Origin of the sequence: Aquimarina algiphila (assembly GCF_947494415.1) — a bacterium.
GTDB classification, from domain to species: domain Bacteria; phylum Bacteroidota; class Bacteroidia; order Flavobacteriales; family Flavobacteriaceae; genus Aquimarina; species Aquimarina algiphila.
In genome coordinates this window covers 1-115,343 of the sequence record NZ_CANLVC010000008.1, presented here as the reverse complement: position 1 = coordinate 115,343, position 115,343 = coordinate 1, and the positions used below count along the sequence as shown (strand labels likewise).

The window sequence follows — 115,343 nt, the reverse complement described above, 5'->3', positions numbered from 1 at the left end:
GCATCGATATCACCAAGAGTAGTTTTCTCTGATGAACTAGCCGCTTTCTTAGCAGCTTGTTTTACGATCTTAGCTTCTTCTTCTTTGAATAAAGCTGTATGAGAAGCCACCACTCTTTTGAATTCTTTGTTGAATTCAATGATTTGGAATTCTGCCTCATCACCTTTTTTCAATTTACTTCCATCTTCTTTTTCAAGATGACGAGAAGGAACAAATGCAACGATATCTTCATTGAAGTCAATAGTAGCACCTTTGTCCACTATCTCTCCAATTGCAGCTGTATGCTTAGTTCCTAAAGCAAATTCAGTTTCATATTTATCCCAAGGATTTTCCTCAGTTTGCTTATGACCAAGGCTTAACTTACGTCCTTCTACATCAAGTTCAAGAACTACTACATCAAGAGTATCACCAACATTCGTAAAGTCAGATGGATGCTTAATTTTCTTAGTCCAAGAAAGATCAGAGATATAGATAAGACCATCAATACCTTCTTCAAGTTCTACAAACACACCAAAGTTAGTAAAGTTACGAACGATACCGTTATGCTTAGAACCTACAGGATATTTAGTAGTAATATCTGTCCAAGGATCTGGAGTTAATTGTTTGATACCAAGAGACATTTTACGCTCTTCTCTATCAAGTGTAAGGATAACTGCTTCTACAGGGTCACCAACTTTTACGAAATCTTGCGCAGAACGTAAGTGTGTAGACCAAGACATTTCAGAAACATGAATCAATCCTTCAACACCTTCTTCTACTTCGATAAATGCACCGTAATCTGCAATTACAACTACTTTACCTTTAACTTTATCACCTACTTTAAGTTCTTTATCAAGAGCTTCCCATGGGTGTGGTTTTAATTGCTTAAGACCTAATTGGATACGTGTTTTAGCCTCATCAAAGTCTAAGATTACCACGTTTAATTTCTGATCAAGTTCAACAATCTCATTTGGATGATTAATTCTTGACCAAGAAAGGTCTGTAATATGTACTAATCCATCAACTCCTCCAAGATCAACGAATACACCATAAGAAGTAACATTCTTAACAGTACCTTCTAATACTTGACCTTTTTCTAATTGACCAATAATTTCTTTTTTCTGCTCCTCGATATCTGCTTCGATAAGCGCTTTATGTGATACAACAACGTTTTTGAATTCGTGATTTATTTTTACCACTTTAAATTCCATTGTTTTACCAACATATGCATCATAATCACGGATTGGCTTCACATCAATTTGAGAACCTGGCAAGAAAGCTTCAATACCAAATACATCAACGATCATACCTCCTTTGGTTCTACACTTTACAAAACCGTTTACGATTTCACCCGTATCATGTGCACCATTTACTCTGTCCCATGCTTTGATTACACGAGCTTTACGGTGAGATAAAATTAATTGACCTGTAGCGTCTTCACGCACATCTATTAAAACTTCTACCTTATCACCTACTTTAAGATCTGGGTTATAACGAAATTCATTTAACGAAATAACACCTTCACTTTTTGCATTAATGTCGATGATAGCATCACGATCAGTAATATTAATTACGGTTCCGTCTACTACTTCATCATTTAGAGTATCTACAAAATTTTCTGCTACTAACTTTTCAAACTCTTCAAGTTTTGAATCAGCGATAGGATCTATCCCTTCTTCATAGTTGTGCCAGTTAAAATCTTTTAGAAATTGCTCAGGGTTTGCTTGTTGCGGAGTTTCAGCTACTGCTGGCTTCTCTACTTCCTGAACGTCTGTGTTTTTTGTTTCTTCAGACATTGAAGATAAAATTTGTATCCTGTATATTATTGAGAATCAATGCGAAAATTATACAGAAGCGTTAAAATTATTTATATACAACCCTTTTTATACTCTCTTACTCGCTAAAAAGGAGTGCAAAAGTACAATTTAATTTATTAGAAAACAAAACATTATAGATGTATACTAAAACTTAACGATCTCGAATTCGCTTCTTCGGTTTGTTTGATGATCATCCTCTGTACATGCTTTATTATCGCAGTCTATAAGTGGTTGAGATTCTCCAAATCCGATAAACTTCATTCTCCTAGCATTCACATATCCCACAAGTGCAAGATAATTACGTGTTGACTCTGCACGTTTTGTTGATAAAACCTGATTGTAGGAATCTGTTCCTCTACTATCTGTATGAGAACTTATTTTAATATACACCGTTTTATAACGTTCTAATTTAAGTGCTAGTTTGTCTAATACTTTTTTGGAGTCTGCACGTATATTCCATTTATCATAATCAAAATAAATAGGAGGCATTTTAAAGTAAAGTTTACCATTCTTTTCTATAACCGGTGGTCCATCTTTATCAGCCAGAAGAGTTTCTCTTAGTTTTGTCTTTGTGATCTCTTCCTTTTTACGTTCTGTGGAACTTTCATCGATCTTTGTACGCTCGGTATTATTTGAACTACTGGTATTTCTAGAGTTATTACTATTATTATCTTCTGTGGTAGTGATCTCATCCTTCTTACCTACTCTATCCAAATAGATCACATACACCTCCTCTTCCTTTTCTTTTGCGACCAAAGGTTTTGTTCTAGTTTTGTACCCTTCGGCAGAAGCTTTAAAATTATATCTTCCTGGAAATAATTTAAGGTCAAAAGCAGCTATAGAATCCAACTGGCTTTCATAAATTTTTTCATTATCATTATTGTACAAAATGGCATCTGCATTTGCTATATAATTATCAGATGCATAATCTCTAACTTCAAAACGAGCTCTATATTCTTTTGGAAAAATATCTCCGATCTGAGAAAAGGTATAAATATCGTCTCCAACCTTATTTCTGTTTGAAGCAAAAAAACCATCGGTATCATTATAATACGTCATAGAAAAATCATCGTAACTAGAATTGATAGGGGCTCCTAAATTAATTGGAGTTATAAGCCCTCCCAATTCTGAAACAAAAATATCCATCATGCCCAAACCTAAATGCCCATTTGAAGAAAAAAACAAATTACCTTCTCTTGAAATGAAAGGAAATTGCTCTCTATTTTCTGTATTTATTGATGGACCAAGATTTGTTGGTGATCCATAAGTACCATCCAAATTAACATCAACTACATAAATATCAAAATCTCCATACCCGCCAGGCATATTTGAACTAAAATATAACTTACTATCATCAGCACTTAATGATGGATGCACAACAGAATAATTAACATCATTAAAATCTAATTTTTCAGGGGTAGTCCACTTTCCGTCTATTTTGATAGCTTTATAAAGATGTACTGAATTATTTTTTATACTATCGAATTTCTTTTTTCCTTTCTCTGAATTACTTTTAGATATATACATTGTATTTCCATCTGCAGTAAAACAAAAATTTCCTTCATGAAGTTTTGAATTTATTTCTTTTGAAATTTTTTCTATTTCTGAAACAGGATTATTATCCTGATCAACTTTTACTGTATAAATATCCAAAAAAGGTCGATGTGTCCATTTATACTTTTTATCTAATGGACTATAAGCTTGTCTATCACTAGCAAAATATACTGTATCACCTTGTTTAATTGCTCCAAATTCTGAAGATTCAGAATTAAAAGACGCACTAGTTATAGTATAATCATCATCTTTTAGTTTAAAATCCTCTATAGTAGAAATTGCATCTGATGTACTAAAATCACGTACAGCATTATTTGTTTTATATAACGAAAGATATTCTATGGATTTTTCATATTCACCCAAGGCAGAAAGCACTTGATACATCATAAAATTATAACCATTATCATAGGCTTTATCTTTACCATAAAATTTACCTGAGGTCAAAACTTTAAGATATCTATATGCTTGTTTAAATTGAAATGTATTGTAATATGATGTTGCAATATTTTCAAGAATACTCTTAGTATATCCTTCTTGATTTAATTCTTCTTCATAGTGCTCCGCTGCATTTATATAATCTCCTTTTTCAAAAAAACGATCAGCTCTGCTTTTCTTTTGTGAAAAGGTAAACTGAGTGATCAGTATTGTTATTATCAGTACTATTTTAGTCTTTATCATTATTTAGAAAAATCTTGGAGAGGAATATTTATTACTGAACTTCAGCAAATCAAAATTAAATAGCATTACTATCTCGTGACTTCCATCATTATAACCACTTAAATCACTTACACTAAAGTCATAAGAGTATCCAATTTTAAGGTTTTGAGTGATATTAAATCCTGCTAATGCTATGAATGAATCTGTATATCGATAAGAAACTCCTAATTCAAATTTATCATATATTAATGAGTTTAACGACAGATCAAAAGTTAAAGGAGAATCCAAAACTTGTTTAATCACCATAGAAGGTTTTAATTTAACTTCGTCAACAAAGTCAAACACATAACCAGCAATACCATAAATATGTGTTTTTGTTTGCGCAACTCCAATACCATCAATATCAATATCACTGGGAAGCAAATTCGGAGAAGAAATACCAGCATAAAAATTACTAGTAAACAAATACAAGCCCGCTCCAATATTTAATTGTGTTGTTGACGTATTATCAGCAAATGCAGGATCTGATGCTACATTAGAACCTGATGGGTCAATTTTAAAATTATTAACCCCCGCTTTTAATCCATAAGATAACCTTGCTTGATCCGAAATCTTAGTGATATATGCAAAATCTATGTTTATATAATCATTATTCACAGGAATAGCATCGCCAATCCTATCATTTACATAATTAACACTTAATTCTATTTTTTCACTCATAGGAATATTACCAAATACATTAGCCGTTTGTGGTGCACCTTCAATACCTGTCCACTGTCTTCTATACAAAAGCCCTGTAGAAATCAGACCACTTTGAGCTGTAGCATATGCTGGATTCACCGTACTCATATTATACATGTATTGAGAATACTGTGGTTCCTGTTGCGCATGTATTACCAAACAGAAAACTATGGTTATAACAAAAAATAATTTTAACTTCATTTGTTTATCTGCTTAAGTAAAAACTTCCTTGTATCGGAATATTATTTTCAAAATTCGGAGAAAAAATATAGAAATACGTGCCAGAGGGAAGATCATCTCCTAATCGTACAGACACATTACTTTCTCCTCTAAACTCTTCTGTATTATTATTTCCTTCATATACAAGGCTACCATATCGGTTAAATATTTTTATATCAAAATCGGGAAATGCTTCTGGAATATTATACACCTCTTCTATCAGTAAATCAAAAGTATCATTTTGACCATCTCCATTAGGAGAAACTCCATCCTGAAAATCCAATGTACATAGCTCTCCTGTTGATGACCTTTCTCCAGTATTTAATATTGTGATCATCACCTCAAGGCGTTCAGACTCACAGTTATCAACATCTACGGTTGCTATATAATACACTTGGTTATCCAAGAGAATTGGATTATCTATAATAGGTGTTTCACTTTCTTGCGTAGCATACCAATTATAATTTAATACATCAACCTCTATATCCTCTAGTCGAACTGCATCAAGGATACAAAATTCTTGGGCAGGTACATTTGGAATTGGTAAATCTATAATTTGAACAGAAACATTTAGAGATGATTCATCACATGGTGCGGCATTTCTTACTACATATCTAAAATTATAAATAGCACTAGTAAGTGTTGCAAATTCTAATACCCCGTCTGCACTTAAAGCTCCTGTATTATCTGTGTCTTCAAAAACACCTGTACGCGGAGTATCCCTATCTAAGAGTGAATATAGATTCACCCTACCATCTATTTTACAAAAAGTTTCACTTCTATCATTACCTATTTCTACAGGGTCCACGATTGTAACAACTACCTTAGATTGATCTGATGTAGAACATCCCGCATTGTCTGGAATCATATATATGTATTCTCCTGCTCCCAAAACCGGCAGAAAAACATCACTAGCATCAAAAACACCTAAATGATCTGGTGAAACATATCCAAAAGGACCTGCCCAGGTACCTGTTGTATCCGGAGTGCCTCCTAAGAGATCAAAAAGAGTTACTGTCAAATTATCAGAGCAAACTGTTGTACCTCCATCTTCTCCCGCATTAGGTAATTTATTAATGGTCAGTGCTAAATCTGCAGTCTCTGTACATCCTCCGGTACTAACTGTTGTATAGGTAAAATTAAATGTTTGTGCTACATCACTTATTGGAAAAACAAAAGTATTATTGATAACAGCTCCAGCAGAATTTGTCCAAACACCAGTGTTAGCTATTGGAGTTCCATCTGTATCTAGTAAACTCCTAAGGTTAACTTGTCCTATAGACTCACAAACATTAATCATTGTATCTTCACCTGGATAGTCAGGCTCAAAAATTTGAATTTCTACACGAGCAGTAAGAACATCACAAGGATGTTCGCAATATAAAGGTAAAAGTGGGTCCGTTTGTAATGGGTCACAAACACTATCACCCAAAGCAGAACTATTGATTCTAGGGCTCACCCCAAATTCAAAAATATAAGTCCCAGGTATTGCTCCAAAAACATTTATATTTCCTCTATGCGAATATAATTTTTCTGGTACTTTAGGATTTGGTCTAAGCAATTCTACCAACTCAACATTGGATGATCCCGAAATTTGACGCCAATTAGTATGAACGTCACTATCATAAACAAATGGTTGTCCATTCTCTGTTGTAAACTCTAACAAATCGAATAAATCTATACTTTCCCCTGAGATTTCATTATTACAAATTTGAAAAGGACCACTTTGATTAAATGGTCGAAGTTCTTCATAGAAAGCAAAACTAACAGTTGATTTCTGATCAACACAAACTGCCGAACGTTGAGCAACAGCATACTCAAAATCATACCTTTGAAACCCAAATCGCAAATTATTCCCTCCATCTATTAGATTATCATAAATAGTTCTCAAATTAATCATTGAGTCGTTCTCATTTTCGATTTCTCCTGTAGGTTCTGAGAGCCAGGTCCCTTCAATGTCTTCTCCTTCCAGATATACATCATCCCTTAAGTTTATATCAGCATCATATACTCCCGCTAACATGTCATCTTCACAAATTTGTATAAATTTAGAAGTTCCAGAATCTACTTGCCGAACCATAGCAATTCTTACTGTTGTCTGTTGAGGCGTAGAACAACCTAAAACACCTTCAACTGTATACGTTAATTCAAAAACCTCTTGATCTACCAAAGGAAGGCCAGGTTGATAAGGAATTTCAACATTAAGTTGCGAACCAGAAATTCCTATAAAACTGGGACTTGATCCGTTATAAGTCCATTCCCCATTTAAATGAGGCGAAGGTATTGTACTATTAATAAGGAAGGCATTAAATAAATTAAACCCTCCTTCATCACATCCTTGAGCATTTATATTTAATGGTCCGGATGGTGGTAAAGCAACCCCAGAATATGGACCTAAAATCAATCTGGCTGTTCTAAAAGGGACATCTCCACAAGTTGCATTTTTTAACTCAAAAAAATAATCATTTTGTGTTAATATTGTTGTTGAATTTTTCAATGCCCAAGTAGATAGATTACCAGTTGAAATATCAAATGCAACACTAAATCTAGGGTCTATATTCCAAACTCCGTCTGCTGGAGTCGTTCCTGTTTCTGCATATAAGTTGATAACACCATCAGGAGTACCATCCATATCAAAATCTACATTCTCCATGTCACATTCTTCTATTGTGATCAACCCAAGATCACATTGTGCTGATGTTGTCTGAAAAATTAAGAAGAGGAAAAATATAAAAAGTAATAGTTTATCTATAGGTTTCAAAATTGATTAGTTTAGCTTACGAAATTAAAAAAATATATTATAAACAAGTAAAAGTACGATGGCTTTAACTCATTATGATTTTCAATACAATAAACTACGACCTTGTTTTTAAAACATTTACAATATCATTCAAAGTGTACCCCTTTGCCTGAAGGAGTATGAGGTAATGAAATAGTAAATCTGCACTTTCGTTTAAAAACAATTCTTCATTATCGTCCTTTGCCTCAATAACAACCTCTACCGCTTCTTCACCAACCTTTTGCGCTATTTTATTGATTCCTTTTCTAAATAAAGAAGCTACATAAGAATTTTCATCATTTTGATTTTCTTTCCTATCTCGTATAACTTCCTCTAATTCAGACAAAAAACCAAAAGATTGATTATTATCTTCGTTCCAGCATGTATCTGACCCTGTATGACAAGTTGGTCCTTCTGGAGTAACCAAAATCAACAACGTATCATTATCGCAGTCACTGTTAATGTCTTCAAGATGTAAAATGTTACCACTCTTTTCGCCTTTTGTCCATAATCTTTGTTTTGAGCGGCTAAAAAAAGTAACTTTCTTAGTCTCTATAGTCTTTGTATATGCTTCTTCATTCATATACCCCAGCATTAATACATTTTTAGTCAAGGCATCCTGAATAATAGCAGGTACGAGACCATCGTCATTTTTATTAAAATCTATTTTCATCGTTCTATCTTCTCTTTGTAGGTTTGGATTTTTTTAAATTAAATTTATGTTTTGAATTTCAGCCTTTAGTTTATCCTGAGTTATGTCAAAGGACCGGAATTACAAATTTGTTATAATCGTACAGGAATATCATTATTCCTTAATTCTTTTTTCAACGTTTCAATTTCAATTTCTTTAAAATGAAAAACACTTGCAGCTAATGCTGCATCAGATTTGCCTTCTTTAAAAGTATCTACAAAATGTTGAATAGTACCGGCACCCCCAGATGCTATTATCGGAATATTTAATGTTGATGACAACTTAGATAATGCTTCATTAGCAAATCCATCTTTGGTGCCATCATTATCCATAGAAGTAAAAAGAATCTCTCCTGCTCCTCGTTTTTCAACTTCTTTGGCCCAATCAAACAAATCCAGTTCTGTAGGCACTTTACCTCCTACAAGATGTACTTTCCAGGAACCATCTATCTGTTTTGCATCTATAGCCACCGTGATACATTGAGATCCAAATTTACCTGCTAAATCATTGATTAATTGTGGATTTTTTACTGCCGAAGAATTTATCGATACTTTATCTGCTCCATTTTGCAGTAAAATATCCACATCTTCTATCGAAGATATACCTCCTCCTACAGTAAAAGGAATATTTACTCTTTCTGCAACTCTTAGTACCAAATTAGCTAATGTCTTACGCCTTTCTTCTGTTGCAGAAATATCAAGAAAGACTAATTCATCTGCTCCAGCATTAGAATATATTTCTGCAAGTTCTACAGGGTCACCAGCATCTCGTAGATCAACAAAATTGACTCCTTTTACAGTTCTTCCGTTTTTGATATCAAGACACGGAACGATTCGTTTTGTTAGCATTATTATTCGTTTTTTATATTGAGATCGATTCCATCATAGAACCCTAAACTCTTTTTATCTTTTAATTGCTTTGTCCAGAAAGCTATTTGCCCAGTATGATAAGAATAGTGCTCTGCTACATGAATTAAGATTCCTATTCCCGAAAATACAAACCCTTGCACTTCTCGTTCTTTAAGTAACTCAGATACAGAAACATTTTGAATAGTGTTTTTTGCTTCATCAACTGTATCCATTAGTTTTTCTAAAAGCTCTTTTTTTGAATATCCTTCCTCCGCTTCAAACTCAGCATCTCTTTGTCTTTTATCCTGTTTATTTCCTAAAGAAGCTATAGCATATTGCGTAATGTTTCCGCAAAGATGTAAAATCAAATTACCTACGCTGTTGGAATTGGTATTTGGTCTTTTCCAAACATCTTCTTCTATAAGTTGCTCAAAACTTAAGGTGATCATCCTCGTACTTTCGTTCATTCGATAGATGATTTGCTTCGAAAATTCTTTTGCTACTTCCTGATTCATTGTTATGTTTTTGAAAGAATAAAATCTTCTAATTGTTTTAAACTAATTCTATTTTCATAAATAGCTTTTCCTATTATGGTTCCTTCACAACCAAGTGTTGCAAGTTTTGGTAATTCATCAAATGTAGAAATCCCACCAGAAGCAATTAATTTAAGATCATTCGTTTCTTTTAATATCCTTTCATACAAATCAAACGAAGGTCCCTGAAGCATTCCATCTTTACTAATATCAGTACAAATTACATAACTCACATTTTCTTTTTGATATGCCGTAATAAAAGGAATCAATTCTTTATCACTTTCTTCCAACCACCCACTAACGGCTATTTTTTCGTTATTAGCATCTGCTCCTAAAATTATTTTATCGGCGCCAAACTTAACTATCCAAGAAATAAATGTTTCTGGATCCTTAACAGCAATACTACCTCCTGTAATTTGGTTAGCACCACTCTCAAAAGCAATTCTAAGGTCATTATCTGTTTTTAACCCTCCTCCAAAATCAATCTTTAAGTTTGTTTTGGATGCGATTTGTTCTAAAACCTTATGATTTACAATATGTTTTGATTTTGCTCCATCCAGATCTACCAAATGTAAATATTCAATCCCATGCGCTTCAAACTCTTTGGCTACTTCTAACGGGTTTTCATTATATATCTTCTTAGTGTTATAATCTCCTTTTGAAAGACGAACACATTTTCCGTCAATAATATCTATTGCTGGTATTATTCTCATTGGTTATTTTATAGTTATAAGTGCTTAGTACAAAGTATTAAGTTTTTTCAATACTCCTTTGAAGCGAATAATTCATCTTCTTAATTTCTGCACATAAGTTTAACAATTTTTCTACTTTATCTTTTGATGTAAATTTTAGTCTTATAACTAAAATTAATTGAGTTTCTAGTTCTGTAGTAGAACCATTTGCTATACTTAAAAAACGAATAAACTCTTTATTAGAATTCCTACCAGCTCCTTCTGCAATATTTGATGGTATAGAAACACTACATCTTTTTATTTGAGATATTAATCCAAATTTCTCCTCATCTGGTAATTTTTTTGTTAAAGCATATACTTCTTCCACCAATTCCATTGCTTTATTCCATATTTTTAATTCTTGATATTTATTCATTTAAATCTAATAACACCAAAATAAAACTTATAATTACTTTATACTATTTACTTGATACTAAGAAAATTCAAAAGAATTTTCTCCCCTACAACGCTGCTCTTTTCAGGGTGAAACTGAGTTCCATAAAAATTATCTTTATGTAAAGCTGTACTATACTTTATTCCGTACTGAGTTTCTGCAACCGTATCTTTTGTTATAGGGGCATAATAACTATGTACAAGATAAATATGTTCTTTTTCTTTTATACCTTCAAATAAAGGTGAATCCAGGTTTTCTATTTGATTCCATCCTATTTGTGGTACTTTGACTTCATTATTAAAACGAACTACATCTGTATCAAAAATACTTAATCCTTGTGTATTACCTTCTTCTGTATATCTGCACATAAGCTGCATTCCTAAACAAATCCCTAATACAGGCTGTTTGAGTTCTGGTACTAAATTATCCAACCCTGAAGCTCTAAGCTTCTGCATTGCGCTACTCGCTTCTCCTACTCCTGGAAAGATCACTTTATCTGCTGATTTGATCTCTTGCGGATCATCACTTAACACAGCTTCGTATCCTAATCGTTGAATTGCAAATTTTATAGATTGAATATTTCCTGCCCCGTAGTTTATAATTACTATTTTCATTAGATCTGTCATTCCGGCGTAGGCCGGAATCTTTTTAATTAAAACTTTTACTTTTTTATAGATTCCGGCCTACGCCAGAATGACAAAAGGGTTTATTATAGCATTCCTTTTGTACTAGGTAAAATCATTTTCTCTGGATCACGTTTCACAGCAACTTTAATCGCTTTAGCAAAAGCCTTAAAAATTGCTTCAATCTTATGATGTTCATTTGTTCCTTCAGCTTTTACATTCAAATTAGCTTTAGCACCATCTGTAAAGGATTTAAAAAAATGAAAAAACATTTCTGTTGGCATTTTACCAATCATTTCACGATTAAAATCTGCTTCCCAAACTAACCAATTGCGACCTCCAAAATCAATAGCTACCTGTGCAAGACAATCATCCATCGGCAAACAAAAACCATAACGTTCTATACCCAGCTTACCTCCTAAAGCATCACTAAACACTTCGCCTAGTGCTATTGCTGTATCTTCTATGGTATGATGTTCATCTACTTCAAGGTCTCCATTCACTTTTACATCCAGGTCCATTTGACCATGTCTTGCAATTTGATCCAACATATGATCAAAAAATTCCAATCCAGTAGATATATCACTTTTACCTGTTCCATCCAAGTTCAACTTAATAAAAATGTCTGTTTCATTAGTTTTTCTGGAGATTTCTGCGGTACGATCTTTTAATTTTAAAAATTCATATATCTTTTCCCAATCGTTATTTTCTAAAGCAATAAAATCATTGAGTTCATCTCGTTTGATTGTAATTTCGTCTGTACCCAGATTTGTATTATCATTTATGAAAATACCCTTTGCTCCTAGGTTTTTAGCTAATTCCATATCTGTAAGACGATCCCCTATTACAAAAGAATTAGCAAGATCATAATCTTCTGAAAAATACGCTGTCAATAAACCTGTTCCTGGTTTTCTAGTATTTGCATTTTCATGAGGAAATGTTCTATCCAAAAACACTTTATCAAATACAACCCCTTCATTTTCGAAGGATGACATTATAAAGTTGTGAACAGGCCAAAAGGTATCTTCTGGAAATGAATCGGTACCTAAACCATCTTGATTCGTAATCATAACCAATTCATAATCTAATTCTTGAGCTATTTTTCCTAAATAGGTAAATGCTTTGGGGTAGAACATCATTTTTTCAAACGCGTCTATTTGTTCATCCACAGTCTCTTTGATAATCGTTCCATCACGATCTATAAATAATACTTTCTTTTTCATTATTATGTCATTCCAACTTAGTTGGAATCTTTTTTAATTAAACTTTTAGTTATTATAATGGATTCCGGATCGAGTCCGGAATGACAATCACAACTGTTTTAATATTTCAACTAATTTCTCATTTTCTTCTTTTGTTCCTACTGTAAATCGTAATGTACTTTCACATAGTGGTTGAGTACTTCGATTGCGTACTACGATCCGTTCCTTAATTAGCTGATCATACCTTTTATTAGCGTCGTCTACTCTTATCAAAATAAAGTTAGCATCACTGCGAAACACTTTTTCTACAAAACTTACTTGTGATAAAGCTTTTTCTAATTCTTTACGCCCTTCTATAATGGTATTTACTTCGGTTTTGATCTGATCTTTATCACGTACTCTCTCCAATGCACGTTGTTGAGTTAATTCATTTACATTATAAGGAGGTTTGATTTTATTAAGTATATCGATGATCTCTACAGAAGCATAGCAAACTCCTAAGCGTATACCTGCTAACCCATAGGCTTTAGACAGTGTTTGAGTAACAATAAGGTTGGGATATGTATTTAGATCTTCCACCCAACTCTTTTTATCTGTAAAATCAATATATGCTTCATCAATAACTACTATTCCTTCAAAACGTTCTAAAATTTGAAGTATACGTTCTCGATCTATTAAGTTTCCAGAAGGATTATTCGGAGAACATATAAATAGTAATTTTGAATTCCCATTAACGGTATTGAATATCTCTTCTACATTAGGTTGAAAATCTTCATTTAACAATACTTTCTTTTCTTCTACATTATTTATGTTAGCCAATACAGTATACATACCATATGTAGGAGGTAATGTAATAATGTTATCTACTTCTGGTTCGCAGAATGCTCTATATATCAAATCTAAAACTTCATCACTACCATTACCCAAAAGTATGTTCTGGTCAGACACCTTTTTTTGATCTGATAAAATTGATTTTAGATTTCTTTGTTGTGGGTCGGGATATCGATTTACTCCATTCTCATATGGGTTCTCATTAGCATCAAGAAAAATCATATCTTGATCAAAATCTGTAAATTCATCTCTTGCAGAACTATATGGCTTCAACCTTGCTATATTCTTACGAACTAATTGTGTTATATCAAATTGTTTCTTATTCATTATCTCATGTCATCTAGAAATCATTCTAAGATGATAGGTTTTATTTTAAACTTTCTAATCGCAACGTAACTGCATTTTTATGAGCCTGTAAACCTTCAGCTTCTGCCATAAGTTCAATCGCATTTCCTATGGTTTGGATACCTTTTTCAGATATTTTCTGAAAGGTCATTGACTTCATAAAACTATCTAAATTCACACCACTATATTGCTTCGCATATCCATTTGTAGGTAACGTATGGTTTGTTCCAGAAGCATAATCTCCCGCACTTTCTGGTGTATAATTACCAATAAAAACAGAACCCGCATTTACTATTTTATCAATATAAAAGTCTTCATCTTCTACACATACTATAAAATGCTCGGGGCCATATTCATTAATAAGCTCAATAGCCTCCATGTTACTTTCTACATAAATTAATTTTGAATTAGCAATTGCTCCTTCTGCTATTTCTTTTCTTGGCAATACATTGACTTGTTTTATAATCTCTTCTTCTACTTGATCTATCATTGTTTTTGATGTAGAAACAAGGATCACCTGACTATCTTTACCATGTTCTGCCTGACTCAGTAAATCAGATGCGACAAAGGATGCATTTGCAGTATCATCTGCTACTACAAGTAATTCACTAGGTCCAGCTGGCATATCTATAGCCACGCCAAACTTAGTCGCTAATTGTTTTGCTACGGTTACAAATTGATTTCCCGGTCCAAATATTTTATATACTTGTGGAATGGTTTCTGTACCAAAAGTCATCCCTGCAATCGCCTGAATCCCTCCTATTTTACATATTTTGGTTACACCACAAAGATCAGCAGTATACAAAATAGCAGGATGTATTTTTCCTTCTCTATTAGGAGGTGAACATAATACAATCTCTTCACAACCAGCAAGGTTTGCCGGAATGGTTAACATTAAAATTGTAGAAAATAATGGTGCCGTTCCTCCTGGAATATATAACCCTACCTTTTGAATCGGTCGCTTTTCTTGCCAACACTCAATACCGACATTTGTATCTACAGAAATTTTATTTGTCTTTTGTGCAGCATGAAATACGGTAATATTAGATTTAGCTAATTGTATAGCATCCTTTAATTCCTGGCTAATAAGTTCTTTTGCTTGTTCTATTTCTTCTGAAGAAACCAAAATATTATCAAGTGACACTTGATCAAACTTTTGAGTATATCGATCAACTGCCTGATCTCCTTCTTTTTTTATTTCATCAAAAACTTGTAAAACAATATCTTCTATATCAGCAACAGTTTGTGTTGGCCTCTTTAAGATTTCTGACCAGGAATTTCTATTTGGATTGTATATCTTTTTCATTGCCCTTGTTATTTATCTAATTACAATACCATTTTTTCAATTGGACAAACCAAAATTCCTTCTGCTCCTTCTGCTTTTAACTCATCTAAAATATCCCAAAACTTATTTTTTTCTACAACAGTATGGATAGAACTCCATCCTTTCTCTGCCAAAGGCAACACTGTTGGACTCCTCATTCCAGGTAATATTTTCACAATATTTTCTATTTTATTATTGGGAGCATTAAGTAATACATATTTAGAATTTCTTGCTTTTAAAACGGCCTTAATTCTAAATTGTAATTTCTCCAATAACATTCTGTTTTCTTCAGATATCTTAGGCGAGACTGCCAATACTGCTTCAGAAGTAAGCATCACTTCTACTTCTTTTAAGTTATTCTTAAATAAAGTACTCCCACTAGAAACAATATCACAAATTGCATCAGCCAAACCAATATTTGGAGCGATCTCGACTGAACCAGAAATTTGGTGTAATTCAGCAGAAATTCCTTTTTTATCCAAATAGTCATTAACCGTATTTGGGTACGAGGTAGCAATTCTTTTTCCTTCAAGATCCTGAATAGAATTGTATTCAAAATCTTTTGGTACTGCAAGAGAAACTTTACACTTAGAAAAATTAAGGCGTTCTGCAATAGAAATATCTGTCCCTTTTTCTATAAGAACATTTTCTCCTATAATAGCGATATCAACAACTCCATCTCTAAGGTATTGCGGTATATCTCCATTACGTAAAAACATAACTTCCATAGGAAAATTACGTGTTTGAGCTTTTAATTGATCTTTTCCATTATCAATGGAAATACCACAGTCTTTTAATATTTTGACAGAATCTTCATTAAGACGTCCACTTTTCTGAATAGCAATTTTAATTTTTGACATTTTGTTTTTGTTGTTGTGTCTAATCAGTTCGAAAAAAGTTTTATGAAAACAAAAAACCCGTTTGAACTGCTCAAACGGGTTTTTATTATATGATTACTTATACACATATCAACTTACCACGCTTGTGCGAGAATGTAAGAATGATGATGATGTAAAAGAATGTTTTTCATTTTTCTATTTAAATACTTTGCGAATTTATAAAAAATTATTTTTTCTGAAATGCATTTCAACTTATTTTTTTGAGGTTCATCTTTTTTCAGTCTATAAATCACTAGATTTTAAGATTTTAAATAGGATCATAATAAACATTTTTATAAATTTAAGTAACTAACTAATCAACAATTTATGAAAGGCTTATTTTCATTCCTCTTTTTTTTACTATTCGCATGGCTAGGAATATGGTGGTATTATTCTTGTGATTGGTGTGCTAAAAATCTAGATAAAGATACTGTTATTGTTAAAGACGAAATAGATTCTGAAGCAGATGCGCTTGCCAAAAAAGCCTATGAAGACAGTATTGCCAATCTTAACAATTCCCAAATTGGTTTATTTGCAAAAGACAATAAAAATCAAGAAGTATTTAGATATTATGAAAACTTCAGAATTAATAATGGCAATGGTAATGTTCATATCCCAAGTACTCTTGAAGGTTTTGACAGTCAAGTAGCAAATTATCTAGGCAAACATCAGGATCAAGAGCTTGTAATAACCGGTTTAGAAAACTCTATTGATATTGAAGACACTAGTAAACTTGGAATCTCCAGAGCAAATTTCATCAAAGATATTCTTGTCAGCGCTGGAGTTAATGCTAATCGTATTGTAATTAAAACCGAATTAAAGGAATATACATATAATGATGATGGCACATACAACGGAGGTATTCTTTTAAATTTTGGAGACCTGGATACATCCAGACTTGAAGAAGTAGAAAAAAGTATCGCTAACAGAACATTATACTCCAGTTTTGCTCAAAAAACATTTCAACCTGATGCTACGTTATCTAATTATGCTTTGGAACTTAAGAGCTATTTAGAAAAATACCCTAACAAAACAGTTTCTATTATTGGACATACAGATAATGTCGGAGAAAAAGAAGCTAATTTATGGTTTGGCCAACAGCGAGCTAATAATGTAAGAGATTATCTCATTTCTCAAGGTATTTCAAAAGAAAAAATCAAAGCTTCTTCTCAAGGGGAATCCAACCCTATTGCTGCAAATAACAGTGAGGAAAACAAAGCAAAAAACAGACGAATAGAAATAACCGTAAACTAAATACACAACAACTATGTTAGATTTTATACATGAGGCAAACTGGTGGTGCTTATTACTTTTATTGTTTTTAGCATTTTTACTTGGGTGGCTTTTATCAAAATGGTCTCTTAAAAATAAATATAAAAAAGCATTAGACGAATGTGAAAGAAAAAATACACTACTTAAAAACTCTAATCATGAAAAAGCAAATTCTACTTTTTCTAATTCAGGCGACACCGATAACGGAATCAAAGCAGTTAAAACTAGGGATCATGGTGGTGTAGCTGTAACAAATGGAGGAGCTCCTCCAAAATTAAATTTTGATAGTTTTGGCACAGCAGATGCATCAGAAAAGGATGATTTAAAACTCATCAGTGGTGTTGGTCCATTTATTGAAGAAAAATTAAACAGCATTGGTATCTATACTTTCGATCAAATTAGTAAATTTACCAAAGAGGATATTGACACAGTAACGGCACTTATTCAATTTTTTCCTGGAAGAATTGAAAGAGACAATTGGTCAAAACAAGCTAAAAAATTAAAAGAAAAATAGTAACCACTAACCATTTTACTATTTAAATAAGGCCTTCATAATCATATTTTATGAAGGCCTTTCATATAGTATTATTCTTCCACATCATCACTCCAGGCAACTGAAGACATTTTCCATTCATCATTCATTTTTATGAATTGAATTGTTTTCATCCCGCGTCCAACAAAATCAACTCCATTCAATACCCCTGATTTTTGATAGAGACTAAATCTTTGTGCTACATTTCCATATATCTCAGTTGTAGACGAGATTTCATATTCTTCAAAATCAATGAGGGTACCATCATTCAACATTTTTTCTCTCGGAGTAATGAATTCATTTAATTTGAAAATTTCAGGTTTCCCTTGGGTATTACTTATCAATATTCCTTCTGGAATAAATATTTTCTCAATATCTTTTACTCTAGGAGTTCTCCTATTCGCATTTGTAAATACCTCAAAAAAAGTAGTTGTTAATTTGTTAATCTCCTTTTCATCATTTTTATAATTAGATTCAGAAAAAAAGAGAACACTATCGTCATCTGACAGTTTCATCGTTTTCTCAAAACAGAGTCCAATTTTGTTCAACAATTTAATTGAAGCGATATTACCTGGATCTGTTATAGCCACAATTCTATCAAGGTTTAATACCTGTTTTGAATATTGCATTGTTGCACTTGCTATTTCAAACCCATAACCTAATCCAGAATATTCTGGTAACATTGCAAAACCTATATCTATATCTTCTAAGGCCTCTCTATTTACCAATCCACACATGCCTATCGGGATGTTTGTATTCTTCAATAGAACTTTCCATAAACCAAATCCATATTGCTCGTAACTATGTATGGGACCATTTTTTAGATATTCTATGGCATCTTCATCAGTTTTTACATTTCTATCTCCAATATATTTTAACCAATTTGGAGAATTAACCAATTCTATGATAAAATTAGCATCCTCTAAACCAAATTCAGATAAACTAAGTCTATGAGTTTCTAGTATTTTTTTTGTTTGCATATTACCCGCATTAGATTATGTCATTTTAAAAAACCTGAAGTTAGATTAATTATTAATAGTATTTCACAAAAAATGGCGCCCAAGAAAGACGCCAATAGAAATAATATATCTTGTTTTTGCTATTGATTTCCAAGAATCAAAGGCATACCATCTTGTCCTGAACCTACAACAACCACTTTTGCATTTGGTGATTTTGACAACTCCAGGGTAGCTTGAATTCCTTTTTCTCTCAAAATCTTATCGGTTAAAGAAGCACTTAGAATTTGGTTAGCGACTGCTTTTCCTTCTGCATCAATTTTTTGTCTTTCGGCTTCCTTTCTTGCTTTTTCTAACCTAAACTCATATTCTAAAGCTTCTTGCTCTTGTCTTAGCTTACGTTCTATTGCTTCTTTAATAGTTGGAGGTAATGTTACATCCCTAACTAATACTTCATTAAGTTGAATAAACTGATCTCCAACAATCTTTTTTGTTTCTTCATAAATCTCTTTTTGAATAGCATCTCTTTTACTAGAATACAATTGTTCTGGAGTATATCTACCTACAACACTACGTGCAGCTGATCTTATGGTTGGTAATAAAACTCTCGCCACATAATTTTCTCCCTTTTGCTGGTGTAACAAACCTAATTTGGCATAATCCGGCTGAAACCAAGCCGAAGCGTCTAATTTAATTTCCAATCCATTAGAAGAAAGCACTTGCATCTTTTCAAAAACTTCTTGCTGCCTTACTTCATAAACAATTACTTTATTCCAAGGTGCAACTAAATGAAAACCTTCTCCTAATGGAGGTCCATCTGTTACTACTCCTCCTCCAAATGTTTTATACAATACTCCTGCCTCTCCTGAGCCAATAGTAACAGTCGATTTTGAAATAAAGACAATTGTCAAAACAATAATAATCAAAATAGGTAACCCTATCTTTGGTAATTTTTCCATAATAATTCTGAATTTTTAATTTTAAATAAGTCCGTTATATTTTCGTGCAAACCATTCTATCGAAAGCAATAAAATAACTATTACTAATAGATATTTCCAATCTATTAAAGATACCACATTTTCCTTGCTTTTCTGTATTGTTTGATATCTTTGATCTTCTGTTAGCTCTTTTATCAAAGCTTCATTTTGATTTAAATGAAATGACTTTCCATTAGTATTAGTAGCAACTTGCTTAAGTTTTGTTACATCTGCATTAAGAAATTGTTGCTCTACATCATATTCAAGAATTGCAAAACTCCCAGAACGTGAAATATTTTCTCCTAGGACGGTTACTGTATATTCATAATTTCCTGCTGAAAGACTACTCAAGTCAACCTCATATGAATTATTTTTCAACAACATTGGTATAGTTTGCGTTGCCTCAGTTTCTTTATTTTTTACAGAAATCCTTAAATTCCCTCTTCGATCAAATTCATAATTTTTGGTAAAATATTCTGCTTTGATACTAATATTTGCATTACCATAATAAAAGGATTCTGAAATAGTATTCAACCTACTTTTTCTTTTGTTTGAAGCAAGATACTGTATTAACTTCCCGAAAAAATCATCAAAGTCTTCAAATCCTTGACTATCCAAATAATTTTGTGCTCTCCATCTCCATATTCCTTCTCCAAACAGCACTGCTTCTCTCACTCCATTTTCCTCTATTGCGGTTATTAATACTTCATCAGTTTCTATATTACTAATTGTTCGATACAATAGTGGATCGTGATTGGTGTTTATGCTAATATCACCAAAAGTCCCTATTAAAGGAGGGTAATTCCCGAAACCAATATCTTCTAAAAGAAATGTACTATAATTGGTATTAAATCTAGGAATATAATATTCAGTTTGTCTTGTTATTTCTTGTGTATATTTATTTTGTATTTTATTTAAAAATACCCAATCTGTTTTAGTACCTGCTATAGTGAAATAATTCTTTTTTAGCGTATTTAAATCTTCATATACTTTTCTAAACCTCGTATTAGGTTGATATAAAACAACTAATTGATAATCATCTAAATCTTTTACTTCTTGAGGCTTACTGATTGATATACTGCGACGCTCATTACTTTCAACACTTTTCTTGATAGCTCCGAGATCAGGATGTACTATATCAGAAATCAAAAGTACATTTGTTTTTTGATCTATAACTTCTACTGCAAAATTTTTGTCGTTGTTTACTGTGTTTTTCTCATTCGTTAATGGAACTAATCTAGCAACATATTTAATAACACCTGCACGACTAGCGGGTAAGGTAAAACTAACAACAGCAGAATTACTTTGTTGAGAAAAAGTTATTGGTTGAGAATACACTACACCATTTCCTGATGTAACCTGAAATGTAGTTGTTACATTTTCCTGACCAGAATATGTAAGGATAGCTTCTACTGGAAATTTATTTTTTAAATACGCGTAACGATTAACATTAAGCTGTTGAATTTTGGTATCTGTTACAGCAGTTGTATCACCAGATATCACTGGATATACCGCCTGTTTATATCCTAAACTACTAAACTGATAATCTTTACCATAAGTCTGATTACCATCAGTAATCATTATTGTAGGTGCAATCGTGTTTTTATAAATCTGATCTAATTCTTCTAAAGCTTTAGATATATTAGTTTGTTTTTGATCGAAAGAAAGATCTAACGAATCTTTTAATTTATCGGCAAATGAGTAATACACAAGATCAAACCTATCATTTAATTCTTCGTTTTCTTTTATTTGATTTATGAATTTAATGACTGACTGATCTTGTCGGAGATTTTTTATTGATGAAGAATTATCTACAGCAACAATTAAATCTGGTTTCTCTACATAATACGTTTTTTGCTTAAATGTTGGATTAATTAATAACAACAAGAGTGAGAAAACACTAAGAAAACGTAAAAAAGCAAAGAATAGGCTATTTTTTTTCCTATTCTTTGCCCTATATATATACTGAAACAATGCTATAACCAATGCGATTACAAAAGCAGCTATAATCAATAAAATTGTTTCTATTTGCATGTTTCTAAAGTTAGAGGTAAAGGCAGAAAGTTAGAAGTTAAACAGTATAATTATCTAACAACTCTTACTTTCTAACTCCTTTCTTTATGTTAACATTCCTCCGTCAACATTAAGCACTTGTCCTGTGATGTAAGCACTTAAATCACTTGCCAAAAACAGACATGTATTTGCAATATCTTCTGGAGTACCTCCTCTTTTTAATGGAATAGCATTACGCCATCCATCGACCACTTTTTCATCTAACTTCTCAGTCATTTCGGTTTCTATAAAACCAGGAGCAACTACATTACTACGAATATTTCTTGATCCCAATTCTAAGGCTACCGATTTAGAAAACCCAATAATTCCAGATTTTGAAGCAGCATAATTCGCTTGACCTGCATTACCTTTTACTCCAACAACAGAACTCATATTAATAATACTTCCTTTACGTTGTTTGAGCATAGTTCGTTGTACCGCTTTAGTCATATTAAATACACTCTTGAGGTTTACTTCTATTACTTTATCAAAATCTTCCTCACTCATACGCATCAAAAGATTATCCTTTGTAATCCCTGCATTATTTACCAAAATATCTACACCCCCAAAAGTTTCCAAAACAGACGCTACCAATTCTTGAGCATCATCATAATTGGCTGCATTACTTTGATATCCTTTAGCTTTAATTCCTAATGCATTTAATTCTTTTTCTAAAGCATTTGCCGCTTCTACTGAAGAACTATATGTAAAAGCAACATTAGCCCCTTGTTGCGCAAAAATTTCTGCTATTCCTTTGCCGATACCACGAGTAGCTCCTGTGATAATAGCCGTTTTACCTTGTAAAAGATTCATTCGTTATGTTTCTATTTTTTTGTACTTCTGTACAATTTATAATTTGCAATGTAAATTCAAATATAAGAATTACAAATAGGTCATCAGCAATAAACCCTGCGATTTCTCACAGGGTTTATAAACAAATTATAGTTTATCAAATTTTATAATTTTATGTCTTCATTTTTCTTTTCATAATTGAAAAGATAATCAATGTCCATTTCCTTAACCTCTCCTAATTTAGATAAAGCTTTCATATCCGCATCTTTCTTATTCCCGATCACAAGAACATTATAAGTTTCACCTTTGATATTCTCATTAAAGAAAGATTTAAGGTCAGCTAATGTCATATTTTTAATCGTTTCATACATCTCTTCTCTATTATCATAATCAATTCCTCTTTTCTTTAGGTTTTCATAAGACCAAAATATATTTGACTTTGTAATTCGTTTAGCTGCAATTTTCTTTAAAGTGGCTTCTTTTGCTTGATTAAATTGCTCTTCTGCTTCTGGCATATTTGTCATAAGATCCATCATTGCATCAACAGCTTGAGGCATTTTGTTCGCCTGTGTGCCTATATATGCATATACATAATCTGAATCTCCTTTTTCACTAGCCATACTATATTGTGAAAATGCAGAATATGCTAAAGATTTTGATTCACGAATTTCCTGAAATACAATTGAAGATAATCCACTACCAAAATAGGTATTAAACAAACTTGAAGCTGCCATTTTTTTAGGGTCAAACTCTGCTCCTTTTGCTAGGAAAATCATTTCACTCTGGACCATATCATAATCTACAAAATATACATTTCCTCCTGTTTCTTTTTCTATATAGGTAGCCTTTTCAGGGTATTCTTTCAAATCACCAGAAATAGTATGATTTTTATCCAAAGAAGCAAGTGCCGCTTCTACATCCTTACCGTAATAGAACACACGTTGTTTATAGGTATATAATTCTTTTATTTTGTTAACCAAATCCTGAGGATTGATTTCCTTTAGTTCATTGATTGTATATATATTACGTAATCTAGAGTTTTCTCCAAATTTGCCATAATTCAATAATCCATTCCAAAGAATATTTTGTTTTTGCGTCTTCCCATCCTGACGGCCTTTTGCTATTTGATCAACAAATTTATCATATGCTTCCTGGTCAGCAACTGCATTTTTCCATAGATCTTCTAATAAAATTAATCCTTTATCAAGGTTTTCTTTCAACCCTGAAATACTAACATTTGTTCTGTCTTTGGAAGAGTTTATACTATAATTAATTCCTAATTTATAGAATTCTTTTTTAAGTTCTTCTGCTGAATATTTGTCTGTCCCCAGGTAATCGAAATAGCCAGAAGCTACTGACAATGTCTTATCATTATCTATTCCTAAATCAAAAATAATAGTAAGGTTAAAGAGATCATTATTTTCATTTTCTATGTAGGATACAGAAACACCGCTATTCGTTTTGGTCGACTTAATCGCTGTTTTGTAATCAATAAATTTAGGCTGTAATGCAGGAGATTCTATTTTTTTAAATTCTTGAATAAACACTGACTCTTTATCCCTATTTAACTCAACAGGAGTAATTCCTGGATTTTCTACCTTAACAATATTCTTATCTTCTCCTTTGATTTTATGTACTTCAACATAGTTATTCCCATAATGCTTATTAGCAAAATCGATCACTTCTTGCTTTGTAATTTTTTTCATATCATCCAACATAGTCAAACGATCTTTCCAATCTGTGAAATGAATAAAGGCATCAAGATATTGGTATGCAGTAGCGCTGGCATTTTCAAATTGTCGTACTCTTGTTAATTTTAAATCATTAACTACAGCATCAATTAGCCAGTCATCAAATTCTCCTTTTTTAATTTTTTCTATCTCACCTAACAGTAGCTCTTTAACTTCATCTAAGGTTTGTCCTTCTTTCGGCATTCCATATAATAAATGAAACCCGTAATCGTTATCAAAATTTGTAAAAGAAGATGCATTTTGCACCATTTGTTTTTGATTAAGATCTAAATCAATCAACCCTGCTTGTGAATTCGCTAAAATATAGTCAACCAGCACCACCATAGTCTCCTCTTTTGTACCAAAACCATCTGTTCTAAATGCCACATATACAGACTCTGCAGTGGGACCGTATACCTCTTTTTTGATTGGTGAAGTTAGTGCTGGTTCTTTTGGGAAATTAGGATGGGTGACTTCTTTAGACTCATATCCTCCAAATGCTTCGTTTACTTTCTTAATTGTACTATCAAAGTCTAAATCTCCAACTAAAATCACAGCCATATTATTTGGCACATAATACTTATCAAAATATGCATTAATAGCTTCCATAGATGGATTCTTTAAATGCTCTGATTTACCAATTGTAGACTGAGTTCCGTACGGATGATTAGGATACAGCCCTTCTAAAACAGCAAAATATTGCTTACGACCATCACTATCCTGACCTCTATTAAATTCTTCATATACTGCCTCGAGTTCTGTATGAAACAAACGCAATACTACCTGACTAAATCGTTCACTTTCAACTTTAAGCCATTTATCTAACTCATTAGATGGAATTTTATTAACATAAACAGTTTGTTCATTTGATGTAAAAGCATTTGTTCCTTCTGCACCTAATGAGTTCACCAATTTATCATACTCATTAGCAATAGAAATTTTTGAAGCTTCGAGAGATACTTCATCTATTTTTTTATAGATTTCTTGCTTTTTCTCTGGATCTGTTTCTGCTTTATGCTGTTCATACAAATCAGAAATTTCTTTTAAGAATACTTTTTCTTTTTCAAAATCCTGAGTACCAATTTCATCGGTTCCCTTAAACACCATATGCTCCAGATAGTGCGCTAAACCAGTATTATCTGCAGGATCGTAAGTCGAACCAGCTTTAACAGCAATTAAAGTCTGAATTTTTGGTTCCTCTTCATTCTTACCCAAATATACTTTTAAACCATTATCTAATGTATACAATCGTAAACCTGTAGGATCATTAGTTACAGTTTCATAATTAAATCCCGAAGCATCTGTATGTTGCTCTACCTTTACTTCTTGGGGCTCTTTGTTAGTTTCTGATGATGAATTTTTACAATTACTTAGGCAAACGGCCAATAGTAACAGTAAAAATGTTTTGATTAATTTCATATCCTATTTTAATTGTTTTATGGTGATGTTACACCTGAGTTGATTATATGAGTTAGTTTATAATTAATGTACTATAATACGTGTTGTTCTTTTCAATGTTACGTTTTTTAAGCTTTTTTTAACAAACAATATGTTCCTTGAAACAAAAAAACCTCTTGAAAATATATTCAAGAGGTTTTTTTATATTAAAGTATACTATAATATCTATCCTAATACTTCTGCAACTTTCTTTCCTATTTCTGCAGGAGAATCTACCACGTGTATTCCGCACTCTCTCATTATTGCTTTTTTGGCAGCTGCGGTATCTTCACTACCTCCAACAATTGCTCCTGCATGTCCCATAGTACGTCCAGCAGGTGCAGTCTCACCAGCAATAAAACCAACAACAGGCTTAGAAGTTCCACTTTCTTTTATCCATTTTGCAGCATCAGCTTCTAACTGGCCACCAATTTCACCTATCATTACCACGCATTCGGTTTCTGGGTCATTAATCAATAATTCTACAGCTTCTTTTGTGGTAGTACCAATTATTGGATCCCCGCCAATTCCTATTGCAGTAGTAATTCCTAATCCTTGTTTCACTACTTGATCAGCAGCTTCATAAGTCAAAGTTCCTGATTTTGATACTATCCCTACGTTTCCTTTTTTAAATACAAAACCTGGCATAATCCCAACTTTTGCTTCTCCCGGAGTAATTACTCCAGGACAATTTGGTCCAATAAGAGTACATTCTTTATTGCTAATATAATTCGATGCAGTAATCATATCCGCCACTGGAATACCTTCTGTAATAGTAATAATAACTTTAATCCCAGCATCAGCAGCTTCCATAATCGCATCAGCAGCAAAAGCTGGTGGTACAAAAATAATTGTAGTATCAGCACCTACTTCTTTTACCGCGTCTTCGACAGTATTAAAAACAGGTTTATCGAGATGTGTTTGTCCCCCTTTACCAGGAGTCACTCCTCCAACAACGTTTGTACCATATTCTATCATTTGACCTGCATGAAAAGTACCTTCACTACCGGTAAAACCTTGTACAATAATTTTTGAATCTTTATTAACTAAAACACTCATTGCGTTATGATTTTTTATTTTTTTTAAAGAGCTTCAAAAGTAAGCTTTTGAACATTATGTTTAAAATGAAAAAGTAATTATTTTGAAATAAAAGACATCATACTTTCTGGAGTATTATCTCCTTGTTGACTTATTTGATATCCTTTATATAATTTATCATCTTTAAGTTCCCAAATTGTAATAAAATGCGCTATTGCATCTTCTTTTTCTGGATTTTCGATTGTCTTTGCAAAGTAAGTATATCTAATAGTTACAGAGTTGCCTTCTGCAATAAGATGACTAATTTCACATCTAAAAGTTTCAAAAGATAAAGCCATCTCACTAAACATGGTTTTTATATCATTGAAATCCTTCTTATTAAATCCGAAACTACTATTCCAGTATAATATAATTTCAGGATGCAAATATTTAGAAAATGCTTCAACATCATGAATAAGATCAGTTTCATAAAAAGATCTTACTATTTCCTTTGCACTATTCATTCTTTTTTAATTTTTCTATTAATTCTGGTACCTGTCTAATGGCAGCAATCTCTTTATATTTCTTTCTAAAATCATCAGCAGGAGTACCAAAATAACTTTTATTAGCTCCTAAAGATTTGCTTACTCCCGATTGAGCTGAAATAATTGCTTTTGTTCCAATTCTAACATCACTTGTTATACCTACCTGTCCCCAAATAGTTACTTCATCTTCTATAACAACACAACCTGCTATACCTACTTGAGATGCAATTAAACACTTCTCTCCTATTACAGTATCATGACCAATATGAACCTGATTATCTATTTTAGTTCCTTTTTTGATCGTCGTATCACCAGTAACTCCTTTGTCAATTGTACATGAAGCACCTATATCAACATTATCCTCAAGCACTACTCTTCCTCCAGAAATCAATTTATCAAAACCTTCGGGTCTTTTTTTATAATAAAAAGCATCTCCTCCTAAAACACTTCCAGAATGAATTGTTACATTATCACCTATAACTGTATTGTCATAAATACTCACATTAGCATGAATACAACAATTATTACCGATAGTTACATTATTACCTACAAAACTCCCTGGTTGTATGATCGTATTTTCTCCTATTTTAGCTGTATCTGAAAGTAAAGAATTTGCTTTCTCAAAAGGTTTAAAATATTTGGTAAGTCTGTTAAAATCTCTAAATGGATCATCAGAAATTAGAAGTGCCTTACCTTTGGGGCAATCTACATTTTTATTAATCAAAATAATTGTAGCCGCACTTTGCAAAGCTTTATCATAGTATTTTGGATGATCAACAAAAACAATATCCCCTGGAGAGACAACATGTATTTCATTCATTCCCAAAACTGGAAAATTGGGATCTCCTATATACTCACTAGAAATAATAGTGGCAATTTGTTCTAAGGTGTGTTTCTGAGGAAATTTCATTTTTTAAATCAAGAAATTCAGCATTCTGAATTATTCTTTAATACGTTCTTTATATGTACCTTTTTCTGTTTCTACTTTAATCTTATCACCTTCATTAATAAAAAGAGGTACCATTACTTCTGCTCCTGTTTCTACAGTTGCAGGTTTTGTTGCATTTGTTGCTGTATTTCCTTTTACTCCTGGTTCTGTAGCGGTAACTTCAAGAATTACACTTGCTGGCATTTCTACAGAAAGAGGCATTTGATCTTCAGAGTTAATAATTACAGTCACTACTTCTCCTTCTTTTAGTAAGCCTGGGGCATCTAAAACAGATTTTTCTAAAGTGATTTGATTGTAATCTTCTGTATTCATAAAATGAAAAGTGTCACCTTCAGCGTATAAATATTGAAATTTATGCGTCTCAACACGTACATCTTCGATTTTATGTCCCGCAGAGAATGTATTATCAATTACTTTTCCTGTGGTAACACTCTTTAGTTTAGTACGCACAAAAGCAGGACCTTTACCTGGTTTCACATGTAAAAATTCAATAATTTTATAGATGTCATGATTATATTTAATACATAATCCATTTCTGATATCACTAGTACTTGCCATTATTTAGTATTCTTTATTTCTTATTAATCAAATATAAAAGATATCTCCAATTTTCTAATTAGAGAAATACCCTTTCATAATACCTCTTTGCGAATTTTTAATAAATTCTAACACTTCATCTCGTTCTGGAGTAGCCTCCATTTCAGCTTCTATAATAGCAACTGCTTGCGAGTTATTATAATTTTGCTGATATAAAATTCTATATATATTTTGTACTTCTCTTATTTTTTCTGTCGTAAATCCTCTTCTACGTAAACCGATAGAATTTATTCCAACATAAGACAAAGGCTCTCTTGCTGCTTTAACATATGGAGGTACATCCTTACGCACTAATGATCCTCCTGTAACAAAAGCATGATTTCCAATACTACAAAACTGTTGTACTGCTGCCATACCTGCCAAAACCACATAATCTCCTACATTAATATGTCCTGCTAATGTACTATTATTAGAAAATATACAATTATCACCTACAATACAATCATGAGCAATATGACAATAAGCCATAATCCAACAGTTCTTACCTATTTTGGTTTTCATTCTATCCGCAGTACCTCGATTTATAGTAACACATTCGCGAATAGTTGTATTATCTCCGATTTCTGTGATTGTATCCTCATCATTAAACTTTTTATCTTGAGGGGTCGCCGAAATAACCGCTCCGGGGAAAATGCTACAGTTTTTTCCAATACGTGCACCTTCCATAATAGTAACATTGGAACCTATCCAGGTTCCTTCTCCAATTACTACATTATTATGTATAGTTGTAAAAGGTTCTATTACAACATTTTTTGCAATTTTTGCTCCTGGATGAACATATGCTAAAGGTTGATTCATCTACTATTATTTATTGTTATTTTGATTTTACTATTTGTGCCATAAGCTCTGCTTCAGTAACTAATTTACCATTAGCATAAGCAAATGCTTGCATATGACATATACCTCTACGAATTGGAGTAATTAGCTCCAACTTAAATATTAACGTATCCCCGGGCAATACCTGTTGTTTAAACTTTACTTTATCTATTTTCATAAAATAGGTAAGATAATTTTCAGGATCCGGAACTGTACTTAGTGCTAAAATACCTCCAGTCTGAGCCATTGCTTCAACCTGAAGTACTCCTGGCATTACTGGTGCTCCAGGAAAATGCCCTTCAAAAAATGGTTCATTCATTGTCACATTCTTAAGTCCTACAACATGGCTGTCTGACATCTCAAGAATCCTGTCTATCAATAAAAAAGGGGATCGATGCGGAAGCATTTCCATAATCTTATTGATATCCATTAATGGTGGCTTATTAAGATCAAATTGAGGAACTTTATTACGTTTCTCTATCTTAATAATCTTAGAAAGTTTTTTTGCAAACTGTGTGTTCACAAAGTGACCGGGCTTATTAGCTATGATCTTACCTCTTATTCTGGTTCCTATTAATGCTAAATCTCCTATTACATCCAATAATTTATGTCGAGCAGCTTCATTTGGATAATGTAAAGTTAAGTTATCCAAAATACCGTTAGGTTTTATAGCGATAGATTCTTTCCCAAAGGCAACTTTAAGTTTCTCCATGGTACTAGGACTAAGCTCCTTATCAACATAAACAATAGCATTATTTAAATCACCACCTTTTATTAGACCGTGTTCTAACAACATTTCTAACTCATGTAAAAAACTAAACGTTCTCGCATCAGCTATTTCCTTTTTAAAATCAGAAAGATGTTTTAGAGATGCATTTTGAGTTCCTAGAACTTTAGTACCAAAATCCACCATAGTAGTAACCTGGTATTCATCAGAAGGCATTACTATAATTTCACTACCTGATTCTTCATCAACATATGAAATTACATCTTTTACGATATATTCTTCTCTTTCTGCTTCTTGCTCTACAATACCTGCAGATTCTAAAGCTTCTATAAAAAACTTACTCGAACCATCCATTATTGGTGGTTCTGAAGCATTTAACTCTATCAAAAGGTTATCAATCTCTAATCCTACACAAGCGGCAAGTACATGTTCTGAAGTCTGGATACTAACTCCATTTTTCTCTAAATTTGTACCTCGTTGTGTATTTACAACATAATTAGCATCTGCCTCGATGATAGGATTTCCTTCCAAATCAATTCTACAAAATGCATAACCGTGATTTTCGGGAGCGGGTTTAAAGGTTAATGTTACCTCTTTTCCTGTATGTAAACCTACTCCAGTAAGTATTACCTCCTTTTCAATGGTTCTTTGTTTGCTCATGACAACGTCACTCATTATTATTTATCTTTTTCTCTAGTTTGTATACTCTATCTACTATTTTGGGAAGGTTTTTAAAATGCACATAGGATTTATTAAAATCAGAATATCCCAAAGCTGGAGATCCCTGAATAGCTTCTCCATCTTTAATATTTCTTCCAATACCGGATTGAGCCTGTATTCTCACATTGTTACCTATAGTTAAATGCCCTGCAATACCAACTTGTCCTCCTATTAAACAATGTTTTCCTATTTTGGTTGACCCGGCAATACCGGTTTGCGCTGCAATTGCAGTATGTTCTCCAATTTCTACGTTATGAGCAATCTGTATTTGGTTATCTAATTTTACTCCATTATGTATAACTGTAGACCCAAGTGTGGCTCTATCAATTGAGGTACCTGCTCCCACATCTACATTATCTCCAATAACAACATTACCTGTTTGAGGCACTTTACTATATTCTCCTTTTTCATTTGGTGTAAATCCAAAACCATCGGCTCCTACTATTGCCCCACTATGGATAACACAACCATTTCCAATTATAGTCTCAGAATAAACCTTTGCTCCTGCAAAAACAACAGCATTATCTCCAATGGTTACATTATCTCCTATATAAACGTTAGGGAAAATTTTTGCATTCTTTCCTATTTTAACGTTTTCACCCATATAAGAAAATGCACCAAAATAAATTGCTTCTCCATAAACGGCTGTCTTAGAAATAAAACTGGGTTGTTCTATCCCAACTTTATTCATTTTTACCATATTGTAATATTCCAACAATTGAGAAAAAGCTTTATAGGCGTCATCTACTCTTATAAGAGTTGTTTTTATATTTGATTCTGCTTCAAAGGTTTTATCTACAATAGTAATAGATGCATCAGTAGAATATATGTATTGAGTATATTTAGGGTTTGACAAAAAGGTTAGTGAGCCTTTTGTTCCTTCCTCTATTTTAGCTAGTTTAGATACTTCAACAGTTTCATCTCCCTCGATTTCTCCGTTTAAAATACCCGCAATTTGTGTGGCTGTAAAAATCATTCTAGCAAAAGTATAAAAAATGTGTTAATGTTTATGCTTCGGATAGCACATAAAATATTTGGTAACTGGTTTTGATAAAGCTTCTAAGTTAAACTGATCAGTAGCTTTTACAATATCAACAATTTTTCTAGATTTGTATAAAACATTGATATTCTGCTTATTTAGATGATATGCTTGGTTTGAAATAGCTCCTTCAAATATAAAATAACGTGCTTCTTCATTCGAAATTTTATATTTTTCCTTAAATTTCTTTATATGCTCTTCTTTCTTTTTTTCCTGAAAAGGCTTCTTTTTAATTTTAATTTTCAAAAGATCACGATCTATAATCATTAAAGATAATGTGCTCAAAACAAAATCATCTGAAGTAGACCATTCTTTCATTGCAGAAACAATATCATAATCATCTAGCCTCGAAAATGTATGTAACACTTCAGAAGTAAAGTTCTCTGATGTAATTTTATTTTTTAAGAAAAAAGTTAAAGGTTCACTCGCTCTTAGCTCCACTCCTTTATCAACAAGCTCCTTTGCTCTTTTTAAAACTCTAATTAATAAACTCTCTGCAACAAGACTCGTTTTATGAAGATATACTTGCCAATACATCAAACGTCTTGCAAGTAAAAACTTCTCAACAGAATAAATTCCTTTTTCTTCTACTACTAAGGCATCATCTACTACAGTTAACATAGTGATTAAACGCTCACTATTAATATTACCCTCTGCTACACCAGTATAAAAGCTATCTCTTTTTAAATAATCCAAACGATCCATATCCAATTGTCCAGAAATCAATTGATGTAAAAAATTCCGATGATACTCTCCTTTGAAAATTTTTATTGCAAGCGTTAAACTACCGTTAAATTCTTCGTTAATTTCCTCCATAAACATCAAGGAAATTGACTCATGATTTACCTCATTTACGATACTATGCTCCATCGCATGAGAAAAAGGACCATGACCAATATCATGTAATAAAATTGCTGCATATAACGCTACTTCTTCATCTTCAGAAATGCTAATCCCCTTAAAACGAAGAACTCTCACCGCTTTTTGCATAAGATGCATACAACCTAATGCATGATGAAATCGAGTATGATGAGCACCAGGATATACTAGATACGATAACCCCATCTGCGATATGCGACGTAACCTTTGAAAATACCTATGCTCTATTAGATCAAAAATTAGTTCATTCGGTATCGTAATAAAACCGTAAATTGGGTCGTTTAATATTTTGAGCTTATTTCTTTTTTTCAAGTTCATTTTGCCTTTACGGAAGCAAATATACATATATGACAATCATATACGTATATTTCTAAATGAATTTAAGAGAATCAAGTTTACTATTTGGGGGCAAATAAGCATTCTCACAAGTCAACACATAATTAAAATTAAAACTAAATGAGTAAAATAAAGATACTTTGGGTAGATGATGAAATTGATTTACTTAAACCACATATATTGTTTTTGGAAAAGAAAAACTATGAAGTAACAAAATGTCAAAGTGGTACAGAAGCCATTGATATATTGGATGAAGATAACTTTGATATCATTTTTTTAGATGAAAACATGCCTGGACTTTCTGGAATAGAAACACTATCTGAAATCAAAGAAAAAGAAGATGGTATCCCTGTAGTCATGATCACTAAAAGTGAAGAAGAATATATTATGGAGGAAGCTATTGGTAGTAAAATTGCTGATTACCTTATTAAGCCCGTAAATCCCAATCAAATTCTTTTAAGTCTGAAGAAAAACTTAGACAATTCGCGTTTAGTATCAGAAAAAACCACTGCCAATTATCAACAAGAATTTAGAAAAATAGCGATGGATATGGCGATGGTAAATTCTTTTGAAGAGTGGTCAGAATTATATCAAAGATTAATCTATTGGGAATTACAACTTGAAAACATAGAAGATACTGGGATGTTTGAGATCCTTGAATCTCAAAAAGTAGAAGCTAATTCACAGTTTTGCAAATTTATAGATAAGAATTACCCAGATTGGTTTAGCGGAAGTAATGATGCCCCCGTAATGTCGCATACATTATTTAAGGAAAAAGTAGTCCCTGAAATAAGTAAAGATCAACCGACCTTATTGGTTGTCATTGATAATTTACGTTATGATCAATGGAAAGCTTTTGAACCAACGATAAACAACTATTACAAAAAAGAACAAGAAGATTCTTATTTTAGTATTTTGCCTACAGCAACTCAATATGCCAGAAACTCTATCTTTTCTGGGCTTATGCCTTCTGAAATGAAAAAGAAACATCCAGATTTATGGCTTGACGATACCGACGAAGGAGGAAAAAACATGAATGAAAATGAGTTTTTAACAGCCCAGCTACAACGATTGGGACTTAATATCAAACATGAGTATTATAAAATCACAAATGAAAGATCTGGTAAAACTTTAGCTGCAAATTTTAAAGGGTTAAAGGATAATGATCTAACGGTAGTTGTTTACAACTTTGTAGATATGCTCTCTCATAGTAAAACCGAAATGGAGGTTATTAAAGAATTAGCATCAAATGATAAATCCTATAGATCACTTACGCAAAGCTGGTTCAAAAATTCGCCTTTACTAGAAATGATTCAACAAGCACAGCAATTAGGTTTTAAACTTCTTATAACTACAGACCATGGTACTATAAATGTAAAAAATCCATCAAGAGTTATTGGTGATAAAAATACGAGTCTTAATTTAAGGTACAAGACAGGAAAAAGTCTTACTTATGAAAAAAAGGAAGTTCTGGAAGCTATAAACCCAAAAGATATTCATCTACCTTCTATTAACATGAGTAGTTCGTTTATTTTTGCAAAAGGAGACTATTTTTTTGCATACCCAAACAACTATAACCACTATGTAAGTTATTATAGGAACACTTATCAACATGGAGGAGTTTCTCTAGAAGAAATGATTATTCCTTTTATTGTTTTAAATCCAAGATAAATACAGAATTTAAGCAAATTTCATTTAGCTAAAGTATATTTGTAGTTATTATTTCTAAAGTTAAATTTATCAACATAATAATGACGTTAGTATACACTCTAGAAGATTTACCTGATGTAGCCAAGAAACTAATTTCGAATATCAAACATAAAATTGTCTTGTTTGATGCTTCTATGGGGACTGGAAAAACTACTTTAATCAAAGAGATTTGTAAACAATTAGGCGTACAAGATGTTATTTCTAGTCCGACCTACTCTTTGGTAAACGAATATAAAAGTAACAATGGACTGATATATCATTTTGATTTTTACAGAATAGAAAATGAAGAAGAAGCTTATCATATTGGGTTTGAAGAATATTTAGATTCTGATGCATGGGTATTTATAGAGTGGCCCGATAAAATTGCTAATTTACTTCCAGAAAATATATCAAAAATTAAGATTGATTTACTTGAAAATCAAAAAAGGAGTTTGTCTTATAATTGAATACATTTTTGCTTGTTAAATTTTAAATATTTGCTCCAACTTGCTTTCTTGAGTTTTTTATTCGTAATTTGAGTTAAAGAATTTCACGCAAATGAGTACACCTAAATCTCCTTTTACAAAAGAGCAATTGCTACCACAGGAGGAAATGATCGAAGTAGCACGCAAAAAAGGAAAACTATTTATAGGTATCCCAAAAGAAACTCACTATCAAGAGAAACGTGTTTGTCTTACTCCTGATGCTGTTGCTGCATTGACAGCTCATGGTCATAGAGTTTTATTAGAAACTAATGCCGGAATTGGTGCTAGTTTTTCTGATAGAGATTATAGCGAAGCTGGAGCTGAAATCACTAATGACAGAACAAAAGTGTTTGGTTGCCCTATTATTCTTAAGGTAGAACCACCATCTTTGGAAGAACTAGAGCATATAAATCCACAAACTGTATTAATCTCTGCTTTACAGCTTAAAACTCAATCAAAAGACTATTTTCAAGAACTTGCAAAAAAAAGAATCACAGCATTAGGTTTTGAATTTATTCGTGATGCAGATGGAGCATATCCAGCCGTTAGGGCATTAAGCGAAATCGCAGGAACTGCTGCAGTTTTAATCGCGTCAGAATTAATGAACAGCGTTTCTACTCAAGGCTCTGGATTAATGATGGGAAATATTAGTGGTGTACCTCCTGTAGAAGTTGTAATTGTGGGAGCAGGTACTGTTGGTGAATTTGCTGCACGTTCTGCAATTGGTCTAGGAGCTAACGTCAAAATCTTTGATAACTCCATAACTAAACTACGTTGTATACAGACTAACATAGGGAGACCTTTATTTACTTCTACTATTCAACCCAAAAACTTACTCAAAGCATTACGTCGTTGTGATGTAGTAATTGGAGCTGTAAGAGGAAAGAACAGAGCTCCAATAATTGTTACCGAAACTATGGTAGAACGTATGAAACCAGGCTCAGTAATAATTGATGTTAGTATTGATATGGGAGGATGTTTTGAAACCAGTGAGATCACATCACATGATCATCCTACTTTTCAAAAACATGGAGTAGTTCATTATTGTGTTCCTAATATCCCTTCTCGTTATGCAAGAACGTCATCTTTATCAATAAGCAATATTTTCACACCTTATCTATTGCAAATAGGAGATGAAGGCGGAATAGAAAATGCTGTACGCTTTGATAGAGGATTAAAAAATGGGCTGTATTTCTATCACGGAATTTTAACCAGCAAACCCATAGCAGACTGGTTTGATCTTTCATATCGCGATATCAACTTACTCATTTTATAAAATGTCCTATTACATTTTTTTTACTTAAAACTAGTCTTGTTTTTATATCTAAGAATTCCAAAATTTACTTACTTTTGGCGTCATAATATTGCTTTTTATTTATGAAACTAGCGCAGCGGTTATTTTATTACTTAGGTGGATTTGCTATAGGTCTTATACTTTTATTTTTCTTTTTGGGAGGAAAAAATGCTTCTTGTGACTATGGTCCTTCTGCCAGAGTTCTTAAAAATATTAGAATTAAAAAACGAGCTTTTTCTAATGAAGCAATAAACAATATGAAAACCTATCAAATTGATACTGCTGATATATCTCTCCTTTTAGCAAAAGGCAATGTTGATTTTTCTAAGAGTAACACAAAATTAGACTCCTGTAGAACATATTTCATTGAAGGTTCTATTAAAGAACAAAACATACATATGCTAGTTGAAAATTGTGACTCAATAGCAAAGATTAATGTCCTTAACAAAAGTAATTAAGTAACAATACTTTTTACTTTTAATATAGAAAATGTAAAAACTCTCTATACTGACCGGTATTTATTCTATAAAATCACCAATAAAAACACCTCCGTTTTTACTTACGTTTATAAAATACAAATCAAATAGTTGTGAAATAGAATCTCTACCTCCCTTAGAAAACCAATACATTGAATCACCTAAAGAAAAACCAGCTCCAGAAGATATTTCCGAAGAAATAGAACTTCCTCCATAGGAAGAAAATATAATCAATAACTAAAAATATAAAAAAGGTTATAGTACGATATTTAATATTTTTTCTGCAACCGTTCTAAAATATCATAAAGCGAATCAGATATTATAATTTAATTTTCATCGCCCAAAATTGAAAAGTCTCATTTCCTATGGTAAAATTATGTTCTCCAGCAACTTGATACCCTTTATTTTTATAAAAAGATACGGCTTGTTCTTTTTTCTTTAAATTTGATAACCACAAATAGGTATATGATAGATCTATAGCGGCCTCTATCATTTGTTGATGCAATTTACTTCCTATACCTTGACCTTCATATCCCTGCAAAAGATATATCCGTTGAAGTTTACATACATTTTGATCCTTTATAAATTCTGATGGAGAATTTAATTTCAATTTACCATAACCTATTGGTTTTAAGCTTTCAACATCTTCTACAAGCCAATATAAATTATCAGGATTAGCCAAACTTTTTTCTATTTTATCCAATGAAAATGCTATGTTCAGATATTCTGTTATAGTATTTCGTTTATCAAAAAACTGCCCATAAGACTGATCAAAAGTCTTTGCTCCTAAATAAGAAATACTCTTTGCATCTTTAACATTAGCCCTTCTTATATCAATCATAACATTATCTTTTAGCAGGTTCAACATCTATAAACATGTTTAAAATTTCATTAAAAGATTCTTTATCTACGGGTTTGTAAACTACCCTTTCTCCTATAGGATATTTTTCTACACAATTCCCAGTAATACAATTAACAGGGCGTGTTGGTCTTTTTTCAAAACCACCTCCACAATTTGGACATACATTAAATAAAATATTCTCTACGCAATCTTTACAGAAAGTACACTCAAAAGAACAAATCATTGCATCTACACTATGATTTGGTAGATCCCTATTACAATTTTCACAAGTGGGTCTTACTTCAAGCATATTATTCTTGTTTTATCTATTTTGGTTTATATAATCAAGTACTTCTTTTGGTTCTTTAACTCCTTCTTGTAGATTATCATCAGAAATAGCATTATTAGCAATTTGTCTTAAAGGAACTACACCTGCCCATATTGGTAATTTATAATCCTCTGCTTCATCTACCACTCCTTCTGCCCTAACCTTTGCTGAAGCTGTTTTAATACTCAATTCTAAAACTAAAGTAGCATTAAACTCCTTTTCATTGGGCTGTCTTACATTATCCCAATGACCAGAGACCATATGATTTAAAATACATGCAAGTGCATCCATTTTTTCTTTTGGATTTTCGACTTTACGTACCTCTCCAAATACATTTACCGATCTATAATTTGCTGAATGATGAAAAGCAGACCTTGCCAAAACCAAGCCATCCAGATGCGTTACTGAAAGACTCGCCTCACCAACATCTAATAAATTTAGCATCATTCGATTCTTGAGAGATCCATGAATATAAATTTTATCTTCTTTTCTTCCATAAGCAGTAGGAATTACTATAGCTTGACCTTTAAACACATAACCGACATGGCACAAAAATGTATCATCTAAGATTTCATTTATAGTACTTATGTCATATATCGCTCTCTTAGGGCCTCTAACTACTTTATTAAGTTCTGATATTGAATAATCTGCCATAATATATTTTTATTTCACGTTCAAAAATAATAGCTTTATGGTACATTAAAACAACCCAGTTTACAAATATTTAATAGTCCAGTATTGTTTCCTTTTAAAAATAATATCATTCTTGATCGTAATATTAATCGAAATCTATATCTACAATTATGTGATCAAATTATTGGCTTTATAAAATCAGGAAAACTACCTCCATCCACCAAATTACCAGGGTCACGAAAATTAGCTGAAAACCTATCTATACATCGTAAAACCGTTATAGCTTCTTATGAAGAGCTTATTTCTCAGGGATGGATAGAAACCATACCCGCAAGAGGAACATTTGTCAGCAGTATATTACCTATCGTTAATCCGTTAGGCTTTGATCGATCTTTTGCCGAGATAAAAACAAAAGACAAAAGCGGATTTACTTTTTCTAAGCGTACTCATTTGGTGCGAAAATTAAGTATTTCAAACACAGAGCAAACATTAAAAATAGACGATGGAAGCCCTGACCATAGATTAGCTCCGATAGACGAAATAGCAAAAATATACCGAAACATTAGCAAAAAAATGTACAATAAGGATTTATTGACTTATGGATCTATCTATGGAAATATCGAATTAAGAAAAGCCTTAATGTACTATCTAAATCAAACTCGCGGGTTAGATATCAAAATTGACAATATTTTAATTACTCGAGGTAGTCAGATGGGAATTTATCTTGCCGGCCAACTATTACTTTCAAATAAAAATCGAGTTATTGTTGGTTCTACTAATTACATAACAGCTGATAATACATTTATAGAATCAGGAGGAATTATAGAACGAGTTCCTGTTGACGAAGAAGGTTTGGATACCAAGTGTATTGAAAAACTATGTAAATCCAAAGAAATAAAAGCAGTCTATGTAACTTCTCATCATCATCATCCAACAACCGTAACTCTTTCTGCCAAAAGACGTATGCATTTATTACAATTGGCTCAACACTATAATTTTGCTATAATAGAAGATGATTATGATTATGATTTTCATTACAGTAATGCTCCTATTTTACCTCTTGCCAGTAATGACAACAAAGGCAATGTTATTTATATTGGAGGATTTACCAAAATTATCGCTCCAGCTATGAGAATTGGATATCTGATAGCTTCAAAAGATTTTATTGATGAGGCCGCAAGTTTGAGACGCATTATTGATCGTCAAGGAGATCAGTTACTCGAACAAACAATAGCACAAATGATTACTTCGGGGGATGTACAACGTCATTCTAACAAAGTGCTCAAAATATATAAAACGAGACGTGACTTGTTCTGCTCTTTATTAAAAGAAAAACTAAATCCTTATTTTGATTTTAGAATTCCTAATGGAGGTATGGCGGTTTGGACAAAACTTAACAAGTCTTATCATTGGGATGATATATATAGAGAAGCTAAAAAACTTCACTTAGAACTCAACCCTAATTGGCGACGTTATGACAATAATAACTCCAATCATAATGGAGTTCGAATGGGTTTTGCCGCATTAAACGAAGATGAGATTAGAGAAGTTATCAATAGACTAGAAAAAGTCATGAACTGCATAAATTCATGATTTTTATTCTATTAAAGAAAAGTAAAAACAAACTCTTTCAGCACGTAAAAATATCTTTTTTGACTTCTTTTTTACGGTAGAACCTCTAAACAAAACCACCCAAAACCTTAATTCTTTGTGAAATTCAAAAAAACAAACACAACACACTTAAAAACAAACCTTTAACCATTTATTTTTTTACTTTCTGCATCAAAAAAACACAATTTTAAGAGTGCAACAAATCATTTGTGGCATGTTTCTAATCATATGTAATCCATTTGTATAAAATCATTCCGAACATTTACATCATTAACCAATTTAGTAGTTTTTTAAGTTAATTTTTAATAAAATTGAATTATATAGATTAAAAAAACATGAAATATTCAAAATGATTCCTAAATCATTTTTTAAAACTCTTCATGGCTCGCAATTTTTAAAATTTTCACTTTTCAAACTTATTCATTTGGTTAAAAGAGTTCTTTATCACTCAGGGAGCTCATTCGACAACTTTTAATTGGAAACAAAAGTTAGCGGTTATTGTGCAGTATTATTTATAACCAAATAAAAAAACTAACCAGGCGAATAATACTTCATAAGCAACCGAGACATATTTAAGTAAGGGATACTTTATTAAATTTTTCACATTTCAACAATTAATTATGAAAGAACTATTTTTTAATTTATCCAGAAAACGTTTGATTCTGGGGCTACTCACAGCACTGATGGGAATCTATCAAGTCTATGCACAACAAACGATAACCGGTAAGGTTGTTGGAGAAGACGATGTAGGTATTCCTGGAGTAAATGTTTTAGTTAAAGGTACTACTACAGGTCAAATTACTGATTTTGACGGTAATTTTAGTATTTCTGCTACAGAAAATGATGTTATTACCATTTCATATTTAGGGTTTATTACTCAAAATATAACGGTAGGTAATCAAACAACAATCAACGTAAAACTTCTAGCTGATACCCAAGCTTTAGATGAGATTGTGGTTATTGGGTATGGAACGGCAAGAAAAAGTGATCTTACAGGTTCTGTTTCACAAGTTTCTGCAAAATCTTTTGAAGATCAACCTCTAGCACGTCTGGAAGAAGCTTTACAAGGTAGAGCCGCAGGAGTTACAGTTGCAAAAGCAAACGGAGCGCCAGGGGCAGCTATTAAAGTAAGAATTAGAGGAGCTAACTCTATTAACCGAAGTAATGACCCTCTAGTTGTTATCGATGGTTTTATTGGTGGTGACTTAAGTACATTAAACCCTAATGATATTGCATCGATAGATGTATTAAAAGATGCTTCTGCAACAGCAGTTTATGGATCACGAGGATCTAATGGAGTTGTTTTGGTAAGTACTAAAAAAGGTAAAGGCGTTACAAAAGTAGATGTTGATTTTTTTACGACAATATCTACAGTACCAGATTTAATACCTACTTTGGGGGCAGCTGATTTTGCTAGAATTGAAAATTCAAGAAGAATCCGAGGCGGTGGATCTGCAATTTTCACAGATCAAGAAATAGCTGGTTTTGCGGCTAATGGAGGAACAAATTATCAAGATGAGATATTTCAAACTGCAATAAGTCAAAACTTACAACTATCTGCAAGTGGATCTGAAGGAAAGATTGGATATTTTATATCTGGTAATTATGTCAATCAAGAAGGTGTCGTAATTAATACTAATTATGAACGATATTCATTACGTTCTAACGTTAACGCAAACATCTCTGACAAGTTTAAAATTGGGTTTAATATATTTGGTAGTAGAACCACTACAATAAATGATTTAAATCAATTTGGTCGATTTCAAGGAAGTGTAGTGTTAAATGCTTTATCCTGGGACCCTACTACTCCAATCTTTGATGAAAATGGAAATTACAATAATGTTTCTGAAAGAAATTTGGCATCCCTTAACTATAATCCAGTTGCAAACCTAACACTGGCCAATGTTGAAAATATAAGAGACAGAATTGACGCCAATATCAACCTAAGTTATGATATATTAGAAAATCTTAACTATACTCTAATAGCAGGAGCAACAACTTTTAACGGGTCCAATGAAAGTTACAGAACATTTAGAGCTGACCCTCCAACGGCTGGTTTTGGAGACAATAAAAATACGACTCATCAGATCAGTAATATTCTTACCTGGAGCAAAGAATTTGGTCAACACAATGTAAAGGCTACCGGAGTCTATGAATTTTCTGGGATACAGAATCGTTTTAATGGATATAATGCTGCTCGTCTTTTTGTTCCTGGTGGATTCTATTTTGCAGAAACTGCTCCTGGATCTGGCCAATCTGTTTTTAATAATTTTTCAGAAAGAAGTATTCAATCTCTAATGGCCCGTGGTGAATATATTTATAATAATGCCTTATTTGTCACAGGAACAATTCGTATGGATGAGTCTTCAGTATTCCGATCAGAAAACAGAAGAGGATATTTTCCTTCTGTAGCTTTAGCATATTCATTTGATAATATGACATTTATAGAAAATAGTAATGTTTTTAGCAGTCTTAAACTAAGAGCTGGTTGGGGACAAGTAGGTAACGAAAACATAGACCCTTACACTACTTTTCCTAATGTACAAAATGCAAATTTTTCATTCAATGGATCAGATTCTACACCTGGTGTAGCACCTAACAGTTTTGGTAACCCTGATCTAAAATGGGAAACCACAACACAGACCAATATTGGTATAGATTTAGGTTTTTTAAACGGGAGAGCAAACCTGTCTATAGATGCCTACCAAAAAAACACAACAGATCTACTCCTTGATGACCCTGTAATCCCTTCTAACGGTGGTAATGTAACAATTTCAAAAAACATTGGAGAAGTAGAAAATAAAGGAATTGATGTTGCTATTTCTGCAGATGTAATCAATACAGATAATTTTAACTGGAATACCAATTTTAATCTATCCCATATTAAAAATGAAGTAACTGATTTAGGTGGTCGTGATGAAATTCAAGGAACTTTTGGTAGTATCGATGGGCAAGGTAGAACCTGGAACATTATACAAGTAGGGCAACCTTTAGGGCAATTTAATGGAGCTACTTTTTTAGGAACCTGGAAAACATCTGAAGCAGCTGAAGCGGCAACATTTGGAAGAGCACCAGGGGACGCCAGATATCTTAGAGATGAAAATGGAGATATTGTATTTAGTGCTATTGGTAACGGTACACCTACATTAACGTGGGGTTTTAACAATACTATTACTTATAAAAACTGGGATCTAAATATATTCTTTCAAGGAGTACACGGTTTTGATATCTTAAATGCTGTACAAGGTGTAATCGTTGGTAACACTGGAAATCAAAGAAGTTTTTTAGCTCCAGAACAATTAAATCAATGGACACCGCAAAATGAAACAGATATTCCCGCAGGAGGACCGAATGAAGCCGGATCAACACGCTATATAGAAAAAGGGGATTTTATCAGACTTAGCAATCTTACTTTAGGATACACATTAAAAGATGTAAAACATTTAAATGCCAATGTTAAGCTGTATATAACAGGACAGAATTTATTCTTAATCACAGATTATTCTGGATATGACCCTGAGCTCACATCTGTCCCGGCAGATGATAATGCAGGAAATAAAAGTGTAGATGTAGCAGCAGGTATAAATGCAGGAGCCTACCCAAATCCAAGATCATTCATTTTTGGAGTAAAAGTAGGGTTTTAACACAAAAAACAAATTTTATGAAAACAACATATAATAAAAAAATAAAAAGCAAAATAAGATATTTATTATCAGTAGTGATAATAACATCTATTTTTCAAAGTTGTGCAGATTTGGATGAAGATCCAACAATAGCACAACTAGCTCCGGGTGCATATTCTAAAATTCAAGAATTAGAACTAGGAGTTACCGGAGTTCATGCTAGATTAAATGATGCTTCCTGGATGACCACTTTTTATGCTCCTTTCTGGGCTGGAGATGATATTACTACTCATTTTGGAAGTAACAAAGCTGAATTTAGAGAATTTGATCAACGTCAAGTTTCTCAAGCAAACTCTAGAGTTAAAAATAATTGGGAAGCGATTTACAGAACAATTCGTGCTGCAAATACTGTTTTATCTAATAACGAAGGACTTATTCTTACTGACCCCGGTGAAATAGAAACTCAAACTCGGTTAATTGCAGAAGTTTACTTTTTAAGAGGGGTAATGTTTTTTCATTTAGCCAGAATTCATGGACAAATACCTTTACCACTCGTTCCTGATCCAGATCAACAATTAGGTCTATCAGATCAGGTAACCGTTTATGAGCAAATCGAATCTGATCTCTTAGCAGCAGAAAGTGGATTACCAGATGTATACCCTGGAGTTAATGCAGGAGCCCCCAGACCCAACAGCGGTTCTGCGAGAGCATTATTAGCCAGATTATATTTGGATTGGGCAGGTTTTCCTGTTAAAGACAATGCAAAGTATGCAGAAGCTGCTACAAGTGCAAAACAAGTTATCGATAACAGTGCTGCACACAATTTTGCTCTACTAGATGACCTCGAGGATTTATGGACCTTAGCAAATGTATTTAATAGCGAGTCTGTATGGACAATACCTTATTGCAAGAGTTGTGGTCAGCCTAATCGTAAATTTGGAAAACTAGGTAATCCTTCAGACTTAGCTGGTTGGCAAGAAACTTTTGCTGAAATTCGATTTTTTGAAGATTTCCCAGAAGGCCCCAGAAAAGAAGCAACATATAGAACAGAGCATGATTGGGAAAACTTTAATGATCAACCAACTCCTGTTTTCAAGAAAATTGTAGGTCCTATTGAAGATAATTTGGCTCCTGACTTTCAAACGGATCGAAATGATTTCTTTATACGATATGCAGAAGTATTATTGATATATGCAGAAGCTTCTGCTCGATCAGGCAATATCACTACAGAGGCATGGGAAGCATTAAATATGATTCGAAGAAGAGCCGAAGGGTTACCGTTTAATACTCCAAATGCAGGAGTAGATGTAACTACAGGTGATCTGGCAGAATTAGCGTTTACAGAGAGAAAATGGGAATTTGCAGGAGAATATTTACGTTGGAATGATCTGGTAAGAATGGAACGCGTCGAACAAGCACTCTCCAATAGAGCTCCTCAAACTTCTATGAATAGTAGTGGTGAATTATTACCAGAATTCAACCCTATTAAAGGTTCTTTGGGTACTGATAATTACTTTGCCCCTATTCCGCAAAGAGAAATCGACCTTAATCCAAGTGTTAATAACTAGATGAAAAAAGGTTAAACAAACTGAATTAATTATTTTTAAACACAACGGTGAAGTTTTAACCGGTTTTACCGTTGTGTATTTTACAACAACCATTATAAATCAGGCTGAAGATACTACTACACTATGAAAATTTTGGATATAAAATTGTACTCATCAAAATATTTAAGAACTATAGCTCTGATGGGAGTAATTTGTCTTTTCTATACCTCTTGTTCAGAATCAGAAAACAATTCTATATCAAAAGAAAATACAGAAACAAAAAAACTCTTTACTTCTATTCTTCCTGATCAATCTGGTATTGATTTTGAAAATACATTAACAGAAACTTTAGAGTCTAATTATTATCAATATATGTATACTTATATTGGAGGAGGTGTTGCCTCAGCAGACTTTAATAATGATGGACTAATAGATTTATTTTTTATTTCAAATACATCTGACAACAAACTTTATATAAATAAAGGGAATTTTAAATTTGAAGATATTACCAAAACATCCGGTATAGAAAAAAGAAAAGGATTTGATACCGGGGTAACTATAGCCGATGTAAATAATGATGGTTTTCTGGACATCTATATCTCTCGTGGAGGGTGGCAAGATGAAAATAATGCATTTGCCAATATGCTTTATATTAATAACGGTCCATCTACAAGCTCAGGACAAATAACTTTTACTGAAAAAGCTGAAGAACTTGGGTTAGCTGATGCAAATAGAACAATACAAGCTACATTTTTTGATTATGACAATGACAATGATCTTGATGTATACATTTCTAATACTCCTGATATCACTAGTAGAGCTAAAGTAATCGATCTTAATGCTGTACAAAAAGATTCTAAAACACTTACCCTTAAAGGGTGCGACAGGTTATATAACAATGATGGAACAGGTCATTTTACTGATGTTTCTGAGAAAGCAGGGCTTCTATACGACATTGGGTTTGGTCTAAATCCACAAGTAGGAGATCTTAATAATGATGGTTGGCAAGATATATACGTTTGCAATGATTTTAATGTCCCCGATTTGGTGTACATCAATAATACCGATGGCACATTTACAGAGTCTAAAGACAAACTATTTAAACATATGTCATTTAATAGCATGGGGAGTGATATTGCAGATATCAATAACGATGAGTTGATGGATATTATGACTTTAGACATGAATCCTGAGGATTATGTACGATCCAAAACCACTATGGCGATGACTTCTATAGCAAAATTTGAAGCGATGACAAAGAATGGATATCACCATCAATATATGCATAATATGCTTCAGCTTAATAACGGTAATTCCACCTTTAGTGAGATAGCAAATATGGCCGGTATGGCAAATACTGATTGGAGTTGGTCTATATTATCTGCCGATTTTGACCTAGATGGTTATAACGATATCTATGTTACTAATGGTGTATATAGAGATGTTATTGACCGAGATAAGAATAATGAAATCCTTCAGATATTAAGAAACAATAATAGAAAACCATCTCCAGAAGATTTTTTAAAATTTGCTCAGATGTTACCTCAGCAAAAACTAACAAATTATTTTTTTAAAAACAATGGAGATCATACTTTTGAAAACACTTCAGCAAAATGGGCAGATAGCATACCCACATTTTCAAATGGTGCAACTTATGCAGATCTAGATAACGATGGAGATCTTGATATAGTAGTCAATAATATAAATGATAAAGCTACAGTACTTAAAAATAACGCTATACAAACAAAAACCGGTAGTTTTCTTAAAGTTGAGTTACAAGGGCCAGAAAAAAATAAATTTGGAGTCGGTACAACAGTAAAACTTCATTTCATAAACAACAACAAACAATCTCGTCAACTTATAAATACAAGAGGTTTTTTATCTTCTGTTTCAAATGTTTTACATTTCGGCTTTCAAAAAAATGACTCTATTGCAAAAATCGATATCCTTTGGCCAGATGGAAAACAACAAGAAATTGTAAGTGCAAATGCAAATCAGACCATCAAAGTGAATTATATAGATGCATCACTTATAAAAGAAAACAATACTTCACCCGAAAAGATAGCTAACACTACACTTTTTAGTAAAATAGCATCTAGTTATAATCATACAGAACAACCATTTAATGATTATGATTTACAGATATTGCTACCTCATAAACTTTCTCAAACCGGACCAGCAATAGCAAAAAGCGACGTCAATAATGATGGATTAGAAGATATTTATATCGGTGGAGCTCATAAACAACCCGGTACTCTTTTAATCGGACAAAAGAACAATCGTTTTAAGCATATACCTGTAAAAGATTTTGTAAGCGATAAACAAAGAGAAGATGTCGGAGCTTCATTTTTTGATGCTGACAATGATGGAGATCAAGACCTTTATGTTGTGAGTGGGAGTTATGAGTTTAGTAAGAACCCTAAATTATTACAGGACAGATTATATTTAAATGATGGCCATGGAAATTTTTCAAAAACAACGCAAGCACTTCCAGAAGTAATAACCGCCGGATCTGTTGTCGTTCCAGCTGATTATGATAACGATGGAGATATTGATTTATTCGTTGGAGGACGTGTTATACCAGGAAAATATCCATATTCACCTATAAGTTATTTATTGATTAATACCAAAGGTACATTTAGTCGTGCAACACAAGAATTAGCTCCAGAACTGGAACAAATAGGAATGGTCACTGATGCTGTATGGACAGATATTAATGGAGATAACGCCTTAGATTTAATAGTCACTGGAGAATGGATGGGAATTGAAATCTTTATCAACACAAAAAATAAACTTTTAAAAAGTACTCAGTATAAAACCCTGTCAACTACAACGGGTTGGTGGAATACTGTATTAGTTTCAGATGTTGACAATGATGGAGATCAAGATATTATAGCAGGAAACCTGGGAACAAACTATAAATTTCATGCCTCTAAAGAAAAGCCTTTTCATGTATATACTCATGATTTTGATTTTAATGGAAATGAAGATATCATTTTGGCAAAATATTATAATGATAAAAAAGTTCCTGTAAGAGGAAAAGTATGTACTGCACAACAAATTCCACATTTAGCGAGGAAAATTCCAACATATAATGAATTTGCAAATGGTGATCTCAATAGTATCCTGGGGAAAGGTCTAGAATCTGCTTTGCACTATGAAGCTGTAGAATTTCGTTCGGGCATATTTTTGAATAAAGGAGATAACAATTATACCTTCTCCCCTTTTCCTCAACAAGTTCAACAGTCTCCGATTAATAGTATTTTGTTTGATGATTTTGATGGAGATGGAATAAAGGATTTGGTCTTAGCTGGCAATAATTACCAGTCAGAGGTAGAAACTACTAGAGCAGATGCAGGAATTGGTTCTTTTTTAAAAGGTGATAGTAAAGGTGAATTTTCTCTTCTTTCAAATTTGAAGTCTGGTTTTTTTGCTGATAAAGACGTTAGGCATATGGTATCCATTAAAACAGCAAGAGGTAAGTTGATTATAGTAGCAAATAACAATGATTCAATTGATATATTCAAAAATGAATTATAATTATGAATGCTTTGTAGAGAACATACTAAAAACATTTATTTTCTCTAACCAAAGTATTAAGATAAATCCTAAAGTGTAAGCGATCATATCAAACCACGAAAAAGAACTTCCAATAATAATTCTGGCTAATTTTGATTCTTGTAGTCCTAAAATAATAACTATTTGAAAGTATTGCATGATTTCGACGAGATAGCAAAATAAAAGCACACCTATTGCTACTGTTTTTGGATGGATATCAAAAAAACTTCTAACTCCATAGTACAAAAGAAGCACAACAAGTGTATCTCCAAAATAAGGTCGAATAATAGCATCATCTATATACATCGCAATACATACTTCTATTAAAAACACAAGAATTGTTAAAGCAAAGTATTTTTTATGAAATCTAAACATCATACATTTTATTTTTTTGGGATCATTCAATATCCAAATCATACTTCATTAATAACCCTTGTAAACCTAAAGCACTAAATTTTGCATTTTTAAGCATATTAGATTCTGGATTAATGTTATAATTCTTAGCCGATCTAAAATCTGTTTTACTTGCAATGGTCCTTTCAAATAAAGCTTCTGCTAAATCACAGTTTGCAAATACAGAACCTGTAAGGTTAGTTTCTGTAAAATCAGCTCTTTTGAGGTTACAACTTCTAAATATTGTATTCTTTAGTTTAAATCCATAAAAAGAGGCATATTCGAGATTGCAATGATCTAATTCTATGGTAAATAAAAAATCATTGCACGTACTAAAGTCTACTCCCAGCATTTTACATTCTGTAAAAACTACTTCTTGAAAAGAAGTTTCTTTCATCATTACGTTATTAAAATTACAACGATCAAATTTGCATTCTAAAAAAGTAATTACAGACAGATCTGTATCAGAAAAATTACAATTAAAAAAAATACAATTGTCATATTCTCTGGCAGGTAACTTTTGTCCTGAAAAATTTTTATTGTTGAAAGTTTGATCTAGAATTGAATTGCTCATTATTTAGGCTCTTTGGGAATAATACTTTGAACTCTCAATTTATTCTCCAGGGTGGATTTTTTCTATTATCTCCACCAAAGTATAAAATAATTTGATTCCCATCTGGATCTTTCAATCTTGCCTCTCGCCAAAGCCAACGTTGATCGGTGGGTAACTGATCAAACTCAAGTCCCTCCTTACTAAGACGTTGTACTTCTGTATCTAATTTTTCGGTTTCAAAATAAACATATACCCCATCTCCTTTTGGTAATTCTTCAACTTCATGTATAGAAAATGTTGCATTACCCTCTACACATTCAAAACGCGCATAATGCGGTAGCGATTCTACAATAAGACGTAATCCTAATTTTTTATAAAATATAATTGATTTCTCTAGATCAAGAGAAGGTACAGTAATTTGATTTAAATTCATTTTCAGATAATCTCTTAAGTTTTACAAAACATAAAAATAAACTGAAAATTATAAGCCTAATACATTTTTGCCTATAACTTTCTTCGTTTCTTTTCTTGTGACAATAAATTTAACTCTCTACTTGTCTGGCCGGCAACAGATGTGTTTTCTTCTGCCCTTCGTATTAAATAGGGCATTACATCTCGTACAGGTCCAAAAGGTAAGTATTTTGCAACATTATATCCTTCTGCCGCTTGATTGAAACTTATATGATCACTCATACCATAGAGCTGGCCAAACCAAACTCTAAAATCATTTTTGTCAATATTTAGTTTTGTCATCAATTCCATAGCCTTATAACTGCTTTCTTCATTGTGCGTTCCTATAAAAACCGAAATATCATTAAGATGTTCTAGAATATAGGTCATCGTCTCGTCAAAATTTTGATCTGTATGTTCTTTATCCTTACAAATAGGTGTTGGATATCCTTTTTCTTTAGCGCGTTCATTTTCCTTTTCCATATATGCGCCTCGAACGATTTTAACTCCTATTTTAAAATCATGCACCCTTGCTTCTTCATGCAAACGTTTTAAATACTCTAGGCGATCATGTCTATATAATTGCAATGTGTTATAAACAATAGCCTTTTCCTTATTATATTTGCGCATCATTCTGGCAACCAATTCATCTGCAGCGTCCTGCATCCAACTTTCTTCTCCGTCAATTAATAGTGCTACATCGCAATCGTATGCCTTTTTACATACTTTATCAAAACGTTCCTCGATACGCTCCCATTCTTTTTCTTCTTCTGAAGTTAATGTTGTTCCTTCTGTTTTCTTCTGCCAAATTAGAAAGCGCCCAAATCCTGTAGGTTTAAATACACTAAAAGGCATGGCGTCTTTTTCATCGGCAAATTCGAGAAGTTTTAATGTTTTTTCTAGCACCGCATCAAACTGAGTTTCTTCTTCTTTTCCTTCTACAGAATAATCGAGTACAGAACATACTTTTTTAACATACATCTTATCAACTACAGATAAACAATCTTCTTCACTAACTCCACCGCAAAAATGATCAAAAACAGTGGCTCTTATCAATCCCTGAACTGGTAGATGTGCTTTTATTGCAAAATTTGTTACAGCTGTACCTATTCTAACCAAAGGTTCATTAGAAATCATTTTAAAAAGAAAATATGCTCTTTCCAGCTCTGAATCACTCTTCAAAGCAAAGGCTGTTTCTGTATTGTCGAACAAGTTATTTTGACTCATTAATAATTAATTTTTAAGAATCTTCAGTCCAGAAGATATATTACTAAAAATATGATTGATTTTCATCAATCCTTATTGCTTATTTTAGGATATCTGCAAATATAGAACTTGCGAGTTTATTTTTTTGCAAATTCTACTTAATTTCGCCTCTCATTAATTCACCCATATATGAAGCCCATAGTTTCAAAAGATTCAACCGTTTTTTTTGGTCAGGAATGTTATACTACGTTAAACAATTATTTAGAAAAAGCTAATCATTCTAAGATTTGTATTCTTGTAGATAGCAATACACACGAATATTGTTTATCATTATTTATGAGTAAAATCGAAAAAGAGTATGATATTGAAGTTATTGAAATAGAAAGCGGTGAAATTCATAAAACTATTGAAACTTGTAGTGGTATATGGAATGCACTATCAGAGTTAGGTATGGATCGCAAAAGTCTAATGATTAACCTAGGAGGTGGTGTAATTACTGATATCGGTGGTTTTATAGCTTGTACATATAAGAGGGGAATTACATATATCAATATCCCAACTTCATTATTGGCTATGGTAGATGCCTCTGTTGGTGGAAAAACAGGTGTTGACTTAGGAAATTTGAAAAATATGGTCGGAGTGATTAGTGAATCTGAAATGGTTTTAATAGATACCGAATATCTTACAACATTACCAGTTAACCAAATGTGTAGTGGATTCGCAGAAATGTTAAAACATGGACTTATACAAGATCGTCAATATTGGGAAAAAATAAGTGATTTATCACAACTGGATTTTGAAGATTTAGATCAAATGATTTATGATTCTGTTGTTATTAAAAATAAAATTGTTTTTGAAGATCCTACAGAACAAAACATTAGAAAGTACCTAAATTTCGGGCATACCCTGGGACATGCTATAGAATCGTTTTATCTAACACATCCCGAAAAAACCACACTATTACATGGAGAAGCTATAGCCATAGGGATGATAATGGAAGCATATCTTTCTACCCAGGTACTATCCTTATCTTTTAATGATCTTGAATATATTAGTCAGGTGATCTTGGCTACATTCCCAAAAATAGATATTGACCCTAATACATATCAAGACATTATGGACTTACTAATTCATGATAAAAAGAATGAAAAAGGAAATATTTATTTTGTTTTATTATCTGCAATTGGAGAAGCAAAATATAATTGCACCGCATCAGACGAACTAATACTTAAATCCTTTGGATATTATGCTTCACTCTAATTTTTAATGGCATTATAAAATTTGATTTAAAAATTTATAACATTAAGAAACTGTGAAACAGACCTTTTAAGTAGATTACGTTTTGCAATAACCTTTTTCTCTATAAATGGTATATTAATTTCTATTACAGTTCCTCTATTTCTTAACGTATCAATATACATAGTACCGCCTAATGTTTTTGTTCTCGAAGAGATATTACTTAACCCTATTCCTTTTGAGGACTTTTCCACATCAAAACCAATTCCGTCATCTTCAATGATAAGCTTAATCGTTTCATCCAGGATTGTGAATTGTAAATCTACTCTCTCTGCATATGCATGTTTAATAATATTACTCATTAATTCCTGAGTGATTCTATATAATTCGATTTTTATTGTATCCTCGAGTTGATTAAACCCAGACGGAGGAAAGAAATCATTATGTATTGCAAAAGTGCATGTCTTTGATAAATCGGTTAGATAATCGTTTATTAATTTTTCAAACGTATTATTAAGAATTTTAGGAGGGATTAAATGATGCGACAATGCACGCACCTCATTATATGTTCCATTTACATTCTTTATTATAGTTTGCAGATCAGAATCAGAAACTCCTGATAGTTTATTTAAATCCAATTTTATAGCAGCTAGATTTCCTCCTATCCCATCATGTAATTCTTTTGCTATTCTTTCTCTTTCCTTTTCTCTACCATCATGATTTGCATTTATTGCTTCTATTTCTTTTTTAGCTATTATCTTTTGTGTTTTTAATCTCTGACGATAATACATTATTGTAAAGAAAGATGCCAATAAAGCAAGGATCCCTCCTGCTATAGCTATATTTCTAAGAATAGCTTCACGTGCTAACTGTGATTTTTGAATTTTTATTTGATTATTTTGAATTTCTTTTTCTGCAATTTGCAGACTATTCTCCATATTTAATTGATCAATCAAGCTTTTTCGTTGTGCCGCTTTTAATTGAATTATATCTCGCTCTTTTCGTTCTTTTTCCAAATCTGTTTCCAGATTCACTCTATATAATTCATCTTTTTGACTATTAAATAAAATAGCTTGATATTCTTTCTCTTTTTGAAGAAGTAAAATTTCTTTTTCTTTTTTATCAGTATCGTATTTTATCTGTATATCTGCAATTTGTTTAATCTTATTGAGGCTAAAAATACTATCCTTTATTGAAGTATATTTTTTATAATATAATAATCCTTTCTCATGTTCATTTAACTTTTCATAACATTTAGATAGCCAAAAATAATTATTCTGAATTTCGGTTCGGGATTTTGTTTCAAGTGAAAGCTTTAAACTTTTCTGAAAAAAATGTTCTGACTTTTTATAATCTTCCAATTCATAATAAATCATGCCTAATCTAGTATACAATTCTATTGCAACTTTTTTCAACTTTCCTAATTCTTTATCCATTTCTAAAGCCTTATTGAGGTAAGTAAGAGCTTCAGTATTTTTACCCTGGCTACGCATACATTCTGCCATGGCATCATAATAAAGTAGAATTTGTCTAGGGCTTGTATTTTCATCAAACTCATTATAAACCTGATCCAAATATGATATAGCGGTAGTAAATTCTTTTTGTTTGACTTTGGTTCTGCCTAGATTTAAATTTGCAACCATCATTCCTGTTACCCTATTCTTTTCTTTGAAAATAGCCAGTGACTTTTTATAATTTTCTTCAGCCATCTTATAATCATTCAATAGAAAAAAAGCTTCGCCAATATTATTATAAATACCTGGTAATTCGCGTTTATCATTTGATTTTTCATAAAAAACAAGGCTTTCATACAAAAGTTCAATCCCTTTTTGATAATTACCTTGCTCTATATGTACAGCTCCCAACATACCCAGAAGACTAGCTTCATTTTCTTGATCCTCTACTTGTTTTGAGATCTCCAAAGCGTTACCAAAATACTCCAAAGACTTTTGGTAATCTCCTTTAACAATAAGAGCAGTTATCCCTAAATTGGTATATATATTAATAATGTTTTTATAATATCCATGCTTCTGGCAAACTTTTAAAGCTTCTAAATAATACTTTTGACCTTCATCATATTTACCTCTTCTACTAAAAAACAATGCTCTACGCATAGTAATACCACTAATTGCTCTGGGATTATCAATTCTTTTTGCAATTGAAAGTGCTTTTTCGTGATGTCTACTTACCTCTTCTATACTACCGTTTTGCTTAGCTATTAAATCTGCAATTTTTGCATGCAGGTTAATCTGTAGATTGTTATCATTAAGTATTTTTGCAAAGTTTAATGCTTCTTCAGCAAAAGATTTGGCTTTTTCATTTTTTCCATCATCAGAATAAATTTCAACAAGTCCATTCATACTCCAGGCAATTCCATCGGTATCATTTATTTTTTTACAAATTGTTAAACTTTTATGATAATATTCTTTAGCATTTTGGTCATCATGAGTTTTAAGGTATAATTCTCCCATATACCTATATAAGTTCGCTTCATCTTTTTCACTTTTAATCGTAGAAAAGATAGTTTTTGCAATCTCAAAATGCTTAGCAGATTCTTTATACTTACCTGTAATGATATATGCATCACCAATCAACGTATGTGCTCGTCCAATATTTACCTGATCATTTATTTTCTCACTTAATTCTATTACTCTTTCTGCATATTTAATTGTCTTTTTTTGATCTTTATTTTGGTAAACCTTAGCCAAGGCTAATAATGTAGAAGCACGATCTTCACCACTAGAATTTGCCAATCTAGAATTGAGGCTATCAATAACATTACGTTTTTGTGCTTGAATCGCAGGAAGTGAAATAGCAGATACAAAAAACAAAATAACAAAGAAATGTAGCTTAAAAATATTTTTCAAAACAATAGGGGCATTTATAGGAAGCTTAGCTAAAATAAAAAAATTGTTAACTAAAACCTAAAAACTATATTTAAAATACGGTAAACCACATTAGTGCTAAAACATTTAGAATCAAATAAAGTTAATTTAAAAAACCAATATTATTTTTAGTATTTCACTAAATTGGCAGAAATTTATATTCTAGTACATTAAGTTTCTGTTATTGTAATAATATCAATAGAATATAAAACTATTTTTAAACCACTATCCATTGAGAAAAAAACTTATAAAGCTTTTTAAAATATTAGTATTAAGTATTCTTGCCTTGATCGTTATTACAATTGCCACTTTATATTTTTCTTTACACGAAAAACTTCCTGAAGGTGAAGCAGGAATTAAGGCTGATAATTTTGCATTAAAAATTCAAAATGCTGTCAAACATGATCAATATATAAAAACAGATTATTTACAATGGACTTTTAGAAATAAAAATCACTATATCTGGGACAAACGAAAGAACACAGTACAAGTAGATTATGATGGACATAAAGTAATTCTTGATCTTGATCACCCAGAAAGAAATAAGCTTGTAAATCCTGAGCATTTCTCGGATAAAATTATAAAAAAAGCCCTTGCAAATTTTAACAATGATTCATTTTGGGTAGTTGCTCCCCATAAATTATTCGACAAAAAAACTACTCGACAATTAATTACATTAAAAGATAACTCCAAAGGGTTATTAGTAACATATTCCTCTGGTGGTACAACTCCCGGTGATTCTTATTTATGGAAAGTTGATTCTAATTATCGTCCTATTAGTTATAAAATGTGGGTTTCTATAATTCCTATAGGTGGTATTGAAGCCACATGGGAAAACTGGATAGACACAGATAGCGGAGCGCACCTCTCTCAACAACACAAACTATTAGGCTTTGGAATTCCAATAACCAATCTAAAAGCATGGAACGATTAAAAAATATACAAAACTTTTTCCATTAAGTAATGTGATCATTTTAGTGCTTATTTATTTTTAGAACTATCCCCAACAAATTGCTGAGATTTATTCTTAAATAGCACATTGAATGTTGTTAAACTACCATAAATTCTTGTAATATATTGTTGTAAATCTATTTTATCTTGATCATCAAGTTTTGAACTATTAATTTTTTGTTCCATAACCCTGATCCTATCTCTCACCATAACTATTTTATGAAAGAATTTATCTATAGGTAATTCTTTTGATGACAGATTCTGATCTCCTGGTTGCAAAATTAGGTTTCCCCCTTTCCATTTATCAGCAATAGGAATAATTTCTGAAACATCACTATATCGTTTTAAAATATCTCTTAAGGCCTTCTCTACTTCGCTAAAACTCACAGTATCTACTTCATCTTCAACCCCCTCTATAACTTCATATTCATCATCAACTCCTATGGTCTCCAGTCCATTTTCAATAAAAGTTACCCAATACATTTTTGAAGTCACATTAGTGACGACACCTAATCCAAATTCTGGATGTTTTATTCTGGATCCTATCCCTAAAATCATAATTATATTTTTTTTTAAAAATAGTAAGATTAGTATTAATTAGAAAAATTAATACTGCAAAAAAAGCCAGGAAATGAATGTCGATTACCAACTCATTTGTATATAATGAAATTAAATTTTGATACTTTTTCTTCTTCAACATCAGTCGTATTGCGATTATTTTGCTTCTCTTTAAAAAAATAAGATTCAATTAACAAAACTGAAACTAAACCTATTTTACAAAACGCTCTCAAATAACTACATTTGCAATCTTGGTTTAAAATTTATGGTCGCATCAGAAGAAAATATTGAGGTTTTAGGAGCACGGGTTCATAACTTAAAGAACATTGACGTTACCATACCTCGCGAAAAATTAGTAGTAATTACCGGATTATCAGGTTCTGGAAAATCGTCTTTGGCTTTTGATACTATTTATGCAGAAGGGCAACGACGATATATAGAAACCTTTTCTGCCTATGCAAGACAATTTTTGGGAGGCCTAGAACGCCCTGATGTAGATAAAATTGATGGACTTTCTCCTGTCATCGCTATAGAACAAAAAACAACAAGTAAAAGCCCTCGCAGTACAGTAGGAACAATCACAGAAATTTATGATTTTTTAAGACTGTTATTTTCCAGAGGAAGTGATGCATATAGTTATAATACTGGGGAAAAAATGGTAAGCTATAGTGATGAGCAAATCCAAAACCTTATAACAAAAGATTTCACTGGAAAAAAAATAAATATTCTAGCTCCCATTGTACGCTCAAGAAAAGGACATTATCGTGAACTTTTTGAACAAATCGCTAAGCAAGGATTTGTAAAAGTTCGTACAGATGGTGAAATCAAGGATATTACCAAAGGAATGAAACTCGATCGGTACAAAACTCATGATATTGAGATTGTAATTGACCGATTAATGATTACAGAAGGTCAAGATAATTCAAAACGTCTAATGGAAACCATCAATACCGCAATGTATCATGGTGATGATGTTTTAATGGTTATTGAAGAAGGTGCTAAAGAAGCTCGTTTCTTTAGTAGAAATCTAATGTGTCCTTCTAGCGGAATATCATATCCAAATCCTGAACCCAATAACTTTTCCTTTAATTCTCCAAAAGGAGCATGTCCAAAATGTAATGGGATTGGTAATCTTTATGAGGTTAACCTAAAAAAAATAATACCCGATGATTCTTTATCTATTAAAAACGGAGGGTTAGCTCCACAAGGGCCACAAAAGAATAATTGGATTTTTAAACAGTTAGAATTAATAGCTCAACGCTTTGATTTTAAACTCAGCGATCCAATACATAAAATCCCAGAGGATGCAATGGAAATTATTCTTCATGGAGGAAAAGAGAAGTTTAGCATAGATAGTAAAACCTTAGGGGTAACACGAGAATATAAAATTGACTTTGAAGGCATAGCTACTTTTATAGAAAACACCTATAAAAATAATGACTCCACTTCTTTAAAACGATGGGCAAAAGATTTTATGGACAATGTGCAGTGCCCAACATGCGAAGGATCACGATTACGTAAAGAGTCACTATACTTTAAAGTTAATGAAAAGAATATCGCAGAATTAGCTGCAATGGATATCATAGAGCTTTCAGAATGGTTTATAGCACTTCCTGAGCTCTTAAGCGAAAAACAAAAAGCCATATCTGGAGAAATATTAAAAGAGATTAATGCCAGACTTCGTTTTTTGATTGATGTGGGTCTTACCTATCTTTCTCTTAACAGAAGTAGTAAATCCCTTTCTGGAGGAGAAGCTCAACGTATTCGTCTTGCTACTCAAATAGGTTCTCAATTAGTAGGAGTTTTATATATTCTTGATGAACCAAGTATTGGGTTACATCAAAGGGACAACGAAAAATTAATCAACTCTCTAATTCAATTACGGGATATAGGCAATTCTGTTATAGTTGTTGAACATGATAAAGATATGATCGAACGTGCCGATCATGTTATTGATATAGGACCTTTAGCAGGAAAACATGGAGGCGAAATTATTAGCGAAGGTACTCCTCTGGATTTAAAACTTCACAATACATTAACAGCTGACTATCTAAGTGGTAAAAAACAAATAGAAATACCTGCAAAAAGAAGAAAAGGAAATGGAAAAACTATTTCACTAAAAGGAGCAACAGGAAATAATCTAAAAAATGTTTCTATAGACATCCCATTAGGAAAAATGGTTGCAATAACCGGAGTTTCCGGAAGTGGTAAATCTACGCTTATCAATGAAACGCTTTATCCTATCTTAAATGCATATTATTTTAACGGAGTAAAAAAACCAATGCCATACAAAAGCATAAAAGGGCTTGAACATTCTGATAAAGTAATTGATATCAACCAATCTCCAATTGGTCGTACTCCAAGATCTAATCCTGCCACATATACCGGAGTTTTCTCTGAAATACGAAGCTTATTTGCTAAAACTCCGGAAGCAATGATCAGAGGATATAAACCTGGGCGTTTTAGCTTTAATGTACAAGGAGGAAGATGTGAAACTTGTAAAGGAGGAGGCTTACGGGTTATTGAAATGAATTTCCTCCCAGATGTGTATGTAGAGTGTGAAACGTGCCAAGGAAAACGTTTTAATAGAGAAACTTTAGAAATTCGTTACAAAGGTAAATCCATCTCAGATGTACTAGAAATGACTATTAATGAAGCATGTTTATTTTTTGAACATGTTCCAAAGATCTTCAGAAAATTAAAAACTATACAAAATGTTGGCTTAGGATATATTACCTTGGGCCAACAATCCACTACCTTATCTGGTGGAGAAGCACAACGTATCAAACTGGCTACAGAATTATCCAAAAGAGATACTGGTAATACATTTTATATCTTAGACGAACCCACTACAGGGCTACATTTTGAAGATATTAGAGTACTAATGGATGTATTGAATACATTGGTAGACAAAGGAAATACAGTCCTCATTATAGAGCACAATCTTGATGTAATTAAAATGGCTGATTATATCATAGATATTGGTTATGAAGGAGGAAAAAACGGAGGAAAAGTTGTAGCCAAAGGTACTCCAGAAGAAATTATAAAAGATAAAAAGAGTTATACTGCTAAGTTTTTAAAGAAAGAACTAGGCGTTTTAAATTAAAGCATACGATTTATGAGAAAAGAACAACACCATAAAGGTTGGAACGAAATAAAAACCAATGATTCCTGGGCAATCTTCAAGATCATGGGAGAATTTGTAAATGGATTCGAAAAAATGAGTAAAATTGGACCTTGTGTTTCAATTTTTGGATCAGCACGTACAAAAGTAGACGATAAATATTACCAACTAGCTGTAGATGTTGCCAAAGAAATTGTAAATCAAGGATATGGAGTAATTACTGGTGGTGGCCCTGGTATTATGGAAGCTGGAAATAAAGGCGCTCATTTAGGAGGTGGAACTTCTGTAGGACTAAACATTGAATTACCATTTGAACAGCATGATAATCCATATATCGATAGCGATAAAAGCCTAGATTTTGATTACTTCTTTGTTCGAAAGGTAATGTTTGTGAAATACTCTCAAGGATTTGTAGTTATGCCTGGTGGATTCGGAACATTAGATGAGTTATTCGAAGCGATAACATTAATACAAACTAAAAAAATTGCAAAATTTCCTATTATATTAGTAAGTACTGAGTTTTGGGGGGGACTTATTGATTGGGTTAAAAGTACATTACTTGAAAAGTTTAGCAACATAAGTCCGGGAGACTTGGATCTTATTCATGTTGTAGATACCCCCAAAGAAGTATTAGATATCTTAGATAAATTCTATGGAGAATATAATTTAAGTCCAAACTTCTGAAACATTTTATTATCAAATGAGTTACTTAAATTGAATATTAACACAAATAATCACATATTAAGGCATAGCTTTTTTAAAAACAATTTAAATCCAGCTCGTATATAAAGTGAGTTTTATAATTGTTCTATTTGTTAAAAGCACTTTTTATTAAATCTAAGAATTGAATATTAAGAGACTATATAATTTCATAATTGTTTTTTTTGCGTTGACTATTACGTCATCAGCGCAGCATAGTATACTTATAAATGCTCAATTGGATCCTCAAAAAAAGATCTTAACAATTGAGCAAGAAATTACCTATACAAATACATCAAATGATACGCTTTCAAAAATATTCTTTCATGATTGGGCGCATAGTTTCTCAAATAAAAACACTCCGCTAGGGAAAAGATTTTCTGAAGACTTTTTAAAGAAATTCTATTTTGCAAAGGACAATGAACGAGGGAGTTCTGTAATTCAAAAAGTAACTGATTACAATTCTCAGCCTTTATTATGGAGTCGCTATAACAAGACTCCCGATATTATATGGATTGAGACCTCCCAACCTATTTATCCAGGGCAAAATCAAACTTTTCTTTTAAAATACCAAATCAAAGTACCGAGTAACAAATTTACACGGTATGGATATCATGCAAACGGAAATTTTAGTTTAAAATATTGGTATATCGTTCCTGCTGTATATGATACAAAATGGAATATTTATAGCCATAAAAACTTAGATGACTTGTATGCCCCACTGGCAAATTATAAAATAAATCTCACTATTCCAGAAGAATATGAGGTCATGAGTGAGTTAAAAAAAGAGACGATTTCATCTTCAGGAGAAAAAACAAATAAAACGATCCAACTTACAGGAGATAATAGAAATGAAATAAATCTTTACATTGAAAAGAACCTTTCGTTTTATAGTTTTTCTACAAATGGTACTGAATTGGTTAGCAATATAGATGATAATGATCTAATGCCAAAAATGAAATCTGTAGCTATAGACAGAATTATTACTTTTTTAAATCAAAGGTTAGGCCCTTACCCTTTTGACAAATTATTGGTTTCTGAAAATGATTACAAAAACAATCCTGTATATGGCTTAAACCAGTTACCTGATATCCTAAGACCTTTTCCAGATGGCTTTCAATATGAAATAAAGCAATTAAAAACAATAACTGGAAATTATCTTGAGAAAACACTACTTATCGATCCAAGAAATGATACCTGGGTAAAAGATGCTATACACATCTACTTAATGATGGCATATACAGAAAAGTATTATCCAGAAATGAAAATTATTGGTAAGCTTAGTAAAGTAATTGGCATAAGATGGTTTCATGCAGCAGATTTGGATTTTAACGATCAATATTTTTTAGCTTATAAAAATATGGCCAGATTATTCTTAGATCAATCTCTTACCATGCCAAGAGATGAGTTGGTAAAATTTAATAGAAATATTGCTAATTCATATAAAGCAGGAGTTGGATTTAAATACTTAGAAGATTATTTGGGAGACGATAATATTGTTGACCAAAGTATAAAAGACTTTTACACGCAAAATGTTCTAAAACACACAAATTCAAACGCATATAAAAAAGTACTCTCATCATTGTCTTCTAAAGATATTGAGTGGTTTTTTGAAGATTTTATTGCAACAAACAAAAAACTAGACTTTAAAATAAAATCTGTTAAAAAAAGAAATGACTCTCTTGAGGTTACTATAAAAAATAAGAGCGATAATACTATGCCCGTATCGCTTTACGGCTTTAGAAAAAAAGAACTAGTTTCTAAAACATGGGTTACAGAAATTAATGATACCAAAAAAGTAACAATTGCTAATGAGGATATTAGTAAACTTATATTGGATTATGATCAAAATATACCTGAGGTAAATAGAAGAAATAATTATAGAAACTTAAAATGGATATTTAACAAACCTATACAGTTCAGATTTCTTGAAGATGTTGAGGATCCAAGATATAGTCAAGTTTTTTTTATTCCAGAAATTGAATTTAATGTATATGATGGTTTTACTTTAGCTTCAAAATTTTACAATAGATCCATTATACGACGAAATTTTGAATACAATATATCCCCTGCATATGGTTTTAAATCGAATAAACTATTAGGATCAGCATCTATTTTTAATAGACATCAAATTGCAGATTATGGATTATATCAGATACGATATGGTGTAAGTGGAAGCATGTTTAGTTATGCTCCCGATTTATTGTTTAGGCGATTTTCTACCTCTGTTAGTTTTCGTTTCAGACCAAAGGATTTAAGATCAAATGAAAATCAAAGATTAACTCTTAGAAACATTAATGTCTTTAGAGAAAGAGATGAAGAGAACCCTGTTGTCACTCCTGATTATAATGTATTTAATGCCAGGTACAGATACTCTGATTTTAATCTTATTAATTTTTTAGGATATACAATCGATTATCAATTATCAAAAAACTTTAGCAAAGTATCTACAACCATAAATTACAGAAAGTTGTTTCTAAATAATCGTCAGTTAAATCTAAGATTATTTGCTGGCACTTTCCTTTTTAATGATACAGAGAAAGATGGAGATTTCTTTAGCTTTGCTCTGGATAGGCCAACAGATTACTTATTTGATTATAATTATTTAGGACGTAGCGAAGATACTGGTTTTGTAAGCCAACAAATTATTTTGGCCGAAGGAGGATTTAAATCTCAACTAGATTATCCATTTGCAAATCAATGGATTACAACATTCAATGCAAATACAAACATCTGGAATTGGATTTATGCATACGGAGATGTTGGTTTAGTAAAAAACAAAAATATTTCTCCCAAATTTGTATATGACGCAGGCGTTCGATTAAGCTTAGTTGCTGATTATTTTGAAGTTTTCTTTCCAGTAGTTTCAAATAAAGGATGGGAAATCTCACAACCCAACTATGAAGAACAGATTCGATTTATTATTACGCTAAGTCCAGAGACATTGATAGGACTTTTTACCAGAGAATGGTATTAAGAATATCCAAGACATCACATAAATGTGAAAATTTTGCGCATTTGTTAATCAATCCTTAAAATACCACCCAAAAAAGACAATTTGCTAATAAAAAAGCATTTTAACCGAATTATATTCAAAAAAATTAAGAGTTTTTACCTTGCAAATGGCGTCTATTTTAACTAAATTTGCACCCTATAAAAAAATCGTTCACATGCAGCCTGAAACCATTACTTCATCTAATATTTCATTCGAAGAATATAGAAATCAAATACTTAGCGATTATAAAATCGCATTGATTAGTAGAGAATGTAGTTTATTAGGAAGACGTGAAGTATTAACGGGTAAATCAAAATTTGGAATTTTTGGAGGAGGAAAAGAACTCCCTCAACTTGCAATGGCAAGAGTTTTTCGTAATGGAGATTTTAGATCTGGATATTATAGAGATCAAACCTTTATGATGGCTATCGATCAATATACTATAGAACAATTTTTTGCTGGCTTATATGCACATACAGATATCCAAAAAGAACCTTTTGCTGCTGGAAGACAAATGGGAGGCCACTTCGCCACCCATAGTTTAAATGAAGATGGCTCTTGGAAAAATCTAACTCAACAAAAAAACTCTAGTTCTGACATCTCTCCTACGGCTGGACAAATGCCCCGTCTATTAGGTTTAGCTCAGGCATCAAAGGTATACCGCAATGAAAAGAGTGTTGAGAATCTTACTAATTTTTCTACTCAAGGAAATGAAGTTGCATGGGGAACTATTGGTAATGCCAGTACAAGCGAAGGCTTATTCTGGGAAACAATAAATGCCGCAGGAGTTTTACAAGTACCTATGGTAATTAGTATCTGGGATGATGAATATGGAATTTCTGTACATGCAGAACACCAAACAACAAAAGAAGATATCTCTTTAATTCTAGAAGGTTTCAGACGAGATGAAAATCATGAGGGTTATGAAATTTTAAAAGTAAATGGCTGGGATTATCCTTCGTTAATGAGCACTTATGAACGTGCAGAAGAATTAGCTCGGGAAAAGCATATTCCTGTTATTATTCACGTAAAAGAACTTACCCAACCTCAAGGGCATTCTACTTCTGGATCGCATGAAAGATATAAAAGTGAAGAACGATTAAATTGGGAGCGTGAATATGATTGCAATAAAAAATTTAAAGAATGGATCATTGATCATAACATTGCAACAGTAGAAGAGTTACTTGATTTTGAGAAAGCAGCAAAAAAGGAAGTAAGACAAGGAAAAACAAATGCCTGGAACGCTTTTATATCTGAAATAAAATCTGAACAAAAAGAAGCACTCGAAGTATTAAAAGCTGTTGAAGAAAAAAGTGCTAATAAAAACTTTATCTCTCCTCTTATTACTTCGTTGGCATCAAAAGAAGAGCCAATTCGAAAAGACATTCTCGAAGCCACAAGAAAAACATTACGCTATCTCACGAAAGAAAATTTTGCAGAAAAATTGACGTTGCAAAATTGGATCAATACATATATCGCAAATATCCAGCCTAAATACAGCGATCATTTATACAGTGAAAATGATAACAATGTTATCAGCATCAAAGAAGTGTTACCTGTTTTTGATAACAATGCAGAACTAGTAGATGGCAGACTTATTATCAGAGATAATTTTGAAAAATTATTCGATAGAATTCCAGAAGCTTTAATTTTTGGAGAGGATAGTGGTAAAATTGGTGATGTAAACCAAGGACTAGAAGGTCTTCAGGAAAGATTTGGTCAAATTAGAGTATCTGATACTGGTATTCGTGAAGCTACGATAATTGGACAAGGAATTGGGATGGCCATGAGAGGGCTAAGACCTATTGCAGAAATCCAGTATTTAGATTATATCCTATACTGTATACAAGGATTAAGTGACGATCTTGCCACATTACGATATAGAACTTTTGCCAAGCAAAAAGCTCCATTGATCATACGAACTAGAGGTCATAGATTAGAAGGGATATGGCATTCTGGTTCTCAAATGGGTGGTCTTATTCATTTACTTCGAGGAATTCACATTCTTGTACCAAGAAATATGACTAAAGCCGCAGGATTTTATAATACATTGATGGAAAGTGATGAACCGGCATTAGTAGTAGAATGCCTTAATGGTTATCGTCTAAAGGAAAAGATGCCTTCTAATTTATCTGATATCAGAACCCCGATAGGTGTTGTTGAAACTATAAAAGAGGGAAGCGATATCACTCTTGTATCTTATGGTTCTACACTACGATTAGTAGAACAAGCTGCAAAAGAATTATTATCTGTTGGCATTAATGCCGAAATCATTGATGTCCAGTCCTTACTCCCTTTTGATATACATCATGATATCGCAAAAAGTGTATCCAAGACCAATCGATTATTAATTATTGATGAAGATGTACCTGGTGGTGCTACTGGTTATATTTTACATAAGCTTATTGATGAACAAAATGTTTATCAATACCTAGATAGTAAACCACAAACATTAAGCGCACAACCACATAGACCTGCTTTTGGAACAGATGGAGATTATTTCAGTAAACCTTCTATTGAAGATATTTTTGAATATATATACTCAATAATGAATGAAGCTGATCCTGCTGCTTATCCAAAATTAAGATAACAGGTTATTGGAAATCTTCGATTTTTAATCGTTTTCCATTTTTATAAGAAATCACAAAGATTTTCTTATCAAACCCAGACCCTATTAACATTTTTCTAAAATTTTGGGCTTCAGGTAAGGTTTCAAAAATACCTAAACTCATTTTATAGAACGAAGTGTCACTATAAATCAGTGTATTTGTAAATTTTTCAGAAATTGCTGGCATATTTTTAGCATTAAATGCTTTAAGTTGCACAGAATATACTGTATCTCTTTTGATTAAACTTCTATATAAATATAAATTTTTAATTTCCTTAAGTTCTACTTTTTCTTTTTTTAAGGTTTCTAATTCCTCTTTTGCCGAAGTTAGTTCTTGCTTCAATAAAAGGAGTTCATTTTTCTCCTTTGCTATATCTTCTGATGGAGGTTTACTAAAATAAAAAGCATTAGCAACTAAAAAAATTGCTAACAGAAACAGAACCAAGGAAAAGGATCCGAATAATCGATTAGATTTTTTACTTTTTTTCAGCTTATCAGACTCTACATCCAGAAGGTCTTCAAGCTTTTTTTGTTTAATTTCGGCTTTTTCTATCTGGTAATGCAAAGATAGAAGATCCTCATCTTTCATAACTTTCATTGTGGGGGTAGCTTCAAAAGTTTAGTTAGTTATTTCTAAAGATATATTCTAAACAATGCTTAAGGGAGTCTCTTTTGGGTTATTTTATAAACGATTCCATTATTTATTTCCAAAATTAAAACAGGTTTATCCTTAATAATTTTCTGGAAAGCTTTCAATGGAAACCCATTAGAAATGCGATTGACACTTTCAATCTTCACCCTCGCCTTATCGTCAAGTTCTAAAATTATTGACTTGGAACTTTGGTTATGAATATAATAATTATTATATAAAAAATACAACGTATCTCCATTTTTATCTAAATCATACTCAGCTTCACCGTATTCTTTAGCTTTTTTAACTGCTTTTCTACCCTGATAATACTCTATTATATCTGCTTCAATAAAAACAACATCATTGCTTTTATAAACTTTATTTATGTAACAATATTTTCTTTCAAACTTAAGTTTGGAATTATCCCCGATTGTATCTGTAGCAACTTCTATATCTGCCGCCACCCCTTCTTGAACACCATCAACCGTAACCCTTGAGAGATCACTAATAGTATCATTGATATCTGACAAATCTTTGTTTTGGTATTTTGAGATATCTGTTTTGAGTCTACTTACCTCTCTTTGCAATGAATCATTTACAAATAGTAATTGCTCAATATCCTCGGGGGTTGCAGAAGATCCATTATTAGTATATGCAGTATTTGTATTAATTACATAAATACTTCCTGCAGTTAATAATAGCATTAAAAACAAGATGAAAATAAAATAAAAATTACGCCTCTTTTTACTTTTTTTCAAATCCTCAGAAATAGACATAAGTCGATCTTCCAGTCGCTGCTGCTTGATATCAGTTTTTTCCATCTGATAGTGCATCGATAAAAGCTCTTCTTCTTTTTTGTCCATATGCTACAAAAGGTAATTCTTAACTTAAATAAGATAATTATTTATTTAAGTTATGGCATCCATTTAATATTTTTAAAATCTGGTTTTCTTTTTTCCAGAAATGCATTTCGTCCCTCTTTCGCTTCATCCGTCATATAAGCTAACCGTGTAGCTTCTCCTGCAAATACTTGCTGTCCCACCATACCATCATCAGTAAGGTTCATTGCAAATTTTAGCATTTTGATCGATGTTGGAGATTTTTCCAGAATCTCTAACCCCCATTGGTATGCAGTATCCTCTAATTCTGCATGCGGAATTACCGCATTTACCATCCCCATTTCATATGCATCTTGTGCTGAGTAGTTTCTTCCTAAAAAGAAAATTTCTCTAGCTTTTTTCTGTCCTACCATTTTAGCAAGGTAAGCTGATCCATATCCTCCATCAAAACTAGTAACATCTGCATCAGTTTGTTTAAAAATTGCATGCTCTTTGCTAGCCAAAGTAAGATCACAAACAACATGGAGACTATGCCCTCCTCCTACTGCCCATCCAGGCACCACCGCAATAACTACTTTTGGCATAAACCTTATTAATCGTTGTACCTCTAAGATATTTAATCGATGTCTACCATCGTCTCCTACATAACCTTGATGCCCTCTAGCATTCTGATCTCCTCCACTACAAAAACTATATATCCCATCTTTTGTAGAAGGCCCTTCTGCTGATAACAAAACAACCCCAATAGACGTATCCTCTTGCACATCATAAAAAGCGTCATAAAGTTCACTTGTGGTTTTAGGTCTAAAGGCGTTACGAACATTAGGCCTATTAAAAGCTATACGTGCAATTCCTCCTGATTTTTTATATGTGATATCTTCGTATTCCTTTACAGTTTTCCAATCTATTGAACTCATTATGTATTTTTTTGTATCTTCAAAAATAATACAATATAATATACCAAACTATATGATTTTAGGGGTAAATACCTTAAATTTTAATTTTATTTAAAACAAAAATAGAATTTAGCATAGTTTTTGATGTTTTTTTCATCAATTGATAATATATTTACCTTTATGAAGATCTTTTTAGCAGTATTTATCGGAAGTATTAGTTTTTTATCATACGCACAAGAAAATCCCATACAAACTATCTCTATAGAATGGGAGCAATTAAGTGCTCCTATATCTTTTGCTAACAAAGCGTTACCAACAACAACATATCAGTTAATGGAGGTAAATCTGGATATAGATTTAAGACAACAGGCTTTAAGAAAACCGGCCACAATGTTTCTTGAATTACCCAAAAGTAAAATAGTTTCACCAAAATACAGTGTTGCAATCCCACAGCCAAAAACATCTGGTTTTACTATATCTGGTAGTGGTTACAATCCAAATACTAATGCCGCAGGAGGTATAAAAAACATAGCCTATAAAGATGCTAGCCTATATAGCGGAGCCTACTGCCCTATTACCGGGTTAGCTTATTAGTAACTGAAGAACTAACTCATCAGCTCACATAGTGATTTTAACCCAGTCTTTTTTGATTGTATCATTTTAGTTCTATTCTACAATTCGAATCCCATCTTTTTCAATAGTAATTTTTCGAGCTTTATACAATGAACCTATTGCCTTTTTAAAGCTTTTTTTACTTAATTGAAAGACTTCCTTTATATCTTCTGGATCAGATTTATCATTTAAATCGATAAATCCTCCATTAGCTTGCAACTCTTTTAAAATTTGTTCTGCATTTGGTTCTATACCTCTATACCCATGTCGTTGCAGTGTAAGATCTATTTTACCATCCGGCCTTACCTTTTTTACAAATCCTTTAAATCGATCCCCAGGAGTAATCTTCTGAAAAATTTCATCTTCATATATTAGCCCTAAATGTTTTTGGTTTACAATCATATTCCATCCAAATGGAGATGGATGAGAGGCAATTAAATCAACTTCATCATAAGATGACAATAACACCAGAGAATTATCCAAAAAAGCATTCGTCTTGCTTGAAGCCAATAATCTATCGGTTTCATCATCAAGATACACATATACTAGATACCAATTTCCTTTCTTCATTTTATTGGCTTGTTCTTTAAAGGGAACAAAAAGGTCTTTTTCTAAACCCCAATCTAAAAAAGCACCAACTTCAGAAACACTTGTACATTTTAGATATGCAAAAGACTTTACGGTAGCATAGGGCTCCAATGTGGTAGCCACAATACGCTCTGAACTATCCAAATACACAAACACCTTTAGAAGATCTCTTATCATAAATTCTTCAGGAACATATTTATTCGGCAAAAGAACTTCATTACCATCTTCATCACAGAGATAAACGCCCTGATCTCTTTCTCTCACAACTTCTAATGTATTATACGCACCAAGCTTTAGCATTCTTTTATTTTTTGCGCAAAGATAATTCTTTAATCTTCCTGTTTACTTAAATTCAATAAAAAAAGGTGTACACAATAGCATACACCTCTTTTTCGTAAAATATCGCATACTATTTATATGCAGATTCTTTTCCAAAATGTTTTGTTAATAGATAATAAACAACAGCTCTATATTTGTTACGGTTTGACTTACCATATTTATCTATTACAGAAGCGATTGCTTCATCTAGTTTTGCACCATCAGATAGTCCTAATTTCTTGATTAGAAAATTTTGCTTTACTGTCGCTAATTCTTTTTCATCACTACCAGAAACTGTAGAAGCATCACTATTATAAATTGAAGGGCCACATCCAATAGTAACTTTAGTTAAAAGATCCATATCTGGAGTCTCTCCTATTTTATCTTTAATATCGGCTGCATATTTAGCAATTAATTCGTCTCTTTTACTCATAAGATGATAATGTTTTAGGTTTTTAGTTATTTTTTACTTTACTATATCAAATATAGATGAATTATAAATGAATAATTAATCCATAAAGTATATAAAAACGTCTCTTTTAGTTGAAATGCTTAAAATAATCGATTAAAGTACTATCATTTTGTTTTCTAGGTGTAAAAACTTCTAATAACTGAGGCAAACTATCGTTACTATATATATTTTTAATCTCTTCAACAGTCTCTTCGAGAGTATTTGCAGCATGGTATTCAAAACCATACATTTTACATAAATGTAATGCGGTTAAACCATGAGTGGTTTCAAAATATTTGGCAAAATTATCACTCTCTTCCTTACCTGGTAAAATTCTAAATATCCCTCCTCCATCATTATTAATAATAATGATTTTAAAATTTGATGGTATATATTCATTCCACAACCCATTACTATCATAGAAAAAACTAAGATCACCAGTTATTAATGTTGTTGGTATTCCTGAGGCCAATGCCGCTCCGATTGATGTTGACGTACATCCATCGATACCACTTGTACCTCTATTACAAAACACTTTGAACGATGATTTCAACGAAAACAATTGAGCATAACGCACTGTAGAGCTATTACTTAATTGAATCATTTGTTGATCCGGAATTCCATTAAAAATAGATTCAAACACCTTAAGATCTGTAAAAGGAATTTGACTTAAATAAGTATCGTGATCTTTTCTTCTTTGATTTCGTACTGAAATCCAATCTGCTTTATACGTACTTTTTACAAACTCTGCATTTTGCAAAAAGCTTGAAAAGAATTGGTTGGGTTGTAGTTTTACATGCTCAGTAAGGCAAAAATAAGTATCATATGCTTTTTTTGAATTAATATGCCAGTGAGACTTGGGTTGATATTGACGCAAAAAACCTTTAATCCTTTTGGATACTACCATCCCGCCAATAGTTAATAAAACATCTGGTTGTAACATCTCAAATTCGCCCGGATTTAAAGTAGAAATCAATTGATCAATACAATTTACATGAGAATCATGATGAATATTTGATGTAGTTTCTGTTAATACTAATACAGATGGATCCTCTGCAAAATACTCTACCCATTTTTGATCAACGGTCCCAGGAGAATTCACACCTATCAATATCATTTTACGTTCTGCATTATTCCACTCCCTTAACATTTCGGATTGTAGATCATCAGAAAACTTATAATACGAGTATTCTAAGGGTATATTTTTAGGAATAACTGTAGGCTGATCCAACTTATCATACAAAGGTTCATAAAAAGGAACATTAATATGTACAGGGCCATTTTTTTCTAACGCAGCATTTAGTGCAATGTTAATCTCTCTTTCATTATGCTTTTGAGCCTCATGTTGCTTTTGACGTATTTTTACATCATCAATTGTAGTTTCTGCAACAACTTCTGAGTATAAGTTTGCAGAATATGTGATATGATTCTCAAATACATTTTTCTGTCTAATCGTTTGTCCATCTCCAATATCAATTCTTTCTATTGGTCGATCTGCACTCAATACTACTAATGGAATATCACTATAAAAGGCTTCTGAAATTGCAGGATAATAATTTAATAATGCACTTCCAGACGTACATAACAGTATCACTGGTTTTTGAATCTGTTGTGCGATACCCAATGCAAAAAATGCAGCACATCGTTCATCTACAATACTATAACATTTCATCTCAGGATGTTCGCTAAAACCAATAGTCAAAGGTGCATTACGAGATCCTGGTGAAATAACAATATGATAAATTCCTTTTGCCTCACATAAGGCAACAATAGTTTGTGCTAAAGGAATCTTTGAATATAAGCGTTTCTTCATTCGAATCGCTAAATTACAATATCATACTAATTTAAGCCAGATTTTTTAGGTAATTTAAAACAAAACTTTTTTCATTGTTTCTGTTTTTTTTACTGTTTCTTCCCACTCTTTCTCTGGCTCAGAATCTTTAGTAATCCCTCCTCCTACATATAAAATAGCTTTATCAGGTTTCATTTCCATACAACGAAGATTTACAAATAGACTAGATTCTATTTTTCCATTTCTATTTACATTTAATTCTCCCAGAAAACCAGTATAATACTTTCTATCATATCCCTCATATTCGAGGATAAAAGATTTTGCATCTTTTTTAGGTAAACCACACACAGCAGGAGTTGGATGAACTATCTGTATTACTTTTGCTATATCAGAACTTGCTGTTTTTAAAACCACTTTGATATCAGTTCTCAAATGCAAAAGCGTTCCTGCACGATATGTATATACATTTGACGATTCTATACGTTTAGAAACAGGAGTTAGTTCGTCCAGAATAAAATCGGTAACCATTTTCTGTTCTTCGATCTCTTTATCCCCCCACTCCACATTCATTTCACCAAGATAAGGTTGTGTACCCGCAAGTGCCATGGTATAAAAGTGATTTTCTTTTACATGAAGCAATGTTTCTGGCGTAGCTCCTAGCCACATCCCAATTTTAGGATGATACCAACAATACACAAAAGCTTTAGGGTAATTCATCACTAATCGTTTGTAAATTTCTAATGCATCATTATTTTCACAAACAACTTCTTCTTTTCGCGATAAGACTACTTTTTTAAAACATTTTGCTTTGATAGCATCAATTCCCCGTCTAACCAGTTGCATATGCTCTTCTTTAGCACTAGATGCTAAAACAGAATCGTATTTTACATCATTTTCATTTTTATCAATATTGGTCGGTGAAGTAATGGTAACAGTATAACAAATACTTTTATCCATTGGGATAAGTACTGTTTTTTCTAATGTATTAAATGGTGCAAAAACAAATCCCGAAATCGTGTTATCTTTATACTCATACAACTCATCATCTTCCTGTAGAAAAACATCTATTTCTTGAGTATTAGCTTTTCTATATATAACAAAAGGAAGTTCTGCTTTTAACTGCTTCTTAAGGTCAGTATAAACATTATCTATGTTCATCCTACTTAGTTTTGGGAAGTGCAATCGTTGTTAACTTTACAACTGAGATGAGTTGATTTTCTTCACCTCTGATCTTTATATCCCATAGCTGAGTAGTGCGCCCTGGGTGCACAATTTCTGCTTTTGCAAACACATATCCTTCCTTGACACTTCTAACATGATTTGCAGAAATTTCTATCCCTCTAATATAAAATTCCTTTGCATCTAAAAACATAAAAGAAGCTGCACTACCAACACTTTCTGCAAGTGCAACCATAGCTCCCCCATGTAAAACACCATCTGGCTGATGTACTCTAGGTGTTACTGGCATCTTAGCTACCAAATAATCTTTACCCACTTCACAAAAAGAGATATCCAATGTCTCCATAAGTGTATTTTTACACATTTTTGCGCATTGCCTCAGTATTTCTTCTTCTGTCAAATTCATATACTATAAAATTTAAAACAAAAGTATACAATGCCTTTTAATAATTCTAACTATATTTGATCATTATTTTAACGAACGTTCAATAAAATGCCAAAAATAAAAACATCCAAAGAAGAAGTATTACAAAAGGTGATTCCGATTCTAAGAACTCGAGGAGTTCAAAATAGTAGTATGAGCGAGCTTTCTAAAGCCTGTGGTATTCAAAAATCCCATTTTTATTATTATTTCAGTAATAAAGAAGAATTGATAAAGGAAGTGCTGGCTTTAGTACATAGCTATTTTAATTACAACTTCTTTAAAATTATTCAAAGTGACACCCTCGATATTCAAGAGAAAATTACAAAGATCAAGGGGCTTATGAATAAAATTTTCAAAGTTTCAGAGGGAGGATGTATAATGGCAAATACTGCATTAGAAACCATTCACCTTGATCCAATATACAAAAAAGAAATACGATTATTTTTTCACGATTTTATTTCTGGATTACAATATCTACTAGAAATTAATCATGAACCTGACAACGCATTGATGTTAGCAGAGCAAATAGTTCAAGATATAGAAGGTGGGATATTATTGATGCAAGTTTATGATGACTCAAAGTATCTTAATAATGCCATTATAAGAATGGAAAAACTAATTCTAAATAAATAATTAAAGACTACTATGTTTAATTTCTCAACCTTAAAATTACAATCAACATGGAATCTTACACTATAAAATCATTCGATGGGTATCCAATATCAGTTCATGAATTTACTCCTAAATCTCCCAATTATAAAACTATAGTGTTTGCTCCTGCTGTTGCTGTTCCTCAAAAATTTTATTTTAATCTGGCAGAACACCTTGCAGAAAAAGGATGTAATGTATTTACCTTTGATTATCGCGGAATTGGAACTTCAATTTCGCGAAGTATCCAATCCTTAAAGGAGCACGGCTTTTTTTCCTGGGCAATGGATTTTAAGTCGATATCTAAATATGCAGCAGAAGAGTATCCTGACAATGAGAAATATATGATAGGCCATAGTTATGGAGGAAATAGTATTGGATTTAGCGATGCATACCAATATTATGACAAATACATTACTATAGCATCACAATTTGGATTCTACAAACACTTCTCATTAAGAATGCGAATATTGATTTATTTAAATTTCAAACTTTTTGTACCTATAACCACATCTCTTCTGGGATATTACCCCTCTGGCTGGTTTGGATTAGGCAAACCTCTTACCACTAAAGCAGCTAAAGACTGGGCTATTTTCCTACTACATCCTGATTCTATGTTATATTTCACCAAAGAAAACATGGATACTTATTATGAAAACATAAAAGCCCCTATGCTTTTGGTTAGTATTGATGATGATCTTTTTGCTCCTAAAAAATCTGTTGACATTCTTGGCAATCGAGTATACCAAAATGCAAATGTCACTCGAAAACATTTAAATCCTTCTGATTTTAATTTAAAAACAATTGGGCATTTTGATTTTTTTAGAATTAAAAATCGAGATATCTTGTGGCCAATAATTAGCGATTGGTTTCAGCTTAATTAAAAATATCACACTTTTTATTATAACCCTTATGAATAACTCTGAAAAAGAAATATCTTATACAACAACAAACACCTACTCTACTTTAAATAGTTTAGATACTAATACAAAAACGGTTTGGATTGTTTTTCACGGAATAGGATATCTTAGTCGTTATTTCATTAGGTTATTTGAAAGTCTGGATAAGACAGATAATTATTTCATTGCTCCTCAAGCTCCTTCAAAATACTATAAAGGTGACGATTATAGAAGAGTTGGCTCTAGCTGGTTGACAAAAGAAAATACAAAGAAAGACACTCAAAATGTATTGCGTTATGTTGATGCAATATTATCTGAAGAGAATATTCCTAAGGATAAAAATTTAGTAATACTAGGATATTCTCAGGGAGTAAGTATAGCCAGTCGATGGATTTCTTCTCGAAAAATAAACCCTGATGCTTTTGTCATTATTTCTGGTGGGTTTCCTAAAGAATTATCTAAAAAAGATTTTTCTTTTCTCAATGAAACAACAAAAATCACTCATATTCTTGGGCAAAAAGATCCTTATTTTGAAATAGCAAAAGTTGAAGAAGAAAAAGTTAGAGTAAAACACATCTTACCGCAAATTGAATTTAGAACTCATCCTGGAGGTCATGAATTAGACCCTAAAACGGTAAAAAATATTCTATAAGTTTCATTAATTCAATTAATGTCGCATTATTCTACTAGGTTCCATTTCAAAAATCGAATTTATTGCGACAGGATTCATTTCTATTTTTTTTCCTTCAGATTTGATTTTGGCTAAGACTTCTTCATTATTCTTTTTATTGATAGTTGCTATTGGATTATTAAACAACATCACATCAGTAAGTTGCTTAAGACTATATAGTGGCCACAAATTATCAATATCATTATCTTCAATCGCCAACCAGCGTAAATTTTTCATATTAACAATTGAATTTATTGATTTAATTGTATTCCTAGATACCAATAATTTCCTCATCCTAGATAATTGTTTTAGAGAGGAAATATCTTTCAATTGATTATCTCTAAGATCTAACCATTCTATACTATGCATATTCTCCAAAAAACCAATATCATCAATACTATTCCCCCTAAGCATTAGAACTCCTACATTTTGTAGTTCGGACAAGGGCGAAAAATCTACTATTTTATTGTATTCTAAATTTAATTGTACAAGCCTTTTCAATACCCTGAGTACTTTAATATCTGATATATTATTTTTCCCCAAAATAAGAATTTCTAACTGTGATAACTTTGCCAGTGTATTAATGCTAGTTACATTATTCCCCGGTATCCAAATTCCGTATAAATCCACTAACTCTGATAAAGGAGAAAGATCTTCTAATTGATTGAAAGCCATATTAAAATGGGTTAATTTTTTCCAGTAGCGAACTATAGAGATATCATTAATTTTATTAAAATTAAATGTTATCCTTTTCAGATGTATTAATGTACGTAAAGGGTTTATATCAGAAATTTGGTTCCTATCTAACGCTAAGCTTTTTAAATTAACCAAATCAGATAATGGATGAAGGTCATGAATTAAATTTCCATTTGCGCTAAGTTTTTCTAAATTTCTAAGTTTTTGCAATGGTGTTAAATTTATTATCTTATTATTATCAAGGAATAAAACCTTTAAATTCTTTGCATGTTCTAATCCTTTGAGATTGGTAATTCCTCTTCCTATGGCAACAAATCGAGTTAAAGATTCTATATCTTTTATTGTTATATCTCCTGTAGGTTTATCTTGATAATCTCTTATTGCCTTCTCCAGATAAAAATCTGGTATATCAACAATCAAAGTCTTATCCTGACCATAGATTGATAAAATGAAGAAATGAAAAGCAATAATAAATAAAGGTTGTTTTGAAAGTTTCATACGTTTTATGATATTTTGATATCACAAATCTATTGCGACATCTAATCATATTAAAGTAAATCACTGTATGAAATGTCCCAAAATATAATTTGAAACTTTATTTTTTTGCATGAAGCATCTTAATATAAGATTTTGGAGTTTGCAATGTGAATTTTTGAAAAGCGCGATAAAAGGTAGTTTTAGATTTAAAACCTGAATCTTGTGCCAAAGCCAATAAAGTAAATTGATTCAAGTTTTCTGACTGAAGCTTATTCTTAACCTCTTCTACCCGATACCGGTTTACAAAATCATTAAAAGACATCTTAAAACCGCTATTAATTACTGTAGATATAACACCTGATGTTGTATTTAATTCTTTAGCCAGAACCTGTAAAGAAAGATTAGGATTGAGAAACATTTTTCTTATTTCCATAGCTTCAATAACCTTCGGGGAATAATCAAAAACTGAACTATTAATAGCTGAATAGTTATTTACCTTAAATTCTGAATATGAAGCGTAACCAATTATTGAGATTACATACACTATAAATGAATAGTATATTTTTATAAGTAAAACAAAGGGGATACCTAATAGTTCATCTAACGGGCTTCCTTTCCAATAACCATACATTTCTCCTATTACAAGCGAAGTAATATCTAAAATAGCTCCAGCAACTAAAAACAATAACAAATACCTGAGCCATTTAGAAAATTTCTCTTGATCTTTTGAGAGCCTTTCTTTCTTAGCATTATACATCAATTGACTTGCAAGCCAGGTATACATCAAAACCATTAGCAGCAACACAATATCATGTATAGTTTTAATTTGAAAATAATAAAAAGATATAGCCACTTCTCTTTTTTGAGCTATAGGTTCACCTAAAGTATTAAACCATATAATAACAAGATAGACCCAAAAAATAATAGGTATAACAAGATGTAACACACTAGATTTATCTATTTTAAAATTAAGAACGAAAATGGATTTGAAATACAAAAACAAAAGTGGAAAAATAAAAATAGAAAGGTGTGCTGGTAAAAACAATAAATTAGAATTCTGTTCGACAACTCCAGAATTACCCAGAAACATTGGAAGAAGAGATACTCCTAACACCACTAATATCGAAAGTAAAATCTTATTTTGAATTTGCCTCCAATTTCTGGTTGTCAATATCAAAAAAATCATCACTACACTTTGAAAAATCCCAAAAAGTAAAAGTGTATTCGTGAGTGTTAGATTCATTTCTATAATTTATCTTTATGTATAACTATTGCATTCGATTTTTACGTAACTTTTCTAACGCAGCTCTGCTCTTAACCGTATCATAAATTATTGTCAATTTTTCTATCTTAAATTCAGTATTAAGCTCGATAATATCAACTACTTTAAACTGCACTTTTTCTCCTTCTTTTAATTTCCATATATACTCAAAAAGCAATGAAACACGATTTGTGTTTTTTTCAAAAAATAAACCATCAAACTTTAATATAGATGCCATAGTATCATTAGCCAAATCTTTATAAAAATCGACCGCAGGTAGTACTCCATATAAAGGAGATTCTACACATCCATTTTTAGCAAAAAGATCAACTACTTTATCCATTTTACCTTTCTCCAAAAAAGAAAGATAGTCATGAGCAACTTGTTCTTTAGTCATTATTTAGAGGTATCTTTCTTTAATAATTTCACAATGATGTTTTTGATGTCCTGATAATATATACCCAGCAGCTCTAGCACTCATTGGACTTTTACTGGCTTCGCCTATCCTGGTTAGCATTTCATCTGTGAAACTTTTAAATAATGTTATAGAACTATTTCTTACTGCTACAAAATCGGATAACATATCTTCTTTACTATAATGATTTGCATTAGAATTAGGAACATAATCATCTTGTTCAAAACCCATAATAGGTGTTTGATCATTTCTTGCAAAACGCAATGCTCTGTATGAAAAAATACGTTCTGTATCAATTAAATGTTGTAATACTTCTGCAACTGTCCATTTTCCATCTGCATAAGCATAAGTCATTTTATCTTCTGGAATAGATTGTACAAAATCAACAAATTCTTCACGACTATTTTGCAGCCCTAATACAATATTTGGATATTCTGCTTTTGAGATATACATAGCATAATAAGGATTGTATTCGTTTTCGCTTATTTGAGACAACATAACTTTTTATTATAAATTAAAAATGACTGTTAAAATCTTGATATAAATATCAAGCATAATTATTTAGAAATAAAAATGAGGCAGAAAATTAATAATTCCACCTCATTTTTCAATATTCTTAACAGTACTTTATTAGTTTTTATGCAGAATTACGACTTGCATTAATATTTCCGAATAGAGAACGGGTAACCATTTTCTCATAAATAACTAAGTCCTCTGGTTTTACATTATCATCTCTTCTTAATTCCTGAATTTTCTTGAGAGCATACTGTTGTATCGTAAGTAATGGCAATACAATATTTTCTCTAATATCAATAGATGCTTTCCCTGCAGGTTCATTTTGCATCAATTCTGAATATCCTGTCAATTTAAAAAGCAATCGTTTTGTTAATAGATATTCTTCATGAATAATATCCCAAAAAGCTCCATATTCTTCATCTTCTTTCATATAGGAAGTCAGTTCAAAAAATGATTTAGTAAGACTCATCATACTGTTACCGATTAAAGTTCTAAAAAAAGGAGACCCTTTATATAATGATTCAACTTTCTTAAACTCTCCTTTATCCTCAAATGCTTTTAATGCTGTTCCCACTCCATAAAAACCTGGTACATTTTGTTTTAATTGACTCCAGCTTCCTACAAACGGAATAGCTCGTAAGTCTCCAAAATCAAGAGTTGTACTTTTACTACGTTTAGATGGGCGGCTACCAATATTTGCTTTTCCATAATATTTTAAAGTACTCATATGTTCTAAGTACGGAAGAAATTTAGGATGACTTTTAAAATCAACATAAGTTTGATAACTTATATCTGCCAATTCTTGCATAGTCTCCTTATTCTCTTTAGAAAAAAGATTGCCTTCATTACTAGTCAATTGATTTTCTACTCCTGCACCAAGTAATTGTTCCAGATTATATTGACAAGAATCCAATGTCCCAAAATTAGAACTAATCGTTTGTCCTTGGACAGTTAACTGAATCTCTTCATCTTCGATAGTTGGCCCTAGAGATGCATAAAACTGATTTGTATTTCCTCCTCCTCTTGCCGGAGGTCCACCTCTACCATCAAAGAACACTACTTTTACATCGTATTTCCTTGAGATTTCAGTTAAAGCTTCTTTAGCTTTAAAAATTCCCCAGTTTGCCATAAGATATCCTCCATCTTTGGTCCCATCAGAGAATCCAAGCATAATAGTCTGTTTCATTCCTCTACGTTTCAGGTGCTCCATATATACTGGATTGCTATATAAAGATTCCATCACCTCATGAGAGACTTTTAAATCAGGAACCGTTTCAAAAAGTGGAATAACATCTACTGTTGGAGATTGCCAATCACATAATCTGATCATTGCAAAAGTTTCCATTACATTAAGTTCATTACCATTATTACTGATAATGTAACGGTTAGCCGCTCGCTCTCCATTATTTTGTTGAATGGTTTTTATAGCATAAATAGATTCTATTGTTGCCCTGGCAATATCATCATCAAAAATAGATGGATCTAACTTACCTTTTACTTTCGAAAGTACTTCGAACTGTTCTTCTGAAGATAGCGTGTCATAATTATCAGGAAAAAAACCTAATCCTAGCGCATTGGTTTTTTGTACTACTTCTGTAAGTACTTTATGATGAATTCTTGAATCCTGACGAATATCCAGAGTTCCAAAATGAAATCCAAAAATCTTTACTTTATTGATTACATCCTGTAACTCATCAAGAAACAAAGATTGATGCTGAGAAATCAACTCCTCCTTTATCTCTAACAATCCATTCATCAATGTTTCGATTGACAATGGTTCTGCTGTTTTTGCATAATAGAAATTCTCATACAATGCATGTTCTAAAACTGCAATTTTATCCTGAAGATTACCAAATGTAATTCTACGTTTTAACGATCGCATATCTCGATAATAATTTATCAAAATGGTCTTACGAAGCCTTTTAGCTACTTTCAAAGTAGTTTCTGTCGTTACAAACGGATTTCCATCTCTATCTCCTCCAGGCCAAAAACCAAGATTAATTAAATCATTTTCCAGATCTTCTCCTTCAAAAATGTTTTGTTGTACATAATTATAAATATTCCCTGCAGCATGATAAAATACATTTTCTAAATACCAAATCAAGCTTACTGCCTCATCATACGGAGTTGGCTTTTCTTTCTTAAAAAAAGCAGTTTTACCTAATTGCGCTAACAGTTTTTGAATTCTAGGAGAATCATTATCTCTAATTGCGGCATCTAAATCATGAATAATTCCTAATACTGTTCCTGGGTAAAATTGAGTAGGATGCGCAGTTAGTGTTGGACGTATCTTAAAACGTTTTAAATAATCTTTAAGTTCCTCTAATTGTCCTTTTGCCTGAGCCTCTTCCTTAATACTTCTTAATGTCCCTCGACCGTCCATATTATTAACTATAGGAAAAGCTGCATCTTCTATAGCATCAAATAATACTACCTGACGCTCGATATACTGGATAAATCTAAATAGTAAATCGTGTTTTTCGGTAGTCGATGGGTTATCCTGATAAAGATTGAAAAAATCTTCTACAATTTCAGTAGGATTATTATGCTCGTCGTATCCTTTTTCACATACTTCTTTAAACAGTGGTAATAAAACTCCTGTATTACTAATAGTATCAAAAGGTAATGTAATAAATATACTATTGTATATCTGATACTTTGCTAGAACATTCTCATTAAAACGTTCGATCTTTGGTTTTCTAGCCATGTGTGTGGTGGTAATATGGTTTTTGGTTAATATAACTTCTTTACTATCAAGAGGTTTCTATTCAACTCTGCCCTCCTAATCATTCAGAAGTTTTTCTTGAATTAAAAAACCCTCTAAGAAATTTTTCCTAAAGGGCTTATATTTATATTTAAAAAGTTATCCCTTTATAATTCCTGAAAAATAGAATGCATCAAGCGTTTCTTGTCATTAATACTTTCTTCTAATGAAATCATAGTTTCTGTACGGTACACTCCATCAATATCATCCAACTTAAAGATGATATCCTTAGCATGATTAGTATCTTTTGCTCTTACTTTACAGAAAATATTAAATTTTCCTGTTGTAATGTGAGCAACCGTAACATAAGGTATTTGATTAATTCTCTCCAAAACAAACTTGGTTTGAGAGGTGTTTTGAAGATAAATACCAACATATGCTATAAATGAATATCCTAATTTCTTATAGTCTAATGTTAATGAAGACCCTTCAATAATTCCAGCTTCTTCCATTTTTTTTACTCGCACATGTACAGTACCTGCAGAAATCAATAGTTTCTTTGCAATATCTGTAAAAGGTGTACGGGTATTTTCAATCAACATATCCAAAATTTGATGATCTACTTCGTCTAATTTAAACTTTGCCATAGTAATAATATTATTTTTCCCGATTATTTACATTGCAAATTTAGCAGAAAAATCAAGTATTCACACATTTTATTTTAACTTTTTGCTTGTTCTATTAAGAATAATTCAGAATCTAGGTAAAATTTTAACAGCTCTGCCTCTGGAACTATCTCTACTGTAACGTTTTCGTTACGTATTGCTCTTTTTTCACCAATAATCTCTCTATGTCCATAAAACTTTTGAAGATTATCGATTTTAACAATTTTAGGTATGAATTTGACATTATTTTTGGTTAATTCTTCCTTATACTGTATGGCGATATCAGTATTTTTTCCATTAAGAATAACATCCCTAACAATGATATCATAAAAACATTTTCCATTTTCTGGTATCAAATAATAATCTTTATATCCCTTTCCAGTAATTTCTGTTGTACTTATATAATGTAATGAAGTAATTAATGAAAAGAATATATATTGTCTTGTTGTTTCTCTATCGTAGTCATTAGGATAATGTCCAGATTCAAATAATATTGCTGGTATACCCATATATGATAATGTATCTCCTACACAATTTAAATTGAAACCATCATCATACCTCCCAACCTGATTTGGTATGCATTCTTGAAGCACCTCATTCATTTTTGCAATTACCTGCATAGCCTGTTTTCGACTTTTAGTTATTGAGCGCTTAGCATCTCCTGCTGGGGATAAAAATGATACTGTCGCAGGATAATTGGTTTCTCCTGCACTAAAAATAGTACGTTGCCCATGAAGGTTAAATCCAAAATCTGGCTTTATCTGTTGGATTAAGTCATTTAAAACAATACTTTCTTTCTGAGTCTTATTTTGGGCATCTCTATTAAGATCAATTTTATTGTAATTTAGCCTTGTATATGCCTTTGCTCCATCTGGACTTAAAATAGGTACAATATACAATGTACATTCTTTCAAAATAGCTGAAGCAATATTATTATTTGAATCTATAAGTAGATTAATAAGATCAAATATAGCTTTTGTAGTTGTACTTTCATTACCATGCATTTGTGACCAAAACAAAAGTTTCTTAGGTCCAGTTCCCAAAGTTATTAAATGTATTGGAGCGTTATTTTCTGAAGAACCTATTTGTCTAAGGTCAACTTTTTTTGATAATTCATCCAAAAGAGGGCTAATGTGATCTAAACAAATGTAGCGTCCAAATAAGGAAGGTTCTTTATATAAAGTAAACCAGTTTTTTAATGTATCAATATTCATAGTACGTATTAGAAGGTAACGAAATTACTATAGTTTGTTGAGGATTCATAACAAATAAAAGAATTAGTTACATATGTAAACTAGGATAAGGTTTACAATTGTAAAAAGAAGACATTTACATTTGTAAACAATAGTTTTTGTTCCATATGTTTACAATGGTAAACAGTTTGTTTTTAGTAGTTTCCAATTGTATAATAGTTATTAGTAAATTAATTAAAGTATTTTTATGATATATTATAAAATTATATAAATGAGATTATTAAGAGCATTTACCTAAACAAATTATTAAAGCGTAGAGCTCTTTGATTTACAATTGTAAACTATACTTCTGACCAAAATTGTTTACCTTTGTAATCAATATTTATTCTAAAACTCGTTTACAATGGTAAACAATAAAGACTTTGGTAAAAGAATTCAAAAAGTAATGGATTATTATGGCGTATCGGCTTCATCCTTTGCAGATTATATGGGAGTAGGTCGCTCTTCTATTTCTCATATTCTTAGTGGGCGAAATAAACCTAGTTTAGACTTTGTTATGAAAATAGTTGATGCCTATAGTGATGTAGAGTTACAATGGTTATTATATGGAAAAGGAACATTTCCTAAATCAGAAAATACCATTGTAGAAGAAAAAAAAACTATTTTAGAACCTCCTACTGATACACAAGAAACTTCTACTCCAATTATAGATACAGAACAAGATTTATTCTCACAGTCATCTTCAGAAAAAGAAAATGTTCAACAAAATATATCTTCCCCTGAGAAGGTTTCGCGAGTTATTTCTTCAGAAGGTGAAATCAATCGTATTGTGATTTTCTATAAAGATGGCACCTTTACTTCTTATCAAATGAAAAAATCTTAACAACTTTTTTCTTCCTGCCTATTAACTTTATCGAAATAGATTTATTTTCGTTTTTCATTTAAAGTCATCATGAAACGAATACTCTTATTATTCTTTTGTTTACTATTGACAATCAGCTGTCAGCAAGAAGAACGTGATTGTTTAAATTTTCATACGGGAACATTTGAATTTGAAACCTTATTAGATGGTGAATTAGTAAAAACTACGTTTATTCGCGATGGAAAAATAGAAATAGATTATTTCAGAGGAAAGACTGATACTTCTAGTGTTAGATGGATCAATGATTGTGAATATATTGTACAAAAACTGCATCCAAAAAGTATGGCAGAAGAAAAAGCCATACATATGAAAATCTTATCTACAGATAAAAACACTTACACTTTTGAATACGGACTTGTAGGTGCAACTAATAAAGAACGAGGAACTGCAAAAAAAATAAAATAATGTTAGAAATTTTCACATCGGCTGATGCCTGGGTAGCTTTACTTACACTTACTTTTCTAGAAATTGTACTTGGTATTGATAATATAATATTTATCTCAATAGCTTCTAGTAAATTACCTGAAAAACAACAGAAAAAAGCTACGAATATAGGGTTAATGTTGGCTATGCTAATGCGTATTGTTTTACTGTTTGGGATTTCATTACTAGTCGCTATGGAAGCTCCTTTTTGGCACATCAACCTGCCGTGGATAGAAGCTGGTATAAGTGGTCAAGCTTTAATTCTGTTTGGAGGAGGTATTTTCTTATTATATAAAAGTGTACATGAAATTCATGAAAAAGTAGATGAAAAAGGTGAAGAGGAGAAAGAAATCGAAGCCAAAAGTTCAACATCATTATCTAACGCTATTGTACAAATTACATTGATTAATGTTGTTTTTTCTTTTGATTCTATACTTACAGCGGTTGGTATGACAAACGGATTAAGTGAGAATCCTAATGATGCTTTATTACTCATGATTATCGCTGTCGTTATCTCCGTTTTAATCATGATGTTATTCGCGACCCCTGTTGGGCGTTTTGTAAATAAACATCCATCGGTTCAAATTCTTGGACTTTCATTTTTAATCCTTATTGGATTTATGTTAATTGCAGAAGCAGCACATTTAGCTCATTTGCAAATATTTGATAGTGAAGTAGGTACGATACCTAAAGGGTACCTTTACTTTACCATAGCTTTTTCTTTATTTATTGAGTTTTTAAACTTTAAATTGCGCAAAAAAAATAAAAAAACAACTAGTTAAAAAGAAAAATAGAATACTAATTATATGAACTCTTTAAGTTTATAAAAAATAAAATTATCATGAAAGAGAATATAACAGTATTGCTTTTTCTTGTTTCTATATCAATTTTTGGACAACAAGATATCATAGAAAAGATAAGTCAAGATGTCTGTATTTGTTTTACAGAAAATAAAGGTGATGACACCAGTATATTAGAAAAGTGTTTTACAAAACATATTGATACTTATAAAACCGAGTTAGATAAGTTAATTGATAAAAATTCATCTGTTCCAGAATACAAACAAGGTCAGGAATTAGGGAAGAAGATATTTTTTGAAATGCAACAGAATTTAGTCAAAAATTGTGATGCATACTTCAATTACTTTGATAATCTAAGAGCGCAGTCAATTCTTGCAATGAAAAAAAAGTACAGTCAATCTAAAGTGCAATCCATTAATGTTAAGCTCTCAGAAAACAAAACAATTGATTTGCTTTGGGAGCGAGCTAATTTATATTTTGCCAACAATGATTTAATAAAGGCAGAAATTGATTACAAAGAATGTCTTACAATGAATCCAAATCATGTGCCTAGTATGTTTTTTTTAGGATGGCTCTATGAAAGAAAACAAAACTACAACAAGGCACTCGAAATTTATCAATCTATTTTTGATGCAACAAAAAAACAAGAAATCGTATTATTTATGGAACTTGTAAAAAGAAAATCTAAATAATTGACAGCTCTCATTTGATTTAAAAAAATACAATTAAGATATAGAAATAACTTATACTCTACTCTTTTCTAAGACAACAAATCTATGTCTAACTAAAAATAATGGGGCAATCAAATAATATAACTGTACGAAAAGCAATCCATTCTGAAATGGATTGGATAAACATGAAATATAAGGAGGTGGATTTTACTTCATCTAATTTTGATACCGAAGATATCGTTATTGCTGAGATCGAAAATCAAAAATGTGGATTAGGGAGATTAACCAAAATCGATGCTGATCATTTAGAATTAGGTGGCATTTATGTATTTAGTAAATATCGTGGTTTAGGAATTGCAGATGCTATAGTAAAAAAACTATTAGAACTTACAACTCCTGAGAAAAGAGTTTGGTGTTTACCTTTCAAAAATCTCAAAAGCTTTTATTCAAAATTTGATTTTGTAGACTATCAAAAATATAATTATCAAATTCCTGATAAGGTGTTTTCAAAATATCAATGGTGTAACTCTACATATGACAAAGAAGTTCTATTGCTCGTAAAATAAGAGTTTCAATAAATATAAGTGATGTAGAATTATCATAATTATAATATTTTAGGCATTTTTGTATTTCTAAAAAACTTATCAAATATTAGTCTTGAATATGAGTCTTGAAAGAGAATTACTTAAACGTAGCGGATCTGTATGTGAATTATCAGGAGAAACTGAAAATTTAAAAGTTTATCAGGTTCCAAAATCTCCTGGAACCGGTATAGATGCTCATATTCTTATTTCTCAAATTTGTTTAGATCAAATTGAAAACCCAGAAAGTATAGACCCTAATCACTGGCGTTGTCTTAATGATAGTATGTGGAGTGAAGTTCCTGTTGTACAGGTAATGGCCTGGAGAATGCTAAATAGACTAAAATCTGAAGGTTGGCCTCAAGATTTACTTGATATGCTATATCTAGATGAAGATAGAATGGCATGGGCTGCAGCAACGGGTGAAGGTGATGACCCAGATGAGGCTATAAAACATTTAGATGCTAATGGAGCACTTTTACAAACAGGTGATTCTGTTGTTTTGATAAAAGACTTGGATGTCAAAGGAGCAAATTTCACAGCAAAAAGAGGTACAGCTGTTCGTAATATCTCGCTAGTGCATGACAATCCTGAACATATAGAAGGACGTGTAAGTGGCCAACACATAGTAATCCTTACTAAATTTGTCAAAAAAACATAATAGATTACTTTAGATATATTACTTAAAAGGCCGGCCTCCTAATCAATTTATTATTCTACGAATAGGTACTGGCATTTCTATATTTTCTTCTAAAAATCTTTTATGCACATTTTCTTTGAGTTTACATTTCATTTTAAACTCCTTAAAAGGCTCCGAAATCCATACATATGCCCTAACATGAACATAAGATTCATGAACATCAATTACACGAACTTCTGAAACAACCTTATTTTCTTCTTCTTTAAACTTAGCGATATATTCTAATTTTGCTGCTTCTTCTAAAATAATTTTTCGAACCACATCCACATCTGCTTTTAATCCTATTTTAAAATTATTAAAACTAAGTACTTTGCTATCCTCAATAGTATGATTTAGAATGGATTCTGTGCTAATTATAGAATTTGGTATGATTAATCTCTTGTTTTCAAACGTATTAATTACTGTATGTCTAAGTGTTATATCGACAACAATACCAACTCGTTCAAGGTCTAATTTGATATAATCTCCTATCCTAAAGGGTTCAAACAAAACAATAAAAACTCCGGCGATAAGGTTAGATATTGCTGCCTGAGCTGCAAAACCTATAATTGCAGCTAGAATACCTGCTCCAGAAAATATTAGTGTAGCCTGTCTTCTTAAAAAAGGAACAGTTCCAACAATAATCACAAAAGCAATGATAATAAAAATGAAACGTATTGAGTTTTTTACAAATTTTAGTTTTGTGACATTATAACTCCCTCGTTTTTGTCTTCTATTTAAAAAAAGAATTAATAACCACTTAACAACCAAAGAAATACCCCAACTGATCAGAATAATAATAAAAGCGTACAGAATAACACCTTCTATATCTTCTACATTGATATATTTTTTAATTAATTCTGTCACCTAAGAATTGTGTAATCTAAAACAATGTCGGTTGCTCATTATCATCATCTACTTCTGTGGTTCCGTTAGAATCAGAAGAAGAAACATTCTCTTCTTCTATTACCTCTATTTCTTCTGCCGGTAATGCTTCTGGCTCATCATATGGTAAAGATTCTAATAAATTGATCTGTCTTACCTTATGTGTAGTTAACTGATTTCCTAGTGCTTTTGCCCCCTTAATAGCAATAAATTCTTCAAGATTTATTTCTTCATTCGGGCGTTGGTCTTTTCCTCGAAGCTTAGTAAATACCATTTCTGCAATAGGTCTATAATCTGTAGATACTACTTCCAAAAATGATTTAGGATGCTCTGTAATAAACATTTCTTCTCGTTCAGGACTATCTATAAGAAAACGTTTAACATAATATCTTTCTTTTTCTCCATCCCAATAAATCGCAGATATTGGTTTTTTTGGTTTCCATTTTTCCAGAACGATCATATCTGAATTAAAATGCAGTGTCATCTCTGGGATAATTGTTTTTGCTATACCTTTTTGAGTAATCACCAGTAAACGATCTTCTCCTCTAAATTCACCTAACAATTCTCCTCTTCCATCAACATTAAGACGTTGCACAGAGTCATCAAACCATATTTTTCGTGGCTTTAAGGTAGAGACTCCTTGCTCTTTGAGCTCTACTCGCTTAATATTGTATTTGGTAACTATATTTCCTTTTACCCCTCGACCTTTTATCAATAAATCTGAAAAATCCAGATCAAATTTTAGTTTTTTAATACTTCCTGCCTGACGTAAGAAAATAGTAATCACTTCGGCTTCGCCATTAGGGTTTGCAGAAAAATATATGACTTTTGAAGATTTTTTACCTTGTGCCAAATCATACTCTTTATCTCGAGTTACCCCTGTAACAGCAAAACGTTTTACATAAGACGAACCTCCTTTACCATCTTGATAAATCATATTATAAATGGTACGCTTATCCTTTTTCTTAAATACTGCTACATGAATAATATTTTTGCCAATAAAGGTTTTTGCTCCCACTTTGGTTATCATCAATTTTCCCTCACCTGTAAAACAGATAATATCGTCAATATCTGAACAATCTGCTACATATTCATCCTTTCGCAGAGAAGTACCTATAAAACCTTCTTCACGATTTACATATAGTTTTGTATTACGAATAACAACTTTGGTAGCCTCAATATCATCAAAAATCCTGATTTCGGTTTTACGCTCTTTCCCTTTTCCGTATGTTGTCTTTAATCTTTTAAAATAATCAATTGCAAATTCTATAAGGTGTTCTAAATTGTATTTTACCTTTGCAATATCCTCTTCCAGAGCTTCTATTTTTTGCTGGGCTTTATCAATATCAAATTTTGAAATACGTTTAATTCGAATCTCAGTTAGGCGTACAATATCTTCCTCTGTTACTGCTCGCTTCAAATGTTTTATATGAGGTTGTAACCCTTTATCTATAGCTTCTATAACCCCTTCCCAAGTATCTACCTCTTCAATATCACGATAAATACGGTTTTCAATAAATATTCTTTCTAAAGATGCAAAATGCCATTGTTCCTGAAGTTCTTCAAGTTGAATTTCTAACTCCTTTTTGAGTAATTCTACTGTATTATCAGTAGAACGACGCAGCATTTCTGACACTCCAATAAAATTAGGTCTGTTGTCCTCAATGACACAACCTAATGGTGAAATAGATACTTCACAATTTGTAAATGCATATAATGCATCTATTGTTTTATCAGGAGAAATTCCTGAAGGAAGATGTATTAATATCTCTACCTTTGCGGCAGTATTATCTTCAATTTTTTTAATTTTAATCTTTCCTTTTTCATTTGCTTTAAGGACAGAATCAATTAAACTAGTAGTTGTAGTAGAGAAAGGAATCTCATCAATGACCAATGTGTTTTTATCAAATTGAGCAATTTTTGCACGTACCCTTACCTTACCGCCTCGATTACCATCATTATAATTTGTAAAATCAGCGATTCCTGAAGTAGGAAAATCAGGTAAAATAGTAAATCTTTTACCCTGTAAATGCTTAATTGAAGCTTCAATTAATTCTATAAAATTGTGAGGAAGGATTTTTGTACTTAATCCTACGGCAATTCCTTCTGCGCCTTGTGCTAATAACAAAGGAAATTTAACCGGCAGATTAATGGGTTCTTTCTTTCTCCCATCATACGATAATTGCCAATCTGTAACTTTAGGATTATAAACTACATCTAGTGCAAATTTAGACAAACGTGCTTCAATATACCTGGATGCAGCCGCTCTATCACCGGTAAGTATATTACCCCAGTTTCCTTGCATATCAATTAGTAACTCTCTTTGCCCTACTTGTACCATAGCATCAGCAATACTAGCATCACCATGAGGATGATACTGCATCGTATGTCCAACAATATTAGCTACTTTATTATATCTACCATCATCCAGATCCTTCATAGAATGAAGAATACGACGTTGTACTGGTTTCAAGCCATCTTCTATTGCGGGTACTGCTCGTTCCAGGATTACATAAGATGCATAATCCAGAAACCAATCTTTATACATTCCTGTAACTTTAGTAATCACCTCTTGCGGCTGGTGATCTTCTGGAGTTAAATCGTGATCTAGTTCTTCGTTTTCGTTTTCCAAATCTATATATAATTTAGGGGCACTTTAATAATTACAACTCTTCCTCTACTGTATCCAATTCTACTTTTAGGTTATCAATAATAAACTCTTGTCGTTGTGGTGTGTTTTTTCCCATATAAAAAGACAGTAATTCTTCTATTGATTTTTCTTTATCCAACATTACCGGATCAAGACGTATGTCATCTCCAATAAAATGTACAAATTCATCAGGTGAGATTTCACCTAATCCCTTAAATCGAGTAATCTCGGGTTTCCCTGACAATTTTGCGATAGCATCTCTTCTTTCCTGTTCAGAATAACAGTAAATGGTTTCTTTTTTATTACGTACCCTAAACAATGGTGTTTGCAGTATGTACAAATGTCCTTCTTTTATAAGTTCTGGAAAGAATTGTAGGAAAAATGTAATCAATAATAACCTAATATGCATTCCATCAACATCGGCATCAGTAGCAATTACAATATTGTTATATCTTAAATCTTCTAAAGATTCTTCAATATTTAATGCAGCTTGCAACAAGTTGAATTCTTCATTTTCGTACACAATCTTTTTACTCATATTGTAGCTATTGAGGGGTTTTCCTCGTAAACTAAATACTGCCTGGGTATTCACATCTCTGGATTTGGTAATAGAACCACTTGCCGAATCTCCCTCTGTTATAAACAATGTACTTTCAAGATTACGATCCTTCTTACTATCAGTAAGATGAACACGACAATCTCTTAATTTTTTATTATGTAAACTAGCTTTCTTAGCTCTCTCCCGAGCCAGTTTACGAATCCCGGATAAGTCTTTACGTTCTCGTTCTGCCTGTAAGATTTTACGTTGTAAACTTTCTGTTGTATTAGGATTTTTATGTAAGAAATTATCTAATTTAGTTTTTACAAAATCGTTAATATAGGTTCTCACTGTTGGTAAGTCTCCTCCCATATCGGTAGATCCTAATTTTGTTTTTGTTTGACTTTCAAAAACAGGTTCCATAACCTTAATACTTATGGCAGATACAATAGATTTACGAATATCACTCGCTTCATAATTCTTACCATAATATTCTCTGATGGTTTTTACAACAGCTTCCCGAAATGCAGCTTGATGTGTACCTCCTTGTGTTGTGTGTTGCCCATTTACAAAAGAATGATATTCTTCACTGTATTGTGTTTTACTATGGGTAATCGCGATTTCAATATCATCTCCTTTTAGATGTATAATATCATATAAACGATCCTCTGTATTTATATTATCAGCAAGTAAATCTCTTAATCCATTTTCTGAAAAATATTTTTCTCCATTAAATATGATGGTTAATCCAGGATTAAGATATACATAATTCTTAAGCATTTTGGCTACATATTCTGAACGGTATTTGTAGTGCTTAAAAATAGTATCATCTGGAACAAAAGAGACTTTGGTTCCTCTTCTTCGCGAAGTTTCATCCAGTGTTTCCTGGTTGGTTAAATTTCCTTTTTCAAATTCTGCAGAAGCTGATTTACCATCACGAGTAGATTCAACTCTAAAAAAAGTAGATAACGCATTTACCGCTTTGGTACCAACTCCATTTAGTCCCACCGATTTTTTAAACGCGCGAGAGTCATACTTCCCTCCCGTATTCATTTTTGAAACCACATCAACCACTTTTCCTAAAGGAATTCCACGACCATAATCTCTTACGATCACCTTATCTCCTTGAATAGAAATTTCTATAGTTTTACCAGCACCCATTACATATTCATCTATCGAATTGTCGAGTACTTCTTTTAATAAAATATAAATTCCATCATCTGCAGAAGATCCATCTCCTAACTTACCAATATACATTCCAGGTCGCATACGGATATGCTCCTTCCAGTCGAGGGATCGTATATTATCTTCGGTATATTTGGTTTCCTTGCTCATAAATTTTGGGTAGAATGCCTGCTAATATAAGGCTTCACTTATTAAATTAAAATAGCCATCCTACAAAGTAATTAACAAATGCATAACGAATTTTGTTGATTATTTGGTATCCAGTGAATTGATAAATTATACCTAATAATTTTAAGATCTAATAATAAGGAAACAAAAATGGTAAAAAACACCTTAAAAACACGTAAAAATACGTATAGACTCTAGTGTGCTTTGCTTCATACATTTGTTTAGCGAAAAAACTTCCCTCAAAACCAATATAAAAAACACTAAACAAAAAATACGAATTGGAAAACAAAAACACACAAAATCATGAAAACACTGTCAATTTATTTTTTACTTTTTTCATTCTTATTATTCTCAAGTTGTAGTAATGATGATAATTTTATCCCAGAACCTGAACCTGAACCAATTGCAGAGCCAGAACCTGAACCAGAACCAGAACCTGAGCCGGAACCAGATCCTATACCCGCTGCTGATATCATCGGAACAGTAGATTTATTTGACGATGATCAAAGTATGGTTGATAACTCTGGTATGTCTGTAAGTATAGAAGGAAGCGATCCATTAATTACTACCACAACAGATCTCAATGGCAATTATTCTTTAAAAGATGTTCCTTTTGGCACATATAATTTGGTATTTGAGAAAGAAGGTTTTGGGATCCACAAAATTTTTAATATCGAGCATAAAGATGAAGGAGAATTTACATTAATGGCCAATGTCCTTAAATTAGGTCAAATATCTAATAGCATGATAACTGCTACTTCTGTTAGAATAGAAGGCAATTTTATTATACTTAATATAAGTCGACCCATGACAGAGAATCTTTTGGTAAAAAGAATACGAATTTTTTATCATAAAAGTGATGATGTAAGTAATGAGGTGTATACACAGTTCTCTCCTATTATTGGTACTACTGGCAATCCGGCCAATTTAACATTCTCTATTTCATTTTTCAGATCACTAGGCTTCGAATCTGGAGAAACCTTATGGTTTAAAGTATATGGAGATAACTTTTATAGTAATTCTTATGAAGACCCTGATCTGGGAAGAACTGTATTCCCCAATGTCAACACCAATACTGTGGATGCAATTTCAGTTGTTATTCCATAAAACCAACTTAACAAAACGAAATCTAACTCATTAAAAACCGTCTATGATTTAAAATCATAGACGGTTTTTAATGAGCATTGTAAATAATCACATCCTTATTAAATAGTAATGAGGTTCAAAAAAGCTTCTCCAAAATTTACAATAAAGTTATTGATATTCTTTTAATAGTTCTTTATCGGTTCATTAGTACATTATGCTAAAGAATTGTTATTAAAGGTCTAAATAATTTATTTCCTTTTTACCTTTAATCTCTTATTATCAAACTATTCTTTATAAAGAATAATTAACTATTACTTCATAATTTAAAATTCAAGAATGAAAAAAATAATCGTTTTACTATCAATCTTATTTTTGTCTATACACAGTTTTGCACAAGATATTAGTAACTGGAAACTCATCTATCATAATGATAAAGACGGAAAAGCCTTAGAAGGAAAAATTGAAACCCTTATTAAAGCTGTTCGAAATGGAGAAAAAATACGTGTATATTGGTCATCACAAAGACGAAGTGATAAAACCAAAAAAGTTGAGCATTTTACTGATGCAAAATTTTTAACCATATTAAGTGACACCATTGTTTTTGCACAAATAGATCCTATAATTGGGCAAACGCCAAGTTATGACACACAAACTGTAAAACTAAAAGAAAACCTGGAATGGTCGCTAATAGCAGCAACAAATGGCAAATCTGATACAATGATGCGAAATGTAGTTACAGGAGAAATATTAGGACATCGTTTGGTACCATTTGCTATTAAATGGTATGTAAAACGTTAAATTTCTCTTTTGGAAACAGGTATTATTTATGTAACAAAAATCTAATTAAATTGAATATAGGCACTACAAAATATAATGTAAGAGAGTCTAATCAGAATGAGTTTGAGGAAATAGGAGAATTAATGGTTAATGTATATTCTCAATTAGAAGGCTTTCCGAATAAAAATGAGCAACCAAACTATTATTCAATGCTTGCTAATATTGGAAATTTAACAAAAAACCCAAAGACTAAGCTATTGGTAGCCGTTTCTCCTAATGGAAAAATTGGAGGGAGTGTGGTTTACTTTGGTGATATGAAATACTATGGCTCGGGAGGTACTGCCACAAAAGAGAAAGACGCAGCGGGCTTTAGGCTGTTAGCGGTTGATGTAAATACCAGAGGCAATGGCTTAGGCAGGCTCTTGACTGAAGCTTGTATAGAAATAGCGAAAGATGAAAATCAAAATCAGATTATAATTCACTCAACAAAAGCAATGCAAATTGCATGGAAGATGTATGAGAATATTGGATTTAAAAGGTCTGAAGATTTAGATTTTAAACAAGGAGAACTACCTGTTTTTGGTTTTCGACTAATGTTATAGTATAAAAAAAGCCCTTTAAAAGGGCCTTTTTTTATACTATAAGGAATAGTTATCCTTTTAACCACGCATCCCTAAGCGTGGATTTTTGTTTTGATGCTGCTGTATCTGCTTTAAGTTTTTTACCATTTGTAAAAGACTTAGTTACTTTAGTTTTTATAACAATATCCTCTCCTGCTCTATTTAACTTTACTTCGACATCATCTCCTTCTTGCCATTGAAAAGTTGAACCCAATACACTATTTGCATTCTGTAAGGTTAGTTTTGTACCGTTTACCTCTACGATATCGTCATTAGGCTTCACTCCATTATCTGCCCAGAAACTGTTATCTGAAACTAAATCAGTAAAAAAGATAGTGCCTTTTTCTTGATTACCAGCAACAATTAACGCTCCCGAATTTTGAATATAATTTGTTTCCACTTTTTCAGACGCTACAGAAAGCCCTACTTTATTAAAGAAATCCTCATAATTAATTGGTGTTTTTCCTTCTACGTGTTTTTTCAAGAATTCACCAATCGATGGATACGTCATGGCAGTAATTTCTTGAATAATTTTGTCATCTTCAAAAGGTTTGTTTTTCCCATATTTTAAAGATAATTCTTTCATCAAAGATAAAATACCTCTCGTACCATTACTTTCTTCTCGCATCAAAATATCGATACACATTCCTATGAGTGCTCCTTTTTCATATACATTAACATAATTGGACGCGTATGGTTCTTCTAAAATATTCTCACTCATTACCGTAAAACTCATTGTATCATCAAATCCATTTGCACTTTGAATTTTACCCATTACTTTATCATAAAACTCTTGTTCTTCTACCAAACCTTGATTTACTTGAAATAAAGTAGCAAAGTACTCAGTTACTCCCTCATACATCCATAAGTGTTTTGAAAAAGTCGGTTTATTATAATCAAAATAATGTACATCTTCAGAATGCACGCTAAGTGGAGTTACAATATGAAAAAATTCGTGAGATACTACATCTATCATAGCCGAAGCAAGAGCCTCATCTGGCATTTGCTCTGGCAAAACAACAACAGTAGACGTATGATGTTCTAACGCTCCAAACCCTGTTGGTGAATCTTCAGTTCCCTCTGCTAGATAAAGATAAATATCATATCGAGGGGTACTATTAATATCTCCAAGGTATGCTTTTTGTCCTTTCATCATTTTAAATACAGTCTCTTTTATTTTTGCTGCGGTATGTACTTTATTCGGAGAATATATACTCAAAACAATTTTAATATCTCCAACCATAAATTCCTCGACATCAAGATTACCATACATCATTGGATTATCTGTTACCTCAAAATATCTAGCTGCAAAATACTTATCTGTAGTAACCTTACCATCTTCACTAGTTTCTGATCCTACTTTTTGTAGCGCAGATGTCCTTTTCATATCTGTTGGTGCTTTTACATCCAAAGCATACTGATTGTTTTTTAAAACATCAAAATACCCAATAAATCCATGAAGGTTTAATACGTAATTTCCTGGTTCTGTATTAGTTCCTGATGGGGAAAAAGGAGTACCGACATCTGTATTTTCAATATCATAAGTATCATTTACTAAATACGTTATTTTATCAAGTTGTTTAGCATTTGGTATTAACCATATATTAGTATCCTTTTTCTCGATATTAATTTCATTCCCTTCATAATCAAAAGCTTTAACCTCATCAACAAACTTTCCAAAATCACTAACGGCATAGGTTCCCTGAACTACTTTAGGAATATAGTACTTTACAGAATCTTGGGTAAAACGTCCCGGATCTATTGTAACCGGTATTTTATCTTCTTTAACTTGAGTTAAGTCAATAGCTGTCGCTATAGGTGAGTTTGTTGCAATATCATTGGATAGGTTCTTTGTTCCACATCCAATTAGTAATACACCAATTGAAATCTTGGCTAATGTGTTCTTCATTGTATAAAATTAACTATTTACTATTTCTAGACTAAAAAAAAAGTTGAGTGTTTCAACTTTAATAGCGCAAATTATACATTTTGTGTAGACTTTGGCTTATTTTTAGCACTTTTTATAACAAAACCTCAATTTTGGACTTAATAATTGATAATCATCGATTACGACTCTCTACAACAATCGATTTAATTGACAAGAGAAAACCGACATTTATTTTTCTTCATGATTCTCTAGGATGCAATGAATTATGGAGAGATTTCCCTCAGAAACTGGCTTCTGAAACAGGATATAATGCTATTTCTTATGACAGGCAGGGATATGGCCAATCAGAGCCTTTTACAATCTTAGAACGTGATCATAACTATTTAAAAAAGGAAGCACAGACGTTAGGAAAAATAATAAAACATTTATCGTTAAAAAATGTAATCTTATTTGGTCATAGTGATGGCGGAAGTATCGCACTCCTTGCAGCCGCATTATTTCCTGAAAGTATAATTGGTATTATTACAGAAGGAGCTCATGTATTTGTAGAACAAGAAACTATTAATGGTATTAAAGCTGCCATTGAAGCCTATAAAAATACAAATCTTAGGGAAAAATTAATAAAATATCATGGAGATAAGACTGATGACGTTTTTAGAGTATGGACCAAAACCTGGTTATCCAAATCATATCAATCCTGGAATATTGAAGAATATTTACCACACATCATCTGTCCATCATTAATAATCCAAGGTAAAAAAGATGAATATGGCACAATTGATCAAGTAAATGCTATTGTAAATACAACTAAAGGAAATTCAACATCATTACTAATTCCTGAAGTAGGTCACACTCCGCATCGGGAAAATCCTGAAGTTGTTATTGGTGAAACTATAAAGTTTGTAAGAAATTTATAAAGTGTTATCTCAATAAATGCTTTGTAATTATATTCTTGAGGTCATTTTTATTAAGTGGCTTATTTATAATATCATTCATTCCAATTGCCATACATTCTTCTTCTATTTCACTTAACTCTGAAGCGGTGAGTGCAATAATAGGTGTCGTCTGATCAAATTCGCGTATACGTCTAGTAGCCTCTGTTCCGTTAAGGTACGGCATATTAAGATCCATAAGAATAAGGTCAAAATCTTCCTTTTGAACCATTTGTACAGCATTAAAACCATTTTCTACAATAGTACAATCATATCCTATTATGTTTAAAAGATTTTTAGTCACAATTTGATTTATCTTATTATCTTCTGCAACCAATATTCTTCTATACATTGCATTAATCCCATCAGCATTCGTATCGATGTCTTGTTCCTCTTTTTCATTTATAACCTCTAACTCTAAATCAAAATAGAATCGTGTCCCTCTTCCCTCTTTACTATCCAGATGAATTTCGCTATCCATCATTTCTAAGAGATTTTTCACAATCGACAACCCTAATCCAGTTCCCTCTGCCTTGTTAAACTCCCTACCTACCTGAGAAAATTTTTCGAATACAAATTCTTTTTTATCTTCGGGAATACCTACACCATTATCTTCTATTTCATATCGAATTGTGATCATATCCTTATCCAGGGAAATGATCTTAATTCTTAGCCATATCTTTCCGTTTTCGGTAAACTTAGTTGAATTTCCTATTAAGTTAATTAAAACTTCAGAGACTTTAAGCGAGTCAACACTTAATACATCTGGCAATTCATCTGGTATTTGTAAGATAAGTTCATTGTTTTTATTCTTTGCCTGATACTCAAAAGAGTATAATAGATTTTTTGATAATTGAAGAAGGTTAGTTGGAGTACGTGTTAATTTTTCATTGTTAGATTCTATTTTACTTATTTTCAGAACTTTATTTATCAAGTCCAATAAATAATCTCCAGAGAATTTTAAAGAGTTAAGAAGTTTTTTATGTTTGGTAGGAATATCATTTTCTTCTAATAATAAGGTGGTAATACCTACAACTCCATATAGCGGAGTTCTTAATTCATGACTTACGGTAGAAATAAATTGAGATTTTGTATTCGTAAGTTTTTCTGCTTCAGCTTTTGCTTTGATTAACTCTTCATTTCGTTCTTCTAATACTTTATTAAGTTTCTTCTTTGATGAATATCCATAAAAAACAAAAAGTATCCCAGCTAGTAACAAAATAAGACTTATCGAAGTAATAGTAATAACAATATTTCTCTTATCAATTTTTGCCAGATACTCTTTTTCTCTTCTATTAGCTTCTAATTCTCTTTTAAATTCACTTATATTAAAATTTAGTTTAGCAACTTCTATTTGTTGTAATTTTTCTTCATCTAATAGTTTATCCCTATAAAACAGGTGTTTATTTATGCTATATAGTGCAGAGTCTGCATTACCTACTTTTTCAAAAGCTTCTGCTTTTGCTTTATATGCCTCATTAAGGATCGAAAAAACATTTATTCCTTCTAGGTTTGTTATAGCTTCATTTAATAACTGATGTGATCTCTCATATTGTTCTTTGCCAATATAATAACGACCTAAAAGGTATTTCACATGACTTGTTGCCACAATACCAAAAGAACCTGCATGATCTTCGGTTAATTTTTCGGCTTTTTTTAGATATGGAAATGCTTGATCAAATTCTTTTTCTTTAATATATATCCACCCTATGTTTAATACAGGCGGAAATTCTTTGCTTTTGTCTTTAACCCTTTCTGCTACCTCAAGCGATTGATTGAAATAATCCATACCTCTTTCTACCTCTCCAAGTCCATCTGAATACACCCCACCTAACGCATTTAAACTATATGATATCATTACTGTATCTTTAGCTTTTCTTGCATATTTTAATGCTTCCTGACTATGAAACTCCATGTTTTTATAGTCTTCTATAACTTCATAATTACTTACCATTAAATAATGACCTTTACATATATACTCGTCACTATTTAATTGATGTGCAAGATCAATTGTTTTAATGGCATAATCCAATGATTCTTTTATTTTGAAAGCAGTACGAAATTTTTTGGATTTTGAAAGGAACACTTCTAAACTATCACTAACCTCTATTACATCATTATTTTGTCCATAAGAAACAAATCCCATGAATATAAAGTAACATACGAACAATACTTTTCTAAAAGTTCCCAAACTATAGATTTAATATGTATTCTATTAATACAGTGAATTTGTAATTCCTAAAGATTTTCCCCAAAATCTGTAAACAGATATTCACTATCAGAATGTTAAATTAATGAAAAAAACATTAAAAAACACCTAAAAGTAACATTGATCCTTTTATATCGATATAGATTTTATCTTATTTTTTCTGTTTTGAAATCACGTAAACTCCAAAAATGACAATTAAAGCTCCGACAATTTGTATTAATGAAAGGTTTTCATCCAAAAAGAAATATGCCAATACTATTGTAGATACAGGACCTAAACTTGCGATAATAGAAAAATTAGATGCTCCTAGTTTAGCTATCGCTGCTGAAACAAGATAAGACGGTATAATTGTTGAAAAAATTGCCATTGCAATGCAAATCAAATACAATTCTAAAGGATAATTCATAATATCTCCTCTATCAAAAACCAGATATTGTATAATGATACATAATGAAGAAATTATCATTGCATATGATGTAAAGGTTATCACTCCAAATTTAGGAATCAGCCATCCACTTCCTACAAGATAAGTAGCATATGTTAATGCACTCAAAAAGATTAACATTGCTCCTAACGTAATGTTATTGGTTTCTGTTTCCATCTGGAGTTCTCCCCAAAATGTAATAATTACCCCTATATAAGTTATCAAAATAGCAGCTAACTGTTGCCGTGTTATGATATTTTTTAAAAAAACTCTTGAAATAATAATTACTAATGTTGGATATAAAAAAAGAATGATTCTCTCTAACCCTGCCTTTATAAATTGTAATCCAAGAAAATCAAAGTAACTGGCTAAATAGTATCCTACAAACCCAAAAAATACAATCCAGCTATAATCTTTGATTTTAATTTTTTCTTTCTGTACAGGTTTATTAAAAAAAGCAATCACAAGATAAACCGGTAGCGAAAACACCATTCTAAATAATAATAGATGCTCAGAACTTATTTCATACTTATACGCCAGTTTAACTAAAACAGCTTTCGCAGAAAATAGAACTATTCCAACTACAGCCAGTACAATTCCATACGAAGATAATTTGGTGTTTTGCATTTCTCAAAAATAGTAGTATTCAGTTTTAGTCATAATCACGATTTGTGTAAATTACAATCACCAACACAAAAAAACCTTCCTAAAAAATAGGAAGGTTTTTTAAAATGTCTTGATATTGTTTATTATACATTAAACAAGAAATGCATTACATCTCCATCATTTACCACGTATGATTTTCCTTCTACTCCAAGTTTTCCTGCTTCTCTAGCTTTTGCTTCGCTTCCATATGCTATAAAATCATCATATTTGATAACCTCTGCACGTATAAATCCTTTTTCAAAATCTGTATGAATTACTCCTGCTGCTTGTGGAGCTGTCGCCCCTATGTTTATTGTCCAGGCTCTAACTTCTTTAACTCCTGCCGTAAAATATGTTTGTTGATTTAATAGCTTATATGCAGCACGAATTAATACAGATGCTCCGGGTTCTTCCAGTCCCATATCTTGTAAAAAAAGTTGACGTTCTTCATAATCCTCCAACTCTGTGATATCTGCCTCTGTTCCAACAGCCAACACTATAACTTCAGCTTTTTCTTTAGCTACAGCTTCTTTTACCTTTTTCACATAATCATTTCCATTAACAGCAGCTCCTTCATCTACGTTGCAAACATAAAGCACTGGTTTGTCTGTAATTAATTGTAAAGGTGCAACAAATGCCATATGATCATCATCAGAAACTGCAATAGCTCTAACTGAGGTACCTGCTTCTAATCCTTTTTTAAGTTCTAACAAGATAGCCTCTTCTTTCTGAGCTTCTTTATTACCTGTTTTAGCAGCACGTTTTACCTTATCTATTTTCTTTTCAACAGCTTCTAAATCTTTAAGTTGTAATTCGATATCTATAGTTTCCTTATCTCTAATAGGGTCTACTGATCCATCAACATGAACAATATTATCATTATCAAAACAACGTAATACATGAATAATAGCATCTGTTTCTCTAATATTTCCCAAAAACTGATTCCCTAGACCTTCTCCCTTACTTGCTCCTTTTACCAAACCGGCAATATCAACAATCTCTACTGTAGCAGGTAGTACTCGCTCAGGATTTACAAGTTCTTCAAGTTTTTCTAACCTAGAATCTGGTACATTAACCACACCTATATTAGGTTCTATCGTACAAAACGGAAAGTTAGCACTCTGGGCTTTGGCATTAGATAAACAATTAAATAATGTTGACTTTCCAACATTTGGCAATCCTACAATTCCTGCTTTCATGGTACTTAATATTATAATGACCGGGATCTTTTAATATAAAATCCCAAATTTTGAGAATGCAAAGATAATGGTATTCATACGTAGTAAACAAATAACAGATTCATTAGATTATAGATTAATTCAAATAGCATAAAAAAACACCATAAAAGGCTCTTTTTTACGTTTATTAAAAATACAAACCAAAGTCTTTTTTACATTTTTTGTAAATTTGACAACCAAAATAAATACGCAAAATGAAAACTTTACAAACACTAGTCACATTGACATTCATGATTTGCGCATCTGTTAACTACGCGCAAGAAGATGAAAACAAAACCAAAAATTCATCTGAAGAAATAGTAACCAAGATTATTCGCATAAAAGGCCCAAATGGAGAAGAAAAAGTGATTAAAAAACAAGAAGTGATCAAAAAAAAGAGTCAGATCAAGCTTAACCCAGGCGATGAAAACAAAACCAATCAATCTGCTCAATATACAGAAGATGAAGTTATAGTACAAAAGTCTCATTCTTCTTCTGATATGGAAAAATATAATAAGGTTAGCGATGATAAAGGTTTTGTTATTACTTTTTTAAAAAAAGAAGGTAATCAAGTTTCAAAAGTAAGACCTATAGGAAGTGGGTATTATCTTGTTAATATGGGAGAAAAAGATAATTGTGTCGGTCATTTTGATAAAGATAAAAACTTTATTCTTGAAGCTTATGATACAAAAACAGATGAGATTATAACAACAGTTTATCAAGCTAATTAACCTTATACAAAATCATCAAAATCTTTTTATAATACATAGTAAAGTTGAACTACGAGTTCGACTTTACGTATTTATATGAATTAACGAAATCTAATTGTTAATTGTTTATTATACTCAATACTAATGGTTTTATAAATATGTATCTTAGTCTATATAATCTTAAAACCTAAAATTATGTTACAAAGTATTTTAAATCTAAATGGAGTTCAAAAATTGAACAAAAATAAACAACAAGCGATTAAAGGTGGTGCATGGCCTAGAAATGAGGAAGATTGTCTTCTTTGTGGTGGCGAATGGGATTTCCCATTATGTGCCTTACCTGTTAATTCTGTCTGCCTTTAATCAAAAAAGCTTATCTTAATTATAAAGAGTCTTAAATCCATAAGGCTCTTTTTTTTGTTTTTATGAATCTATATCTCTTTGATTTTCAAAATCTAAAATTATATAACTAAATATATAAGAACTACATAATATGGTTAAAAACTAGTTAGAATAAGATGTGTTATAATTATCTTTTAAATATCTTTAGCATAACAATCAACTTAAATAAACATTAATACATGAAAAAATTCACACTCATTTTATTCGGGTTACTTACAAGTTTAGGCTTCAGTCAACAAATTGTAACAGGAACTGTAACAGACACTCAAGGAATTCCTTTACCTTATGTAAATATCATTGAAAAAGGCTCTTCTAAGGGTACAACCACAGATGATCAAGGTAATTATTCTATTGCAGTAGACGCAAATGCCACCTTAGTCTATAGTTTTGTTGGTTTCCAAACTCAAGAAATTCTGGTAGGAACTCAAGAGAAGATTGATGTTGTTCTATTAGATGGAGAAGCATTAAGAACTATTGTTGTTGTTGGATCAAGGAGTCCAAAACGAACTGCCACAGATACCCCTGTTGCTATTGATATTATTGATATGCAGGATGTAATTACCAAAAGTGGTAAAATAGAAATTAATGAACTATTACAATATGCTGCTCCCTCATTTAATGCGAATAAACAATCTGGATCTGATGGAGCAGATCATATAGACCCTGCTACTCTACGTGGTCTCGGTCCTGATCAGACTCTTGTTTTAATTAACGGAAAAAGAAGACATTCTTCTTCTCTAATCAATGTGTTTGGAACAAGAGGTAGAGGTAATTCTGGTACAGATCTTAATGCTATCCCTGCTTCTTCTATAAAAAGAATTGAAGTCTTAAGAGATGGTGCTGCAGCGCAATATGGTTCTGATGCTATTGCCGGTGTAATCAATATTGTTTTAAAGAACAGTGTCAACAAATTAACGGGTAGTATTAGTTATGGAGCATACAATACAAATGCTAAAGGAGATTTTCCGGCAGGGACTCCTAATACAGATGGAAATCGTTTGGATACAGAAAACGATGGAAACCGAATCGCAGATGATAAGGATTTTGATGGAGGGTCAGTAAAAATTACTGCAAATTATGGTGTTGAAATTGGAGAAGGTGGTTTTGCTAACTTCACTACAGAATATCTTAGTAAAAATAAAACATTACGTCCTGGTTTTGATTTTAGAAGGGGGTTTGGTGAAGCCGCAATAGATGGTTTCAATTTCTTTGCAAATGCCGCAATACCATTATCAAAAAAGACAGAACTGTACGCTTTTGGAGGAAGAAATTATAGGGATACTGATGCTTTTGCATTTACTCGTAACGGAGGAGAACGCGTTGTAACTCAAATCTATCCAAATGGCTTTACTCCAAGAATAACATCTAATATCATAGATAATTCAGTTTCTGCAGGAATTAGAACAGAAACAGATAGTGGTTGGAAAATTGACATTAATAATACCTGGGGTAAAAACAACTTTCATTATTTTATTAAAGGAACATTGAATGCTTCTCTTCAGGAATCTTCTCCAACAGATTTTGATGCCGGAGGACATAGTTTAAGTCAGAACACGACCAGCTTAGATTTTTCTAAATACTACCCTAATATCCTTCAAGGACTTAATATAGCGTTTGGTACAGAATACAGAACTGAGAATTTTGAAATTTTTGCTGGTGAAGAAGGATCTTATGCTACATATGATGTTAATGGTTTACCAATAACAGATCCTGCAACCCAGACACAACCAACTGATCCCGATTCTGGTAATTTAAGACCAGGTGGTTCACAAGGATTCCCTGGGTATAGCCCTGCAAACGAAGTAGATCGTTCTAGGTCAAACATTTCAGTATATGCAGATAGTGAACTCGATATTACTGATCGTTTCTTATTAGGAGCTGCTGCAAGATTTGAAGATTATAGTGATTTTGGAAGTACAATTAATGGAAAATTATCCTTTAGATTCAAAGCAACAGAGGATATTAATATTCGAGGTTCTGTTAGCACAGGATTTAGAGCTCCATCATTAGCTCAAATTTATTACAATCTTAGATTTACAGATTTTCAAGGAGGTGTAGCAACAGAAACATTACTATCTGCTAACAACAGTCCGGTTACGGCTTCTTTCGGAATTGATCAACTAGAAGAAGAAACTGCAATAAACGGAGCACTAGGAGCTACAGCTACTTTTGGGAGTTTTACAGCAACAATAGATGGATACTATATTAATGTTAAAGATAGAATTGTGCTAACTGGTACATTCGCTGCACCACAAATACCAAATGTAGCAGAAGCTCAATTCTTTGCTAATGGAGTGGACACAGAAACTGTAGGTCTAGATTTAATACTTTCCTGGAAAGGAAATTATAGTTTTGGTAACCTTTCTGCTACATTAGCAGGAAATATAAATAACATGAGTATCGAAGATGTGAATAATGGGCCTTTGGATGAAGGAACTTTCTTTGGAGAAAGAGAAAAAGCCTTTTTATTAGCTTCTGCTCCAGAAAGTAAATTTTCTTTGAATACAAGTTATACCAAAAATAAATTTAATGCCGGAATTGGTTTAACTCATTTTAGTGAAATAACGCTTATCGATTTTACAGATGCAGAAGATGTATACGGAGCAAAAATTACTGCTGATTTAAACTTAGGATACAAAGTAACAGATAAACTAAAATTTACTATTGGTGGAAATAACATTTTTAATGAATATCCTGATCAACAAGATGATGGAGAAACTGAAGCTGGTGGATATTGGGATGCTGTGCAAATGGGATTTGGTGGAGCATATTACTATGCAAGATTAGATTTCAACTTCTAAAAGTTTACATCATAAAGATATACAAACGCTACATCGAATGATGTAGCGTTTTTTATTTTTTTCATAATTGGTATAAAAATATTGTGTTTCATTGCTCCATCAATAACTATAATCATAATTTTGTATAAAATAGTATTGAAATACAGATGAAAGATTTAACACGTTACTTTTATAACCTTTTTGTTTCTAAAGGACTTTCAGAAAATATAGCAGAATATTTAAATGTACTTATTGGAGTTTGCATACTTGTTATTGTTATTTTCTTTTTAGATCTTATTATGAGGAAAGTAATCATAGCCATTTTTAAGAGCTATGCCTCTAGATCAAAAAATACATTTGATGATTATTTGGTTAAGAATAAAACCTTTGATTATCTAGCTCATATCATCCCTCTATCCATTATCATTTGGGTTCTACCCATGCTATTTATTGCTTTCCCAACTGCAGAAAGGTATTTGGAGACCTTGTTCGATATTATGGTTATTGTATTAGTGATTTGGATCTTAAGAAGTATTCTAAGAACCTTTAGAGATTTTTTAAAATCCTTAAGCTCATTTAAAGACAAACCAATTGATAGTTATGTACAAGTCTTTATGATTTTTGTTTGGACAATCGGAATTATTTTTGTCTTCTCATCCATGACAGGAAAATCTATCTTAACATTTCTTACTGCATTAGGAGCTATGTCAGCGGTTATTCTTTTGATTTTTAAGGATACTATCTTAGGCTTTGTAGCCAGTATACAAGTAGCAGTAAACGATACCGTTAGGATTGGGGATTGGATTACTATGGAAAAATATGGCGCTGATGGAGATGTGATTGAGATCAATTTATCTTCTGTTAAAGTTCAGAACTTTGATAAAACCATTACAACAATTCCTACGTATCATTTAACTTCAGAATCATTTAGAAATTGGCGAGGTATGATGGATTCTGGCGGAAGAAGAATTAAAAGAGCTTTATTAATCAAAACTTCCAGTGTTTCATTTTTATCGAAAAAAGATCTTGAAGATTTAAAAAAAATAGCACTTATTAGTGATTACATCAAAAGTATACAAAAGGATATTGATACATATAATCAGGATCATAGCATCGATAAAAGTACACTTATAAATGGAAGAAACTTAACTAATATGGGAGTCTTTAGAGCATATGTAGATTTCTACCTCGAAGATCATCCTTATATTAATAAAAACATGACCATTATGAGTAGACAGCTTGCTCCTAGTGCACAAGGAACACCATTAGAAATATATGCTTTTAGCAACGATAAAGTTTGGAAAAATTACGAAAAAATAATGGCTGATATTTTTGATCATCTTTTATCTGCAATACCTTATTTTAAACTAGAAGTGTTTGAACTTAATTATACGATTGAAAAACAATAATCTTTTTTGTACTAAATAGAAATTTATGATTACCAGTTTTAGAATTATTAGTTACCTGGAAGGTATTTCCTATTTACTTATCCTATTCGTAACCATGCCATTAAAATATATATTCGAATCTCCTGAACCCAATAAAATAATTGGAATGGCTCATGGGTTTCTCTTTTTGGGCTATATCGTAGTTGCTATTCTTATAAAAACAGAAAAAAAATGGGATACTAAGACATTAGCTATTGTACTTATTTGTTCGATAATTCCATTTGGGACATTTTGGATGGATAAAAAATATTTACGTTAGAAATTCACAGTGCCATTGAAATTTCCTTCATATATACTATGCAAATTAAGCACACTATGATATCCTCCTATACCTTGGGGTTTTATGGATATACTCCCGGTATGTAAAGGAATTTCCTGTCCATTAAAAGTGATCGCTAAAATTAAATTATCGGGTGGTAAACTATTATAATCAGGGTTAAAATAATGATAATTATAGTCTGCATAATTACCTGTAACTATAATAATTTCAAGCACATCACCTGTATCTAAATCGTAGACTATATGATCCTCTCCATTTTCTGAAGGTACTAAAGAAGCATTCACAACTTGATACAAATATTCTCCACTAGGAGCATTTTGATTTTGGATAGCGCCAAAATCATGATGACACGTATGATCACATCTATGTATAACAATTGGACGTCCCCTCTTTGATTTTGGAAGCTGTTGTTTAGGTGTTCTTCTTTCAATAACAACATCTGGTATAGGTAAATTTATGTCTACATCCACAGCTACTCTACCTCCTACTACAAGTTGTGCAGAAATTGGAAATATTATTAATACACTAAAAAATAATAGTAAAAAAGAGTCTTTTTTCATGTTGATTTAAATTGTGTAAATCTTACATCAATTTAATCAAACAATATGCCATAAAAAATTACTCAGGATATTCGATCCTCAAATGATAAATATTAGTCAATTTGCGCTTAAAAACCTTTTTTACCTGTTGAATTTCTTTAAAGGTGATATTCGCATTTAAGAATTGCCCATCTTCCATTTGTTTGCTCACTATCTTCTCTACAAAAGAATCAATCAGACTACTTGTAGGGTTTTTAAGACTTTTTGATGCAGCTTCAACACTATCGCTCATCATAAGAATTGCAGTTTCCTTAGAAAAAGGTTTAGGTCCGGGATATTGAAAATCTTCAATATTTACATTTTCATTTGCCTCTTTTTCTTTAGAATAAAAGTAATATACTGTGCTGGTTCCGTGATGTGTTCTAATAAAATCAATAACACGATCAGGTAGGTTATTTTTTTTAGCAATTTCTACACCTCGAATTACATGATTAATAATGATTCTTGCACTTTCTTTTGGAGATAATACGTCATGGGCATTACCCGAAGCCGATTGATTTTCGGTAAAATAAGTAGGATTGGCCATTTTACCAATATCATGATATAGAGCTCCTACTCTAACTAGCATCGCATTTGCACCTATTTCATTTGCTGCAGCTTCTGCAATATTAGCCACGTTAAGAGAGTGATGAAATGTTCCCGGAGCCTTATTAGATAACTCTTTTAATAATACCGAATTAGTATCACTTAATTCTAATAGAGATACGTCAGAAATTAATCCAAAAATCTTTTCATAAGCATATATCAAAGGGTGTACAATTAAAGTAGCAAACCCACTAATAACGAATAACCCTACAGTAACCCAATCGATATTGCCAATACTTCCTTCATGAATAACATGAAAAGCAATGTATGCCAAAATATAGATTATAGTAATTTGTCCAACAGATATAAACAAATTGGCTCTCTTAAATGATTCTGAAATTGTAAGAATCGTAACAATTCCCGCAATGATCTGTAAGAACGTATACTCATAACTATTAGGCACAACAAAACCTAATATTAAAACTGTAATCACATGGGTAAACAACCCTAATCTTGAATCAAAAAATGCTTTAAGTACTAAAGGAAGAATACACAAAGGGACGACATAAATATAGTCTGAGCGATATTTTACCATCAATGTCGTAATTAAAACCAAAAATAAAACATTAAAGAAAATAAAGGTCACCTGTGTGTTATTCTCATAAATATCTTTTCTATATTTTCTTATAAACAATAAAAGCATCATAAGAGCCAAAGAAACCAGCAGACAATATCCCAATACAATCCAATAGAAGTTTTTATCACTCCATACCTGAGATTCATATTCTGCTTTTAAAGAATTTAATATTTGTAGTTTATCTCCTTCTACTACTTCTCCTTTGGCAATAATTCTACTTCCTCTAGAAACTCCACCCCTAGTAGTCAAAACTTTTGCTAATTCATTCTCTAATGTACTTTCAGTAAGCTTTTGATTTAATTTGACGTTAGGTTTTATTAAATCAAAAAACAGTGCTACAAAGTCACTTTTAAACTTAGCATATTCACTTTTATCTATTCTAGAATTGATAAGTTTTGTTAGCGCATTAGGTGTTAGAATTTGTCCGTAAGTTATCGCTTCTGCTTCATTACCTTTATTCAAAAATATTTGTCTCTTATCATCATAAGAATAGGTTTCTTGTAAAACACCATGTCGGTATATATCATTTAAGACTATTCTTCCAAAAAGTTTAGCTTCATCTCTAGAACTGCTTTGACTAAAAGTTTTTAAATAACTTGAAAACGCTATATCATAAGAATCTTTAGCTGTATTCGCAATTATTGTATCATAATCAAAGTAAGGAATAACATTATCTTTAATACGAGTCTTCTCTATCTCTATCTCTGATTCAGTCTTTGCTATAGCAAAATCAAAAGGAGCATATAAGTTTTCATATTGCCAAGGTTTACCTTTGGTAAATTCGTATTTAAAAATTCCTCCTTTAGGAAATAAATACACGATAAGTGCAGTGGTACATATAAACAGAAAAATCCTGTACATTGAGGATTGCCGTTTATATAGATTGTTTAAAAACCTTTTCACAAATATTATTCTATAAATTACTCAAAAGTAATAAAAAATAAGTCAGTGTAATATTAGGCGGCTTGTTAGTAACTTCACTATGTATATCCTTCAAAAATCATTAAATTCGCAGAATAACAATACACACATTTTTTAAAATAAAAATAATGAATAAAGAAGTAGTAATTGTATCTGCAGCTCGTACGCCAATTGGAAGTTTTATGGGAAGTTTATCTACTGTTCCAGCTACACAATTAGGAGCTACAGCAATCAAAGGTGCTCTAGATAAAATAAACCTCGACCCTTCTCTTGTGCAAGAAGTATTTATGGGTAATGTAGTACAGGCAGGAAATGGTCAAGCTCCCGCAAGACAAGCTGCATTAGCAGCTGGAATCTCTGAAAATGTTCCTTGTACAACAGTCAATAAAGTATGTGCTAGTGGTATGAAATCTGTAATGCATGCGGTACAAGCCATAGCCCTGGGTGATGCTGATATAGTCGTTGCCGGAGGAATGGAAAGTATGAGTTTAATACCTCATTATGTTAGACTAAGAGCTGGACATAAATTTGGACCTCAGACCTTAGAAGATGGTATGCAAAAAGACGGACTAGTAGATGCTTACGATCAGCAAGCTATGGGTACATGTGCTGATTTATGTGCTACAGAATATAATTTCAGCCGTGAAGATCAGGATGCATTTGCTATTCAATCCTATGAAAGATCTGCAAAAGCATGGGCTGAAGGTAAATTTACAAATGAAGTTGTTCCTGTAGCTGTTCCTCAACGGCGCGGAGAACCTGTAATGGTTACCGAAGATGAAGAATACAAAAACGTAAAAATGGAAAAAATACCATCATTGCGTCCTGCTTTTTCTAAAGATGGAACCGTAACCGCTGCAAATGCATCTACAATTAATGATGGTGCCGGAGCAGTTATTGTTATGAGTGCAGAAAAAGCTGCTGAATTAGGTCTAAAGCCTTTGGTGAAAATAAAAGGCTATGCAGATGCCGCTCACGAACCAAAATGGTTTACAACAGCGCCTTCTAAAGCACTACCTAAAGCACTAGCAAAAGCTGGGATTTCTCAAGATGATGTTGATTTTTTTGAATTTAATGAAGCTTTTTCTGTAGTGGGGCTATCAAACATGAAGATTTTGGGACTTACTGATAAAAATACAAATGTAAATGGAGGAGCTGTATCATTAGGGCATCCTCTTGGTTGTTCTGGAGTACGCATCCTAATTACTTTGATCAATGTTCTTGAGCAAAATAATGCAAAAATCGGAGCTGCTGCAATCTGTAACGGCGGCGGTGGTGCATCAGCAATGGTTATTGAACGTGTGTAATAATTAAATTAAAATTCTAACTAAAATTATTACATGCAATACGGTATTTGTAATCTAAGTATTGTTCCATTACGTTTTGAACCACAAGATACCAGTGAGATGGTTTCTCAAGTTCTTTATGGTGAACATTTTAAAATTTTAGAGCAACGTAAAAAGTGGAGTAAAATTCGATTAGCTTTTGATAAATATGAGGGCTGGATCGACAATAAACAATACTTAGAAATTACAGAACAGATATACAAAAATTTTAATGACAAACCTCAATGTCTTGTAGGAGACATGGTAGAGTTTGTAAGCTGTCAAGAAGATCAATTAATGCCTATTCCGTTAGGTTCGTCTTTAAAAGCTCTTGACTTTTTTAAACATCATTACGAAGGAACTAGAATTCTAGACGTATTACCTAAAGAAACCATTGTACAAACTGCCTTTCTTTTTCTCAATGCTCCTTACTTATGGGGAGGAAGAACTAATTTTGGAATTGATTGTAGTGGATTCACCCAGATGGTATATAAGCTTACTGGTCACCAATTGCTAAGAGATGCTTCACAACAAGCTACACAAGGTGAAGCTCTTAGTTTTATTGAAGAGAGTGAACCTGGGGATCTAGCCTTTTTTGATAATGATGAAGGAGCTATCACACATGTAGGTATTATGATGAAAGATAACTATATTATCCATGCGCACGGAAAAGTGCGTGTGGATCGTATTGATCATACCGGAATCTACAATGTAGAAAAACGCACTCATACACATCAACTACGAGTAATTAAACGAATTATCTAAATCTTATCTATATTTTCGGATTGGATTATTATAGCACTTAGAAAAACCATTTGTTGTAAAACATTTTATTTTTCGGGAGTGTATTATAGATAATTATTGTTTATCAAATTTTCTCTTAAAACCTTTAATATACCTCTCTTATTTTTACATAAATCTTGTAAATTCTCAAAAACTGTAATATTTGTCATAAATAGTAATAAAACATCTTTGATTTTATACAAAACACTATCTATCAAATAACTAAACTACATCAATTTTGTAACCAATACATCTTCCTAAAGGTATACAAAAGGGGTACATGGAGTACAAATGGTATACAAAATAATATACGATCTGTCTTTTACACAATAACTATAGTCATTCCATAATGGTAATAATAAATTAGCGCCGTCTATTTTAAGACACCAACTAAATCTTTTTATTAAAACTCTTAAAACTCAAATCATGAAATCTAAAATTCGTATTTTTTTAATGATGGTCACTATGGCCATATGTTCACAAGTCTTTGCTCAGCG

At 32.0% G+C, this 115,343-nt stretch carries 97 protein-coding genes and 1 pseudogene (1 of these 98 running past the window's edge); 37 read left to right on the top strand and 61 right to left on the bottom strand.

Annotation, left to right across the window (positions count from 1 at the left end; translation table 11 throughout):
• From rpsA to hisG, 14 genes and pseudogenes are all read right to left on the bottom strand, one after another.
• Nucleotides 1–1,775, bottom strand: partial view of a 30S ribosomal protein S1 gene (rpsA, locus tag PQF96_RS18135; RefSeq protein WP_109437530.1) — the 5' portion only. It extends 43 nt beyond the left edge of the window; the window shows 1,775 of its 1,818 coding nt (coding positions 1–1,775); its start codon is at nucleotides 1,773–1,775; its stop codon lies off the left edge, out of view.
• A gap of 165 nt (nucleotides 1,776–1,940) precedes the next feature.
• Nucleotides 1,941–4,028, bottom strand: a complete 2,088-nt coding sequence (locus PQF96_RS18130) for an OmpA family protein (RefSeq protein WP_143915110.1) — start codon at nucleotides 4,026–4,028, stop codon at nucleotides 1,941–1,943.
• Nucleotides 4,029–4,031: 3 nt separating this feature from the next.
• On the bottom strand, nucleotides 4,032–4,949 hold the full coding sequence (locus PQF96_RS18125) for a PorP/SprF family type IX secretion system membrane protein (RefSeq protein WP_109437532.1): 918 nt from the start codon (nucleotides 4,947–4,949) through the stop codon (nucleotides 4,032–4,034).
• A 4-nt stretch (nucleotides 4,950–4,953) separates the two neighbouring features.
• On the bottom strand, nucleotides 4,954–7,728 hold the full coding sequence (locus tag PQF96_RS18120; RefSeq protein ID WP_271767696.1) for a gliding motility-associated C-terminal domain-containing protein: 2,775 nt from the start codon (nucleotides 7,726–7,728) through the stop codon (nucleotides 4,954–4,956).
• A gap of 94 nt (nucleotides 7,729–7,822) precedes the next feature.
• A pseudogene (gene hisIE, locus PQF96_RS18115) lies at nucleotides 7,823–8,422 on the bottom strand (bifunctional phosphoribosyl-AMP cyclohydrolase/phosphoribosyl-ATP diphosphatase HisIE); the annotation flags it as partial.
• Between the two features lie 107 nt (nucleotides 8,423–8,529).
• Nucleotides 8,530–9,285, bottom strand: a complete 756-nt coding sequence (hisF, locus tag PQF96_RS18110) for an imidazole glycerol phosphate synthase subunit HisF (RefSeq protein WP_109437534.1) — start codon at nucleotides 9,283–9,285, stop codon at nucleotides 8,530–8,532.
• 2 nt (nucleotides 9,286–9,287) lie between these two features.
• Complete coding sequence (locus PQF96_RS18105) at nucleotides 9,288–9,800, bottom strand: DinB family protein (protein ID WP_271767695.1); 513 nt, start codon at nucleotides 9,798–9,800, stop codon at nucleotides 9,288–9,290.
• 2 nt (nucleotides 9,801–9,802) lie between these two features.
• Nucleotides 9,803–10,531 (bottom strand): 1-(5-phosphoribosyl)-5-[(5-phosphoribosylamino)methylideneamino]imidazole-4-carboxamide isomerase, encoded by a 729-nt coding sequence (hisA, locus tag PQF96_RS18100; protein ID WP_271767694.1) that lies wholly within the window; start codon nucleotides 10,529–10,531, stop codon nucleotides 9,803–9,805.
• Nucleotides 10,532–10,568: 37 nt separating this feature from the next.
• Nucleotides 10,569–10,925 (bottom strand): four helix bundle protein, encoded by a 357-nt coding sequence (locus PQF96_RS18095; RefSeq protein WP_271767693.1) that lies wholly within the window; start codon nucleotides 10,923–10,925, stop codon nucleotides 10,569–10,571.
• Nucleotides 10,926–10,972: 47 nt separating this feature from the next.
• The gene (gene hisH / locus PQF96_RS18090; RefSeq protein WP_271767692.1) at nucleotides 10,973–11,557 is read right to left on the bottom strand and encodes an imidazole glycerol phosphate synthase subunit HisH; all 585 of its coding nucleotides are present in this window, start codon (nucleotides 11,555–11,557) and stop codon (nucleotides 10,973–10,975) included.
• 95 nt (nucleotides 11,558–11,652) lie between these two features.
• Nucleotides 11,653–12,789: a bifunctional histidinol-phosphatase/imidazoleglycerol-phosphate dehydratase HisB gene (gene hisB, locus PQF96_RS18085; RefSeq protein ID WP_143915116.1), complete on the bottom strand. Its 1,137-nt coding sequence runs from the start codon at nucleotides 12,787–12,789 to the stop codon at nucleotides 11,653–11,655.
• A gap of 87 nt (nucleotides 12,790–12,876) precedes the next feature.
• Complete coding sequence (hisC, locus tag PQF96_RS18080; RefSeq protein ID WP_271767691.1) at nucleotides 12,877–13,926, bottom strand: histidinol-phosphate transaminase; 1,050 nt, start codon at nucleotides 13,924–13,926, stop codon at nucleotides 12,877–12,879.
• Nucleotides 13,927–13,966: 40 nt separating this feature from the next.
• Nucleotides 13,967–15,250 carry a histidinol dehydrogenase gene (hisD, locus tag PQF96_RS18075; protein WP_271767690.1) on the bottom strand — a complete coding sequence of 428 codons (1,284 nt, stop codon included), beginning with the start codon at nucleotides 15,248–15,250 and terminating at the stop codon, nucleotides 13,967–13,969.
• A 20-nt stretch (nucleotides 15,251–15,270) separates the two neighbouring features.
• Nucleotides 15,271–16,128 carry an ATP phosphoribosyltransferase gene (gene hisG / locus PQF96_RS18070; RefSeq protein ID WP_143915119.1) on the bottom strand — a complete coding sequence of 286 codons (858 nt, stop codon included), beginning with the start codon at nucleotides 16,126–16,128 and terminating at the stop codon, nucleotides 15,271–15,273.
• Nucleotides 16,129–16,473: 345 nt separating this feature from the next.
• Here hisG and PQF96_RS18065 point away from each other — a divergent pair, with 345 nt between their 5' ends.
• Together PQF96_RS18065 and PQF96_RS18060 are read left to right on the top strand one after the other, a co-directional pair.
• The gene (locus tag PQF96_RS18065; RefSeq protein WP_271767689.1) at nucleotides 16,474–17,400 is read left to right on the top strand and encodes an OmpA family protein; all 927 of its coding nucleotides are present in this window, start codon (nucleotides 16,474–16,476) and stop codon (nucleotides 17,398–17,400) included.
• A gap of 13 nt (nucleotides 17,401–17,413) precedes the next feature.
• Nucleotides 17,414–17,932: a hypothetical protein gene (locus PQF96_RS18060; protein ID WP_109437543.1), complete on the top strand. Its 519-nt coding sequence runs from the start codon at nucleotides 17,414–17,416 to the stop codon at nucleotides 17,930–17,932.
• 71 nt (nucleotides 17,933–18,003) lie between these two features.
• Here the strand turns inward: PQF96_RS18060 and PQF96_RS18055 are convergent, their stop codons facing one another.
• The 13 genes from PQF96_RS18055 to PQF96_RS17995 form a co-directional block, all read right to left on the bottom strand.
• Entirely contained in the window at nucleotides 18,004–18,930 is a 927-nt protein-coding gene (locus PQF96_RS18055) for a GNAT family N-acetyltransferase (RefSeq protein WP_271767688.1), read from the bottom strand.
• Between the two features lie 119 nt (nucleotides 18,931–19,049).
• Nucleotides 19,050–19,865, bottom strand: coding sequence for a prohibitin family protein (locus PQF96_RS18050; protein WP_109437545.1), 816 nt, complete (start codon nucleotides 19,863–19,865; stop codon nucleotides 19,050–19,052).
• Between the two features lie 21 nt (nucleotides 19,866–19,886).
• The gene (locus PQF96_RS18045) at nucleotides 19,887–21,917 is read right to left on the bottom strand and encodes a vWA domain-containing protein (RefSeq protein ID WP_271767687.1); all 2,031 of its coding nucleotides are present in this window, start codon (nucleotides 21,915–21,917) and stop codon (nucleotides 19,887–19,889) included.
• An 84-nt stretch (nucleotides 21,918–22,001) separates the two neighbouring features.
• Nucleotides 22,002–22,748 carry a 3-oxoacyl-[acyl-carrier-protein] reductase gene (fabG, locus tag PQF96_RS18040; protein ID WP_109437547.1) on the bottom strand — a complete coding sequence of 249 codons (747 nt, stop codon included), beginning with the start codon at nucleotides 22,746–22,748 and terminating at the stop codon, nucleotides 22,002–22,004.
• A 143-nt stretch (nucleotides 22,749–22,891) separates the two neighbouring features.
• The gene (locus PQF96_RS18035) at nucleotides 22,892–25,876 is read right to left on the bottom strand and encodes a M16 family metallopeptidase (RefSeq protein WP_271767686.1); all 2,985 of its coding nucleotides are present in this window, start codon (nucleotides 25,874–25,876) and stop codon (nucleotides 22,892–22,894) included.
• Nucleotides 25,877–26,080: 204 nt separating this feature from the next.
• Entirely contained in the window at nucleotides 26,081–26,953 is an 873-nt protein-coding gene (gene sucD, locus PQF96_RS18030) for a succinate--CoA ligase subunit alpha (protein WP_109437549.1), read from the bottom strand.
• A gap of 77 nt (nucleotides 26,954–27,030) precedes the next feature.
• Nucleotides 27,031–27,435, bottom strand: coding sequence for a nuclear transport factor 2 family protein (locus tag PQF96_RS18025; RefSeq protein ID WP_271767685.1), 405 nt, complete (start codon nucleotides 27,433–27,435; stop codon nucleotides 27,031–27,033).
• Entirely contained in the window at nucleotides 27,428–28,366 is a 939-nt protein-coding gene (locus PQF96_RS18020; protein WP_271767684.1) for a UDP-3-O-(3-hydroxymyristoyl)glucosamine N-acyltransferase, read from the bottom strand. Before PQF96_RS18020 ends, PQF96_RS18025 begins: the two co-directional genes overlap by 8 nt.
• 30 nt (nucleotides 28,367–28,396) lie before the next feature.
• Nucleotides 28,397–28,963 (bottom strand): elongation factor P, encoded by a 567-nt coding sequence (gene efp / locus PQF96_RS18015; protein ID WP_109437552.1) that lies wholly within the window; start codon nucleotides 28,961–28,963, stop codon nucleotides 28,397–28,399.
• A 54-nt stretch (nucleotides 28,964–29,017) separates the two neighbouring features.
• Nucleotides 29,018–29,800 (bottom strand): acyl-ACP--UDP-N-acetylglucosamine O-acyltransferase, encoded by a 783-nt coding sequence (lpxA, locus tag PQF96_RS18010; protein ID WP_109437553.1) that lies wholly within the window; start codon nucleotides 29,798–29,800, stop codon nucleotides 29,018–29,020.
• Between the two features lie 16 nt (nucleotides 29,801–29,816).
• Complete coding sequence (locus tag PQF96_RS18005; RefSeq protein ID WP_109437554.1) at nucleotides 29,817–31,220, bottom strand: bifunctional UDP-3-O-[3-hydroxymyristoyl] N-acetylglucosamine deacetylase/3-hydroxyacyl-ACP dehydratase; 1,404 nt, start codon at nucleotides 31,218–31,220, stop codon at nucleotides 29,817–29,819.
• On the bottom strand, nucleotides 31,213–32,241 hold the full coding sequence (gene lpxD, locus PQF96_RS18000; RefSeq protein WP_109437555.1) for a UDP-3-O-(3-hydroxymyristoyl)glucosamine N-acyltransferase: 1,029 nt from the start codon (nucleotides 32,239–32,241) through the stop codon (nucleotides 31,213–31,215). Before lpxD ends, PQF96_RS18005 begins: the two co-directional genes overlap by 8 nt.
• Before the next feature lie 24 nt (nucleotides 32,242–32,265).
• Nucleotides 32,266–33,495: an HD domain-containing protein gene (locus PQF96_RS17995; RefSeq protein ID WP_271767683.1), complete on the bottom strand. Its 1,230-nt coding sequence runs from the start codon at nucleotides 33,493–33,495 to the stop codon at nucleotides 32,266–32,268.
• A gap of 144 nt (nucleotides 33,496–33,639) precedes the next feature.
• Between PQF96_RS17995 and porX the strand changes: the two genes are divergently transcribed.
• The 4 genes from porX to PQF96_RS17975 all read left to right on the top strand — a co-directional run bounded on the left by porX (nucleotide 33,640) and on the right by PQF96_RS17975 (nucleotide 37,445).
• On the top strand, nucleotides 33,640–35,190 hold the full coding sequence (gene porX / locus PQF96_RS17990) for a T9SS response regulator signal transducer PorX (protein WP_109437556.1): 1,551 nt from the start codon (nucleotides 33,640–33,642) through the stop codon (nucleotides 35,188–35,190).
• An 80-nt stretch (nucleotides 35,191–35,270) separates the two neighbouring features.
• Nucleotides 35,271–35,675, top strand: coding sequence for a tRNA (adenosine(37)-N6)-threonylcarbamoyltransferase complex ATPase subunit type 1 TsaE (gene tsaE / locus PQF96_RS17985; RefSeq protein ID WP_271767682.1), 405 nt, complete (start codon nucleotides 35,271–35,273; stop codon nucleotides 35,673–35,675).
• A 91-nt stretch (nucleotides 35,676–35,766) separates the two neighbouring features.
• The gene (locus PQF96_RS17980; protein ID WP_109437558.1) at nucleotides 35,767–36,969 is read left to right on the top strand and encodes an alanine dehydrogenase; all 1,203 of its coding nucleotides are present in this window, start codon (nucleotides 35,767–35,769) and stop codon (nucleotides 36,967–36,969) included.
• A gap of 101 nt (nucleotides 36,970–37,070) precedes the next feature.
• Entirely contained in the window at nucleotides 37,071–37,445 is a 375-nt protein-coding gene (locus PQF96_RS17975) for a DUF4258 domain-containing protein (RefSeq protein ID WP_271767681.1), read from the top strand.
• Between the two features lie 60 nt (nucleotides 37,446–37,505).
• Here PQF96_RS17975 and PQF96_RS17970 read toward each other — a convergent pair whose 3' ends face one another.
• The 4 genes from PQF96_RS17970 to PQF96_RS17955 all read right to left on the bottom strand — a co-directional run bounded on the left by PQF96_RS17970 (nucleotide 37,506) and on the right by PQF96_RS17955 (nucleotide 39,286).
• Nucleotides 37,506–37,697 (bottom strand): hypothetical protein, encoded by a 192-nt coding sequence (locus tag PQF96_RS17970; protein WP_271767680.1) that lies wholly within the window; start codon nucleotides 37,695–37,697, stop codon nucleotides 37,506–37,508.
• A gap of 85 nt (nucleotides 37,698–37,782) precedes the next feature.
• The gene (locus PQF96_RS17965) at nucleotides 37,783–38,304 is read right to left on the bottom strand and encodes a GNAT family N-acetyltransferase (RefSeq protein WP_271767679.1); all 522 of its coding nucleotides are present in this window, start codon (nucleotides 38,302–38,304) and stop codon (nucleotides 37,783–37,785) included.
• Nucleotides 38,305–38,308: 4 nt separating this feature from the next.
• Entirely contained in the window at nucleotides 38,309–38,614 is a 306-nt protein-coding gene (locus tag PQF96_RS17960; RefSeq protein ID WP_271767678.1) for a DUF1272 domain-containing protein, read from the bottom strand.
• Nucleotides 38,615–38,626: 12 nt separating this feature from the next.
• Nucleotides 38,627–39,286 carry a pyridoxamine 5'-phosphate oxidase family protein gene (locus PQF96_RS17955; RefSeq protein WP_271767677.1) on the bottom strand — a complete coding sequence of 220 codons (660 nt, stop codon included), beginning with the start codon at nucleotides 39,284–39,286 and terminating at the stop codon, nucleotides 38,627–38,629.
• A gap of 84 nt (nucleotides 39,287–39,370) precedes the next feature.
• Between PQF96_RS17955 and pdxR the strand changes: the two genes are divergently transcribed.
• The 4 genes from pdxR (at nucleotide 39,371) to PQF96_RS17935 (ending at nucleotide 49,586) form a co-directional block, all read left to right on the top strand.
• Nucleotides 39,371–40,858, top strand: a complete 1,488-nt coding sequence (gene pdxR / locus PQF96_RS17950; protein WP_271767676.1) for a MocR-like pyridoxine biosynthesis transcription factor PdxR — start codon at nucleotides 39,371–39,373, stop codon at nucleotides 40,856–40,858.
• Nucleotides 40,859–41,496: 638 nt separating this feature from the next.
• Nucleotides 41,497–44,520: a SusC/RagA family TonB-linked outer membrane protein gene (locus PQF96_RS17945; protein WP_271767675.1), complete on the top strand. Its 3,024-nt coding sequence runs from the start codon at nucleotides 41,497–41,499 to the stop codon at nucleotides 44,518–44,520.
• Between the two features lie 17 nt (nucleotides 44,521–44,537).
• Nucleotides 44,538–46,067 (top strand): RagB/SusD family nutrient uptake outer membrane protein, encoded by a 1,530-nt coding sequence (locus tag PQF96_RS17940; RefSeq protein ID WP_271767674.1) that lies wholly within the window; start codon nucleotides 44,538–44,540, stop codon nucleotides 46,065–46,067.
• Between the two features lie 180 nt (nucleotides 46,068–46,247).
• Complete coding sequence (locus PQF96_RS17935; RefSeq protein WP_271767673.1) at nucleotides 46,248–49,586, top strand: VCBS repeat-containing protein; 3,339 nt, start codon at nucleotides 46,248–46,250, stop codon at nucleotides 49,584–49,586.
• Here the strand turns inward: PQF96_RS17935 and PQF96_RS17930 are convergent, their stop codons facing one another.
• From PQF96_RS17930 to PQF96_RS17915, 4 genes are all read right to left on the bottom strand, one after another.
• Nucleotides 49,587–49,982, bottom strand: coding sequence for a ribosomal maturation YjgA family protein (locus PQF96_RS17930; protein ID WP_271767672.1), 396 nt, complete (start codon nucleotides 49,980–49,982; stop codon nucleotides 49,587–49,589).
• Between the two features lie 19 nt (nucleotides 49,983–50,001).
• Nucleotides 50,002–50,571 carry a pentapeptide repeat-containing protein gene (locus tag PQF96_RS17925; protein ID WP_271767671.1) on the bottom strand — a complete coding sequence of 190 codons (570 nt, stop codon included), beginning with the start codon at nucleotides 50,569–50,571 and terminating at the stop codon, nucleotides 50,002–50,004.
• A 34-nt stretch (nucleotides 50,572–50,605) separates the two neighbouring features.
• Nucleotides 50,606–50,983 (bottom strand): VOC family protein, encoded by a 378-nt coding sequence (locus tag PQF96_RS17920; protein WP_109437568.1) that lies wholly within the window; start codon nucleotides 50,981–50,983, stop codon nucleotides 50,606–50,608.
• Nucleotides 50,984–51,054: 71 nt separating this feature from the next.
• The gene (locus PQF96_RS17915) at nucleotides 51,055–52,227 is read right to left on the bottom strand and encodes a proline dehydrogenase family protein (RefSeq protein ID WP_109437569.1); all 1,173 of its coding nucleotides are present in this window, start codon (nucleotides 52,225–52,227) and stop codon (nucleotides 51,055–51,057) included.
• A 168-nt stretch (nucleotides 52,228–52,395) separates the two neighbouring features.
• Between PQF96_RS17915 and aroB the strand changes: the two genes are divergently transcribed.
• On the top strand, nucleotides 52,396–53,466 hold the full coding sequence (gene aroB, locus PQF96_RS17910) for a 3-dehydroquinate synthase (protein WP_109437570.1): 1,071 nt from the start codon (nucleotides 52,396–52,398) through the stop codon (nucleotides 53,464–53,466).
• A gap of 26 nt (nucleotides 53,467–53,492) precedes the next feature.
• Here aroB and PQF96_RS17905 read toward each other — a convergent pair whose 3' ends face one another.
• Nucleotides 53,493–56,309, bottom strand: a complete 2,817-nt coding sequence (locus PQF96_RS17905; protein WP_160114267.1) for a tetratricopeptide repeat-containing sensor histidine kinase — start codon at nucleotides 56,307–56,309, stop codon at nucleotides 53,493–53,495.
• Between the two features lie 250 nt (nucleotides 56,310–56,559).
• On the opposite strand from PQF96_RS17905, the gene PQF96_RS17900 reads away from it, so the two are divergent.
• A complete protein-coding gene (locus tag PQF96_RS17900; RefSeq protein WP_109437572.1) occupies nucleotides 56,560–57,261 on the top strand; it encodes a hypothetical protein in 702 nt (233 codons plus the stop codon).
• A 47-nt stretch (nucleotides 57,262–57,308) separates the two neighbouring features.
• Here PQF96_RS17900 and PQF96_RS17895 read toward each other — a convergent pair whose 3' ends face one another.
• Nucleotides 57,309–57,836, bottom strand: a complete 528-nt coding sequence (locus PQF96_RS17895; protein WP_109437573.1) for a hypothetical protein — start codon at nucleotides 57,834–57,836, stop codon at nucleotides 57,309–57,311.
• 265 nt (nucleotides 57,837–58,101) lie between these two features.
• Here PQF96_RS17895 and uvrA point away from each other — a divergent pair, with 265 nt between their 5' ends.
• The 4 genes from uvrA to PQF96_RS17875 all read left to right on the top strand — a co-directional run bounded on the left by uvrA (nucleotide 58,102) and on the right by PQF96_RS17875 (nucleotide 67,244).
• Nucleotides 58,102–60,942: an excinuclease ABC subunit UvrA gene (gene uvrA / locus PQF96_RS17890; protein ID WP_109437574.1), complete on the top strand. Its 2,841-nt coding sequence runs from the start codon at nucleotides 58,102–58,104 to the stop codon at nucleotides 60,940–60,942.
• 12 nt (nucleotides 60,943–60,954) lie between these two features.
• Entirely contained in the window at nucleotides 60,955–61,644 is a 690-nt protein-coding gene (locus PQF96_RS17885; protein ID WP_109437575.1) for an LOG family protein, read from the top strand.
• A 253-nt stretch (nucleotides 61,645–61,897) separates the two neighbouring features.
• Nucleotides 61,898–64,636 (top strand): gluzincin family metallopeptidase, encoded by a 2,739-nt coding sequence (locus PQF96_RS17880; RefSeq protein WP_271767670.1) that lies wholly within the window; start codon nucleotides 61,898–61,900, stop codon nucleotides 64,634–64,636.
• A gap of 193 nt (nucleotides 64,637–64,829) precedes the next feature.
• Complete coding sequence (locus PQF96_RS17875; RefSeq protein ID WP_271767669.1) at nucleotides 64,830–67,244, top strand: alpha-ketoacid dehydrogenase subunit alpha/beta; 2,415 nt, start codon at nucleotides 64,830–64,832, stop codon at nucleotides 67,242–67,244.
• 4 nt (nucleotides 67,245–67,248) lie between these two features.
• On the opposite strand, the gene PQF96_RS17870 is transcribed toward PQF96_RS17875, so the two are convergent.
• Genes PQF96_RS17870 through PQF96_RS17860 form a run of 3 tightly spaced genes read right to left on the bottom strand, consistent with a single transcriptional unit; the run spans nucleotide 67,249 to nucleotide 69,649 of the window.
• Nucleotides 67,249–67,860: a hypothetical protein gene (locus PQF96_RS17870; RefSeq protein WP_271767668.1), complete on the bottom strand. Its 612-nt coding sequence runs from the start codon at nucleotides 67,858–67,860 to the stop codon at nucleotides 67,249–67,251.
• A gap of 59 nt (nucleotides 67,861–67,919) precedes the next feature.
• Nucleotides 67,920–68,756: a hypothetical protein gene (locus PQF96_RS17865; protein WP_271767667.1), complete on the bottom strand. Its 837-nt coding sequence runs from the start codon at nucleotides 68,754–68,756 to the stop codon at nucleotides 67,920–67,922.
• Between the two features lie 50 nt (nucleotides 68,757–68,806).
• Nucleotides 68,807–69,649, bottom strand: a complete 843-nt coding sequence (locus tag PQF96_RS17860; protein ID WP_200825140.1) for a 1,4-dihydroxy-2-naphthoyl-CoA synthase — start codon at nucleotides 69,647–69,649, stop codon at nucleotides 68,807–68,809.
• A gap of 159 nt (nucleotides 69,650–69,808) precedes the next feature.
• Between PQF96_RS17860 and PQF96_RS17855 the strand changes: the two genes are divergently transcribed.
• Complete coding sequence (locus PQF96_RS17855; RefSeq protein ID WP_143918722.1) at nucleotides 69,809–70,222, top strand: hypothetical protein; 414 nt, start codon at nucleotides 69,809–69,811, stop codon at nucleotides 70,220–70,222.
• 72 nt (nucleotides 70,223–70,294) lie between these two features.
• Here PQF96_RS17855 and PQF96_RS17850 read toward each other — a convergent pair whose 3' ends face one another.
• The 5 genes from PQF96_RS17850 to PQF96_RS17830 all read right to left on the bottom strand — a co-directional run bounded on the left by PQF96_RS17850 (nucleotide 70,295) and on the right by PQF96_RS17830 (nucleotide 74,974).
• The gene (locus PQF96_RS17850; RefSeq protein ID WP_109437581.1) at nucleotides 70,295–71,128 is read right to left on the bottom strand and encodes a CvfB family protein; all 834 of its coding nucleotides are present in this window, start codon (nucleotides 71,126–71,128) and stop codon (nucleotides 70,295–70,297) included.
• 109 nt (nucleotides 71,129–71,237) lie between these two features.
• On the bottom strand, nucleotides 71,238–71,579 hold the full coding sequence (locus PQF96_RS17845; RefSeq protein ID WP_109437582.1) for a DUF2853 family protein: 342 nt from the start codon (nucleotides 71,577–71,579) through the stop codon (nucleotides 71,238–71,240).
• Nucleotides 71,580–71,685: 106 nt separating this feature from the next.
• Nucleotides 71,686–73,410, bottom strand: a complete 1,725-nt coding sequence (gene menD / locus PQF96_RS17840) for a 2-succinyl-5-enolpyruvyl-6-hydroxy-3-cyclohexene-1-carboxylic-acid synthase (RefSeq protein ID WP_271767666.1) — start codon at nucleotides 73,408–73,410, stop codon at nucleotides 71,686–71,688.
• 54 nt (nucleotides 73,411–73,464) lie between these two features.
• A complete protein-coding gene (locus PQF96_RS17835; RefSeq protein ID WP_271767665.1) occupies nucleotides 73,465–74,547 on the bottom strand; it encodes a chorismate-binding protein in 1,083 nt (360 codons plus the stop codon).
• Between the two features lies 1 nt (nucleotide 74,548).
• Entirely contained in the window at nucleotides 74,549–74,974 is a 426-nt protein-coding gene (locus PQF96_RS17830; RefSeq protein ID WP_271767664.1) for a PaaI family thioesterase, read from the bottom strand.
• 87 nt (nucleotides 74,975–75,061) lie between these two features.
• Between PQF96_RS17830 and PQF96_RS17825 the strand changes: the two genes are divergently transcribed.
• Genes PQF96_RS17825 through PQF96_RS17815 form a run of 3 tightly spaced genes read left to right on the top strand, consistent with a single transcriptional unit; the run spans nucleotide 75,062 to nucleotide 77,191 of the window.
• Nucleotides 75,062–75,625, top strand: coding sequence for a TetR/AcrR family transcriptional regulator (locus tag PQF96_RS17825; protein WP_271767663.1), 564 nt, complete (start codon nucleotides 75,062–75,064; stop codon nucleotides 75,623–75,625).
• Nucleotides 75,626–75,672: 47 nt separating this feature from the next.
• Nucleotides 75,673–76,524, top strand: a complete 852-nt coding sequence (locus PQF96_RS17820; protein WP_271767662.1) for an alpha/beta hydrolase family protein — start codon at nucleotides 75,673–75,675, stop codon at nucleotides 76,522–76,524.
• Nucleotides 76,525–76,552: 28 nt separating this feature from the next.
• On the top strand, nucleotides 76,553–77,191 hold the full coding sequence (locus tag PQF96_RS17815) for an alpha/beta hydrolase (protein WP_271767661.1): 639 nt from the start codon (nucleotides 76,553–76,555) through the stop codon (nucleotides 77,189–77,191).
• Nucleotides 77,192–77,206: 15 nt separating this feature from the next.
• On the opposite strand, the gene PQF96_RS17810 is transcribed toward PQF96_RS17815, so the two are convergent.
• The 7 genes from PQF96_RS17810 to PQF96_RS17780 all read right to left on the bottom strand — a co-directional run bounded on the left by PQF96_RS17810 (nucleotide 77,207) and on the right by PQF96_RS17780 (nucleotide 85,157).
• A complete protein-coding gene (locus PQF96_RS17810; protein ID WP_271767660.1) occupies nucleotides 77,207–78,403 on the bottom strand; it encodes a leucine-rich repeat domain-containing protein in 1,197 nt (398 codons plus the stop codon).
• 97 nt (nucleotides 78,404–78,500) lie between these two features.
• Nucleotides 78,501–79,625 (bottom strand): helix-turn-helix domain-containing protein, encoded by a 1,125-nt coding sequence (locus PQF96_RS17805; RefSeq protein ID WP_109437590.1) that lies wholly within the window; start codon nucleotides 79,623–79,625, stop codon nucleotides 78,501–78,503.
• A gap of 25 nt (nucleotides 79,626–79,650) precedes the next feature.
• Nucleotides 79,651–80,040 (bottom strand): nuclear transport factor 2 family protein, encoded by a 390-nt coding sequence (locus PQF96_RS17800; RefSeq protein ID WP_143918110.1) that lies wholly within the window; start codon nucleotides 80,038–80,040, stop codon nucleotides 79,651–79,653.
• A 3-nt stretch (nucleotides 80,041–80,043) separates the two neighbouring features.
• Nucleotides 80,044–80,556: a DinB family protein gene (locus tag PQF96_RS17795; RefSeq protein ID WP_271767659.1), complete on the bottom strand. Its 513-nt coding sequence runs from the start codon at nucleotides 80,554–80,556 to the stop codon at nucleotides 80,044–80,046.
• A 139-nt stretch (nucleotides 80,557–80,695) separates the two neighbouring features.
• The gene (locus PQF96_RS17790) at nucleotides 80,696–83,281 is read right to left on the bottom strand and encodes a phosphoenolpyruvate carboxylase (RefSeq protein ID WP_271767658.1); all 2,586 of its coding nucleotides are present in this window, start codon (nucleotides 83,279–83,281) and stop codon (nucleotides 80,696–80,698) included.
• A 164-nt stretch (nucleotides 83,282–83,445) separates the two neighbouring features.
• Entirely contained in the window at nucleotides 83,446–83,925 is a 480-nt protein-coding gene (locus PQF96_RS17785) for an Lrp/AsnC family transcriptional regulator (protein ID WP_109437594.1), read from the bottom strand.
• A 74-nt stretch (nucleotides 83,926–83,999) separates the two neighbouring features.
• Nucleotides 84,000–85,157, bottom strand: a complete 1,158-nt coding sequence (locus PQF96_RS17780; RefSeq protein WP_143918111.1) for a M14 family zinc carboxypeptidase — start codon at nucleotides 85,155–85,157, stop codon at nucleotides 84,000–84,002.
• A gap of 382 nt (nucleotides 85,158–85,539) precedes the next feature.
• Between PQF96_RS17780 and PQF96_RS17775 the strand changes: the two genes are divergently transcribed.
• The 6 genes from PQF96_RS17775 (at nucleotide 85,540) to PQF96_RS17750 (ending at nucleotide 89,194) form a co-directional block, all read left to right on the top strand.
• Nucleotides 85,540–86,019: a helix-turn-helix domain-containing protein gene (locus tag PQF96_RS17775; RefSeq protein ID WP_271767657.1), complete on the top strand. Its 480-nt coding sequence runs from the start codon at nucleotides 85,540–85,542 to the stop codon at nucleotides 86,017–86,019.
• Nucleotides 86,020–86,088: 69 nt separating this feature from the next.
• Nucleotides 86,089–86,463: a DNA topoisomerase IV gene (locus PQF96_RS17770; RefSeq protein WP_109437597.1), complete on the top strand. Its 375-nt coding sequence runs from the start codon at nucleotides 86,089–86,091 to the stop codon at nucleotides 86,461–86,463.
• Nucleotides 86,463–87,263 carry a TerC family protein gene (locus PQF96_RS17765; RefSeq protein WP_109437598.1) on the top strand — a complete coding sequence of 267 codons (801 nt, stop codon included), beginning with the start codon at nucleotides 86,463–86,465 and terminating at the stop codon, nucleotides 87,261–87,263. The genes PQF96_RS17770 and PQF96_RS17765 overlap by 1 nt, the downstream gene beginning before the upstream one ends.
• A gap of 59 nt (nucleotides 87,264–87,322) precedes the next feature.
• Nucleotides 87,323–87,973, top strand: coding sequence for a tetratricopeptide repeat protein (locus tag PQF96_RS17760; RefSeq protein ID WP_271767656.1), 651 nt, complete (start codon nucleotides 87,323–87,325; stop codon nucleotides 87,971–87,973).
• 101 nt (nucleotides 87,974–88,074) lie between these two features.
• Nucleotides 88,075–88,518, top strand: a complete 444-nt coding sequence (locus PQF96_RS17755; protein WP_109437600.1) for a GNAT family N-acetyltransferase — start codon at nucleotides 88,075–88,077, stop codon at nucleotides 88,516–88,518.
• 97 nt (nucleotides 88,519–88,615) lie between these two features.
• Entirely contained in the window at nucleotides 88,616–89,194 is a 579-nt protein-coding gene (locus PQF96_RS17750; protein WP_143918114.1) for a PhnA domain-containing protein, read from the top strand.
• A gap of 42 nt (nucleotides 89,195–89,236) precedes the next feature.
• Here the strand turns inward: PQF96_RS17750 and PQF96_RS17745 are convergent, their stop codons facing one another.
• The 3 genes from PQF96_RS17745 to PQF96_RS17735 are packed head-to-tail and all read right to left on the bottom strand — an operon-like array spanning nucleotide 89,237 to nucleotide 94,620.
• Nucleotides 89,237–90,079 carry a mechanosensitive ion channel family protein gene (locus PQF96_RS17745; RefSeq protein WP_109437602.1) on the bottom strand — a complete coding sequence of 281 codons (843 nt, stop codon included), beginning with the start codon at nucleotides 90,077–90,079 and terminating at the stop codon, nucleotides 89,237–89,239.
• 16 nt (nucleotides 90,080–90,095) lie between these two features.
• A complete protein-coding gene (locus PQF96_RS17740) occupies nucleotides 90,096–92,729 on the bottom strand; it encodes a DNA gyrase/topoisomerase IV subunit A (protein WP_143918115.1) in 2,634 nt (877 codons plus the stop codon).
• 31 nt (nucleotides 92,730–92,760) lie between these two features.
• Nucleotides 92,761–94,620: a DNA topoisomerase IV subunit B gene (locus PQF96_RS17735; RefSeq protein ID WP_271767655.1), complete on the bottom strand. Its 1,860-nt coding sequence runs from the start codon at nucleotides 94,618–94,620 to the stop codon at nucleotides 92,761–92,763.
• A gap of 321 nt (nucleotides 94,621–94,941) precedes the next feature.
• Between PQF96_RS17735 and PQF96_RS17730 the strand changes: the two genes are divergently transcribed.
• The 3 genes from PQF96_RS17730 to PQF96_RS17720 all read left to right on the top strand — a co-directional run bounded on the left by PQF96_RS17730 (nucleotide 94,942) and on the right by PQF96_RS17720 (nucleotide 97,103).
• On the top strand, nucleotides 94,942–95,745 hold the full coding sequence (locus tag PQF96_RS17730; protein WP_208746812.1) for a carboxypeptidase-like regulatory domain-containing protein: 804 nt from the start codon (nucleotides 94,942–94,944) through the stop codon (nucleotides 95,743–95,745).
• Nucleotides 95,746–96,060: 315 nt separating this feature from the next.
• Nucleotides 96,061–96,522: a hypothetical protein gene (locus tag PQF96_RS17725; RefSeq protein WP_271767654.1), complete on the top strand. Its 462-nt coding sequence runs from the start codon at nucleotides 96,061–96,063 to the stop codon at nucleotides 96,520–96,522.
• A gap of 50 nt (nucleotides 96,523–96,572) precedes the next feature.
• Nucleotides 96,573–97,103 carry a GNAT family N-acetyltransferase gene (locus tag PQF96_RS17720; RefSeq protein ID WP_271767653.1) on the top strand — a complete coding sequence of 177 codons (531 nt, stop codon included), beginning with the start codon at nucleotides 96,573–96,575 and terminating at the stop codon, nucleotides 97,101–97,103.
• A 49-nt stretch (nucleotides 97,104–97,152) separates the two neighbouring features.
• Here PQF96_RS17720 and PQF96_RS17715 read toward each other — a convergent pair whose 3' ends face one another.
• Nucleotides 97,153–99,030, bottom strand: a complete 1,878-nt coding sequence (locus tag PQF96_RS17715; protein WP_271767652.1) for a M61 family metallopeptidase — start codon at nucleotides 99,028–99,030, stop codon at nucleotides 97,153–97,155.
• Between the two features lie 131 nt (nucleotides 99,031–99,161).
• Between PQF96_RS17715 and PQF96_RS17710 the strand changes: the two genes are divergently transcribed.
• Entirely contained in the window at nucleotides 99,162–99,926 is a 765-nt protein-coding gene (locus PQF96_RS17710) for an alpha/beta fold hydrolase (RefSeq protein ID WP_271767651.1), read from the top strand.
• Nucleotides 99,927–99,930: 4 nt separating this feature from the next.
• Here PQF96_RS17710 and PQF96_RS17705 read toward each other — a convergent pair whose 3' ends face one another.
• The 3 genes from PQF96_RS17705 to ychF form a co-directional block, all read right to left on the bottom strand.
• The gene (locus tag PQF96_RS17705) at nucleotides 99,931–102,087 is read right to left on the bottom strand and encodes a tetratricopeptide repeat-containing hybrid sensor histidine kinase/response regulator (protein WP_271767650.1); all 2,157 of its coding nucleotides are present in this window, start codon (nucleotides 102,085–102,087) and stop codon (nucleotides 99,931–99,933) included.
• 214 nt (nucleotides 102,088–102,301) lie between these two features.
• A complete protein-coding gene (locus tag PQF96_RS17700; protein ID WP_271767649.1) occupies nucleotides 102,302–103,201 on the bottom strand; it encodes a DMT family transporter in 900 nt (299 codons plus the stop codon).
• A gap of 122 nt (nucleotides 103,202–103,323) precedes the next feature.
• On the bottom strand, nucleotides 103,324–104,418 hold the full coding sequence (gene ychF / locus PQF96_RS17695; RefSeq protein WP_271767648.1) for a redox-regulated ATPase YchF: 1,095 nt from the start codon (nucleotides 104,416–104,418) through the stop codon (nucleotides 103,324–103,326).
• Between the two features lie 233 nt (nucleotides 104,419–104,651).
• On the opposite strand from ychF, the gene PQF96_RS17690 reads away from it, so the two are divergent.
• From PQF96_RS17690 to PQF96_RS17670, 5 genes are all read left to right on the top strand, one after another.
• The gene (locus PQF96_RS17690; protein ID WP_143918121.1) at nucleotides 104,652–105,167 is read left to right on the top strand and encodes a hypothetical protein; all 516 of its coding nucleotides are present in this window, start codon (nucleotides 104,652–104,654) and stop codon (nucleotides 105,165–105,167) included.
• Nucleotides 105,168–105,341: 174 nt separating this feature from the next.
• A complete protein-coding gene (locus tag PQF96_RS17685) occupies nucleotides 105,342–105,509 on the top strand; it encodes a hypothetical protein (RefSeq protein ID WP_200825142.1) in 168 nt (55 codons plus the stop codon).
• Between the two features lie 218 nt (nucleotides 105,510–105,727).
• Complete coding sequence (locus tag PQF96_RS17680) at nucleotides 105,728–108,349, top strand: TonB-dependent receptor (RefSeq protein ID WP_109437612.1); 2,622 nt, start codon at nucleotides 105,728–105,730, stop codon at nucleotides 108,347–108,349.
• A 146-nt stretch (nucleotides 108,350–108,495) separates the two neighbouring features.
• Nucleotides 108,496–109,737 (top strand): mechanosensitive ion channel family protein, encoded by a 1,242-nt coding sequence (locus PQF96_RS17675; protein WP_271767647.1) that lies wholly within the window; start codon nucleotides 108,496–108,498, stop codon nucleotides 109,735–109,737.
• A gap of 25 nt (nucleotides 109,738–109,762) precedes the next feature.
• A complete protein-coding gene (locus PQF96_RS17670) occupies nucleotides 109,763–110,035 on the top strand; it encodes a DUF3817 domain-containing protein (protein WP_109437614.1) in 273 nt (90 codons plus the stop codon).
• Here the strand turns inward: PQF96_RS17670 and PQF96_RS17665 are convergent.
• Together PQF96_RS17665 and PQF96_RS17660 are read right to left on the bottom strand one after the other, a co-directional pair.
• Complete coding sequence (locus tag PQF96_RS17665; RefSeq protein ID WP_271767646.1) at nucleotides 110,032–110,616, bottom strand: hypothetical protein; 585 nt, start codon at nucleotides 110,614–110,616, stop codon at nucleotides 110,032–110,034. The two genes, PQF96_RS17670 and PQF96_RS17665, sit on opposite strands and share 4 nt — an antisense overlap.
• Before the next feature lie 58 nt (nucleotides 110,617–110,674).
• A complete protein-coding gene (locus tag PQF96_RS17660) occupies nucleotides 110,675–112,720 on the bottom strand; it encodes an HD family phosphohydrolase (protein ID WP_208746813.1) in 2,046 nt (681 codons plus the stop codon).
• A 146-nt stretch (nucleotides 112,721–112,866) separates the two neighbouring features.
• Here PQF96_RS17660 and PQF96_RS17655 point away from each other — a divergent pair, with 146 nt between their 5' ends.
• Complete coding sequence (locus PQF96_RS17655; protein ID WP_143918125.1) at nucleotides 112,867–114,045, top strand: acetyl-CoA C-acyltransferase; 1,179 nt, start codon at nucleotides 112,867–112,869, stop codon at nucleotides 114,043–114,045.
• Between the two features lie 33 nt (nucleotides 114,046–114,078).
• Entirely contained in the window at nucleotides 114,079–114,828 is a 750-nt protein-coding gene (locus tag PQF96_RS17650) for a C40 family peptidase (protein WP_109437618.1), read from the top strand.
• The last annotated feature ends 515 nt before the right edge of the window (nucleotides 114,829–115,343 follow it).

Coding starts and splice junctions, on each gene's coding strand:
- PQF96_RS17965 (WP_271767679.1), bottom strand. CDS start 38,304: ATGATTGATATAAGAAGGGCTAATGTTAAAGATGCAAAGAGTATTTCT.
- PQF96_RS18025 (WP_271767685.1), bottom strand. CDS start 27,435: ATGAATAGTGCAAAGGAAATAGTAAGATCTTTTTATGAAACTGATCTT.
- PQF96_RS17650 (WP_109437618.1), top strand. CDS start 114,079: ATGCAATACGGTATTTGTAATCTAAGTATTGTTCCATTACGTTTTGAA.
- PQF96_RS17670 (WP_109437614.1), top strand. CDS start 109,763: ATGATTACCAGTTTTAGAATTATTAGTTACCTGGAAGGTATTTCCTAT.
- PQF96_RS17735 (WP_271767655.1), bottom strand. CDS start 94,620: ATGAGCAAGGAAACCAAATATACCGAAGATAATATACGATCCCTCGAC.
- PQF96_RS17755 (WP_109437600.1), top strand. CDS start 88,075: ATGGGGCAATCAAATAATATAACTGTACGAAAAGCAATCCATTCTGAA.
- PQF96_RS17820 (WP_271767662.1), top strand. CDS start 75,673: ATGGAATCTTACACTATAAAATCATTCGATGGGTATCCAATATCAGTT.
- PQF96_RS18130 (WP_143915110.1), bottom strand. CDS start 4,028: ATGATAAAGACTAAAATAGTACTGATAATAACAATACTGATCACTCAG.
- PQF96_RS17830 (WP_271767664.1), bottom strand. CDS start 74,974: ATGAATTTGACAGAAGAAGAAATACTGAGGCAATGCGCAAAAATGTGT.
- PQF96_RS18095 (WP_271767693.1), bottom strand. CDS start 10,925: ATGAATAAATATCAAGAATTAAAAATATGGAATAAAGCAATGGAATTG.
- PQF96_RS17975 (WP_271767681.1), top strand. CDS start 37,071: ATGAAACTAGCGCAGCGGTTATTTTATTACTTAGGTGGATTTGCTATA.
- PQF96_RS18125 (WP_109437532.1), bottom strand. CDS start 4,949: ATGAAGTTAAAATTATTTTTTGTTATAACCATAGTTTTCTGTTTGGTA.
- PQF96_RS18055 (WP_271767688.1), bottom strand. CDS start 18,930: ATGCAAACAAAAAAAATACTAGAAACTCATAGACTTAGTTTATCTGAA.
- PQF96_RS17810 (WP_271767660.1), bottom strand. CDS start 78,403: ATGAAACTTTCAAAACAACCTTTATTTATTATTGCTTTTCATTTCTTC.
- hisB (WP_143915116.1), bottom strand. CDS start 12,789: ATGAAAAAGAAAGTATTATTTATAGATCGTGATGGAACGATTATCAAA.
- PQF96_RS18065 (WP_271767689.1), top strand. CDS start 16,474: ATGAAAGGCTTATTTTCATTCCTCTTTTTTTTACTATTCGCATGGCTA.
- PQF96_RS17845 (WP_109437582.1), bottom strand. CDS start 71,579: ATGAGTAAAAGAGACGAATTAATTGCTAAATATGCAGCCGATATTAAA.
- PQF96_RS17825 (WP_271767663.1), top strand. CDS start 75,062: ATGCCAAAAATAAAAACATCCAAAGAAGAAGTATTACAAAAGGTGATT.
- ychF (WP_271767648.1), bottom strand. CDS start 104,418: ATGAAAGCAGGAATTGTAGGATTGCCAAATGTTGGAAAGTCAACATTA.
- PQF96_RS17765 (WP_109437598.1), top strand. CDS start 86,463: ATGTTAGAAATTTTCACATCGGCTGATGCCTGGGTAGCTTTACTTACA.
- hisF (WP_109437534.1), bottom strand. CDS start 9,285: ATGCTAACAAAACGAATCGTTCCGTGTCTTGATATCAAAAACGGAAGA.
- PQF96_RS17960 (WP_271767678.1), bottom strand. CDS start 38,614: ATGCTTGAAGTAAGACCCACTTGTGAAAATTGTAATAGGGATCTACCA.
- PQF96_RS17785 (WP_109437594.1), bottom strand. CDS start 83,925: ATGGCAAAGTTTAAATTAGACGAAGTAGATCATCAAATTTTGGATATG.
- PQF96_RS17780 (WP_143918111.1), bottom strand. CDS start 85,157: ATGAATATTGATACATTAAAAAACTGGTTTACTTTATATAAAGAACCT.
- sucD (WP_109437549.1), bottom strand. CDS start 26,953: ATGAGTGTTTTAGTTAATAAAGATTCAAAAATTATTGTACAAGGTTTT.
- PQF96_RS17955 (WP_271767677.1), bottom strand. CDS start 39,286: ATGGCAGATTATTCAATATCAGAACTTAATAAAGTAGTTAGAGGCCCT.
- PQF96_RS17860 (WP_200825140.1), bottom strand. CDS start 69,649: ATGAGTTCAATAGATTGGAAAACTGTAAAGGAATACGAAGATATCACA.
- PQF96_RS17715 (WP_271767652.1), bottom strand. CDS start 99,030: ATGAAGAACACATTAGCCAAGATTTCAATTGGTGTATTACTAATTGGA.
- PQF96_RS17750 (WP_143918114.1), top strand. CDS start 88,616: ATGAGTCTTGAAAGAGAATTACTTAAACGTAGCGGATCTGTATGTGAA.
- PQF96_RS17800 (WP_143918110.1), bottom strand. CDS start 80,040: ATGACTAAAGAACAAGTTGCTCATGACTATCTTTCTTTTTTGGAGAAA.
- PQF96_RS18035 (WP_271767686.1), bottom strand. CDS start 25,876: ATGAAATTAATCAAAACATTTTTACTGTTACTATTGGCCGTTTGCCTA.
- PQF96_RS17875 (WP_271767669.1), top strand. CDS start 64,830: ATGCAGCCTGAAACCATTACTTCATCTAATATTTCATTCGAAGAATAT.
- uvrA (WP_109437574.1), top strand. CDS start 58,102: ATGGTCGCATCAGAAGAAAATATTGAGGTTTTAGGAGCACGGGTTCAT.
- hisC (WP_271767691.1), bottom strand. CDS start 13,926: ATGAATAAGAAACAATTTGATATAACACAATTAGTTCGTAAGAATATA.
- PQF96_RS17685 (WP_200825142.1), top strand. CDS start 105,342: ATGTTACAAAGTATTTTAAATCTAAATGGAGTTCAAAAATTGAACAAA.
- PQF96_RS17675 (WP_271767647.1), top strand. CDS start 108,496: ATGAAAGATTTAACACGTTACTTTTATAACCTTTTTGTTTCTAAAGGA.
- PQF96_RS17930 (WP_271767672.1), bottom strand. CDS start 49,982: ATGATGTTTAGATTTCATAAAAAATACTTTGCTTTAACAATTCTTGTG.
- PQF96_RS17700 (WP_271767649.1), bottom strand. CDS start 103,201: ATGCAAAACACCAAATTATCTTCGTATGGAATTGTACTGGCTGTAGTT.
- PQF96_RS17680 (WP_109437612.1), top strand. CDS start 105,728: ATGAAAAAATTCACACTCATTTTATTCGGGTTACTTACAAGTTTAGGC.
- PQF96_RS17730 (WP_208746812.1), top strand. CDS start 94,942: ATGAAAACACTGTCAATTTATTTTTTACTTTTTTCATTCTTATTATTC.
- lpxA (WP_109437553.1), bottom strand. CDS start 29,800: ATGAATCAACCTTTAGCATATGTTCATCCAGGAGCAAAAATTGCAAAA.
- PQF96_RS17760 (WP_271767656.1), top strand. CDS start 87,323: ATGAAAGAGAATATAACAGTATTGCTTTTTCTTGTTTCTATATCAATT.
- tsaE (WP_271767682.1), top strand. CDS start 35,271: ATGACGTTAGTATACACTCTAGAAGATTTACCTGATGTAGCCAAGAAA.
- fabG (WP_109437547.1), bottom strand. CDS start 22,748: ATGAATCTTTTACAAGGTAAAACGGCTATTATCACAGGAGCTACTCGT.
- hisH (WP_271767692.1), bottom strand. CDS start 11,557: ATGAAAATAGTAATTATAAACTACGGGGCAGGAAATATTCAATCTATA.
- PQF96_RS17865 (WP_271767667.1), bottom strand. CDS start 68,756: ATGGACAAAAAAGAAGAAGAGCTTTTATCGATGCACTATCAGATGGAA.
- PQF96_RS17940 (WP_271767674.1), top strand. CDS start 44,538: ATGAAAACAACATATAATAAAAAAATAAAAAGCAAAATAAGATATTTA.
- PQF96_RS17665 (WP_271767646.1), bottom strand. CDS start 110,616: ATGAAAAAAGACTCTTTTTTACTATTATTTTTTAGTGTATTAATAATA.
- PQF96_RS18060 (WP_109437543.1), top strand. CDS start 17,414: ATGTTAGATTTTATACATGAGGCAAACTGGTGGTGCTTATTACTTTTA.
- PQF96_RS17790 (WP_271767658.1), bottom strand. CDS start 83,281: ATGGCTAGAAAACCAAAGATCGAACGTTTTAATGAGAATGTTCTAGCA.
- PQF96_RS18045 (WP_271767687.1), bottom strand. CDS start 21,917: ATGCAAATAGAAACAATTTTATTGATTATAGCTGCTTTTGTAATCGCA.
- PQF96_RS17850 (WP_109437581.1), bottom strand. CDS start 71,128: ATGCTAAAGCTTGGTGCGTATAATACATTAGAAGTTGTGAGAGAAAGA.
- PQF96_RS17980 (WP_109437558.1), top strand. CDS start 35,767: ATGAGTACACCTAAATCTCCTTTTACAAAAGAGCAATTGCTACCACAG.
- PQF96_RS17770 (WP_109437597.1), top strand. CDS start 86,089: ATGAAACGAATACTCTTATTATTCTTTTGTTTACTATTGACAATCAGC.
- PQF96_RS17855 (WP_143918722.1), top strand. CDS start 69,809: ATGAAGATCTTTTTAGCAGTATTTATCGGAAGTATTAGTTTTTTATCA.
- menD (WP_271767666.1), bottom strand. CDS start 73,410: ATGAAGAAACGCTTATATTCAAAGATTCCTTTAGCACAAACTATTGTT.
- efp (WP_109437552.1), bottom strand. CDS start 28,963: ATGGCAAGTACTAGTGATATCAGAAATGGATTATGTATTAAATATAAT.
- PQF96_RS17705 (WP_271767650.1), bottom strand. CDS start 102,087: ATGGGATTTGTTTCTTATGGACAAAATAATGATGTAATAGAGGTTAGT.
- hisD (WP_271767690.1), bottom strand. CDS start 15,250: ATGAAAAAGATATACAATCCAAATAGAAATTCCTGGTCAGAAATCTTA.
- PQF96_RS17895 (WP_109437573.1), bottom strand. CDS start 57,836: ATGATTTTAGGGATAGGATCCAGAATAAAACATCCAGAATTTGGATTA.
- PQF96_RS17915 (WP_109437569.1), bottom strand. CDS start 52,227: ATGAGTCAAAATAACTTGTTCGACAATACAGAAACAGCCTTTGCTTTG.
- PQF96_RS17885 (WP_109437575.1), top strand. CDS start 60,955: ATGAGAAAAGAACAACACCATAAAGGTTGGAACGAAATAAAAACCAAT.
- PQF96_RS18050 (WP_109437545.1), bottom strand. CDS start 19,865: ATGGAAAAATTACCAAAGATAGGGTTACCTATTTTGATTATTATTGTT.
- PQF96_RS17775 (WP_271767657.1), top strand. CDS start 85,540: ATGGTAAACAATAAAGACTTTGGTAAAAGAATTCAAAAAGTAATGGAT.
- PQF96_RS18020 (WP_271767684.1), bottom strand. CDS start 28,366: ATGAAATTTCCTCAGAAACACACCTTAGAACAAATTGCCACTATTATT.
- PQF96_RS17690 (WP_143918121.1), top strand. CDS start 104,652: ATGAAAACTTTACAAACACTAGTCACATTGACATTCATGATTTGCGCA.
- PQF96_RS17945 (WP_271767675.1), top strand. CDS start 41,497: ATGAAAGAACTATTTTTTAATTTATCCAGAAAACGTTTGATTCTGGGG.
- PQF96_RS17725 (WP_271767654.1), top strand. CDS start 96,061: ATGAAAAAAATAATCGTTTTACTATCAATCTTATTTTTGTCTATACAC.
- PQF96_RS17835 (WP_271767665.1), bottom strand. CDS start 74,547: ATGAACATAGATAATGTTTATACTGACCTTAAGAAGCAGTTAAAAGCA.
- hisA (WP_271767694.1), bottom strand. CDS start 10,531: ATGAGAATAATACCAGCAATAGATATTATTGACGGAAAATGTGTTCGT.
- PQF96_RS17795 (WP_271767659.1), bottom strand. CDS start 80,556: ATGTTGTCTCAAATAAGCGAAAACGAATACAATCCTTATTATGCTATG.
- PQF96_RS17655 (WP_143918125.1), top strand. CDS start 112,867: ATGAATAAAGAAGTAGTAATTGTATCTGCAGCTCGTACGCCAATTGGA.
- PQF96_RS18005 (WP_109437554.1), bottom strand. CDS start 31,220: ATGAGTGACGTTGTCATGAGCAAACAAAGAACCATTGAAAAGGAGGTA.
- lpxD (WP_109437555.1), bottom strand. CDS start 32,241: ATGATTTTTACAGCCACACAAATTGCGGGTATTTTAAACGGAGAAATC.
- PQF96_RS17870 (WP_271767668.1), bottom strand. CDS start 67,860: ATGAAAGTTATGAAAGATGAGGATCTTCTATCTTTGCATTACCAGATA.
- PQF96_RS17815 (WP_271767661.1), top strand. CDS start 76,553: ATGAATAACTCTGAAAAAGAAATATCTTATACAACAACAAACACCTAC.
- aroB (WP_109437570.1), top strand. CDS start 52,396: ATGAAGCCCATAGTTTCAAAAGATTCAACCGTTTTTTTTGGTCAGGAA.
- PQF96_RS17935 (WP_271767673.1), top strand. CDS start 46,248: ATGGGAGTAATTTGTCTTTTCTATACCTCTTGTTCAGAATCAGAAAAC.
- porX (WP_109437556.1), top strand. CDS start 33,640: ATGAGTAAAATAAAGATACTTTGGGTAGATGATGAAATTGATTTACTT.
- PQF96_RS17920 (WP_109437568.1), bottom strand. CDS start 50,983: ATGAATTTAAATCAAATTACTGTACCTTCTCTTGATCTAGAGAAATCA.
- hisG (WP_143915119.1), bottom strand. CDS start 16,128: ATGTCAAAAATTAAAATTGCTATTCAGAAAAGTGGACGTCTTAATGAA.
- PQF96_RS17925 (WP_271767671.1), bottom strand. CDS start 50,571: ATGAGCAATTCAATTCTAGATCAAACTTTCAACAATAAAAATTTTTCA.
- PQF96_RS17805 (WP_109437590.1), bottom strand. CDS start 79,625: ATGAATCTAACACTCACGAATACACTTTTACTTTTTGGGATTTTTCAA.
- PQF96_RS18105 (WP_271767695.1), bottom strand. CDS start 9,800: ATGAATCAGGAAGTAGCAAAAGAATTTTCGAAGCAAATCATCTATCGA.